This window comes from Vulcanibacillus modesticaldus, from assembly GCF_001730235.1.
In the GTDB taxonomy this organism is placed as follows: domain Bacteria; phylum Bacillota; class Bacilli; order Tepidibacillales; family Tepidibacillaceae; genus Vulcanibacillus; species Vulcanibacillus modesticaldus.
The window spans coordinates 1-115,343 of sequence record NZ_MIJF01000024.1 but is presented as its reverse complement, the minus strand read 5'-3'; the positions used below and the strand labels follow the sequence as shown (position 1 = coordinate 115,343).

The window sequence follows — 115,343 nt, the reverse complement described above, 5'->3', positions numbered from 1 at the left end:
ATTCTACTGATTGATGAGCACGATGTTATGGCTGGTCATGCAGCAAGTGCCGGTCCAGTAAATCAAAATGATATTTATTATCTGATGTCACGAGGAATACCAAAGGACGAAGCTGAAAGATTAATTATTCATGGGTTTTTAGCCTCTGTTGTTTCTAGGATTCCAATCGAAGGATTACAAGAGCAATTGGAGAAATTGATTGAAAGGAAGTTAAAAAGATGATCGATAAAGAGATCCGAAAGCTATTTCCTACGTTGAATCAAGAGATTAATGGACATCCATTAGTCTATCTAGATAGTGCAGCTACTTCACAAAAGCCAATACAAGTAATAGAAGCGATAGATAATTATTATCGTAAAATTAATTCAAATGTCCATCGTGGAGTGCATACTCTAGGTACTTGGGCGACAGATGCCTATGAAGGTGCTAGGGAGAAAGTAAAAAATTTTATCAATGCAAAGTATGTTGAAGAAATTATTTTTACTAGAGGAACTACTTCTGCGATAAATTTAGTTGCTTCAAGCTATGGACGTTCATACTTAAAAGAAGGTGATGAGATTGTAATTACTTATATGGAACATCATAGCAATCTCATTCCATGGCAACAAGTAGCGAAAGTTACTGGTGCTACTTTGAAATACATTCCATTACAGCCTGATGGTACAATGAAAATTGAGGATATTAAAGCAACAATCACTGATAAAACCAAGTTTGTTGCCATGACTCAGGTTTCTAACGTACTTGGCACGGTGAATCCGATCAAAGAAGTAGTTAAAATTGCTCATTCCTATGGGGCAAAGGTACTAGTTGATGGAGCTCAAAGTGTACCTCATATGAAGGTAGATGTACAGGAACTCGATTGTGATTTTTTAGCTTTTTCGGGTCATAAAATGAGTGGGCCTACTGGAATTGGTGTGTTATATGGCAAGAAGGGAATTTTAGAACAAATGGAACCAGTAGAATTTGGTGGAGAAATGATAGATTTTGTTGATCTATATGATTCAACATGGAAGGAACTACCTTGGAAGTTTGAGGGTGGAACTCCGATAATAGCTGGAGCTGTCGGCTTGGGTGCGGCAATAGATTTCCTTCAATCAATTGGTATGGATGAAATAGAAAAGCATGAGCATGAATTGATAAAGTACGCTATGGAAAAAGTTGACTCGATTGATGGAATTACCATATACGGTCCAAAGAAAAATCATAGCAGTCTAATAACATTTAATATGGATGGAATTCACCCCCACGATGTAGCAACCGTATTAGATACGGAAGGAATTGCAGTGAGAGCGGGGCATCACTGTGCACAGCCATTAATGAAATGGCTGAAAGTATCAGCAACAGCAAGAGCTAGTTTCTATCTTTACAATACTAAAGAAGATGTAGATGCATGGATAAATGGATTAATAAAAACAAAGGAGTATTTCGGTTATGTCTTCTCTTGATGAGTTATATCGTAGGGTAATCATGGATCACTATCAGTCACCTCGAAACAGAGGAGAAATCGAGGATGCAGATGCAACTATTCAATTGAAAAACCCAACTTGTGGTGATCAAATAAGATTGCAAATGAAAATAGATGATGGCAAAATTATTGATTGTAAATTTGATGGAGAAGGTTGTTCTATTAGCATGGCTTCTGCTTCGATGATGACAGAAGCCATTAAAGGATTAGATGTAAATGATGCTTTAGATCTGGCTGATCGTTTTTCTAAGATGATGTTAGGAAAAGATGTGGATACGGAAGATTTTGAAGATATTGAGGCATTACAGGGTGTGTGCAAATTTCCTGCACGAATAAAGTGCGCTACCCTTTCCTGGAAAGCTATGGAAAAAGGGATTAATGAATGTGGTTGTGACCATGATCATAAATAGTCACATTACCTGTAAGTATTGAAAAAGGAGGAGTCCGCTGTGACTAAAAAAGCTCCTGACATTCAGGATGAATATAAATATGGTTTTAAAGATGAAGATGTTTCTATATTTAGGTCAGAGAAGGGGCTTACCCGAGAAGTAGTTGAAGAGATTTCTAAGATGAAGGGTGAGCCGGAATGGATGCTTGAATTTAGATTGAAAGCCCTTGAAAATTTTGAACAATTCCCGATGCCGGAATGGGGCGGCGATTTAAGTGAATTAAACTTTGATGATATCACATATTACATTAAACCATCTGAGAAAGCTGAGAAGTCTTGGGAAGAAGTACCTGACCAAATTAAAGATACTTTTGACAAACTTGGTATTCCTGAAGCTGAACAAAAATGGTTAGCAGGAGTATCAGCCCAATACGAATCAGAAGTTGTTTATCACAATATGCAAAAAGAATTGGAAGAGTTAGGCGTTATCTTTATGGACACCGATTCCGCTCTTAAGGAATACCCTGAAATTTTTAAAGAGCATTTTGGAACTGTGGTACCTCCTTCCGATAACAAATTTGCAGCATTAAATAGTGCTGTTTGGTCTGGTGGTAGTTTTATCTATGTTCCAAAGGGAGTAAAGGTTGACATTCCACTGCAAGCATATTTTCGAATCAATTCTGAAAATATGGGGCAGTTTGAACGGACATTGATTATTGTTGATGAAGGTGCTTCGGTTCATTATGTCGAAGGCTGTACTGCGCCAATTTATAGTACGAACTCACTCCATAGTGCTGTTGTGGAAATAATCGCTAAAAAGGGAGCGACAATTCGTTATACTACAATTCAAAACTGGGCGCCAAATATCTATAACTTGGTAACGAAACGAGCTGTAGCAGAGGAAGATGCAACCGTTGAATGGGTTGATGGAAATATTGGAAGTAAATTAACGATGAAATATCCAGCAGTAATTATGAAAGGTCCTAGAGCAAAGGCTAATGTTCTTTCAATCGCGATGGCTGGTAAAGGACAGCATCAAGATGCCGGAGCAAAGGTTATCCATTTAGCGCCTGATTGTACATCAACTATTATCTCTAAGTCTATTAGTAAGCATGGTGGGAAAGCCAACTATCGTGGTCTAGCATTATTCGGTAGAAACTCCCAAGGATCAAAATCAAACATTAAATGTGACACATTAATCCTTGATGAAATTTCTACTTCTGATACAATTCCACATAATGAAGTACAAAATAATGATATTACATTAGAACACGAGGCAACGGTAAGTAAAGTTAGTGAAGAACAATTATTCTATCTTATGAGTCGTGGTATTTCAGAACAGGATGCTATCCAAATGATTATCATGGGCTTTATCGAACCATTTACTAAGGAATTACCAATGGAATATGCTGTTGAAATGAATCGTTTGATCAAGTTTGAAATGGAAGGTAGTATTGGATAACCCTTTCGTTAAGAATCCCCTACTTTTGGCTAGGGGATTTTTTGTGTTTAGGAGGATTTATAATTAATAATAAAGAATATTATAAATACCAAAAATTACAAGGAGGAAAATTTATGGTTAAAGAAGAAAAGCGTGAAACGGAAAATATGAAAACTAATAGTTCGTTTGATGTATATTCTAATGGAATTGATATTGCTCTTAGTCCCTTTGATATTAATTTTATGTTTTTTGATAATTCTCCAAAAATCCAAAAATTTTTAGGTCAATTGAAGATGAGCCCAGAACATGCTAAAGTGTTTTCAAAAATCCTTCAAGATAATATAATAAAATATGAAGAGATGTTTGGGGAAATTCCGGTAAGCAAAGAAAAATTGGATTTATTGAATAAAAAGGATGAAGTTGAAGTATAAAAAAGGATTGTAGAGGAAAAATGGAGAATAAATATGGAGAAAATGAATATATATTTACAACTACAGATCCAATAGGTAGGGAGATAAGATTAAAATCAAGTACTTTTTACAAGCACATTACGGGTGGAGATCACGAAAGAACTGAATTCATTGGTGAAGAAGAAACAATAAAAAAAGTCATTGAAGACCCTAAATATATATTACCTGATGATCCTTTTGATAGTAGTAATACAAGGGAAAGATATATTGACTTGATAGACTTAAGAAGCTTTAATACATTAAAGGTTTTGGTGGTAATAGTAGATCATGGAACAAATGATTATGGAGACATTGTAACTATTATGGCAAAATCAAGACTTAATCAAGAATCAATAAAAGGAGGTGCTGTATATGTTCGCACAAATAAAACAAGATCATAATTTTAGATTTAACTATGATAGTGAACACGACGTCCTCTATGTTTATTTTGGTGAGCCAAAAATTTCTTATGAGGATGAAACAGCACCTGGTGTCTTTATTAGAATCGCTGAATCAGATGAAACCATAACAGGCGTTATAATCCTTGATTATAAAAAGAAAAACCGAACTAACATCAAAATTCCAGTCAATATAAATTTTAATGAAATAAATCTAAATATTAATTAAAAAATATCAATGTCATAGAAGTAATATAAATGAAGCCGTCCCGTCCTTATTTAACATAAGGGCGGTGTTTTTATTACTGAAGTTGAATATTTATTAAACGATGAGATGAATCTGCTGGTTTTGACAATTTTTGAAAAAGCGTTATAATCAATTTAAGTTAATATAAATAGTTTAAATTACGAACTATCGACTCTTCATATAAGCACAACAACCTTAGTCAGCTAGTATAATCAGACTAAGGTTTATTTTTATATGTAATAATCTTGAGAAAAGGATTATTTAGGTATGCAAAATTTTCGCATAAATGGCTGGTTAAAGAGTTTCTCTCAATTTAATAGAAATATTCGTCTCTTCCTATTAGCCAATGTCTTTTTTCAAATAGGAATTGGTATTTTTATGGTACTGTATAACTTATATATTAGGGCATTAGGATATCCAGAACAGATGAATGGTAATATAATTTCGATGACTGCATTGGCAGGAGCTATTATCTTAATTCCGGCAGGATTTTTTAGTGATAGAGTTGGTAGAAAGAAAATGATGCTTATAGGTGCAGGATTGGGTGTTATTATTCTCGTTATCCGTGCTATTTCTGAGAGTTCAGATATCTTATTAATAACAGCATTTTTGACGGGTATTTTTAATGCCTTTGTTCAAGTTAGTTTGGTACCATTTTTAGCTGAGAATTCTAATAAGGAACAGCGAGTTGTCTTATTTTCCTTTAACTCTGCTTTGATGATGGTAGCCAACATGCTAGGAAACATTGCCGGAGGATTGTTTACAGACATTTTTCAATTGCTATCATTTACAGAAGTAACCTCCTTTAAAATGACTTTGCTTATTGGAGTACTATTTCAAACAATAGCTTTGATTCCAATAAGCCATATTGAAGATAAGCAACAAAAGGTAAGCAAAAGGATTTCTTTTAAAATTAATTTTAAAAAAGATAAAGAACAATGGCGTATTATTTTTCAGTTTACCCTAGCTACTACTTTGATTGGATTTGGTTCAGGGTTGGTGGTCCCATATTTGAATTTATATTTTCGCGATCGTTTTGCTGCAAGTAATTCATCAATCGGATTCGTAGTTTCACTGGGTCAATTGGCTACTGCGGTAGCGATGATAATAGGTCCATGGATGGTTAAGCGTTGGGGAGAAGTACGTTCGGTATTGATACTTCAACTAACTTCCATTCCTTTTTTACTATTAACAGGGTTTACTAAATACTATCTAGTTGCTACGCTAGGATTCTTGATTAGGCAAGCATTGATGAATGCAGGTAACCCAATAATTCAATCTTTGATGATGGACAAAATTGATGATGATAAGAAGGGATTGGCCAATAGTTTATCGGCGATGGTTTTTAGTTTAGGCTGGGCAGTGATGGGACCGATAAGTACTTCGATCGTAGCCAAGGGTGGAAGTTATTGGGGATATGCGATTGTCTTCATGATTACAGCAATTCTGTATACTTTGAGTTCGGTTTATTTTTATTTAATGTTTGGTAGGAAAAAAGAGGATAAGCCGGGGTTAGTAGTCACTTGATAAAATAATTTTTCGATATTACATTTTTTTCCTTAATCAAATAAGCTTTTAACTCTTCATCTTTTAAAGAATAGATCCAATAGCTTAAATTAGGATAATACCAATTAGCAATATCTATGCTAGAAGGATATGCTGTAGTGCTCGGATGGGAATGGATTACTCCGAGCCATGTTCCTTTATTATTTTTAATTTGTTGTAATGTTTTAATGAATATCTTTGGTTCGAAGTTAAATTGATATGGGGTTGTGCTAGTATTAGGTATAGATATAAAGGTATCTATTATCTGCGAGTGGTTATATGATATTAAAAGCCCACAGGCTTCGTTGGGAATAAGTGACTTCGAATATTTATCAAATTGATGTATCACTTCTCTTTTTATGTACAACATTTCTATTGCTCCCTTATCTATTTTTAAACTTGGTGAATAATAAGATTAGAAGAGTTAGATGTGGTAAAATAAATTCATATGGATATTTTTATTATTCATTATAACTTAATATAGACAATTGGAGAGATAAAGTTGGAATGGATGATTCTTGTCATAATAGGACTTTTAGCTGGAACATTAGGAAGTATAGTTGGTTTAGGTGGTGGGATTATTATCGTCCCATCGTTACTATTTGTTAATTCATTAGGGCTTTTGAGTATCAACTTAAAGCTCCAAAATGTCGTGGGGATATCTCTATTTGTGATTATTTTTGTTTCGTTATCGTCAACGATATACTATTATAAACAAAAAAAGGTAGATATTAATAGTGGTTTATTTTTTTTCATAGCTTGTGGACCTACCGCAATTATTGGGTCTTTGCTTAGCCAACATATTTACATTAAGTATTTTTATATCTTATTTGGCTTATTGATGCTTTTTATAACTTATTTATTATCAAAACAAAAAAAGTTGAAACCACGAAAGATAAAGTGGGATGTAACTAAGGTTCATGTTGATAATTACGGTAATCGTCAGGAATATGGATACAATAGGGTAGTTGGTTTTGTAGTTACTGGATTTGCAGGGTTATTAGCTGGTTTGTTTGGAATTGGTGGTGGAACTATTTTAGTACCGATGATGGTACTATTATTTAACTTTCCAATTCAAGTGGCTACAGCTACATCGATGTTCATTATCCTATTATCAACATTAAGTGGTAGCATTTCACATATAGTATTAGGACATATCATCTTTAAATATGTATTAATAATTGGTATTGGGGCATATAGTGGTGGGAAATTAGGCTCTTACATTGCTTCTAAGGTGAGTGGTAAAGCCCTAGTCTTTGTCTTGCAGTTAGTCATTATTTTTGTAGCAACTCAAATGATCTACACGGGACTTAGTTAGTAAAAGATAATTTAATGTTCAAGATAAGTAAGGTGGTGTTAATTTTGATCAAGCACCAGCGGATCCATATAATACATACTAATGATTTGCATAGTCACTTTAATAATATGGCTAAAATTTCTTCCTATATCAAGAAACTGAGAGCAGAAGTGACGTCAAAAGAAGAAAAAGTAATTGTTGTAGATTTAGGAGACCATATGGATCGAATGCAATTAGAAACGGAAGGGACTGGCGGCAAGGTAAATGTTGAAATATTAAATTATCTTAATACCGATGTAATAACAATAGGGAACAACGAGGGATTAACTTTTACTAAAGAGTTGTTAGCTGAGGCGTACCTAGATAAGAAATTTAGAATTGTCGCATGTAATCTTAAAGATTTAGAATCAAAACGATTACCAGATTGGTTGGAAGAATATTGGATTCAAGATTTAGGTAAAATAAGAATTGGTTGGGTGGGAGCCACAGCTCCATATAAAACTTTTTATAAATTACAAGGTTGGGCAATTGAAGATCCATTTTCTAATCTTCAAAGGATAATTCAACAGATCAGGTTGGAAGTTGATCTTATTATAATTTTGTCCCATTTAGGATTAAGAGCAGATGAGCGTTTGGCTGAACAACTAAAAGATGTTGATGTTATTTTGGGTGGGCACACACATTTTTTATTGGAAAAGGGTATAAAAAAGGAAAACCAACCGCTTGTTTGTCAAGCAGGTATTTTTGGAGACTATGTTGGTCATCTAGTAATTGATTATGATATTGAAAATAGACATTTGATCGGAGTAGAAGAAAAAACAGTTTTTATTGGGGATATAGCAAGTGATATGAATACGTTAAGAATTATTGAAAAAAATCGAGATTTAGCAAAAAAAGAACTGGGGAAGTGCATAACCGTTTTAAAAGAACCATTGATTAACTCTTTAGAAACAGAATCACCACTATCCAATTTATTAGCTGATGGTGTACGACGTTGGGTTGACGCGGAAATCGGTTTAGTTAATACTGGACAAATACTGGATGATTTAGATGAGGGAATAGTTACAAAAGAAAGGATTCACCAAATTTGTCCTTCACCTATTAATGCTTGTAGGATAAGATTGACTGGAGAACAAATCAGATTAACATTAGAGCAATCGTTATTAGATGAATTTAAACATTACCCGATGAAGGGATATGGGTTTCGCGGTAAGGAACTGGGAACATTATCTATTTCAGGAATAATTGTAGAGTACGATATAACCAGCCCCCCTTATAAAAAAATTAGTAAAATTTATACCAGTAATGGGGCTATTTTAGATGATAAGAGAGAATATATTGTTGGAACACTGGATATGTTTACTTTCGGTGGGGGTTATTATTTGATCAAGAAAGGAAAAGATGTTCAATATTTTTTGCCTGAATTTCTTAGAGATATTTTAGCTGTACAGCTAATGGATGAACAATCACTTAAAATAAGCTTAAAAGATCGTTGGATAAAAATAAAAGAAAAAAACAGGGTTAGTGAATGATTGGATAACCCTGTTTTATCATCAAAGTCTAATCATTATATTTTTCAAAAATATCTTTCCTTTTTTCAAGAGCTAAAAGTAATGGCATACCAAGTAGGTATAGAACACCAAATTCCCCTACTCCTACCCATAATATTGCTAGTGGAATCGAAATTTCACTACTGAATAAAACTCCGAGCATAATACCTATTATTATTGCGTTAACTAAAATAGGTGGTATTGGGACTAACCATTTATTTTTAATTTTAGAAGTCATAATAGCTGCAATTAATGTGGCCAATGGACCAAAAATCATATCCGGAATACCTGCTTGACTAAAGATATTGGCAATCAGTACTCCGATAGTTAGTCCTGGTATTGCTAAAGGTGTGAAAAATGGAAGTATCGTAAGAGCCTCTGAAACCCGAAATTGGATCCAACCATAGGAAATTGGTGCGAATAACACTGTAAGCACGACATAGATTGAAGCAATGGAAGCTACGAATGTTAAGTTTTTTGCTTTAATTTTCAAAATGAATTCCCCCTCAAAATAAGTGATCTAATCAAGTTCAAACGATCCAATAATTTCTCCATTTTCGTATTGCTTTAATAGATTTTTATATGGAATTAAATTGTTATCCTTTATAAAATTATTATACTCTTCTTCTGATAAACTCGCAGTATATTGATTTCCGCGTAAAAAAAATTGTTCTTTTCCTGCATATAGACTGTCAAAAAATAAACTATTAATATATTCTTTGTGAAGATGTATTTGTATCATTTAAAATCTTTCACCCCGTTTACTTTTTTGATTATAGCTTATTTTTTGCAAATGGGAAAAGTTGTATGCAAATAAATTAATTATTTTTAGACAAAATAAGTTAAAATTAAATTTTTGTAGATTAGATTGACAGATTGCTGAAAGGAGTTACAACAATGAGTTTCGTAGAGGAAATTTATGCAATGTACCGTCATCATTTAAAAGGAAATGAAGAGGATGTGGTAGCTTTAGTTCTAAATTTGCTACATGATCATCATAAGAGTGATATTTTGGAGAAAATCAAGGAAATGGAAGATTACGAAGTATTTCAAATGTTCGCAATGTATTTAATTGAAGCATTAAAAGTAAGAATGGCTGAGGAAGAGATGCGATCTTCAGAGGTCGATTCACGAACATTAAATCCTAAATATCATTAAATAACCTTTTAAATTAGTAATTTTTGCCCTTGTTCCCATCTAATAAAGATATTTATAATTAGTTAGAAAATTGGAAGAAGGGGAAACATCATGAGAAAAATCTCAGTAAAAAATTGCCGTCCGGGTATGGTTTTAGCTAAGCCCATATATAACGACATAGGTAGGATATTGATAGGAAAAGACGTTGAATTAACTCATACGATGATCACGAGATTGCTACATTTAGGAATTGATTCGGTTTTTATTCATGATTCTAGGACCGATGATATAATAATAGAAGATGTTTTATCGGATAAGACAAGGGAGCAAGCATTAAAGACTATTAAACATACGTTTCAAGAAATATATCATGAGAGAATTATCAATCGACCATTTGTAAAAGGGCAACTAGCCGATATTTTCAAACCTGTAATGGAAAATATTATTGATGAACTTAAACAAAATCGTAACGCAATGCTCATGTTATCTAATATTTATGTTAGGGATTTGTACTTATACACCCATTCTTTAAATGTCACCCTTTATTCAGTAACAATGGGGATAGCAAAAGGTTTTAATAAACAGCAACTATTTGAATTAGGTCTAGGGGCATTGTTACATGATATTGGAAAAACTAAAATTCCTCTCTCCATTCTAGAAAAACGGGGACCTTTAACTGAAGAAGAATTTCAATTGATTAAAAAACATCCAGAATATGGTTTTCAAATATTACGCAAAGAGGACGGAATTCCGTTATTATCTGCTCACTGTGCATATCAGCATCATGAGAGGATCGATGGTTCTGGATATCCAAGAGGGGTTGCTAATAAAGATATACATACATATGCCAAAATTGTGGCGATAAGTGATGTTTATGATGCTGTAGTTAGTAGAAGAGTATATAAAGAACCAAAATTACCCCATGAGGCATTAGAGCTTTTGTATATTGGAGTTGATCAAGATTTTGAACGTGAATGGGTGGATATTTTTAAAAGGACTATTGCCATTTATCCAGTTGGGAGTAGTGTGAAGCTAAGTAGTGGAGAAACGGGAATTGTGGTTGATATAAATACAAAGTTTCCAGCAAGACCGATTGTCAGAATATTGGAGAATAATGAAAAAGGTTCGCTTGATGAACCGTATGAGGTAGATCTATCTAAAGAGCTGTCAAAAGTAATAATATCATGTACTTGTTAGTATAAAGACTTATAAAGCCGATAACATAAATAATGTTATCGGCTTTTATTAGCTATTATTTCGTTAGATAAACTTTTTTTGAGTCCGATTGACGACTTAATTTTTTTTCATAACTAAGGGCACGATTCGTTTTAAGATCGAGTTCGATTAAACCACAAGGTTTAGATTCACCACATCCTTGTTTCATATAACATGGCATATTTAAGTCGCCGAATAAACGTGGTGCCTTGGAAATAAGTTGTTTTGTAATAGAACGATACAATAATCTAATTTCTTGTTGAGCTCTCAAGCATAACCTTTTTATTGCGTGATGTCTCCAACCTACAGCATTCCTAGAGTCGGTGTACATTGTGGCAATACCTAAAGGTAATAGTGCTCTAGCTCTCTCATTCTCCATAATCTCTTCATCTGTGTAGTGACCGTATAATTCAAATGCTTTTTCGTGGTGGTATATCCATTGATCTAATTCGTGTTCTCTTCCAGTTTTTTTTAATTCAGGCGGAATATAATATTCAAATCCACCATCTTTTAGCCGCACATAACGTAAACTTCTCTCATCAAAAGTAGCATGCCGAGCACGCATATCCTGTCTGGCGACAAAAATAGGTACTTTTTTCACAAAAGTAAAAAGATTATGTTCAAGAACAGTATTATGTCCGCTATCACGGCAATGGTTAACTATACCTAGATGGGGATAGCTTTCATAACAAAGAGAACCAGCCTCTGCGGAAAATTTATCAGCGTCTTCAGTCCATTGGACTAGCTTTGCTGAGTTTATGGGTAATGCTTTAGCTAAATCCACTAATGTTGGATATTCCTTCCCTTTATATGAAAAATCGATAGCCATTCTTTTTTTCCCTCCATTTCTATTATTTTAACAGAATTTATTCTTTTTGTAAGAGATAAATAAAACTTTTTTAATTAGGTTCAATTGATTTAAAATTACGAATACATATTATTGAGAGGAGGGATAAGCATGCCTCGCTGGGGAAGAAGAACAGTGAGATTCCAAAAAAAAAGACTAGTTATTATGAGCTTATTACTCTTGATGTTAATTATCTTTCAATCATTTTTATATATCGAAAAACAGCTAGAACCGATTCTTATGAGTATAGCTCAAGCTAGGGTGAAACAGATTGCTACAAATGCAGTAAATGATGCAATTACCAAAAAAATTGCCCAAAATACCAATTTTAAAGACCTAATTCAATTCGAGATGGATAATAACGGCAAAATTAGGGCAGCAATCTTCAATTATAGTGAATTTGCAAGGATAGTTGGAGAAGCAACTGCAAAAGTAGAAAACACATTAAATGAATTGGAGAAGATGGTAGAGCCAATAAAATTGGGAGCTGTATTTAACAGCGAATTGTTGGCAGACTTTGGTCCAGAACTTCCGATTACGATTATCCCAATTGGTTCAGTTCAAGTTAATCCTAAAACCATTTATCATAACGCTGGAATCAATGTTGTGGTTATGACAGTATTGATGGAAATACGTGCAGAAGTTCAAGTCGTAATTCCATTTGTTACAGAACCATCAGTAATAACTTCAGCTATTCCAATAGCGCAAACACAAATTTTCGGAGACGTACCACAATTCTACTATGGAGGGAATTATTACAATCAAACTCCAGAATTACAAACTGCACCACCGATTCAAATTATTCCAGGCACCCCTGTAGTACCAAACGATGGACAGATAAATCCTACTCAAGATTCAATTCCTTCAACATATGACTATATTGAACCTATTTTTCCAGGTATTGAAATATTTATGGATGGATATATAAACAACAATCTGCGGTAAATTCCCAAAATAATATATTGATAAAATTTTCAAAAAGTTCTTGACGGATTGTAAGATTTTCATTTACCATAGTATTCATATATTAACCCTTTAACCCAATAAACGTAATCTAAAAATTCAATATTTTTAGAAAGATTAAGGAGTCTGAAATAGAGGATCTTTGTTATGGATCTTGATAAAGCGGGTGAGAACGTGGAAGAAGATTATGTTTTAGAAGTTGATCAGTTAAAGACTATTTTTAGAACAGAAGACGGAGATATTCCTGCAGTTAGTGGGGTTTCCTTTTCTTTAAAAGCAGGTGAAACCCTTGGGATTGTTGGAGAATCAGGTAGTGGTAAGAGTGTTACTTCCCTTTCGATAATGGGGTTGATTCCCAAACCACAAGGACGTTTATCTGGCTCGATTCGTTATAAGGGTAAAGAGATAATTAATCTTTCTGAGGGAGAGATGCGAGAGATCAGGGGTAATGAAATATCGATGATCTTTCAAGAACCAATGACATCCCTAAACCCGGTATTTACGATTGGAAATCAGATGGTGGAAGCAGTCCTGCTTCACATGGAATTAAGCAAGAAGGAAGCGGAACAAAGGGCAATTGAAATGCTTAGGCAGGTTGGGATACCTAGAGCTGAGGAAATTATGAAAGAATATCCCCATCAATTATCGGGTGGTATGAGGCAAAGAGTAATGATAGCAATGGCGATGTCATGTAATCCATCGATTTTGATTGCTGATGAACCAACAACTGCCCTTGATGTAACTATCCAAGCTCAGATACTAGATTTAATGAGAAATTTGAAGAAAGATTTTAATACTTCAATCCTATTAATTACTCATGACCTAGGTGTTGTTGCTGAAATGTGTGATCGGGTAATCGTTATGTATGCAGGTAAGATTGTTGAAGAAAGTGATGTCAGAACACTTTTTAAAAATCCTAATCATCCATATACAAAGGGGTTGATTAAATCAACACCTAGACTAACAAGTGAGAAACAAAGGTTATATTCAATTCCGGGAAATGTACCTAGTTTTAAAGAAATGCCAAAAGGTTGTAAGTTTGTACCTCGTTGCGAATATGCTAAAGATATTTGTTATAAGAATGAACCTGAATTAGTTTATGTTGGAGAAGACCATAAATCGAGTTGTTGGTTAAATATAGAGCAAGCTCCATCCATCGAGGAGGATGCATCATGACAGAAGCTATATTAAAAGTAGAAAAACTTAAAAAATATTATCCAATCTATGGTGGTGTTTTACATAAAACTATTGGATATGTCAAGGCAGTTGATGGTGTTAGCTTTGAAGTCAATCAGGGTGAAACGTTAGCTTTAGTAGGTGAAAGTGGTTGTGGAAAATCAACTACTGGAAGATCAATTTTACGTTTGATTGAGCCGACTGAAGGGAGAATTATTTTTGAGGGCGAGGATTTAGTATCCTTAAATGATGAGCAGATGAGAAAGAGAAGAAGAGACTTACAAATTATTTTCCAAGACCCCTTTGCTTCACTAAATCCTAGGCATACAGTACAAAGGATTTTGGAAGAACCTCTTATCGTTCATGGTATTGGAGATAAAAATGAGAGAAAAAGAAAAGTTGTTGAACTACTAGAAACGGTGGGGCTTAACAAGGAACAAATAAAGCGTTATCCTCATCAATTTAGTGGAGGTCAAAGACAAAGGATTGGTATAGCTAGGGCGTTATCTGTTAATCCGAAGCTGATAGTGGCGGATGAACCTGTATCGGCATTAGATGTCTCTATTCAATCTCAAGTCCTCAATCTTATGGAGGATTTACAAGAAAAATTTGGACTTACATATATTTTTATCTCTCATGATTTAAGTGTTGTAAGACATATTGCGAGTCGAGTAGGAGTTATGTATTTAGGAAGTTTAGTAGAATTAGCTGATAAAACGGAGTTATACGATCAGCCATTACATCCTTATACTCAAGCATTATTGTCTGCTGTGCCAGTCCCTGATCCTGATTTTAAAAGGGAACGAATAATTCTTTCTGGCGACGTACCTAGTCCATCCAACCCACCAGCTGGATGCAAGTTTCACACTAGATGTAGATATAAAATGGATGTTTGTACTAAGGAGGTACCTGATCTAGTGGATGTTGGTAATGGACATTATATAGCATGTCACTTACATCGTTAATTATGTTTTAGAGAGGAGGGGTACGGTCATAATCAGATTCTTCGTACTAATTTTATTAAAATAAAGGGGGCAAAAATAATATGAAGAAGTATTTACCACTTATCTTTGTTGTAGTGCTGGTAGCAGCACTTACAGGTTGTGGAGTAAGCCAAGAAACTTCGGATGGTGCAGATGACTCCGTGTTGGTATTCGGGCGTGGTTCTGATTCTGTTTCTTTGGATCCAGCTAATGTAACTGATGGTGAATCGATTAAGGTTACTAAGAACATTTTTGATACTCTATTAGATTATGCTGAGGGCAGTACTGAAGTTGTACCAGCCTTAGCAGAAAGTTGGGAGTCTTCTGATGATGGCTTAGTTTGGACTTTTTATCTACGAAAGGGAGTAAAGTTCCATGATGGCACAGATTTTAATGCTGATGCTGTAGTATTTAACTTCAATCGTTGGATGGATAAGGATAATCCTTATCATCAAGGTAATTTTCCTTATTACGGCTACATGTTTGGTGGATATAAAGGTGATGAAGGTCACGTAATTAAGGAAGTTGTTGCCAAAGATGATTATACAGTTGAAATTCGCCTTAACTTTCCACAAGGACCTTTCTTAAGTAATATTGCAATGGCACCATTTGCGATCGTTTCTCCTAAGGCTATTAAAGAATATGGAGAAAAGATTGGTGAGCATCCTGTAGGAACTGGTCCATTCGTATTTGAGGAATGGGTACGCAATGACAAGATAGTTTTAAAGAAGAATGAAAACTACTGGTTAGAAGGATATCCGAAATTAGATAAGTTAATTTTTAAATCTATACCTGACAATTCTGCGAGATTTATGGCACTTCAAAGTGGTGACGTAGATTTAATTGACGGTGTAAATCCCGATGATGTAACTTTAGCAGAAAAAAATCCAGCATTGAAGGTATGGCTACGTCCAAGTATGAATGTAGGTTATTTAGCGTTTAATACTGAAAAACCACCGTTTGATAATGTTAAAGTTCGTCAAGCATTAAGTATGGCAGTTAATAAACAAGCAATTATTGATGCCTTTTACAATGGTTTAGCAGAGCCAGCAAAAAACCCAATTCCTCCATCAATCTGGAGTTATAATGATGATATTCAGGATTATGAGTATAATTTGGATAAAGCTAGAGAGTTATTGGCTGAAGCAGGTTATCCAAATGGTTTCACAACAGATTTCTGGTATATGCCTGTTCCAAGACCATACATCCCTCAAGGTAAAAAGATTGCAGAAGCAATGCAAGCTGATTTTGAGAAAATCGGTGTAAAAACAAACTTAGTTACCGAAGAATGGGCTACATATCTAGAAAAAACAGGTAATGGTGAGCATTCAATGGCTTTCTTAGGGTGGACCGGGGATAATGGTGACCCTGATAACTTCTTATACGTGTTATTAGATAAGGATAATGCAGTTGCTCCTGATGCAGGGAATATTGCTTTCTATAAAAATGATGAACTACATGATATTTTAATCAAAGCCCAACAATCTGGTGATATAAAAGAGAGAACTAAGTTATATAGAAAAGCCCAAGAAATCATTCATGAAGATGCTCCATGGATTCCATTAGTACATTCAACACCACCACTTATCGGCAAAAAGAACATTGTCGGTTTTGTACCTCATCCAACAGGAAGTGACAAGTTTGTTAAAGTTGAATTTGGGAAGTAGGTATTAGCCTAAATGTGAAGGGTAGTGTTTATCTAACTACCCTTCTTCTTCAATCATAATGTTATACAAATAATTGGAGTTGAAAATATGCTAGCTTATACGATTAGACGTTTATTAATGTTAATACCAGTATTAATCGGAATGTCATTATTGGTTTTTTCTATCGTTCATCTGATTCCGGGTGATCCTGCAAAAACGATTTTAGGGGAGAAGGCTCCTCCAGAAGTGTTAGATAATATGAGAGAAGAATTGGGATTAAATGATCCTTTGATAGTCCAGTACAAAAATTACATGGTAGGTTTATTGACTGGTGATTTGGGTAGATCAATTAAAACTAAGGCTCCAATTTCACAAGAAATAAAACCTTATTTAGCTGCAACTATTGAACTAACATTTTTTGCAATGGTTTTTGCAATTATTATTGGTGTTAATGCGGGGATTATCGCGGCATGGAAACATAATTCTTGGTTCGATTATATTGCAATGTTAGTAGCATTGATTGGAGTTTCAATGCCGGTCTTCTGGTTAGGTTTGATGGAACAATGGATTTTTGCTCAAAAGTTAAACTGGTTACCTTCGATTGGACGGGCAAATATTCTAAATCCTATTAAGCCGATAACTAATTTTTATATAATAGATTCAATTTTAGCTGGTAATTTCACAGGGTTAAAAGAAGTTATAAAACATCTCATTTTACCTAGTATTGCATTGGGAACAATCCCAATGGCTATTATTGCTCGGATGACCCGTTCAAGTATGTTAGAAGTTATGAAATCTGATTATGTTCGTACAGCTAAAGCAAAGGGAGTTAAAGAATTTTTCTTAATATATAAGCATGCTCTTAAGAATGCTTTAATACCTGTATTGACAGTAGTTGGCTTACAAATTGGAATGTTATTAGGTGGAGCGGTATTAACAGAAACTATTTTTGCTTGGCCGGGGATTGGTAAATACCTTTATGATGCAATATCAATGCGGGATTATCCAGTTATTCAATCGGGAATTTTAGTAATAGCTACTATGTTTGTAATCATAAATTTAATTGTTGATTTACTATATTCTGCAATTGATCCAAGAATAAGATATCGTTAGGGGTAGAAAAGGATGAGTCAGTTAGAAATTAGTAATGATAATCAAGTATATGTAAATACACCAAATGATCCCTCGCCTTTATTGGAAGTTTGGCGTAGATTAAAAAAACATAAATTGGCCATGCTTGGTGGGGCTATTATCATATCCTTCATTATAATAGCACTATTTGCTCCACTTCTTACATCCTATCCATATGATGGAGCAGTACTTGAAGATCGTTTTTTACCACCACTTTCGGAGGGGCATATTTTTGGTACTGATGATTTAGGTCGAGATTTATTTTCGAGAATTGTATACGGAGCACAGATTTCTTTAAGGGTTGGTTTTTTAGCAGTAGTAGGGTCGGTTATTATAGGTACCATCCTTGGTTTGTTAGCTGGTTATTATGGAAAATGGATAGATATGTTAATATCGAGAATCTTTGATATTATGCTAGCTTTTCCAAGTATTCTATTAGCAATTGCTATAGTCACTATTTTAGGACGTTCACTGACGAATGCTTTGCTAGCAATAGCGATTGTCAACATACCAACTTATGGAAGGTTGGTTAGATCAAAGGTTTTAAGTTTGAAAGAAGAAGAATTTGTTATGGCTGCTAAAGCGTTAGGTATGAAAAATAGACGGATTATCCTTCATCATTTATTACCAAATAGCTTGACTCCAGTTATTGTGCAAGGGACATTAGGAATTGCTACGGCAATAATTGAAACTGCAGCACTAGGTTTTTTGGGATTAGGAGCTCAACCACCTACCCCAGAGTGGGGGACTATGTTAGCGGATTCTAAGGATTATATCCAATTGGCTCCATGGACCGTTGTTCTTCCAGGTATATCAATAATGCTTGTTGTACTTGGATTTAATCTATTTGGAGATGGACTTAGAGACGTCCTTGATCCCAAAATGAAACAATAAATTCCAATAAAAAAGTGTTGCATTATCAAGATCACGTTGGTATAATTATGCCTGTAACTGAATAATTAACCTCATCTCTAACTGGATGAGGTAGAGGCGCGAGCATTCAAGAGTACATTTTCCGAGAGAGGGTACTTGATGAAGAGAATGGAAAGGGAATCTCGCCGAAGTCCTTAATACAACCACTATTAAGGGCTGGGCTTGCATCGAATAGGTGTAAGACTGTCACTAGAAAATTTCCCATTTTCTAGTGGAGCACTATCTCATAGGGAAGAGAGGGTATTGTTGTTATTACGACAACAATGGGATGCTTCCTATTGTTGTTTTTTTATTGCGTTTTTTAATAACAAGCCTTCTTCTCTGGGGTAGATTTAGAAAAATATTGAGGAGGAGAAGATTATGGATTACGGATGGATATCAATTATTCCACCATTATTGACTATTGTGTTGGCAATTGTTACAAAGGAAGTGTTTTTTTCATTAGGAGTCGGTATCTTTACTGGTGCTTTAATTTTAAGTGATTATAATTTGTTTACAGCATTTGAAAAGACCTTTACCACCTTATTTGAAAATGTTGGTGATTCAACCTGGAATATTCCGATATTGGCTTTCCTACTTATCTTAGGTGGATTAACTTCTTTGATGGCTGCTTCTGGCGGAAGTCGTGCCTTTGGTAACTGGGCAACAAGTAGAGTGAAAACTAGACAAGGAGCTCAATGGTTAACCTTTATCGCAGGACTTATTATTTTTATCGATGATTACTTTAATACTTTGACTGTTGGAAATGTTAGTCGTCCAATCACAGATAGAAAAAACATTTCCCGGGCAAAACTTGCTTATATTTTAGATACCACTGCTGCTCCTGTGGTAATCTTAGCACCTTTATCTAGTTGGGGAGCTTATATCGTTTCATTAATAGGTGATAATTTATCAAAAAACGGAGTTACAATTGAACCGTTATCAGCATATGTTCAAATGATTCCTATGAATTTTTATGCTATTTTATCTTTGTTCATGGTTGCTACATTAATCATCTTAAAATTGGATTTTGGTCCTATGGACGACTTAGAACAACTAGCAATTAACACAGGAAATGTAAGTGCTGGAAATGGAAAAGTAGAAGAAGAAATTGAAGTTTTAGGAAATGGGAAGGTTTACGACTTATTACTACCAATTGTTACTTTGATCGTATCAACTGTTTTTACGATGTTATATACGGGAGGGTATTTTACAGATGGCTCTACTTTAATGACAGCCTTCCTAAATACTGACGTAGCTAACTCATTGGTATACGGAGGAATGATAACTTTAATCTTTACGGCTCTACTGTATTTGCCGAGAAAAATTGTTCCTCTAAATAAATTCATTCCAGTAACGATTAATGGTATGAAGTCAATGTTTACAGCAATTTTAATTTTGGCTTTAGCTTGGGGAATTGGTGGAATTATTTCTGAATTGGGAACAGGTGAATATTTGGCAAGTCTTATGGGAATTAATTTTCCAACTTGGACTATTCCAGCGGTACTATTTGTGATTTCTGGATTAATGGCATTTTCCACAGGCACTTCGTGGGGAACTTTTGGCATTATGCTACCTTTAGGGGCAGAGATTATGTTTGAATTAAATCCTGAGATGATACTTCCTGCTATGGCAGCTGTACTTGCTGGATCTGTATTTGGTGACCATGCTTCGCCAATCTCTGATACAACTATTCTTTCATCAGCAGGCGCTGGTGCGAATCATATAGATCACGTAAATACCCAATTGCCTTATGCTACAACTGTTGCAATAGTATCATTGTTTGGATATTTACTATTAGGATTTACAGGACAAGTATTACTTTCTTTAGGATTATCCTTAATTCTTTTAATTGCAATTTTGATTTATATAAGACAGAGAAAATCTAATAAAGAGTCCTTGATTTCAACTGAAAAAGTTGTGTATAATAATCCCAAATCAATATGATGTAATGTTGATGATAAGGAGAGTAATTAAAGGGAAAAGTAATAGCGAGTCGGGATGGTGGGAGCCGATACTTGGAACTTTAATGAAGCGCACCTTTGAAACGTTTAGCTGAACTAGTAGTAGGCTAAATCGGATGAGATCCGTTATCACTAAAAGTGGATTCATTGGCTGTGTTAGCAATCCAATGTTAGGTGTTGTGTTATGATTCCTTGGATATGCTTTGCAGTTAGATGAATCAAAAAGGGTGGTACCGCGAGATAGTAACCTCTCGTCTCTTTGAGATGGGAGGTTTTAACTTTTGATTAGGGGTGATTGTAGTCAAAATGAAGAAGTATGTTGCTAATGTTTTAATGCGTTATTTAGAAATGTCAGAAGAGGAGATATTGTCTTTATTAGAAACTCCGCCAAATCGAAGCATGGGCGATGTAGCTTTTCCTTGTTTTACGTTAGCTAAAACTTATAAAAAGGCTCCTAACTTGATTGCAAATGAACTTGCAGAAAGTGTAAATGATGAATTGGTTGAGGCAAAAGCCATTGGCCCATACTTAAATTTCTATTTTCGAAGGGATAGATATGCGGCTAACTTAGTTAAGAAGATATTAGAGAAGGCTGGAAAATATGGAGAAAATGATTTAGGAAACAATAAAACAATAGTCGTTGATTTTTCCTCCCCTAATATCGCTAAGCCATTTAGTTTACCCCATTTACGTTCTACGATGATTGGAAATGCAATTGTTAATCTACATAAGGCTTTAGGATACGATGTTGTAGGCATTAATCATCTTGGTGATTGGGGTACTCAATTTGGTAAAGAAATAGTGGCTTATAAGAAGTGGGGAAATGATGAAGAGATAAAGAAGAATCCTATTAAAGAATTAGTTAGAATCTACGTTAAATTTCATGAAGAAGCAGAAAAACATCCAGAATTAGAAGATGAGGCTAGGGTTTGGTTTAAAAAACTCGAAGATGGCGATGAAGAAGCTGTTCGTTTATGGAAATGGTTTGTTGATGAAAGTATAAAAGAATTTGAAAAAATTTATCAACTTCTGGGAGTTAAATTTGATCATTATATGGGTGAAAGTTTTTATAATGACAAAATGGAACGGGTGGTCAAAGAGTTAACCGAGAAAGGATTACTTAAAGAAAGTGAAGGAGCGTTGGTAGTTGATCTATCTGATCTTGATATGCCACCAGCAATTATTAAAAAGAAAGATGGGTCATCAATCTATGCAACCCGTGATTTGGCAGCGGCATTGTATCGTAAAGACAGGTTCGATTTTGAAAAGATGTTCTATGTTGTAGGAAATGAACAAAAATTACACTTTGAACAAGTCTTTGCTGTCCTTAAGAAGATGGACTATGATTGGGCTGAACAAATGGTCCATGTGCCTTTTGGCCTAATGTTATTTGAGAATAAAAAAATGTCCACTAGAAAAGGAACGATAGTATTATTAGAAGAAGTTTTACAAAAAAGTATCGAAATGGCGGACAGAATAATCGAGGAAAAAAATCCTAATTTAGAAAATAGAAAAGAAGTTGCCGAAGCCATTGGTGTGGGAGCGGTTATTTTTAATGACTTAAAGAATCATAGAATGCATGAAGTAAACTTTTCTTGGGAAGAAGCATTAAACTTTGAAGGTGAAACAGGACCTTATGTTCAATATACCAACGCTAGAACACAGAGTTTAATAAGGAAATCAACTTTAACAACAGAAAAATTAACAGAATTTGATGGGCAATTCATAGCCGGAGATACTGCATGGGAGCTCATCCATATGTTAGGACAGTATCCAGATGTACTTTTAAAAGCGGCTGACCGTGCAGAGCCATCAGTTGTAGCTAGATACCTACTTGATATTAGTGCCCAGTTTAACCGCTTCTATCATCAAGAAAGAATCATTACTGAAAATATCGATGAGCAAAAGGCCAAGTTAGCTCTCTCATTAGCAACATCTTATGTATTACAACATGGTTTAGGTATATTAGGGATTAATGCACCTGAGGCTATCTAAATTTTTTATTGAATCGATTTATATTTGATTGACTTTGTGATTAAGGAGCGGTTGCTCCTTATATTTTTGGTGAAAATTGTAAGAATTTTTTTTATTTTTAATCTTTTATTTGTCCATAAGATAAGTTAATATTATTAATATAAAGTAAATTTAAAATATAAAACGAGGAGGTACTCGGATGGAGAAGAAGGATCAGTGGCAATCAAGGGCAGGATTTATTCTTGCAGCAGTAGGTTCTGCCATTGGATTGGGAAATATTTGGAGATTTCCCTATGTTGCATTTGAAATGGTGGTGGCGCATTTTTAATTCCTTATTTCTTTGCATTATTTACAGCTGGTATTCCGATCTTAATTCTGGAGTTTTCGTTAGGACATAAGTTAAAAGGTTCGGCTCCATTAACTTTTAGTAAGTTAGGGAAGTACGAATGGTTTGGTTGGTGGCAGGTTGCGATTTCTTTCGTGATAACGACTTATTACTCAGTGATTATCGGTTGGTCTTTAGCTTATACTTATTTTGCGATTCCTCAAAGTTGGGGTACTGATACAGGAGACTTTTTATTTAATAAGTATTTAGGGCTATCCGATACTTGGAATGCATCTTGGTTAGGAGGCTTACAATGGAAAGTAGTACTTCCATTGTTGATCGTATGGGCGATAGTTTATGCTGTATTAGTTAGAGGAGTTAAAGAAGGAATTGAGAAGGCTAATAAAATATTTATGCCTGCTTTATTCATTTTAATTATCGTTATGGCAATTCGTGGAATAACACTAGATGGAGCTGTTGATGGATTGAATGCATTATTTACTCCTGATTGGAGTGGCATTGCAAATGCAAGTACATGGTTAGCTGCATATGGGCAGATTTTCTTTAGTTTAAGTGTAGCTTTTGCAATCATGATTACTTATTCAAGTTATCTTCCTGAAAAATCAGATATCAATAATAATGCTTTCATAACAGCCTTTGCTAATAGTGGTTTTAGTATGTTAGCAGGAATTGCAGTATTTAGTGCTTTAGGATTTATGGCAGCACAACAAGGCGTATCAGTTGATGAGGTTGCTGCTGGTGGAGTAGGACTTGCGTTTGCTGTCTTTCCTCAAATCTTAAACGAAATGCCATTAGGTAATGTTATAGGTGTTCTTTTCTTCTTATCACTTGTATTCGCTGGTTTATCTTCATTGATTTCTATCGTGGAAACATTTATCGCTGCTACAGCTGATAAATTTAATCTTGAACGTAAGAAAGCTGTTAATTGGTCTGTAGGAGTAGCGGCTGTTCTTAGTCTATTATTTGCTACAGGTTCAGGTCTATATCTATTAGATGTTGTTGACCATTTTATTAATAATTTCGGTATTGCCTTAGTCGGCTTACTAGAGGCAGTAATCATCGGTTGGGTATTAAATAATACTAGCAAGTTAAGAGAATATAATAATAAACTATCAGATTTCCGAATTGGTACTTGGTGGAATTTCTTCCTGATCGTTATCACACCATCCGTTTTAGGATATATGGCGATAAAGCAGATTTCTACAGAAGTATCTGAAAACTATGGTGGATACTCCGATGGTTTGATAGCAATAGGATGGGCAGTTGCTATTTTAGCGTTAGTAATAGGATTCTATCTCCAAAGTGTTAAAAGCGAAAATGCTGAGTTTTATAAGTTAGAAAAGGAGGACGAAGCAGCATGAATGGAAGCGCAATCGTAATGATGTTGTTTGGTTTGGGTGTGCTTTGGGGAGGATTCGCTGTTTGTGTGAGCATTGCTCAAAAGAGAGGTAAGGGAAGCTCTTCGAGTAGTAGTTTAGAGGCGTAGATAGTGTAAAAGCATATGTTTATAAAAGATGAGGGCAATTTAGCCCTCATCTTTTACTATATTGGTTTTTCTCCCATAACCTTAGATAAGGTGTAGGATCAAACGACCACTCATAACGACCATTATATTTATACATTCCGAAATGTAAATGTGGAGGAAATTTTCCTTGAGTGCCTGGAGGACCATAGCCAGAACTTCCTACATAACCGATAATATCCCCAGGTTTGACGATATCTCCTACCTTTAGCCCTTTTTTAAAACTAGACAAGTGGGCGTAATAATAGTAAATGTTATTTAATCCTCTTATACCTACTCTCCAGCCACCATACTTGTTCCATCCGAGAACTTCTACATAACCATGAGATACACTTCTAACAGGAGTGCCATAGGATGAGAAAATATCTGTTCCTTCATGTATTCTAATTCCGCCCCATCCCCTAGTATCTCCCCAGGTGCTTTGGTAAGAATAATTAAACCATCTTGGAATCGGAAAAACACGACCGGTCAGATCTAATCTGTTATAATTTTTATAAATTGCTGCCATTTCTAGGATAATCTTAGCTGACTGCTCATTATAATACTCCTTTAGGCCATTAATAATTGCCTGTTCTGTAGTACCGTAACGTAAGAGAAAGTTTGAAAAAGCAACGAGTACATCTAAGTCATCGTCACGATTTGCTTTACCATCTCCATTTCCATCGACACCAAATCCATTAAAAAATTGAATACGACCTGGATTCTGGTCATCTGGGTCAGGATGTAGCAAACCAGCCCATTTTTCCTTTGTAAAATAGATGGCGATCAAACCTTTTTTTTCGGGTATGTCTTTTCTAACTGGTTGAATACTTCGTTCAAATTGGTCGATAGCTGCAAGATAATACCAAGGAATTTGATAAATGGTCTCAATATTCTTAAATAATCCCATTCTGATTCTATAAATATTTTGTTGTTCTCCTTCTCTCGCATTGACGTTTAGCAGTGGGAAAGAAATGATAATTGTTAATATTAACAAGATAGTAAAAAAATTTTTGATTTGTCTCATTTTATCAAACTCCAAACAGTTGATTTTGTTAATATTCTAAGAAAATTGAACCTTTATTATGTATTTAGTCCATTGGTAATATTGACCGATAAAAATTATAATCATAAAATATAAATAAACATTTACAAAAAGTATAGGTGATTACATGGATATTTTTTTTAAGAAAATAAAATACGCCCTAAAGGCATTTCGGGAGTATCCAGATTTTGAAATTGAGCGAAAAATTAGTGCTATTAATTTTTTAGTACGCAATGAAAATTTGAAAACCTATTATCAGCCTATTATGGATTTAGGTACAGGAAATATTTTAGGATATGAGGCATTAAATAGACCTGAATTGGGTGCGGCTTTTAACAATGCTTCTGAATTATTTTCATTTGCTGAAAAACAAGGATTGATATATGATCTTGATCTTAAATGTAGAGAACTGTCGGTAATTAGAATTGCTAATAGCTTAAATAACCAGCTGTTATTTTTGAATGTGAATTCTAATGTGCTATTGGAAGTGTCAAAGGAAAATGATCCCTTTGCAAAAATAATTAATAAGCTTCGGATTGATAAATCCAATCTTGTCTTAGAGATTACTGAGCGAGAAGCGATAAAGGATTTTAACTTATTTAATAAAGTTTTAGACCAATATCGTGAAGAGGGCTTTAAAGTTGCAGTAGATGACCTAGGAGCGGGTTATTCAAGCTTACAGACCATTGCAGAATTAAAACCAGATTTTATCAAATTGGATATGTCGTTGGTACACGACATTCATAAAATTGATTATAAATTGCTTCTTGTAGAAACATTGGTAGAATTTGCTAAAAAGTCAAAATCGTTATTGATTGCCGAGGGGATTGAACAGAGCGAAGAATTTGAAGTATTAACACAGTTAGGAGTTCCCTTTGGGCAAGGTTATTATATTGAAAAACCAAAATATTATATCGAATTGGCATCATAGGAGTTATTGAGATGAAAATCGCCTTGATGTTATATGATCGAGTCTTTTCTCCTGAAGATGTTCACAATTTGCTATATTCACAATTTGATGATGAAATTGATGATAATTATTTGACGACTTCGATAACTGAAGTTTTTAGGAGATTAGGAATAGAGAAGGTATATTTGCCATTTTTATATCTTAATCCCCAAGATTTAAGTCGGATTTCTGAATCATTACTACATGGAATTCCATTAAAAATAAATAACAATATTGATCCCGGTTTTACTGAAGAAACGGTTAAATGGTTAAGAGAAAACCTGATTTTTGAAGCGTTAGAATGCCATCCTGTTTACTTTTCTGAAAAAATCGTAGGGGATGGAATCGAATTCTGGATTTTTGAAAAATCATCTGAGCAAGATTTTATTAAAGGAAGAAATTCTTTTGAACACCTTGATCATAAGATGGTAAAAATTGAAATTTCTTTAGATGATATGAATCCTGAGTTTTATGGGTATATTTTTGAAAGATTATTAGAGATTGGGGTAAATGATGTATACATAGCTCAGGTTATAATGAAGAAAAACAGACCAGGTCAGGTTTTAAATATTCTTTGCCAAGAAGAAATAAAAGATTTGGTTATATCGTTTTTATTCAAGGAAACAACAACGTTTGGCGTTCGCTTTACTCCATATGTGGTACATCGGCTTGAAAGAGAGTTTATTACTGTAGAAACAAGATGGGGACCAATGCAAATAAAAATCGGGAGACATCAAGGAGAAATTCTTCAGTTGTCCCCCGAGTATGATCAATGTTTAATGGTAGCGAGAAAATATCAAGTGCCGATAAAGACTGTTTATGATCATGTAAAAGAAAAAGGTTATCAATGGTTATTGGAACATAATAAAGAAGCTGACTAAGCGCCAGCTTCCTTTTTTAGTATTTAAGAAATTAACGCTTTTTATTTTTATAGGTAAATTAATAGTTGTATTTTGTAACGTGCTCACCTTGTCCGTTCCCACTCCCAAAAGCCGCACTTATACAAAATACAAGCCTTAATCATAGGTGCGTTAGCATAGATATTCACCATAATTATCATTTGGAGGCATGGGAATGAATTTCTGATGTTAATTTTTGATGATCATGAATATGAAAATATGGTTCACTCAAATACAATTCATTAACGGTACCCACCACTGCTCTAAGAACATTTGGCCGATCATCAAAATCCTTTGTCCCAGCTCCATAACCAATAGCTTCAACTCTCATTGAAGGATATCCCTCAAAACCATTACCCAATGCGGCAACAATTCCAGCGCCAGTAGGAGTCGTCATTTCTGAATGAATTTTGGTAGAACGTATTGGCAAACCCTTGATAATTTCTAAAGTAGCTGGTGTCGGAATTGGATAAATCCCATGGGCAATCTTTATTTGGCCAATTCCAAGTGGTATTGGAGATGTATAAATACCCTCAATTTGTAACTCTTCTAAGGCAATACTAACTCCAATAATATCAACTAACGAATCAATTGCTCCAACTTCATGAAAATGAACTTTTTCTAAGGGCATATTATGAATCTTAGCTTCAGCTATTCCGATTTTTTCAAAAATCTTTTTAGCTCTTGTCTTTACACCTTCAGAAAGAGTAGACTCTTCGATCATTTTGATAATTGAACTATAATCACGATGATGGATAATTTCGGTATTAGGATCTAAAACAACATCAATTTTTGTGGCAGCTAAGCCTTTTTTGACAACCTTGTAAGTTTGAATTTGAAATGGTTCAATCGGTAGTTTATTTAATTCTTGTTCTATCTTTTCTAGATTTGCTCCAGCATCAACTAAAGCAGCTAAGGTCATATCACCACTTATTCCTGAAAAACAATCAAAATATACTACTCTCATAGTTTATTCTTCTCCTTTACAGTTGGGTTCATCAACTTATTAATCAATCCGGCTTGGTAACCTGCACCAAATCCATTATCAATATTAACAACTGAAATGCCATTTGCACACGAATTTAACATTCCTAGTAAGGCTGACAAACCTTTAAAGTTAGCCCCATATCCCACACTAGTAGGTACAGCAATAACTGGTTTATCTACTAGTCCAGCAATTACGCTGGGAAGAGCTCCTTCCATTCCAGCAACAACGATAATGACGTTTGCATTTTTGATCAAATTAATTTTATCAATCAGTCGATGAAGGCCCGCAACTCCCACATCACATATTAGCTCAGCAATACTTCCCATGGCTTGTACCGTAGTAACAGCTTCTTCAGCAACTGGCAAATCAGATGTACCAGCACATACAACAGCAATATAACCCGTGTGAATAGGTTCAGGATTTTTTTTCCAGAGAAGAGTCCGGGCAGTTTTATTGTAATGAACCTTTGGTAAACGTTTTAAAACTTGATAACCCATCTCTTCTGTGACCCGAGTAGCAAGAACTGTAGAATTTTTTTTAGATAAGGATTCAAAGATTTTAACTACTTGTTCAGTGGTTTTACCTTCGCCATAAATAACTTCAGGGAATCCTGTTCTTTTGGCACGGTGTATATCAAGATTGGCAAAGCCTAAATCTTCATAGGTTTTCAGTTTTTTTTTTGCTTCTTTTATAGTAAGACTGCCATTTTGAACTCCTTCTAAGATAATAGATAGGTGGTCTGTCGTACCCATACTAATCATTCCTTTTTAAGAATTATAAATGCTGATTTAATAATGTTAAAAATAGTCCGACATCGGTTACTAGTCCCTTTGCCTGTGCAGAACCACGGTCAACTAATTTAGATACTACCGCTGGATTAATATCGACACAAACTGTTTTAACCCAGCTTGGAAGCATATTACCTGTTCCAATAGAATGGAGCATAGTAGACAGCATAATCACCATATCAGCATCCTTAATCATCTCAGCATAAGCGGCTTGAGCTTCGATTAAGTCCATTATCGTATCAGGTAGTGGTCCATCATCTCTTATTGATCCGGCCAATACAAAAGGAACATTATTTTTTACTAACTCATACATAATTCCACTATTTATGGTTCCATCTTCAACAGCTTCTCGGATACTACCAGATTTATTCACTGCATTTATGGCTCTCATATGGTGACTATGCCCACCTTTAATTACCTTTCCTGTATCTAAATCAACTCCTAAAGAAGTTCCGAATAAATCCCGTTCAATATCATGGACAGCTAAAGCGTTTCCAGAAAGCAAACCAGAAATATATCCCTTTCTTATGATGTCTTGGAAGGCGTCCATTCCTCCTGTATGTATTACTACTGGTCCTGCAACAACGATAATTTTACCGCTTCTATTCCTGATCTCTTTGATTTCTCTTGCAAGCTCTTTAACAGCTAATTCAACGCGGCGTTCCGAACTAACGTCATTGACCATGAAAGCAAATTCATGTTCATCAGATTCAAATTTATCATTTAGAATACGAACCCCTTTAGATCCACATACGACGAGATCGCCTTTTTTAACATCACGTAATTTAGTGGCGAATACTTGCTCATCCTTTATGACTAGGACTGCATCCATGCGAATATTTTGAGCTCTTACCCATTTACCATTCAAATAGACTTCAGTTGGATGATTGGTAGTTGAATAAAAATCATCTGGTACAGTCTTATCTTTCAAACTTGGCTTTAGAGTTGGTTCTTCCAAGATATTAGGTATATCTATACCTAACTTTCTCAAATCATCAATAACTGATTGGAAACTAGCATCTTCAACGTCGATTATAACTTTGGCAGTGGAATCTTTTTCAGGACTCTCTCCGACATTAATTTCGAGGATGCGATACTTACCATGATATTTTCTTACCGTAGTATCGATGACTTTAAGGATGTTTTCTTTTATTAAATTGCCTCTTAGCTCAATCACCTGTTCCATTATGTTTCCTCCAATCTATTATGGTTCTTGCTATAAGTATATACATAACAAAGAGTTCCAATCAATTGATTTTAAATGATCAGGATTTATGTAAATAAGAATCATTACGATTTACATTTTGATATCTACCGATGTATAATAAGGATGTTTAAAAAAATAATAAAGAAATAATTAACTGTCGGAGGAAATATGATGAATTGGAAGAGGTTTTTACATAGATCTTCAATGATTATTTTATTGATAATTTTGGGTTTAACATTCACATTATCCGGTTGTAGTAAATCAGATGTGCAAAATCAAGAAATTATGCAGAATAACAAAGCTAAAATTAATATTAAGACCACAGCATATGTATTGGCTGATTTGAGCAAGAGAATTGGCGGAGATTATGTAGATGTAATTAATTTAATCCCTTCAGGAATTAGCCCCCATGATTATGAACCTACGATTAAGGATATGACGGGGATTATGAAAGGGGATATATTTCTATATAATGGTGCTGGATTAGAAGTATGGATAGAAAAAGTGATTTTGAATTTGGAAGGAACAGGAGTTAAAGTTGTAAATGCTAGTCGAAATGTTGATTTTTTAGAAGTCGTAGACGACGAGCGTAGTGAAAAAGGGGAAGAAGATTATCGATATGCGGTAGATCCTCACGTATGGCTTAATCCACTGAATGCACTAATGCAAGCCGAGGAAATCAAAAATACTCTAAAGGAGATAGATGCTAATAATGCTGAAATATATGAAGCTAATTTTCAAAAATTAAAAAAAGAGATAATTGATTTGGATAGGGAATATATTGAACAATTAAAAGATGTTAAACGGAGAGATTTTTTTGTTTCACACGCGGCTTTTGGATATTTGGCAAAAAGGTATGATTTAGAACAACATTCTATAAGCGGGATAGTACCAGAAGATGAACCAAGTCCAACAGAGTTAGCTGAGATAATAAAAAGCGCAAAGGAACTGGATATTAATTATATTTTAGTAGACCCGAAAGATTTTACTAAGATTTCAGAGGTTTTAGCAGATGAGATTGGAGCAAAAATTGAATATATTTATACGATTGGAAGTTTAAGCGAAAATGAGTTACAAACGGGACTTGATTATATAAAACTGATGAGAAAAAATTTAGAAGTTTTAAAGAAGGCTTTAAATGAATAGTGGTGACATCGATGACGGAAAAAGTTGTGGAGATAAAAAATCTAACATTTAGATATGATAATAGGATAATTCTTAAGGATATCAACTTAACCATTAATAAAGGAGAATTTTTTGGATTAATAGGTCCCAATGGTTCTGGAAAATCAACATTATTAAAGCTGATCTTAGGTTTATTAAAATTACAACAAGGAGAAATAATTTTATTTGGGAAGGGTAGGGATGTTTGTCAGGATTGGGATAAGATTGGATATGTATCTCAAAAGGCTAATTCTTTTAATACTGGCTTTCCTGCAACTGTATTTGAAGTAGTATCAATGGGGCTAATAGGTCAAAAAAGACTTTTTAGGCGATTGAATAGGGAAGATAGAGAAAGGGTGCTAGAGGTTATTAGATTAGTAGGTCTTTTTGATTTGGAAAAACGAAACATTGGTAAGTTGTCAGGTGGTCAGCAACAACGGGTGTTTATTGCGAGAGCATTAGTGAAAAAGCCCCAGTTATTGATTCTTGATGAACCTACTGTGGGTATAGATAGTGAATCCACGAGAAAATTTTTCTATTTGCTAGAGAAGTTAAATAAAGAAATGGGAATAACTATTATCATGGTTTCACATGATATTGGAATCTTGAACAAATATGTAACGAGATTTCATCATTTGGAGGTATGAGAATGTTAGAACTTTTAGACTTTCCATTCATACAACGAGCATTGTTTGCGGGATTGATGATAGGTATTGTTAGTCCTTTGATTGGGACTTTTCTTGTTTTAAGACGTCTTTCTTTTATCGGTGATACATTATCTCATACAACTTTGGCCGGGGTAGCAGCTGGTTTTTTATTCGGTTTTTATCCAATAATAAGTGGGATGGTCTTTGCTGTATTAGCTGCTTTGGGAATTGATTTTTTAAGAAAAACATATCAGCATTATGGAGAACTATCGATGCCGATAATGATGTCGGCGGGAATAGGAGTAGCTTTGGTATTAATAAGTTTGTCTGATGGTTTTACAGTTGATCTATTTTCTTACCTGTTTGGTAGTATACTAGCAGTTACCAAAATAGACTTGATAACTATAGTTACTTTAGGGATAATAATCATCTTGACTATTATGCTTTTATATAAGGAATTACTATATATTTCCTTTGATGAGGAAGGGGCAAGGCTTAGTGGCATCCCTTATCAAAGAATTAATTTAATCTTTATCATATTAGTTGCACTCACCATAGCTTCGTCTATGCGAATAGTCGGAGTGTTATTAGTTTCTTCGATGATGACTATTCCTGTAGCAACAAGTTTACAAATATCAAATAGTTTCAATCAGACGATATTATATTCGGTATTTTTTGCTGAACTTTCAATAATCATCGGTTTTTTTATTGCTGCAAATTTTGAATTATCTTCCGGTGGTACGATGGTATTGGTTAGTGTTGGAATTCTATTATTAACAATATTAATCAAAAGACTTAGTATTTTTATATTAGTTAAACATTAATTATCTAACGGCTATGCCTTTACTTGGGGATAATAGAGACAAAATGATGTACAATTTTTGCTGTTAATCCCCAAATTATATAATCATTGTATATGTAGAATAATTCATATATTTTACGTTTTCTCCAAGGATAATTTTTACCGCCCGGGATTAAATGAAATGGAAAGGAATCGCTCGGTTCAATTTTAATATTAATTTCATGTTTTTCTGGTTCAGTTTGTAAAAAATAATCAATCGGAACAAGAAAAATGTCATCTACCTCATCCCGATTTGGGTTTAATTGTTGAATATTAATCTTAGCTACAAATGGATAGATGATAGAATTTAATGAAGGTATGTAAGTATCCAATTGCCCGATTATTTCAATATCATCTTTTGGAATACCTAACTCTTCTGAAGCTTCTCTAATTGCGGCATCCTTTTCACTAAGATCACTTTTATCAATTTTTCCTCCGGGAAAGCTTACTTCTCCTGGTTGTCTTCTTAGTTTTTTAGCACGTATTTCAAACAATATTGATAAAGACTGGTCATCATTCACGACGATTGGAACGATTACTGCATATTTATTCATTTCTTCATGGTCTAAAATATTAATTTTTCGATTTTGAAGATTATTTTTTATCTCACTAAGCACTACCTTTTCACTCCTATTTATGAATGGGCAATTATAAAAGATCACTTCTCTATTATAATAAAAAAAATTGATGAAAATCTAAAGAGTAGCGGTTATTTAGGAAAAGTTAGTCAATAAAATTCAAAAAAAACTAAATTATAGAAAAATAGATATTGACAACGCTTACATTAACGGATAAAATTAGTCTAACAAGTTAATGATCATTGATGGAGAGTTGGAGTCCACTATAAAGCCTTTTACATAAAAGGGTATTTTATAGTGGATTTTTTATTATATCAAAGAGGGAGGGGATTTAGGAATTTTTGAACAGAGATTTAATTTTTGGGTTAGAAATTTTATAACAAAATTTAATTTAGGAGGTAAATGAAGATGTCACAATTTTTAGGTGAAATTATTGGTACTATGATCTTAATAATCCTAGGTGGAGGAGTAGTTGGAGGAGTAGTATTAAAAAAATCTAAAGCAGAAAATTCTGGCTGGATCGTTATTACTTTTGGATGGGGATTAGCAGTAGCATTAGCAGTTTATGCTGTGGGAAGTATTAGTGGAGCTCACATAAACCCTGCTGTTACTGTCGGATTGGCTATGGTAGGAGATTTCCCTTGGGCCGATGTTCCTAAGTATATTGTTGCTCAAATGATTGGAGCATTCATTGGAGCAGTAGTAGTTTGGTTACATTTTTTACCACATTGGAAAGAAACTGATGATCAAGGTGCTAAGCTTGCTGTATTTTCTACTGGACCAGCAATTAGAAGTACATATGCTAACCTATTAAGTGAAATTATTGGGACTTTTATCTTAGTATTTGGAGTTTTATTTATTGGTGCAAACGAGTTTACACAAGGTCTTAATCCTCTAATTGTTGGTTTCTTAGTATTTAGTATTGGACTTTCTCTTGGTGGTACAACTGGATATGCAATTAACCCTGCTAGGGATTTAGGACCAAGAATCGCTCATTTTATTTTACCAATCCCTAATAAAGGTTCTTCAGACTGGTCCTATTCGTGGATTCCGGTAGTTGGGCCAATTATTGGAGGTAGCTTAGGTGCTCTTTTCTATAAGGCAGTTTTCTTAGGAGAAGTATTTAGTTCATTTTGGGTTTTCAGTCTTATTACGTTAGCTATTATCTTTATGGCTGTAGTTCAAGTTAAGAAAAATTAATCATCATAAATGATTGATAAATATTAAATGGAATCATAGATTAGTAGTGATTAATTTAATTTTTAGAAGGAGGAAGAAAATTGAAAGAGAAATATATTCTGTCATTAGACCAAGGAACAACAAGTTCAAGGGCAATACTTTTCAATAAGAAGGGCGACATTATTGCAATGACCCAAAAGGAATTTCCTCAATATTATCCAAAGCCAGGTTGGGTAGAACATAATGCTAATGAGATCTGGGGTTCTGTATTAGCTGTTTTAGGTGAACTTTTCGGAAACTATAACGTTGAACCTGATCAAATAGAAGGAATCGGAATCACTAATCAACGTGAAACAACTGTAGTATGGGATAAAAATACTGGTGAGCCGGTGTATAATGCAATTGTATGGCAAAGCCGTCAGACTGCATCAATATGTGATGAGTTAAAGGCTAAAGGTTATGAACAAATGGTTCGTGAGAAAACCGGACTTGTTATTGATGCATATTTTTCTGGTACAAAAGTTAAGTGGATCCTTGATAATGTAGAAGGTGCTAGGGAAAAAGCAGAAAAAGGCGATCTATTATTTGGTACTATCGATTCCTGGTTAATTTGGAAATTATCCGGTGGAAAAGTACACGTAACTGATTATACAAATGCTTCTAGAACAATGATATTCAATATTCACACTCTAACTTGGGATGAAGAGTTACTAGAAATATTAGGTATTCCAAAGTCTATGCTTCCAGAAGTTAGACCTTCCTCCGAAGTTTATGGAAAAACTGCTACTTATCATTTCTTTGGTCAAGAAGTTCCTATTGCCGGTGCAGCAGGAGACCAACAGGCAGCATTATTCGGTCAAGCGTGTTTTGAACCTGGAATGGCAAAAAACACCTACGGAACAGGTTGTTTTATGCTTATGAATACTGGTGAAAAGGCAGTTCAATCTGAAAATGGTCTTTTAACAACAATTGCCTGGGGAATAGATGGTAAGGTGGAATATGCCCTTGAAGGTAGTATATTCATTGCAGGTGCGGCAATACAATGGTTAAGAGATGGACTAAGGGTAATAGAAAAGGCTCCTGATTCAGAGAACTTGGCTACTAAAGTTGAGTCAAGTGATGGAGTATACGTAGTGCCAGCCTTTGTTGGATTAGGTACACCTTATTGGGATATGGATGCTAGGGGAGCTATTTTTGGTCTAACTAGAGGTACTACACGTGAACACTTAGTTAGAGCAACATTAGAATCTTTAGCTTACCAAACAAAAGATGTTTTATCAGCTATGGAAGCGGATTCTAAAATTAAATTAAATACCCTTCGTGTTGACGGTGGTGCGGTTAAAAATAACTTTTTAATGCAATTCCAATCAGATATCTTATCTGTTCCAGTAGAAAGGCCAGTAGTAAATGAAACAACAGCATTAGGTGCAGCTTATCTTGCTGGATTAGCAACAGGATTCTGGAAGGATAAAGAAGAAATTGCTCGAAATTGGGCGATTGAAAAAACTTTTGCACCTGAACTTGATGAACAGAAGGTGGAAGAATTATATAGTGGTTGGAAGAGAGCTATTGATAGTACAATGCACTGGAGTAGCTTAAAGTAAAGATACTTTTAATGTGAATATTTAGATGTTATAATTTAAATAGACGATAATTTAATATTTTTCACGGTTGGAGATTTGGAGAGACCACACAAATACCTTTGTCTATGAGGTTTGATTTGTTGTGGTCTTTTTTGCATTTTATTCCTATTTCACCGATAGAGGGAGGAGTATATTGTGGGGAATAGAATTGAAACGGAAGTTGTTGTTATAGGTGGGGGTGCTACTGGAGCCGGTGTTTTTCGTGATTTAACTTTACGTGGTATTAAGGCAATCTTAGTAGAACAGCGGGATTTGACTTATGGGACTTCATCGAGATATCATGGTCTGCTTCATTCAGGTGCAAGATATGCGGTTAATGACAAAGAAGCAGCTAAAGAGAGTTATGAGGAAAATCTAATATTAAAGGAAACTATTCCCGGTTCTATAGAGCGGACAGGTGGCTTCTTTGTTAAACTCCCTCAAGATGACGATGAATATGTTACAAAATGGGTGAAGGCTTGTAACGAAATTGGGATACCGATTGAAGAGATATCTTTAGAATCAGCGTTACGTGAAGAACCATATTTAAATAAAAAAGCTCAAGCAATCTATCGTGTACCAGATGCCGCAATTGATGGATTTACAATGATTATTGATCTTGTAGCCGATGCTGTACGAAGAGGGAATAAGGTATTAACTTATCATCAAGTAGAAGATTTATTGATGAGAGAAAATCATGTTGTCGGTGTAAAGGTTAAAAATGTATATACTGGAGAAATCATAGAAATATACGCTAACATCGTAGTAAATGCTACTGGATCTTGGGCAGCAAGGGTTGCAGAATTTGCGGAAATAAAGATAAATATGATCAACAATCGTGGTATGTTGGCAGTATTTAATCAACGCTTTAACAAACAGGTTATCAATCGTTTACGAAAGCCTAGTGATGCGGATATTTTCGTTCCGGCACACAATGTCACTATTTTCGGCACAACTGGAATAAATGTTGATCAGCCTGATGATTTTTCATTAAATTACGAAGAACTCCAGATGATGTTAGAAGATGGAAGCAACCTTATCCCAAATCTGAAACAGATGAGGATTATTCGTGCATTTGCTGGGGTACGACCTCTTTATCAAGAAAATAAGACATCAGAAGCTGGTGGGAGAAATGTAAGTCGAGGGATGGCGTTATTAGACCATTCTGCACGTGATGGTATAGAAGGATTTGTGACGATAGTTGGTGGGAAATTAACAACATTTAGGTATATGGCAGAAAAGACTGGAGACTTGGTTGCAGGGAAAATTGGTAATTATAAAAGCTCCACAACACGTTTCGAGGTTGTTCCTCATCGCCATGCTAAAGAATTTTTTAAAGAAATCAATATGGCACCTGCTACAAAAAACAAGCTTTTTCACTGGGCTGGCACTAGAGCAAAAGATCTTGAGAAAAAGATGAAAGACGAAGAAATTCTTAAAACAGTCGTTTGTGAGTGTGAACAAGTAACCTTAGGAGAAATTGAGGCTTCATTGCCAAATGGAAAATTCAATTTAGGTGATATACGTCGTAGAACAAGACTTGGAATGGGACCATGTCAAGGAACATTTTGTCATCATCGTGCGGCTTCTTTAATAGTTCAAAGAGGATTAGCTACAGCCGAAGAAGCAGAAGAAGCTGTAATACAGGCGATTGAAGAAAGACAAAAGGGAATGCAAATTATAAATGAAGGTGAAACGGCTAAACAGTTAGACCTGATGAGGGCAATTTACTATGTTTCTTTAGGAATGGGGAAGGAGAAATAGAAAATGTTTGATGTGATTGTAATTGGTCAAGGGTTAACAGGAATGTTAACTGCAATCTGGCTTAAGAAAAAAGGTAAATCAGTGGCAATTGTGCATCAAGGTACAGGTAAAATCATTCAGTCAACTGGATTAATGGATATCCTTCCCGGGATGGATGGTACAATCGAGGACTTGATCAAAGAATATCAAATTGAAAGATGGAATGATGTTTTTATCAAAGAAAGTATTGAATCCTTTAATATGTTGATGAGAGATTTAGGTTATCCATATAGAGGAGATGTTGGTAAGCCAGTTGAAGTGATCACTGGTTCGGGGCACATAAAGTTGACTGGATTATTTCCTGAAACAATTGTTCCGTTTCCTAAGAAAGGTAATATAGCAATAGTTTCTTTTAAAGAAATCACTGATTTTCAATCTGAATATGTTAAAGGGAATTTACAGAAGCGAAGACCGGAGTTAGTGATTTATTCAGTTAATGTATCTCTTGGGAAAAATTCTAATAGGACTATGAATCAGTTAGATGCTGCAAGATTATTGGAGAAGAGTGATGTAAGAAAGTATGTTATAGCTCAAATCAAAAAATATTTTGATAAGAAAGTGATCGATAAATTAGATTTAGTAGTCTTCCCTTCAGTACTTGGAGTTATGGAATGGAAAACAGTGTTAAATGAATTTGAGATGGAAATAGGATCACCTATCACAGAAGCAGTAGGGATGCCTCCCAATGCTACAGCAATTCGTTTAAATGAATTTTTAAAAAAAGAAATGATCCGACAAGGAATCAGGTTATATTCTGATACAACGGTAATTTCAGCAAAGGTTGAAAAACGACGGATTGAGAAAATAAACATAGTAAACAACAAATTCAACAACCTAAAGGCAAAAAATTATGTTTTGGCAACGGGCGAAGTTTTAGGTGGTGGATTAGAAGATGCTTCTCTTTCCAATCTATTTGTAGTTGGTGCCACTAATGATTCGAAAGTAACTAGGTATGGTATAACAGGTGGAATTTATTCAATTTTATCTAGTTATGAGGCGGTATCTATGATAAGTGGTGCCTATAGTCATGGTAATACGATTAAAGGAGGCGACAACTGATGTTAAAACTAATAGAAAGTCCCTTTGATCGTTGTTTAAAGTGTAATGCATGTGTGGTAAGTTGTCCTGTCTCTAATTATTCATTGGATTTTGGTGGCCCAAAACACTTAGGTCCTGAATTGAAAAGGCTGATAGAAAACCAGGATTTGTTAGATGATCCTAGGGTTGAGTTATGTGCAATATGTGGAAATTGTGATATATCTTGTCCAGAACAAGTACACGTTACAGACCTCATTGTTCAAGCAAAGGCAATCCATTCTGAATTATCTGGTACAAAGTTTAGAGATAAGCTGTTAAGTAATCCTGAATTAATAGGCAAGATTACCTCCAACTTAGCGCCTATTACAAATATTGCTATGAAAGCAAAACCTATTAGAAAAGCTATAGAAAAGGTTATGGGGATTCATTCAGAAAGACAATTTCCTAAATATGAATTTAATAATTTTAATCGTAGATATAAGAAGAAGACGGCAAATAGTGAGCGTAAAGTAGCTTACTTTGTTGGTTGCTATGCAACGTATAATGCGCCAGAGATTGGTGATGCTTTTGTAGAAGTAATGGCCTATAACAATATTGAAGTAGCAAAGCCTGACCAACATTGTTGTGGAATTCCGATGCTGGCTAATGGACAGTTTGAACAAGCAAAGAAAAATGCGAAATTTAATGTGCAAAGTTTATTGAAGTACGTCAGTGAAGGATATGATATCGTTGCAACCTGTAGTAGTTGTACACTCGCTTTGAAAAAAGAATATGTATCTGTGTTAGGAATTGATGGTGCAGAAGAGTTAGCTAAACACGTTTATGACTCATCTGAATATTTAAGGATGTTAGATGAAGAAGGAGTATTAAATAAGAACTTATCCCCTTTAAATGATAATGCAGGTTATTATGCTCCTTGTCATATGAAAGCTCAAGGAATAGGTAATCCAGCTATGGATATTTTAGAACTAATTCCAGGATATGAAATAAAAGATTTGGCAGCTGGATGTTGTGGCCAATGTGGTACTTTTGGCTTTAAAGAGGAGAACTTTACACTGTCTCTTGATATCGGTAAATCAATGCATGATGCAGTGGAGGAATTGCAGCCAGAATACACTGTTACTGAATGTGGAATGTGTAAGAATCAAATTAATCAAATGACCGACCAAGTTGTAAAACACCCCATAGAAGTATTGGCTGAATCATACAAAAAATCTAAATAATTCAGTCTAACGGCTAAATGTGGTAATTTTATATTATAATGATTATAAAATAATTTGCATTATAATAATTAGCCTCATATTAGTTTAATGTCACTTTTAATGGCATTGTTATAATGCCTATGTGGTTTTATGAGGGGGGGAAAGTAAAAATGGTTTTTAATGGTCAAAAAATAATACCTGCAATTCGAAACATGAAAAATTTTGAAAAAGCTTTAAATACTGAACATGAATATGTAATATTATTAGATAGTAATATTTCCCAATTAAAAAACATTGTTAATTATTTAAAAAAGGCAAATAAAAAAATAATATTACATGTTGATCTGATTCGAGGTCTAAAAAATGATGAGCATGCAACCCTATTTTTATTAAATGAGATTAAACCTGATGGATTAATATCTACCCGTTCTCAAGTAATAACAACAGCAAAAAAGCGGGGGATCTTAAGTATTCAAAGGTTATTTTTAATAGATACTAGTGCGTTAGAAATGAATTATAAATTAATAGAAAATGTAAAGCCTGATTTTGTAGAGGTATTACCTGGGATAATCCCCAGTATGATTTCAGAGATTATAAATAAAACAGGGATCCCAGTATTAGCAGGGGGACTAATTCGTACACCGGATGAAGTGAATGCAGCAATAGATTCGGGAGCTACTGCAATAACCACTTCAAATTCATCTTTATGGTAAGCTCATTTTTCACCCTCTACAAAATACAACCTTTACAAACTATTTAATCGTGAGAGTTAGCTGAGCAATTTTTATCCTTGTTTCGCTAGTTGTTTTTTTAATTCGTCAATTAGTTCAAAAGATAATTTTGTCTCTGCTTTATAGTTAGGGTGATTAACCTTTAAGATAACATTGTTAGTATTCAAAAAGGCTGATTTTTGAATATCGGTAAAAGGGAAATGTAAATAATGGATTGATTGAGTATATTTTTCTTCTTTATCTTCATTAGCATCATCTTTAGGCTCGTATGAAGTTACTACCTGGTCATCAAATTGAAGTTCAACGTATTTTTCGATCCCGATAATATTCTTATTGAATCTCCTTAACTCCTCTTGGTTGTGGACTTCAATGAAAAGAGTCATACTAAGTTCGTTAGTTTCAGGGAGTAAATCATTATAAACGTTTAACAACTCATTAAGATATGTTTCGTCGGTTATCTGTTCAATGCGGATCATTTCTTGAATCTGATATAATACCGTTAATTTAGATTCGAATAATCCGGTCATTAGGTCGCTAATCTTAACTCTACGAACCTTCTTAACAGCAATTATTTCCTTTAAAAACTTATCTTGCAACATTTTATATTTTTCATAAGGTATAAGGTCAGATTTCGTTAATTTAGACATTTTGTGCCTCCTAATAATTTAGATAAAGAACGGACTAGGTTCTGAAGCCTAGTCCTTTTATTAATATTCCATTGATTCCAAAAATTAATCCTCTAAACGTTCGAGAATTTTCTTAAATGTGTTTGCATGTGCTTTTTCAGATTTTGCCATAACTTCAAACCATTCAGCGATTTCTTCAAACCCTTCCTCGCGAGCGATCTTTGCAAAGCTTGGGTACATTTCACTAAATTCATACTCTTCTCCGGCGATTGCGGATTTTAAGTTCTCTGCAGTTGTTCCAACTGGTAAATCTGTAACTGGATCGTTTCCTCCGTGCTTAATGATCATATCAAAGTGACCAAATGCATGTGATGTTTCACCATCAGCGATTCGTTGGAATGAAGATGAAACATCTGAAAAACCTTCTATATCAGCTTTTTTTGAGAAATATAAGTAACGACGGTTAGCTTGTGACTCTCCTGCAAATGCTGCTTTTAAATTCTCTAATGTTTTACTATTTTTAAATTCCATACTTATCACCCTTTTTATATTATTTTGTTTCTAAAGTTAGTTTAGTCGAAATTTTTTTTTTTGTCAAGATAAGAAATTAAATAGAGTTTAAATGATAACGTAAAGAATTAATTAACAAGCTTAAAGCTATTATGTTACAATATATGAAAAAAATTATTTAGGGGTCGAATTAGATGATCATTCATATGTTTGGAAGTACATTTGAATTAATAGAAAATCATAAAGATGGGTGGAATGTTGAAGCGTTTCGTGAGAGATACAGTGAGATATTGGATAAATATGATTATATTGTTGGTGATTGGGGTTATAATCAATTAAGATTAAAGGGGTTTTATGAAAATAATAAACATCGGGTTCCTGAGGATATGAAAATAAGGACTCTTGAGGAGTATGTACTGGAATATTGTAATTTTGGCTGTGCTTATTTTGTCTTAAAAAAAGTGAAGCAAAATGATAAATAATTTTTTAATTAACTATAAACCAGATGGCAGGTGCCATCTGGTTTATAGCAGTATTTTTCATATGGTAATAATAGGGGAGAGTAAATAATTTAAACTAAACTTACTTACTAATAGAAGATTGATTAGTATTAATAGATTGTTTACTGTTTACAGATTGTTTAACTTTATTCATTACGAATGTGAAAATGTAACCCCCAGTTAAGAACAGTAAGCCAATGGAAATGTATAAAATTATTTCAGCTAAACTTTGATTTTGAGAACTTGTGAAAAAGGTTCTCCATTTTTCCCAGCCTTCCATTGGAGCCTCTACACCAAATAGGAAAGGCACAAGATATAAGAATGCACCAGCTAATAGTAAATATGATACTTTATTATAATCTTTAGCGCGATCATCAGCATCTCCAGTTAATTTAACTGTTAAAGCCCAAAATAGTAATACTGTTGCCAATGGACCTGATATTGGTAATGGTTGGTATAAGAATAAATTAGGGAAGAAGAAGAACAAGCTTATTATAAAGGTAATAATCAATACAGCATCTCTTAGCATGACGTATAACAACCACCATACATCGGCACCGAAACGTAAAGTAAACTTCTTTAAATAGCGAATAATATATGGCCGATTAAAGTGTACAATTAGACTTAAAATCCAAAATATTGGCAAGAAAGCAGCAAGAGTAACATAAACGAATGTTTCCCCTCCACTTAATAAACCATTAATAAGACCTTCATCGATAGGGTCAACCTCATGTGTATGAGCTACTGCTTCAGCTTCCACACCATCTGAATCGTGACCTTCATTAGCTAATACCGGACTTGCAATTATTAAGATAGTTAATGATAACATCAATACTGCAAAAAATATTTTGTTATTTTTCAAGGTATTTAACCTCCTTTCAATGTTTAAATTAAGATAATTTAAAGCGATTTTTTCTTTTTGCCATCACCAAAGTTTTCCATGAAAACTCTTTCTTTGGCCAAGGGTCTCTTTTAGGACCATGTTTAAATGCAGCTTTAGTGTAATTAGAAAGAGGTTGCCAACCTGTTTCATCACTAGGTTCTTCTAACATGATTCCAGGTTTTTCAAATTCGATTTCTTCAACCTCTAAAATAGTTATTGCTTGTACTGGACATTCATTAACACATATTTTACAGTTAACGCATTTACTAACTTGGATAGGAAATTCCATCATCCACTCGTATGGTTTGGCTTGGTCACGATTGAATTCTCCCCAAGGCCCTTGTTCCTTTGGACGTGTCATATCAATCGTTTTTTGGGGACAGACATCCATACATATTCCACAACTAAAACAAGAGAGTTGGTCTACATTAACCTTAAATGCCATAATGTCTCCCCCTTTTATTCGCTTTTGACAGAGTTATTTTTCAATACAAACCATACTGCATATCCTCCGATAGCAATAAAAGCGATCATCGATAACCATAATAATGGATATGCTAATGAAGTGTTAGTTTGGCTAACTAAGAATTTACTGATCGGCTGAAGAAGTTCAACTTTAGATCCTTGAACCCCGAAGATTACTGATGCTAAGTATAAAGCTGATCCGATTCCAATTAGATTTGTTTCCAGAATATAAGCTTTAGCATCATCATCTGGATCTTTAACCAATCTAACAACTAGTGAAGCTAATAGAAATACGCCTGCTAAAGAACCGAAAATTGGGAATGGTCTTTCTGCTAATAACATTGGATAGAAATAGAATAAGCCAACGACTAATGTCAAAATAGCAACTAAATCCCTAATTAGGATGTAAGCAAGCCACCATAGATCAGCACCCAGACGTAAACCGAACTTTTGAACTAATTGTAACATGTAAGGTCTTGCCAATTGTAAAGCAACTAATAATAACCAAAAAACTGCTAAAATAAAGTTTAATAAGGATTCTACAAAGGCTTCTCCCCCTACAACAATGAAGCGATCAGTTGTTTTTGCAATTTCTGCGACTTTGTCTTCGTTACTTTCACTTGCATTTTCTTCATCGTTATGGCTGCCCTCTTCGCTGTCAGAAACCTCCCCATCTTGGTGAGAGCCTTCATCATCCTCGGTACTTTCGTTGTTATCAACTGTTTGTTCATTAGATTGAGTTACAGATTCTTCTTGAGAACTTGTGTTTGAATCTGAATGTCCTGGGTCAGCTAGAATAAGTGTAGGGAAAGCAATTAATAGTGTTAAAGAAATCATAAGAGTTAAAAATAAGTTTAACTTTTTATTAGACATAACGTCACCTCCTATAATATTTGTTCAATTAAATTATTAGTAATTCCATCTTTATTATAGTCAGATAATACAGAAAATTTCTATTACCCTTGAGGGTGATTTTTTTAGTACACCAATTGATTACTTGATCAATAAAAAACCTATTCATTTTGGAATGAATAGGCCTTTTATTGATTTTGATTTTCATCGATAATACCTTCTGAATAAGCGTAGCTTATTATTTCGCTTCTACTTTTTAATTGAAGTTTATGCAATATATTTCGTAAATGTTTTTTCACTGTGTTCTCTGAAATATTTATTCTTTCAGCTATTTGTTTATTTGATATTCCTGTGGCAACTAGTTGTAATACTTCTTGTTCTCTGTCAGTTAATGTTTGATATTTACTTGGTTTTTCTTCTGGTGTTAATACATCAGATAGTTCTTTTAAAACTTTACCAGCTATTTGTGGTGAAATAACAGTTTGTCCAGCTTCAACATCATAAATTAACTTGACCAATTCTTCAATTTCTAAATTTTTCAATAAATACCCATCAGCACCATATTTTAAGGCTTGGTATAAATTTAAATCCTTTTCTGAAATTGTGAGTATGATTATTTTTATATCAGGAAATTCATTTTTGATAATTTTTACGGTTTCAATACCGTTTAATTTTGGCATTTCAATATCGAGTAAGACAAAGTCTGGTTTTAAAATCCGGCATTTTTCAATAGCTTCCAAACCATTTTTTGCCTCACCAACAATAATCATATCAGATTTAAGTTCAATTAAAGTTTTTAGTCCTTGCCTAAACAGTGAGTGGTCATCACACAGTAGCAATCTTAAACTCAAATTAATGCACCTCTAGATTTTTAAATTAATAACAATACTAGTACCTTCACCAATTTTTGAAACAATCTTAAATTTACCACCAATAGATTCAGCCCGTTCCTTCATAATCTTCAAACCGAACTTTTTATTAATATTAATCTGATTTTTGAAAAAGCCTTGCCCATTATCCTTAATTAATAATTGGATACTTCCGTTATTCAGTTGTTGTATTTTTACTTCAACTTTACTTGCATTAGCGTGCTTTCTAACATTGGATAGGGCCTCTTGAACAATTCTAATTAGCTGTACTTTTATTTCAAAAAACTCATCAATAGGTAAATTACTCGGAATAGTTGAATTAACCTCAATGCCATTTGTTTCAGCAAATTCTTGTAAGTAGTGCTCCAATACTTCTTTAAAATTTTTATGTTCCGCTAAGTCTAACTTAAGGTCAAAAATCCCTTGGCGAACATCATCATACAATTTTTTTATAATATTGCTGACTTCTTGTATTTCTTGCCTTGTTTTTTGTAAGTTTTCATTTTCTAAGTAATGTTGGGAGGCTTGGGTTTTTAGATTTAATACGCTTAAAACTTGACAGATACCGTCGTGCATCTCCCTAGCAATTCTCTCTCTTTCTTCTAAAGTTGCAAGTGCTCTAAATTCGGCTTGTTTTCTCTTCTCTATCTCAAGTAGTAACCGATCGATTAGGGCAAATACAGCGTTCGCAAAAATTAGTACACCTAAAATTAATATTACAACAGCAGTAGTAGTAACGACTTTTTGTGGCCAAATTTTTTGCAAATATCCATGACGAATATATTCTAGTCCAATAATAATCGTAATTGGAAATATTGTGGCGATAAGTTTTATTAATTTAAAATTTAATTTCATATTGTTTCACCCTTAGTTATTGGAAAAGGTTAGCATTTATCCATATTATACTTTAAAATTTTCTCTATTAAAATGAATACTTAGCCATCATAACCCAGTCAATTCCATGAATATCGTTTTTCAAAACACCTTCTTCTTGATATCCATGTTTTGCAAAAAAGTTTGCAGCACGACTATTTTTATACGATTTTAAAGATAGCTTATGGCAATTTTTTGCTTTGGCTATTTGTTCAAATTCAGAAAGCAATGCTTGTCCGAAGACTCCTTTTCCCCGAAATTCTTCTTTAATAAGCAGTGTACTTAAATAACCAACACCACCGATTATTCTAAATTGGGCAACACCTACAATTTGATTATCGATCCTAGCTGTTATCATCTTTTCTTCCATCTTCCACTTAGATTGGTCAGTAAATCCGAAGACTTCCTCATTTGCTGATGGCCACTCATTCATATAGAATTCCTTGATATCTTGGTTGAATCCTTGTTCTGTGACAAATTGTAATTTTTCCATAATATCTCCTCCGATAGATAAGAATAATTAATTAGTCCATGATTAAATGAGGTTTGTGGGGTAAACTATGAATTGTTCGGATAAAGCGAATAGTTTTAGTTTTCGCCCTCATAACTATGGAGTGTGTTTCTGCTAAATCACCACCCATAAATCTAACCCCTTTTAATAGCTCTCCATCTGTAACCCCTGTTGCTGCAAAGATTGCGTCATCCCCTTTAACTAAGTCTTCCATCTTAAGAAGTTGTCGGGGATCTTTTAATCCCATTTTAACACACCTTTGATATTCTTCATCATTCATTGGCACCAACCGTCCTTGCATTTCTCCACCCAAAGCTTTTAGTGCGGCAGCCGATATAACTCCTTCTGGTGCTCCACCAGTTCCAAGGAATAAATCAATACCTGTTTCAGGAAATGCTGTAGCGATTGCTGCACCTACGTCTCCATCGCCGAATAATTTAACCCTTGCACCAATATCTCTAACTTTTTCAATAATCTCTTGGTGTCTATCTCTTTCTTGAATAATCACAGTTAGATCTTTGATTCGTTTATTGTTAGCTCTTGCAATTGTTTCCAAAGTTTTTTCAAGCGGGTCATCTAAGTTAATTTTTCCCGCAGCATTTGGTCCAACAGCAATTTTTTGCATATACATATCAGGTGCATGTAACAAGTTCCCTTTATCGGCAACAGCGATAACAGCCATTGCATTTGTTGAACCCTTAGCTACGATATTGGTACCTTCGAGTGGATCTACTGCCACATCGACTTCCGGGTATTTGGCATTTCCCAATTTTTCACCAATATATAGCATTGGTGCTTCATCCAATTCTCCTTCACCGATAACAACGGTTCCATTCATCGCCACGGAATCAAACATGGCACGCATTGCAGTAGTAGCGGCATTATCTGCTTCATTTTTTTTGCCTCTTCCCATCCATTGGGAGGATGCCAATGCTGCTACCTCTGTTACTCTAACGATTTCTAATGCTAATTCTCGTTCCAATTCTGTCACTTCTTTCAGTATATTTTCATAATTATTTTAACAGAATAGATGTGCTAGTTGTGCAAAAATTAAAAAATCATTTTAAAATATCGATTAAATTGTTGTCACTTGCTACAATATTTTCTATGCTAGTATTAAAGTCTTGATTGTGGTTAATTTAAATTAAGGAGAGAGAATCAATGTATAACGTTAATCGCAAGAAAATTGAGGAAATATTGAACAATCTCAAACAGGTTCTTGAAATAGTTAGACCAATATTGAATTATTCACAAGAACAATTTATTGAAGATAAGTTTGCTACATTAGCCCTTGAGAGGGCAATGCATATTTCTGTAGAATCTATAGTTGATGTAGGGAATTATCTAATAGACGGTTTTATAATGCGTGATCCAGGTAGCTATGTTGATATAATTGAAATACTAAATGATGAACGTGTTATCCCAGATGAAGAAGCGATAAAGTTAAAGCAGCTAGTTGAATTTCGGAAAAATTTAGTTCACGATTATACCCGCTTGAATTATAATTATTTATTTCAATTGTTTAAAGAAATGTACAATGCGATTTCAAATTTTGAAAAGTACGTTTATGAGTATTTACGCAAAGAATTGGGTTAAAAAAATTTATATAATTAAATGTATAAAAAATTTACTTATTTCTTAAAGTTAGCTAAAATAGTAATTGAAGGGCAGGTGAGATTATGAAGAAGGATACTTTGACAACTAGAGAAGAAATCATGATGATGTTAAAAACGAATGGGTCAATGACAGTTAGTGAAATTTCTAAAGGGTTAGGAATTACAGAGATGGCTGTTAGACGCCATTTAAATACATTAGAACGGGACGAGTTAATTAAGGCTTCCATCGTTAGACAGGCTATGGGGAGACCTACGAATTTGTATTCCTTAACAGATAAGGCAGAAAATCATTTTCCGAAGGCTTATAAAAATTTAGCCGATGATATCTTAGCCGGTATCTTTGAAGAAGAGGGTAAAGAAAAGATAGACAAGATATTTGAAAGAAGAGAAAAAAAGCTTAGGGAAGCTTATGCAAAAAAAATGCATGGTTTAACTGATCTTGAGGAAAAAGTTAACGCTCTAGTTAATATTCAAAACGAAAGAGGATACATCGTTGAACTTGAAAAAGTTGATAATGGATTTTTACTCAAAGAATACAATTGTCCAATATTCGAGATATCCAGACAATATAATCAAGCTTGTGACGGAGAGAAAAAACTTTTCGAAAATATTTTAAATACAGAAGTTAAAAATTTATCCTGCATGGGGCGTGGGGATACCTATTGTGTTTATCATATCAAAAATAAAAAATAGATTTGATAAAACTAAAAAGCTAAACTTTGTTAAAACCAAAGTTAGCTTTTTTTATTCCTTTTCTATCTTTGACCAATTATGAGCAATACGGCTTGATGCTGCAGCGGCTATTGCCCCAACTATATCATCTAAGAAAGTATTTACTTGTCCATTCTCATGTTCATTTAATTTAGCTAATATCCCTGGTTTCATTTTATCTATATAACCATAATTAGTAAATCCAATACTACCATAAACGTTAACTATTGATAATGAGATAATTTCATCAATACCATATAGACTTTCATCATGGATTAACATTTCTAATAGGGGGGATTCTAAAGCTTGTTTCTCGGCCAATTTATCTAACTGAATTCCCGTAATTACTGCATTTTGAACTTCACGTTTCATTAATACTTTTTTAACATGTTGTTCACAGATATCAATCGTAATCTTAGAAAAGTATTTAGACTGTAAAAAATGGACTAGCTCAGCGATATCCCAAGTAGTCACTCCACGTTCTTTTAATAATCTTAAGGTACTTTGATAAACTTCTTCATCTGATGTTTTATAATCTTGCTCCATATAGATCGCTCCTCATACATTTGTTCATAGTATGTCCATAGTTATTAATTTTAATTAAAATTAGAGTATCTAATTATGTTATTATTTAATTGTGATATTGAAAGGATAGGAGTGATAGTTGAATGGCAAAACCATATGTTTTTGTAACCAGAAAGATTTCTGAAGAATCAGTTGAATTATTAAAAAACTCCTTTGAAGTAAAAGTTTGGGAAGAAGATCGGGTAGTACCAAGAGAGATACTATTAGAAGAGGCTAAAAAAGCTGATGGATTGTTGATAATGTTAACAGATAAAATCGATAGCGAATTGATCAATCAAGCCGAAAATCTCAAAGCAATATCCACAATGGCAGTTGGTTATGATAATATCGACTTACAATCTGCAACTGAAAAGGGTATCATTGTAACAAATACTCCTGGGGTATTAAGTGAAGCAACTGCGGACCTTACATTTGGTTTGTTGATGACTACTGCAAGAAGAATTAGTGAAGCAAATCGTTATGTGCTTGAAGGTAAATGGACTAAATGGAGTCCGATGTTGATGGCTGGGCAAGATATTTATGGAGCTACTATAGGTATTATTGGAATGGGAAGAATCGGTGAAGCAGTTGCTAAAAGAGCTACTGGTTTTGATATGAAAATTTTGTATCATAATCGTAATCGCAGACCAGAGGTTGAAAAAAAATTAAATGCTGAATATCGTTCTTTAGACGAACTGTTAAAAGAATCAGATTTTATCGTACTGCTAACACCATTAACACCAGAAACTACTAACCTAATCGGTAAGCGAGAATTCGAATTGATGAAATCCTCTGCTGTCTTCATCAATGTTTCTAGGGGTGCAACTGTAGATGAAGAAGCTCTTTATGATGCATTAATTAATAAAAAGATTTGGGCAGCGGGATTAGATGTATTCAGACAAGAACCTGTTCCTATCGATCATCCGCTTTTACAATTAGAAAACGTTGTGGCAATACCTCATATTGGTAGTGCCAGTATTAAAACTAGAAAAAATATGGCGATTATGGCAGTAAATAATTTGATCGATGCTCTGATCAAAAAAGAATCTCCAAATATTGTTAATATAGAAGTATTGGAATAAATAAATATTAATGATAAAAGTCTCTGGATGTACAGAGACTTTTATCATTAGAGAAATTACTGATATTAATTTTGTATAGGTTAAAAAATATTATCGAACTTGTTGAACTTCTACGATTTGACCAGGTAGCTCTTCCTTAAGAGCACGCTCAATTCCATTCTTTAGAGTCATGGTTGCTCCAGGACATGAGCCACATGCACCAACTAACCTTACTTTAACGATACCATCTTCGACAGCTACAAGTTCACAATCCCCGCCATCACGTTGTAAAAAAGGACGTAATTTATCGATAACATTTTTTACATCATCATATAAAGCCATATAAATGATCTCCTTTCATTTAAATTTAAGAGCAATTATATTATATGACAAAGTGCTCAATCTCATATAGATAGTATTTTACCATATAAGCACTAGTTTAACCAGTTGCCAACTGTTAGCTAAATTTTGCTTTTTTTATGGTAAGTATTTTTAGCTATTGTTTGAATGAGTAAGATAGTGATAAACTAAATTAGTAAACAAAAAAATATATTATTAAAAAAATACATTAAAAAAGGGGAATGGGATATGGGACAATTAATTGAACTTTGCACTCATAATTACCAATTTGGAACAGAAAAAGTAGTTAAAAAATTTGAGCAAAATCCAAAGTATGATATTGTAGAAAATAATTGCCTAGGACATTGTGAAAAATGCGGTACTAATCCTTATGTCCTTTTAAATGGAGAATATATCGAAGCTACTGACCCAGATGAATTAATTGCAAAAATCGAGGAAAAAGTTGAAAAAAGTATTTAAAAATGGACTGCCGATATGTGGCAGTCCTCTATTTTTGATAAACTTTTATAATATTGTAAAAGGTATCTCGTTCAACAGGGATTTTGTTTGCACCTTGAATCAACCAAATAAGTTCATCACGTGTAAGTCCCGATTGGGTTACTGCTCCAACAGAATGGCTAATTCTTTCTTCAATCAGTGTTCCATGAACGTCTGAAGCTCCAAAACTTAAAGACATTTGAGTAAGCTGAGTACCTATATTTATCCAATAAGATTTTATGTGATCAAAATTGTCTAACATTAGACGACTAATAGCTACCGTTTTAAGGTCATCAAAAGCAGAAGTTCTTTGCTTTAATGATGCCGTAACTTTCTTTGGTTGGATTGCTAATGGTATGAATACAAGAAATCCATGATGTTTATCCTGTAATTCCCGTAGACGAATCATATGGATAAGTCGTTCTTCAAGGGTTTCGATTGAACCATAAAGCATGGTAGCATGTGTTTTTAATCCCATTTTATGGGCGGTTTCATGCACGTCTAGCCACTCTTGGGTTGTTGCTTTGTCTGGACTCATTTTTAAGCGATAGCGTTCTGTTAAAATTTCTGCTCCGCCTCCAGGAAGGGTATCTAAGCCAGCCTTTACAAGTTCATTTAAAACTTCTTCTACTGATAGACCAGATATTTGTGAGAAAAAGACGATTTCTGCCCCAGAGTATGCCTTAATAGTAACATCAGGATAATTTTTTTTGAGGGTTTTTATTGTATCTACATAATAACTAAAGTCAACCGTATGATTATGCCCGCCGACAATATGGAATTCGCGTATTTTATCAGTATATCGTTCAGAAACATATTGTAATAATTCATCCATACTCATTGTGTAAGCGCCGTCTTCATTAGGGTCTCTTCGATAACCACAGAACTTACAATGGGCTTCACAAACGTTGGTAGGATTAATATAAAGATTTTGGATAAAATAAACTTTGTTACCGTTCTTATTCAAATTCACTTCATTAGCTAGTTGAGCGATTGTAAGAATATCAGGTGATTGATATAAAGTTATTCCATCTTCTAAAGTTAAACGTTCACCATTTTTAACCTTCTCAATAATCGGTTGTAAAGATTTATCTTGAATAAGTAAGCCCATCTTTTTCTCTCCTTATTATTAATTATATATTTTAATCGTATTGTATAGAGTGTCCCTTTCTATCGGAATTCTGCCAGCATCTTTGATCATCTTGATGAAAGATGCTTTAGGTACCATGTGAATCGCTTCAGAACCAGCTGCATGGAATATCCTTTCTTCCATAACAGTCCCATCTAAATCATCAACTCCAAAGTGTAAGGATACCTGAGCCAATTTTTGACCGATAGCCATCCAAAATGCTCTAATATGAGGAAAATTATCCAACATCAATCGAGCGACCGCTAGGATTTTTAAATCGTAAATTCCTGTCGTTTCACCTGATAGCTCATATTCTTTGGCTAATTGCGTATTTTCTGGATGAAAAGCAAAACCGAAGAAAGCATTAAAACCATTAGTTTTATCTTGTAATTCTCTCAAACGCATTAAATGATCAATAATATGTTCAGGTTGCTCAATGTGTCCGTATATAATTGAGGCATTAGATTTCATACCAAGTTGATGGGTAATCTCATGGATTTCAAACCATTTATCTGCAGTTGTCTTGTGGCCAGAGATGATTTTGCGAATATCTTGATGGAAGATCTCTGCTCCGCCTCCTAAAATGGAGTCTAATCCAGCGTTTTTTAATTTGAGAATCGTTTCTTCAACAGATAATCCAGCTATCTTTGCTATATAATCGAGTTCAACGGCTGTAAAGGCTTGAATATGCAGTTTGGGATTATGCTTTTTAATTATTTTCATCATATCTTCGTAATACTGAAAAGGAAGTTTTGGATTTACACCGCCAACGATATGTATTTCCTTGAACCCTTTATCATATAAGCCGATCACTTTTTTTTCGATTTCTTCTAAAGACATGGTATAAGCATCATTAGCGTCGGGTTTAACTCCAAATGCACAAAGTTTACAACCTAAATAGCAGACATTTGTATAATTAAGGTGAGTATTTATGATAAAAGAAACATTGTCTCCATTTTTTCTCCGACGAACTATATCTGCCATTTGGCCAATCATATATAAATTATTAGATTTTAACAACCTTACTCCATCTTCAAAATTTAGCCTTTCATTCATTTCAACTTTTTTAAAAATATCTGTTAAATCATCCTTTTTAATAAGGGGCATTAACAATTCACTCCCAACTATCATTTCACATAAAAACATTATAATTCTATTATATAAAATGGGCAAGGCTAGTAGATATTTGATGAGAACGGGTGTTTGATTTAGTTGTTGAAAAAGTATAAAATATAGGAAAATCTTTTTGGGAGAAAAATTATATGGAAAAGGAATTAATTGATAAAATCGAATCACTAAGAGGGAAAATGGAGCTAGAGGCAGTGAAATTGGGAATTAACCACCCTTCTGTTATTGAAATTAGTCAAAAAATAGATAAGTTCCACACTAAATTGGTTAAACTTCAAATGGAAAAAAGATATCGTCAAAAGGAGAATAGCAGTAAAATCTTTGAAAAGTTAGTTAATACGTTTGATATTGCTCTTTTATAGTTATTAGATGCTCCTTGCCACACATAGGGCAATATGTTACGTGGATACATAGGTGAATAGTACTATCGATAAAACCGTTAGTCATTTTTAAATCACTAATTTCTTGGTATGGTGAGTATGGGCCAAAGAGTTGTTCAATACGACCATAGTCCTCTAATGGATGATGACAGTATTGGCAAGTCGCTTGTAGGGCAGATAAACCATTACAGACAGGACACAAATATGGCATAAAGCTTCCTCCATAATCGATTTTTCTTATTTTATTACAGGATAAGATAAATATACATAAAACCCACTCAGTTGAGTGGGTTTATATTAGTAAAATTAATGTTTGTGGGTTGGTTGAACACGCTCTTCTGGATTTATGTAATGTTTAGCATTATTAACAGCAGTAGGAGCTTCACCAAATCCGGCAGCTATTAGTTTAATTTTACCTTCATAACCTGCAATATCACCAGCAGCATAGATTCCATCAATATTTGTCTTCATTGTTGAATCGACCATGATTTGTCCATTTTTAATTTCTAATCCCCATTCAGCAATTGGACCCAATGAAGATACGAAACCAAAGTTAACAATTACATCATCTACTTCAATCACTTGTTCACCTTCTCCTGTTTTAGGTGCTGCGATTGTAACTTTTTCGATCATATCGTTTCCTTCTAATTTTGTGATTACTCTTGGAACGATTACGTTAACTTTGGAAGCATATAATTTTTCGACACTATGTTCATGAGCACGGAATTTATCACGTCGATGGATAATAGTAACTTCTTTAGCGATATTTTCAAGCATTAAAGCCCAGTCTACAGCGGAATCCCCTCCACCAAATACCAATACTTTTCTATCTCTGAATATTTCTAAATCATTCACGAAATAATGAAGATTCTTACCTTCATACTTTTCCGCACCCTCAATATCTAGTTTGCGAGGTTCAAAAGCTCCAATACCAGCAGTGATGATTACTGCTTTTGATAGGTGTGTTCCTTTATTAGTTGTAAGTAGAAATGTTCCATCGTTTTGCTTTTCAACTTTTTCAACCTTTTCTTCTAAGCATATAGAAGGTTTTGACTGCATTGCTTGTTCTTTTAAGCGATTTACTAGCTCACCAGCTAGAATTTTTGGGAATCCAGCAACGTCATATATATATTTTTCAGGATAAAGTGCAGCTAATTGTCCACCTAATTGAGGCATACTTTCAATTAGTTTTACACTTGCTCCCCTCATACCAGCATAGAAAGTAGCGAATAATCCTGCAGGGCCTCCTCCTATAACTGTAATTTCATAAACTTTGTCATCATGATTCATGATTTCTCCCCACCTTCCTGTATTTTCACATCCCATGTTCATTATAAACTCTAGATCGAATAATTTAAAGTCCAATGTTCGAAAATTCGAAATTAACTATATTTGACATGATTATACGTTGTTAATAAAATAAAAATACAAATGATGAATAATGTAGAAGCTTGGGAATACACAAATGATATGAATAATGTAGAAGCTTGAGAATACTTAATGTAATTATGTAGGGAGGGGACCAGATGAAGCTTTCTTCGCGTGGTCACTATGGGCTTCAAGCTATGGTGTATTTAGCTAAATCAGGATTAGAAAAACCAATTCCATTGCGACAAATTGCAAATGTTGAAAATATACCTGAACAGTTTTTAGAACAAATCTTTGTTGACCTTAGAAAATCCGGATTAGTAAGAAGTGTTAGAGGCGCCAAAGGTGGATATCTTTTGGCTGATTTTCCTGAAAATATTGTTGTTGGTGATATTATTCGGGTTTTGGAAGGTACTGATAACATCGTTGATTGCATTGAGGATAAGGACGGAAATTGTTGTGATAGAAATGAGGATTGCTCGACTAAAATTATTTGGGAAAAATTGAAGGAATCGATGGCTAGTGTATTAGATAGATTTAGTCTAGCTGACTTGATAAAAGATGATGCGGAGTCATTAATCGATAATCTCTAATTTTCTTGCTCCCCTCCACTTCACTACCATGAATTAAAGAAACTACAATAACTAGAATAAAAGGTTAATGATTTCGCTTACATCAAGCATAAGAAAACTAGAAGATGATTTTTGAAACTTTATAAAATTCAGAAAACTTGCTATATTGGTGTCAACTAATTTTATAGGGGGGGACATCCAATGGCTAGTTCTCTTTGTACAATGTGTGACGGTCAAGGTTATCATGATGTAATAGTTGGTGGATCTGAAACTTGTCCAGCATGTGAAGGAACGGGTACGGTTAATTAATAAAAATAGATCTTTAATAGTATAAATTAGGAGCGAATTCTTAAGAATTCGCTTTTTTTTTGTTCTAGTACAGTTAAGTTCGAATATAATTGAATATTGGGTAAAAAAAACTTGCCAAAATGACCAAAATTGAATAAAATATGCAATGTTGTGTGTTCTTGTGTAAAAAATTTCTTGTTGACAAGGTATATAATTTTTGATGAAGGGTAAAGCTGTATTTAGGAGAGGAGGTAGATACTATGTCTACCATAACAAAAAGGCGAGCAAAAAAAGCAGTGATACTGTTGCTCGGAGTATCGTCTATTGCGACAATGGGACTGCTGGTTGCACAAGAACAAGTAAAAGACAACAATGTTACTGATGATATAAATGATCTAGACAAACCATCGACAAATTCAATAGATGAAGAAGTTATACTTCAAATAGATATGAAAGCCAATGTAGTAAATAATCAAACTAACATTCAAGATGACGTCGAAAAGTCAACACTTCCACCTGATAGTACTATTGCAAAGTCAAATGCATCAATCGTAGTTCCTAATTTAGAACAGTATGAGAAGGTAACAGTAATCGCTACAGGATATACTGCTGGTAAAGAATCTACTGGTAAGGATCCTTCTCATCCAGAATATGGGATAACATATTCTGGTGTATATGTTCGCAGGGATATATATTCAACGATAGCAGCAGATTTAGATGTTTTTCCATTAGGGACTGTATTGTATATTCCAGGATATGGTTACGGAGTAGTAGCTGATATAGGTTCCGCAATCAAAGGAAATAAGATCGATTTGTATTTTGAAACAGTTGATGATGTTTATAAACTGTGGGGGAAAAGAAAAGTAGACGTCTATGTAATCAAATATGGTAATGGTATACTTACAGAAAACATATTAGAACAATATAATCGAGTCGCAATGGTAAGTTCATCAATGTAGTAGCAAGGGCAGTCCCCTTGCTATTTTTTTGTTGATTAATGTAATGTTTTTTTATAGAGATATAAGATATAATTTGGGCATAGTTTTAATAATAGATTGGGTGGTGTTAATAATGAAATTTGAAATTATCAACAAAGAACTAAGTGCAATTCAGACAGATTTATTGGTAATGGGTTATTATGAAGATATGGATAAACCAAGCAGAGAACTCGCTGAAGTTGACCGACTGCTAGATGGTGCAATTGTAGACCTTATTAATCAAGGAGATATCACCGGAAAATTAAAAGAGACAACTCTTATACATACTTTAGGGAAAATATCCATAAGACGTATTTTAGTAATCGGTTTAGGAAGTAAGGATAAATTTAATTATCAAAATGTTAAAGAAGTTGTTGCTACTGCAATTAAAAAGGCTAATCATTTGAAAGTTAAAAAGATTGTGTCGTATTTATTTGGAAAGAACCTTCCAAATATGACGGAACAAGAAGTAGCTCATTCATTTGCCGAGGGAGCAGTACTGGCGAATTACAGATTTAATGGATATAGCTCTAACAATGAAGAAAGATCAGAAGTAGAATTAATCCAATTGATAGTTAATGATTCAGAAGCAATTAAAAAGGGACTTGAATATGGGATAGCCTTCGCTAAGGGAACAAATCTAGCTAGAGATCTAGTTAACACTCCAGGTAATATGATGACACCAACGCATATGGCTGATAAAGCTATCGAGATTGCCCGTCGATTTGGAATGGAGTATGAAATACTTGAACAAAGTGATATGGAACGATTGGGAATGGGAGGGTTATTGGCTGTTGCTCGGGGATCCAAACAACCTCCTAAAATGATCGTCTTAAAATACCGTGGAAAAGAGACATGGGATGATGTGTTAGGTTTAGTAGGAAAAGGCCTAACTTTCGATAGTGGTGGTATTTCCATCAAGCCAAGAGAGAATATGGACTTAATGAAATCTGATATGGGTGGAGGAGCTACTGTCCTAGGAGTGATGGAAGTTATTGGTCGCATTAAACCAAAAGTAAATGTTGTCGCAATAATTCCATCCACGGAAAATATGCCTTCAGGAAATGCTTATAAGCCTGGTGATGTGATTACAACGATGAGTGGTAAAACAGTGGAAATATTAAATACCGATGCAGAAGGAAGGCTTATTTTAGCTGATGGGATAACTTATGCTAAGCAATTAGGTGCTAGTCGGATTATCGATATAGCTACTTTAACTGGAGCCATACTTATCGCTTTAGGAAATGTGGCTACTGGTGCGATGACAAATAATCAGAAATTTTTAACGGACCTGATGTCATCTGCAGAGCAAACTGGTGAAAAGTTATGGCAATTACCATTATTTGATGAATATAAAGAGCAAATTAAGAGCCAAATTGCCGATATTAAAAATGTTGGTGGACGAATGGCTGGAAGTATTACAGCAGCATTATTTTTAGAGTCTTTTGCAGAAAATACACCTTGGATCCATTTAGATATTGCGGGAACAGCTTTTGCGGATAAAGATACAGCTTTATCTCCAAAAGGTGGAACAGGTTCGATGGTTCGTTCATTAGTACAATTGTTATTAAATTAAAAAGATTAATACTTATAGGCGATTTTCAATGAATAATATTGAATCTGACATGGATCTGCTACTAGAAATACAATATTAATGTAGACAGTAAACTAATTTATCAGTCGTAATGTATTGATAAAAAAAGGCTTTAGTGGTTAAGATTGATATTCGCCACCAAAGTCCTTTTTCTCATTTAGCCGGTAATAGCCAATTTATCTTGTTTTCTTGTTTGGAGAATACTCTTCTGCAATTTCCTTAGCTTCCATCATTTCATCATAAAGTCTTTTGTTATCTGAGTTTACCTTTAATTGTTTTGGACTTTTATGCTTTTCTTCACCCATATTAATACCACCTTTATTTTTAGTATATTTTTATTTTGTAATAAATGAGGTATTTTCATGTGATTTTTGTTATCATTATATATGGTAAAAGGATGAAATATAGATACAGTAATTTATAATCTCCGTTAGCATATGTTGTGGAGGGAGAAAATGGTAATCGTTGATAGTTTTAGAGATGAAATTATGTCTAAAGAGATAAAATCGTTAATTGTTCCTAAAGAAAAAGTAATGGTAGTGGAATCGACATGGAATCTCGAGCAGGCGTTGAGAAAGTTAATCGAAACTGGCTGGACTTCAGTACCTGTGATCAACCCTAAAATGGAAGTAGAGGGGATTATTAGTAAATCCTTAATACTAAATCACGCTAGACTGGAGAAAGTACCGTTATTCCATGATTTTAAAAGAAGAAATGTTAATGAAGCGATGAAAAGAAATATACCCACATTAAGTGAAGATACAACATTACATTATGGAATCGAATTATTAGTTGACTGGGCTTATTTACCGGTTGTTAATAAAGAGAAGAAATTTATTGGGATTCTTACGAGAAGATCAGTATTAGATTATCTACTAAAGGCATTCTATAATGAATTATAATATATAGAAACTTATAGATAGCATTGAACTATAACCCGAATTATGTACGAATATGAAAATAAGTAATTAATATAAACAAAATAAAAGGGAGGCTTATAATGAAGGATTATAAGGTCTTCGCATCTTTAAGTTATTTTAGTATCTTTTTTGCTGGTTTCATTTTTCCTTTAGCTGTATATTTTATTGTACAGGATGATGAAGTTAAGTATCATGCTAAACGTGCTTTCATATCACATATCATTCCATTTTTTACTATTATATTATTTATTTTAGGTATTTTTAGTGGATCAATTAGTTCTATAATCAGCGCAGGATTATTATTTATTATTATCAATCTAATTATTTTAATCTGGAATATCGTTCAAGGCATCAAAATATTGTTATAGAAAATGTTTTATAAAATTATAGGATCGTATGACAATAATGGTTTTGTATAATAGTTACTTCAAGTAAAAAATTTAATATTTTAATCATAAAAATCCCCGTGTCATGGATCAAAACACGGGGTTTATTTTCGGTTTTACAACAGAAACTTACCTGGGTTGTTATTTTCTGTATGTCTATATATTAATTTTAATTGCAGAATTAAAAAAATAAAAATTTAGCCATGATAAATCCAAACATACTGATAAAAATCGAGGTAGTTAATCCTACATAAAAAGGTTTAATACCTACCTGTTTCATTTTGGCTAAGCTTGTTTCTAAGCCCATTCCTACCATCGCCCAAGTTAGTAGAAAGCTATCTAATGAGATCAAATTCACTGTTATATTCTGTGGGATAACATGTAACGAATTAATGATTACAATGATCGCAAATCCAAAAACAAACCAAGGAATTGTAATCTTCTTAGCATTCCATTTATTGTCTTTATTTTGTTTCATGAGTCTAAAACTTAATATAATCGCAGTTGGTATAACCAATAGAACGCGTGTTAACTTAACTAGAGTTGCTAATTGACCTGCATCTTCCCCAGCAGCAAAACCTGCTGCAACTACTTGAGCAACTTCATGAATAGAAGACCCTGCCCAAATTGCATAAAGAATATTAGGTAAATGTAAAAACTTATAAAATAGGGGATAAACAAACATGGCTATTGTTCCAAAAATCGTTATTGTTGCAATAGCAAATGTGGTATCTTTTCTTCAGCGTCTATTAGTGGAGCTACTGCTGCCACTGCTGAAGCCCCACATATTCCAGTTCCCGCACCAATTAATACGGATAGCTCTTTATCTAATCCAACCCTTTTTCCGAGCCACATTGAAAATAAAATAGTACTCGTTGTTACAATAATTACGAGTAATAATCCTTTTCCTCCAATTTGGGTAATTTCAGCAAAACTAAGTTTAAATCCTAATAAGATGATTGCAAGACGTAATATTCTTTTCAGAGAAAAACGAATGCCTTCATGAAAAATATTTGGTATAGGAAATAGATTTTTAATCAGCATCCCTAATAGAATGGCGATAATTAGTGAGCTGAATTGCAGGCTTTTAATAAAATTTATATTTTGAAACAAGATAGAAATCCAAGCTAATATTGCGGTAAAAATTAATCCAGGAATCAAGCGTTTTATTTTTTCCATCACTATCTCTTTTACTCCTCTCTTTCTTAACACATTTTGTACACGCTTTCTTTATGATATATTTAAGTTAACGATTAGTAAAATAAAAGGAAGAGGAGATAAATTTCCGTTTTAAAATTAGTAGGAGATTGGGTTACACGAATTTTTTTAATATTTAAATTTTAATGAATTTTTCTATTGACATTTTACGTTCGTTTGATATAATCGCTTTAAAACAACAAAGCTTTAATGTTTTTTGGGGGTAAAAAATGATGAAGCTTATTAGAAAGAGATATGTAGAACAATTTTATTATTATTTTTATTTTAGCTGGGGCTATTATTACTTTAGCGCTAGTTATTTGTTATACAAAAAAATAGAAAATCTCTTTTCTAATGAGTATAAAAAACATTATCTATCTCCAGAAAATATATTCACTTAAATTTTTCTTAAGAATAAGCTCGAAAATTAAGGAGAAGGCTCATTGGATGAGTCTTTTTTTTTTATAAAAATTTTAGGAGGGAATTCAATGATTATTGTTTTAAGACAAGGCACACCGGAGAAGGAAATTGAAAAAATTAAGAATAAAATGGAGAGTTTAGGGTGTCAAATTCATGAATCTAAAGGTGAAAATTATCATTTATTTGGTTTAGTTGGAGATACAACTAATATTGATCCTGAACAATTACAAGCAAATAGGTATGTGGAGAAGTTGATACGGGTACAAGAGCCATACAAGATGGCTAATAGATTGTTTCATCCGGAGGATACATTAATATCAGTAGAGAACGAAAAGATCGGTGGAGGGAATTTTACTGTAATAGCTGGTCCATGTTCTGTGGAAAGTGAAGAGCAGATCACAAGTATTGCCAAGGAGATAAAATTAGCTGGTGCTAATTTTTTAAGAGGTGGGGCTTTTAAACCAAGAACGTCTCCGTATAGTTTTCAAGGTTTACTGGGCGAGGGAATTGAATTATTAAAGATTGCAAAGGAAAAAACAGGTCTTCCAATAGTAACCGAACTAATGTCTCCTGGAATGGTAGAGAAATTTGTTGATGATGTAGATATTATTCAAATAGGTGCGAGGAATATGCATAATTACGATTTATTAAAAGAAGTAGGAAGAATAGATAAACCAATCCTATTAAAGAGAGGGATGGCTGCAACGATAGAAGAATTTTTGATGGCTGCAGAATATATTATGGCCGAAGGGAATGAGAACGTAATTCTTTGTGAGAGAGGTATTAGAACATTTGAAAACTTCACTAGGAATACCCTAGATATTAGTGCTATTCCTGTAATTAAAAAATATAGCCATTTACCAGTAATCGTTGACCCTAGTCATGCAGCAGGATTATGGTGGCTGGTAGAACCATTAGCTAAAGCTGCAATGGCTGTTGGAGCTGATGGCTTAATGATTGAAGTTCATAATGATCCTGCAAATGCTAAGTCTGATGGTCAGCAGTCGATTAAACCTGCAAGATTTAATTCGCTGATGAATTCATTAAAAGAAATGGCGATTCTTCAAGATAAAGTTATGTAATGGGGGAGAATTAATGGAAATATCAGAATTGAAAATTACAATTGTAGGTTTAGGGTTGATTGGTGGTTCTTTTTCAATGGCGTTGAGAGAATTAAAACCTAAAAAATTGTGGGCTGTTGACATTAATCAAGATGTACTTAAAATGGCTGAAACTCAAGGGATAATAGATCGTGGTTTTTTAAAGCCCAACATCCCTCTTAAAAACTCCGATGTAGTTATAATTTCTTTGTATCCTGAACAAACGGTAAATTTTATTAAAAACAATCTCAATAATTTTAAAAGAGGTGCGGTAATAACTGATACAACAGGGATTAAAGACAAAATACTTACAGAAATAAATAATTTTATTAGGGATGATTTAGAATTCATCGGGGGACATCCGATGGCAGGAAAAGAAGCTATGGGTTTTGAGTTTGCGTCAGCAGAGATATTTAAAGGAGCTAACTATATATTGACGCCAACTGATAAAAATAAGGAGGAAAATATTAAACTTATTGAGAAAATTGTTATGGGAATAGGTTGTAAAAATTTAATTAAAATTAGCCCGAAGAAACATGATGAGATAATTGCATATACAAGTCAGATGCCCCATATATTAGCTTTAGCATTAGTAAATAGTAATCATATTGATGGGTTAGGCTTATTTGTAGGTGATAGTTTCAGAGCTATCACGCGTGTAGCCAATATTAATGCTAGATTATGGGCTGAGCTATTGATAAAAAATAAAGATAATATTCTCGGGCAAATAAAATCATTTGAGGATAGTCTTATTAATATAAAAAAGTCAGTTATGGAAATGGATAGTGATGGGTTAAGGAGGATATTTGAAAAGGGAAGTGATATGAGAGATATTTTATGGAGGTTGTGATACTATGAATGGGTTAAAAATATTGAGGGACGAAATAGATAAATTAGATCAAGATATGGTGGAAATATTTGAGAAGAGAATAGAAAAAGTACTTAAAATAGCTGAATATAAAGCAGAGAACAATGAACCTATATTGAATGAGAATAGGGAAAAGGAGGTTATTCTAAAAAATATTTCTCGATTGAAAAATAAAGAATACAGCAATTATGTAGAGGAATTATTTAATACTATTTTATCAATCAGTAAAAAAATTCAGGATAAACAGTTAAATACCGATACAGATAGTTAGTAAAATTCATTTCTCACCTTTTTATGCGAAAATAGGCTGTTACTACGATTATCATCGGACATATGCCCAATCACGTCATTTATACCCTACATAAAATAAAACATGAATTATCAGATTTATTAGCATATCCTTCAAAGAAAGGGGAAAGAATTTTGACTGGTCCTCTTAAATTTAAAAAGCCTGTTATTGCAGTGGTGGGGAGTGCTGGGAAGACTACAACGAAAGAAATGTTAGCATCTATTTTAAGTACGCGTTGGAAAATTTTTAAAAGTTATGGTAATGCTAATGCACCTAGACATATTGCCAAATACGCTAGTCGTATTAAACCTTTTCATAAAGCTGTGATATTAGAATATGGGATGTCAAGACACGGTGAAATTAGAAGAAGTTGCAAAACAATTCAACCAAATATCGGTATTATAACTAATGTAGGTACCGCACATATAGGGAATTTCGGGGGTAGTATTATTGGCATCGCAAATACTAAGTCAGACCTCATTCGTTATATGAAACCCAATGGGGTTTTGTTTTTAAATGTTGATGACAAAAATTCGAAGCTTTTGGACATCAAAAACTTCAAAGGTAAGATCTTTACAGTGGGTCAAATAAATCAAGCAAATTATAAGGCTAGTGATGTGAGATTTGTTAATGGTGGAATGGAATTTACCATGAAGTTAAATGAAGAAAAACATAAGTTTTTTATACCGATATATGGAAAACATAATATTTATAATGCATTGTTTGCGATAGGAGTTGCTCATTATCTAGGCTTTAATCCTAAAGATATTCAAGATGGATTAAGAAAATATAGGAAACCTAGGAGAAGGTTAACGGTATATAGACTTGGTAAAAGTATAATAATCATTGATGACACTTTTAGTGCTAATCCTAATGCGGTAAAGGCTGCCCTAGACGTTATGAGTTATATTGGAAAAGGAAGAAAAATAGCTGTATTAGGAACGATGTTGGAAATGGGAAAATACCAGATTAAAGGCCATCGAGATGTGGGGAAATATTTAGCTGAGAAACAAATAGATTATCTATACACCTTCGGTAAAGGTGGCGCCATAATAGGTCAAGGAGCAATTGAAGCTGGTTTTCCTAAAGAAAGGGTTAAAAATTTTCTTAGTCATGATAAGCTAGCAAATTATTTAATCAAAAATATAAAACCTAATACTACTATTTTATTTAAAGCTTCCCACGGTATCCATTTAAATCGAGTGGTCAGAGCTTTACTTGAATATAAAAAAGGCCATTAAATTTGAATGGCTTTTTTTTAATAAAGGGCAAAAAATTACTAACAATAATAAATGGAATTAAAAATTGACATAGTTTATTTAACTAAGTTAGAATGTTTTTGTATAGTAAAGGCGATGAGTATCAATTATCTAAATGTCTTTGCAAGAATTTCTCTAAGATGGGGGAACGGGAATGAGAAAAAGATTAAACTTGTTGCGTGAATTTTCAATACCACTGATTGCTGGAGTAGTCGTAGCACTAATTTGGGCAAATTTGGATCCAGAGGGGTACATATATTTTATCGAAGAAAAAGAGTTGTTCGAGGGATTCAATTTTCATTTCTTTGTTAATGATATTTTCATGGTTTTCTTTTTCGCTATTGCAGCTGTAGAAATCACCCAGAGTTTGTTACCTGGGGGAGATTTGAATCCTCTTAAAACGGCTATAAATCCTCTTTTAGCTACATTAGGAGGGGTTTTAGGTCCAGTATTTATCTTTGTCTTATTAAATCAAACAATTGGTAGTCCGGAATATGCAAATGGCTGGGGGATTCCTACTGCAACCGATATAGCATTAGCTTGGCTAGTAGCGAGGTTTGTTTTTGGTGAAAAGCATCCTGCAGTATCATTTTTACTATTATTGGCGATTGCAGACGATGCCATTGGCTTGATCATTATTGCATTATTTTACCCTGATCCTCTTAGTCCTGTTGAACCGATGTGGTTGCTACTTACATTGGCGGGTGTAATAGTTGCATTTATTATGAGGAAGGCTGGAGTTAAAAGTTATTGGCCGTACCTCATATTTGGAGGAACTTTAAGCTGGCTTGGTTTACATAATGCACATTTACATCCTTCCTTAGCACTGGTATTTATTATCCCATTTTTACCTCATGCTAAGAAGGAAACTGCCCATTTATTTGAGGAGTCGGAAGATCATTCAACTCTTTCACGATTTGAGCATGAGTGGAAAATATTCGTTGATTTCGGTCTGTTCATGTTCGGATTAGCTAATGCTGGAGTTGAGTTTTCAGAAGTAGGAGTCCTAACTTGGATAGTCTTTATCTCTTTATTACTAGGGAAGACATTAGGAATCTTTTCAATGGGATTTCTTGCCGAAAAGCTTGGCTTTCCACTGCCAAACGGTATGGGTAAAAAAGAATTAATATTAGCAGGTGTGATAGCTGGTTTAGGACTAACTGTAGCACTATTTGTTGCTGGAGCAGCATTTACAGACTTTACAATTCAAGGTGCTGCAAAAATGGGAGCACTATTTAGTGCAGCAGTGGCAGTTATAGCATTAATTCTTGGTAGAATTTTAAGGGTTCAAAAGATTAAATAATCTTTACCATAAAAAGACATGATGAAAAGACGCTGAGGCGTCTTTTTATTGCATCTTAACAATTATATGGTTTTAATAAGGTTTGTAATAATTCAATGTTTTCTGTACAATAATATTATTGGTTGTATGTGGTATTTCCCACTAAAGGAGGTAAAAAAATGGAAGACTTAACATTAAAGATGTTGAAAGAATTAACTGAAGCACCAGGTGTACCTGGTAATGAGGGGCCTGCACGGGAAGTAATGAGAAAATACATTAAACCTTATGCTGATGAAGTATACACCGATAATTTAGGAAGCTTAATTGCTAAAAGGGGAAACAACGGTCCGAAGATTCTATTGGCAGGACATTTAGATGAAGTTGGATTTATGGTCAAACGTATTACTGAAGATGGATATATTAAATTCCAACCTTTAGGTGGTTGGTGGGAGCAAGTAATGTTAGCTCAAAGGGTAGTTATACATACACGTAAAGGGGAGATTACGGGAATTATCGGATCCAAACCTCCACATATTTTACCACCCGAAGCAAGGAAAAAACCTGTTGAGAAAAAGGATATGTTCATTGATATCGGTGCTAAAGATAAAGAAGAAGCAATGGAGTTTGGAGTTCGTCCGGGCGATCCAATCATTCCGGTGTCACCTTTTACTGTCTTAAAAAATCCTAAGATGTTGATGGCTAAGGCATGGGATAATCGAATTGGTTGTGCAATCACTATAGAGGTTTTAAAACGTCTTCAAAGTGAACAACATGATAATATTGTATATGGAGTAGGTACAGTTCAAGAAGAGGTTGGAATCCGTGGTGCCCAAACAACAGTAAATACGATCCAACCGGATGTTGCCTTCGCTATTGATGTGGGTCTTGCTGGGGATACACCGGGAATTACTCCTGATGAAACTGATAGCAAATTAGGAAAGGGACCACAAATAACTTTATTTGATGCTACTATGGTTCCACATACTGGATTAAGAGATTTTGTAGTGGAAATTGCTGAAGAGGAGAACATTCCTTTCCAATACGAAAGCCTTGCAGGTGGCGGAACAGACGCAGGACGTTTTCATTTGTATGGTAAGGGAGTACCTTCTTTAGTTATTGGCGTTCCAACTCGATATATCCACAGTCATGCAGGTATTTTACATCGTGATGACTTTGAAAATGCCATTGATCTTTTAGTAAAAGTTATCAAGCGATTAGATGAAAAAACAGTTCAAGAAATAAAAAATCGTTAAGAAAAAGTGATGTCATTATTGGCATCACTTTTTGGTTATAAATTATAAATTTTTGCTTAATGTTTCGATCATTGATTCTTTGATTTGTTCGTCGGTGTTTTGCCAAATAACTTCAAAGATTACCCCCAACCCTGGTAAAGTCTTTTCATCGTGATCTTCAATGGCTGTTTTAACCATATCCATCAATTGCTCTTCAGACTTATTTTTAATATTGTTAAGAATAGCTTGTCTTAGATCGAGATTCAATAATAGGACCTCCCTTATCTACTTTTTTAGTAGTATATCCATTTTTTTTATAAAAATTAGTTTATAATTATAGGATATGCTATAATGAAATTTAAAATTGAATCTTGTTACTTGAAGGGAGAAGACTATGAGTAAACAGTTTGCCGTTATCGGTTTAGGTCGTTTTGGGTCAAGTATTGCAAAGGCTTTATATGACTTAGATCACGAAGTGATGGCTATAGATGTAGACGAGGAAAAAATACAGGAAAACTTAAACAATGTAACTCATGCTGTTCAGGCTGATTCGACAGATGAAGTTGCTTTAAAGTCCTTGGGAATTCGTAATTTTGATGTCGTTGTTGTTGCCATAGGTCAAGATATCCAAGCAAGTATTTTAACAACCTTGATTTTAAAAGAAATGGGAGTAGAAACGATTGTTGTTAAAGCACAAAATCAGTTACATGCTAAGGTTTTATATAAGATAGGGGCATCAAAAGTTGTATTCCCTGAAAGGGATATGGGTATTAGGGTAGCACATCTACTGGTTACTCCAAATATTTTGGACTACATCGAACTATCAGATGAATATAGTATTGTTGAAATAATCTCAAGTGAGAAAATGGCTGAGAAAACATTACTCGAGTTAAATATTCGTGCAAGATTTGGTTGTAGTATTATGGCGTTAAAAAATAATGATTATATTAATGTAGCCCCAAGTGCTAATGATAAAATACATGAAGGAGATATCATGGTTGTTATTGGGCATAAAAATGATTTAAGAAGATTTGAAGAGTTCGTCATGAATGGAAAGTGATGTTTTTATGGAAATAATCGAATCGATCAATAACCCAAAGGTAAAACAATGGTATAAATTACTGAATAAAAAGGGTAGAGATAAATCAGGTCAATATATCATCGAAGGCATTAAATTAATTAAAGAAGCAATCCGTTTTGGCCAAAAGATTGAAACGATAATCGTTGATCACTCAAAGGGTTTGCCAGAAGAATTTTTAGAATTATATTCTAGCGATAAAAAGAAATTTTTTACCGTTTCAAAACCTGTGTTTGAAAAATTATCCGAAACAGAAACCCCACAAGGGATCATGGCTATTATTAAAAAACAGGAATTGACAGCTAAAAAATTATTAACTGAAAATAATAATTTTATTTTGCTACTTGATAAAATTCAGGATCCTGGCAATTTAGGTACAATTATCAGAAGTGCTGATGCTGCTGGAGTAGACGCTATTGTTCTAGGAAATGGTACAGTTGAACTGTATAATCCCAAAGTAATTCGTTCAGCAATGGGCTCTGTTTTTCATTTACCAATACTATCGGCTGATTTAGATGAAATCATTGCAGGGTTAAAACAGAAAAATGTTAAAATCGTTGGTACTAGCCCGTATGCTAAACATGATTACTTTAAGATAGATTTTTCTGAAAAAATTGCAATTTTAGTTGGAAACGAATCTAAAGGGTTATCAAAGGAAAGGCAAGAACAAGTTGATCAGATGGTTAAAATACCTATAGTAGGACAGGCAGAGTCATTAAATGTCGCTATGGCAACATCTATCGTCTTATTTGAACGTGTTAGACAGACTATACTATCGTAGTCAGCTAAAAAATCCACATAACTAGACTTGAAGTTAAATTATCACATCGTTATAATGATAAACATAGGTTAAATAAAATTCAGTAAAACTAATAAATTACAAAATAATATTACATAAATGCTATGAAAGAGAAGAGTAGATAAGTGTCTTATCTTTAAGGGAGGAGATGTCATGGACTGGAAGCATCTCTAAGGTGAGCCTTGTTGAAGTTCGCTCTGGAGCAGGTCTCTGAACAGTTTAAGTAGGAGAACACGTATTTTTTGGCGTTAAAGTTACGAGTTGAACATAAGTTGTGACTTTGTGTTCATAAATTAGGGTGGTACCACGGCCTTTCGTCCCTTGGATGAAAGGTTTTTTTATTTATTTGAATATGCTGGGGGGTTATCAAAATGAAAGATAAGTTACATCAGTTAAAAGATACGGCACTTACTGAAATTGAACAAGCAAATAGTAAGCAGGAACTAAATCAAGTAAAAGTAAAATATCTTGGTAAAAAAGGACCCATTACCGAAATTTTAAGGGGAATGGGGAGCTTAAGCAAAGAAGAACGACCATTGATTGGGAAGTTGGCAAATGAAATAAGAGAAGAAATTGCGAAATTAATCAATGAGAAAGAAGAGACTATTGCCCAAAAGGCCTTAGAGGAAAGATTGAAGCAAGAAACTATTGACGTAACTTTACCAGGTAAAAAGGTTTTGAAGGGTAATCGACATCCTCTAACACGGGTAATTGAAGAAATTGAAGACATTTTTATCGGAATGGGATTTGAAATTGCTGAAGGTCCAGAAGTAGAATCAGATTATTATAATTTTGAAGCATTAAATCTTCCAAAAGAACATCCAGCGAGAGATATGCAGGACTCCTTTTATATTACTGAGGAAGTTTTGATGAGAACCCATACTTCTCCAGTACAGATAAGAACAATGAAAAGTAAAAATGGTATAGGACCAGTAAAAATTATTTGTCCAGGGAAAGTTTATCGTCGTGATGACGATGATGCTACTCATTCCCATCAGTTTACCCAAATTGAAGGTTTAGTGGTCGATGAGCATATTACCATGTCTGACTTGAAGGGTGTACTATTAAACTTTGCTAAAAAGATGTACGGCGAAAAGGCTAAGATTCGTTTGCGTCCAAGTTTCTTCCCTTTCACTGAACCAAGTGCTGAAGTTGACGTGTCCTGTATGATGTGTGGCGGTGAAGGTTGTAGAGTATGTAAGAATACTGGCTGGATCGAGATTCTTGGTGCAGGTATGGTTCATCCTAGAGTATTAGAAATGTCAGGATTTGATCCAGAACGATATACTGGCTTCGCATTTGGTATGGGTGTAGAGAGAATTGCGATGTTAAAGTATGGTATTGAGGATATTAGACATTTTTATACAAACGATCTAAGATTCTTAGAACAATTCAAGAGGATGTAAGGGAGGTTTGTAATTTATGAAAGTATCATATAAGTGGTTATCTCAGTATGTTGATATAAATGATATTTCCCCTTATGAGTTAGCTGAAAAGTTAACTAGAAGTGGAGTAGCAGTCGATATTGTAGAAGAAGTTGGGGCTGAAGTAGAAAATGTTGTCGTTGGTTATGTTGTAGAAAGGGAAAAACATCCTAATGCGGAAAAATTAAGTCTTTGTAAGGTAGATGTAGGTGAAGGGGAGCCACTCCAAATTATCTGCGGAGCTAAAAATGTAGATAAAGGACAAAAGGTTCCGGTTGCAAAAATCGGTGGTAGATTACCAGAAGGTTTTAAGATTAAAAAAGCAAAATTACGCGGTGTAGAATCCTTTGGAATGATTTGTTCAGCCAAAGAGTTAGGTATAAATGAGAAATTGCTACCTAAAGAGAAAACAGAAGGGATTTTAGTTTTAGATAATGAAGCGGTAGTTGGAGAAGATATTAAACCAGTATTAGGTCTAAATGATTATATTTTAGAATTGGATTTAACTCCAAATCGCCCCGATTGTCTAAGTATGATAGGTGTTGCTTACGAAGTTGCTGCTATTTTGGATAGGGATGTCTTACTTCCAAAGGATGAATTGGGTGTTAAGATAAGTGATGATAACCCTGTAAATGTAAAAATAGAGGCGCCTGAAGCATGTACCCATTATGCTGCAAGAATAGTGAAAAATGTAAAAATAGCTGAATCGCCTCAATGGCTACAAAATCGTTTGATTGCAGCGGGGATCAGACCGATAAATAATGTGGTTGATATCACAAACTTTGTAATGTTGGAATATGGCCAACCTTTACATGCCTTTGACTTAGACCGCTTAGATCAACCAGAGATTGTAGTGAGAATGGCAAATCCTAATGAGAAAATAACAACACTTGATGATCAAGAACGAGAACTTGATGATCAAATGTTATTGATCACTGATGGGGTTAAACCGATTGCAATAGCAGGCGTAATGGGTGGAGCTAACAGTGAGGTTACTGGTGAAACTACTCAAATTTTATTAGAGTCAGCTTTTTTTAAAGGTTCCTCAATTAGAAGAACTTCAAGGAAGCTTGGACTACGTTCAGAAGCTAGTTTGCGATTTGAAAAGGGTATAGATCCTAACAGAATTTATGCTGCACTAAATCGAGCAGCTTGGTTATTAAAGGATATTGCTGGGGCAGAAATTGTTGGAGATATTACGGAATATAAAGTTGAAGATGGTGAGGAAAGAACTATAGTCCTAAATCCTGACAAAGTTAATAGGGTATTGGGAACAAATTTACAAGAAACAGAGATGATCGATATTTTCAGACGTTTAAGATTTAATGTCGAAAAACAGCAAGCTAACTTGAAAGTTTTTGTCCCAACAAGAAGAAATGATATTACGATAGAAGAAGATTTAATCGAAGAGATTGCTAGACTATATGGTTATGATAATATTCCTGTTACCTTACCGAGTGGAACCTATCTGCAGGGTGGATTGACAAGAAGACAAAAACTTCGTCGTAGTATTAAAAATCTCTTACAATCGTCTGGATTAAATGAAGTCATTACTTATACATTGACGGGACAAAAACAATTAAAGATCATTCAAGGGCTTAACAAAGAGGTAAAACAAATATCCTTATCGATGCCAATGAGTGAAGAAAGGCAATACTTACGAACAGGATTAATTCCTAATCTTTTAGAAGTAGCACAATATAATGTGAATCGTCGTAATAATGATGTTCATATCTATGAAATGGGAGCTACATTTATTTCTAAGGATGATCAATTGACAGAGCTCCCTACGGAAAAATGGGCAGTTGCTGGTTTAATCACTGGTTCTTTACCAAGACATTGGCAGCCGATAAGTGATAAAGTTGATTTTTATTATGTAAAAGGAATACTTGAAAATTTATTTGTGGAATTAGGAATAAAGGATGTAGAATATCAATCCGTAACTATCAAGGGTTATCATCCGGGTAGAACAGCAGCTATATATAAAGATGAACATTTGCTAGGGTATCTTGGACAATTACATCCAAATTTAGAAGCTGAGTATGATTTGAAAGAAACTTATGTCTTTGAGTTAGATTTAGGTAGGTTAATGGAGTTAGCCAATGCTGAAATCGAATATAAGCCATTACCAAAGTATCCAGCAATTCAACGAGATATAGCTATAGTTGTTCCAAAGGACTTGGAAATTAAAGAACTGTTAAAAACAATTAAAGAAAGCGCTAAAAAATTATTAGAATCCTTAACGGTTTTTGATGTATATACAAGTGAGCAATTAGGAATGGAAAAGAAAAGTGTTGCCTTTTCATTAACATATCGAAGTATTGAACGAACATTGACTGATGAAGAAGTTACGAAACTGCATCAAAAAGTTATTGATACATTACAGGACAGGTATCATGCTGAATTAAGGAAATAAGATGAATTAAGATTGATAGAGGCTGTTAATAATAATTGGCAGCCTCTAATACTTATGCTTAAGTAAAAATTTTCAAAGAATAGATTTATACTATGGTATAATAGAAGGAACTTAGTATTATTTAACGAATTAATATCTTAGATTAAACGATCTAATTAGAGTAGAAAGGCGGATCTTTGAGTGAATGAAGATCAAAAAAATAAATTAACGGTTATGATATTTGGACAACAATATAAAATAGTAGGAAACGCTAGCTCTAATTATATGCGAATGATTGCAGGGCATGTAGATGATAAGATGAGGCAAATTGCAGAATCAAACCCACGCTTAGATACTACTAAAATAGCAGTGTTAACGGCTGTTAATATTGCTGACGAATATTTTAGATTAAAGGAAGAGTATGATGAGTTGGTTAAACTCTTAGAAGAATAAGTGGGGGATAAGATGAATGTTTTAGATTTGATTATTATTGTTGTCGCAGCTGGCTCCTTCTTAAGGGGGTATAAATTGGGATTAATTCGTCAGTTGATTAATCTCTTTGGTTTCTTCATTGCCTTGATAATGGCTTATCGTTTTTCTGATGACTTGGCATTGTATTTGATGGATATTATTCCTACCCCATACTTTGAGAATTCGACATTATATATGTTTTCGGAATATTTTCAGCTTCAAAACATGTTTTATAGCTCTTTAGCCTTTGTTATTATTTTTATAATCAGTAAAATTTTGCTTAATATTGGAGGAGCTATTTTAAATCAAATAGCTAATTTACCAGGGTTAGCTACGATTAATCGTTTAACTGGTGCCTTTATTGGATTGATACAATCTACAATATTAATAATAATATTAATTCATGTGATTACGGTGATGCCTTGGCAGGAATTACAACAGTACGTTGAAAGTTCTTATATTTCTAGCTTTCTTATGGATATAACTCCTGTTATAACTGAGAAGTTATATGAGTTATGGAATATTTCTACTGATATAAAACCAATCTAATGATTATACAATTATATATCATAGTGTATTTCTGGTAAGATTATTGTAAAATTAAAAAAAATGATACGTGTAGGTGATTCTCTTGGAGTATCCAAAAGAAATTATCAATCGTTTAAAACGAATCGAGGGACAGATTAGGGGAGTTCTTCGGATGATGGATGAGGGAAAAGAATGTACGGATATTATTAACCAATTAACGGCTATTAGAAATGCTGTTGATCGGGTTAGTGTTCATGTGATTGGTGTCGATCTGAATAAATGTTTAAGTGATGATTTGCAAAAGGATCTAGAAGACAGGGATACTGATCGGATAATTAAAGACGCTCTTACATTATTGTTGAAAATGAGATAAAAAAATTAATAAAGCTCTGTATTTGCTTAGGCAAATATAGAGCTTTATTTGCTTTGCAACTTCCAAAAGTCGCACATATACAAAATACATTTTAATCAAAAAATGGGCTAGTATTATGATGTGATAGAATCTGTTATCCCTTGCTGCAGGATGTACATATTGTGATATAGGCCCTTTTTGGCTAATAATTCTTGATGGTTTCCACTTTCAACAATTTTCCCTTTATGAAGAACTATGATAAGGTCAGCATCTTGAATAGTAGAAAGTCTATGTGCTATTGCTATTGTTGTTCTGCCAGTACGCATTTTTTTAAGTGTTGTCTGGATTAATTCTTCAGTTTCGGTATCGATACTAGCTGTAGCTTCATCGAGAACCAGGATTTTGGGTTTAATCGCCATTGTACGTGCAAAGGAGATTAGCTGACGTTGCCCACTTGAAAAGGTAGCTCCTCTTTCATAAACAGCTTCTTCATAATTATTGGGTAAACGCTGGATAAAAGAATCTGCTTGAACAAATTTTGCTGCTTCAATTACATCTTGGTCAGTTATCTTTTTATTATGCAATCGAATATTTTCTTTGATATTTCCAACGAAAAGAAATGGATCTTGTAGAACTAATCCGATTTTTTGTCGCAACTCTTCGTTGGAAAAGTTTTGTAACGGAATACCATCAATTAAGATTTCACCATATTTAATTGGGTAGAAGCGCATCAAAAGATTAACGATTGAACTTTTACCGCTTCCGGTATGTCCAACAAGGGCAACGGTTTCGCCTGGTTTTGCAGTAAATGAAATGTTTTTTAAAACATTTGTTTTTCCATCATAAGAAAAGGTAACATTTCTAAATTCAATCAATCCTTCAGTTATTGTTGGTCTTCCTTCTCCCTCTTTTGATGGTGCTAAATCTTTTTCATCAAGAAGACCAAATACCCTTTCAGCAGCCACCAAAGCTTGTTGAAATTGACTTAAGCGAAACATCATCATATTAATCGGTTCGAAAAAACGATCTAAATAGTTAATGAATGCATAGACTACACCGATTTCTATTGTGCTATTGAGGGATTTAATCCCAAAAAAGCTAAGGATTAAACTTAAAGCCATCATATATACTAAGTCTATGGCTGGTCTAGTTAATAGACCATTAATCTTTATTTGCTTTAATTTTGAGGAATAATGCTGCTGATTGATATTACCAAATTCCTTTTTGAAACGATTTTCTTGTCTCATCGCTTGTATGATGTTCATTCCCTGCAAAGATTCATTTAGTTTGGAGTTTAACTCGCTTAACTTTTTTCTAGTAAGGTGAAATATTTTTGAACTCAAATGACGATAAATTTTCATCAAGAGCAGGATGACGGGTAGTAATAAAAAGAATAATCCTGCTAACTTTGGGTTTAAAAAAAGCATTGCGATTAAAACTCCAACTAGAAATACGATATTTTGAACAAAAGTTGATAAAACACTCACGTAAAGTTCTTTAATCGCTTCAGTATCATTGGTAATTCTTGAGACTAAACTACCACCAGGAGATTTATCAAAGAAAGAAAGACCTAAATGCTGAACCTTACTAAAGACATCAACCCGTAATTGATGAATGATCCATAAGGCAGTTTTGTTAAAGGTAAGTAGTTGAAAGTAGTTTAATGTTACTGAAGTGATAAGGAGTGTTAAATATGTTGTTGCTAATAAGGTAATTGGTTTCCACTCAAAGATGCGTGGGGTAAGGTAATCATCAATAAAAATTTTTATGATGATTGGGCCAAGTACATCTGCACCAGTTGCTAAAAGTAAGATCGCAAAAGCAAAAGATAATTTTTTTAGATGTGGTTTTGTATATAGTAAAAGCCTCTTAAAAGTATTTTGATTTGAAATATTTTCTATATTTGGGATATTACTCATTAAAAATTCCCCCTTGTTCAACTAGGGACTCTAGTTGCTGACGATTATACATATCTTTATACCATCCAGCTAGTGCTAATAGTTCTGTGTGATTTCCGTATTCTATTATTTCTCCATTATCTAAAACAATAATTAAATCAGCATCTTGGATGGCACTAATCCGATGGGTAGCGATTATGGTTGTCTTACCAATTCTATTGTGTTGTAATGCTTTTAATATTTTTTCTTCCGTTTTAGCATCAACAGCTGATAAGGCATCATCAAGGATTAATATCTCTGGTTCCATAAGTAAAGCTCTAGCAATTGAAATTCGTTGTTTTTGTCCTCCTGAAAGGGTCACACCTCTTTCACCGACTTTTGTTTGATATCGATCTTGAAATTGCATGATATCATCATGTATTGCTGCTACTTTTGCTGAAGATATTATCTCGTCTAAAGTTGCATTAGGCTTTGCAAAGGCAATATTTTCAGCAACTGTTGCCGAGAATAAGAAGTGATCTTGAGGAACGTACCCGATTCCAGATCGTAAACTATATAATTTATAATCGTAGATAGAGTAATCACCAATTTTAATGTCGCCATCTTGTAAATCAAATTCTCGTAATAATAGACGTAATAAAGTAGTTTTACCACTGCCAGTTTTTCCAACTATACCCAATGTTTGTCCGCGTTTCAAAGTGAAATGAATATTATTTAAAGTCGGATTACTTTTTTCAGGATAATTGAAAGAATTAATATCAAAGAGGATATCGCCACGCGGTTTTTCTTCGATAGCATCTTTTCTATCAATTATATCTGGTGATGTATTTAATAATGCTTCGATTCTGTCGTAAGAAGCACGACCTCTCTCTACGATATTGAATAACCAACCAAAGGCCAACATAGGCCAGATAAGATGACCTAGGTACATTGTAAATGTTGTCAATTGCCCGATTGTTAGCTCTTCTTTAATTACATACATCGATCCAAAAGCTATTGCTAAAAAGAAAGAAATCCCCACTATAAGGGTAATGGTTGGGTCAAACAATGAGTCAACCTTTGCTACTGCTATATTTTTTTTAACAGTATCAATTGATTGTTTTCGGAATTCTTCTTTTTCTGCTTCTTCTTGTCCGAATGCTTTAATAACACGTACTCCTGAGATATTTTCCTGTACTTTATCGTTCAAATTGGAAAATGCCTCTTGAGCTTTAAAGAATCGGTCATGGATTAGTGTGCCATAGTAATTTGTTAACCATGCCATCACTGGCATAGGAAGTAAGGCGATTAGCGTCAATTTCCAACTAATTGTAGATGCCATAGTAATTATGACGATGCTTCCCATAGTAATTGAGTCAATTAGAGTTAATACACCTTCACCAGCGGTACTTTCCACCGCTTGAATATCATTTGTTGAATGAGCCATCAAATCACCAATTCTACGTTGATTGTAAAAACTAGGCGATTGTTTGGTAAAAAGCTCAAATAAACGATTGCGAAGTAGCTTACCTAGCCTTGATGAAGCACCAAAAATCATAATTCGCCAAAAATACCTTAAGATATATAATAATATTCCAATCGCTAGGATTAATAAAACCCATTGCAATAATTTGATAAATGATAATTCACCATTTTTTATACCATCTATAATAATTCCTACTATATATGGTGGAAGTAAATTCAATAAAGCAACCACAAGTAATAGAAAAATTCCCGTTAAATAACTTTTTCTTTCTAATTTAAAAAACCACATTAAATCGCGAAAAATACTCATGTTATTTTTCACCTTCCTTTTTTTGAAATAAGAAGCCACAGTTTAAAACCATGGCTTCATAAAAAAACCATGGGCATAGACAACACCCATGGTTAATATATGTAATAAACTGGTTAAATCAATGTACCAACATTATTAACGCAGGTTGTGCCATGCTATAAATATTGTCATAAAACTGTCTAACTATCATATTTACCAAAATCATGACACACACCTCCTAAGATTTATTTAAAAAATTCAAATTTTTTCGACATGGAAAATTATACATTAATTCTATTTATCAGTAAAGGGTTTTATTACAATTTCTTCATATTTTAAATTTGGAAATATTTTAAATATGCTGGAGGATATAGTATTATTAATGGAAGAGTAAACAATAATAGAAATAGATCAAAAATGAATTTGGTTTTAAAAGGAGTTGAAATTTAATGGAGTATCATTACACAGTGAGCACAAGAAAGAGTGCTGAACAAGTAATAAAAGATCTTGAAGAGAACCTGAAGGAAATTAAATTTGGGGTGTTGTGGAATTTTGAAATTCACAAAAAACTGCAAGAAAAAGGTATTGTATTTGATAAAAAAATTACAGTGTTAGAAGTATGTAATCCTTTTGAAGCATCAAAAATATTAGAAATTGAACCAATGGTAAGTTACTTTTTGCCATGCAAGATAGTTGTTAATGAAGAGGATGCAGGTACTAAGGTTGGCATGGTAAAACCTACACTAATGATTAAAATGATAGGAAATGAAGAATTAACTGAAATTGCTAAGGAAATTGAAGATAAATTAGTATCAGCGATTAATAAAGCAGTTTCTGATTAAAGATTCTAATATAATTACGGCAACATTGAAGCGACCTAAGTTAAAGGTCGCTTTTTAAATAAATACATAGGATATTGCAATTTACGGTAAGGATAATTAAGATTAAAGAGAAATAAATAAAAATTAATTAATTTAATAACATACTGTATTTAATAATTATTAAATTCATATTTTCTTAACATTTTGACGCTAAAATAAAATGGAAAATGACAGGAGATGATAATGTGGTTAGAATCTTACTTGTCGATGATGAAGAACAAATGAGGCAACTATTATCTTTATATCTTTCACAGTACTCTTATATTATTGATGAAGCTGCTGATGGATTAGAAGCAATTGAAAAAATTCAGAAAAACGAGTATGACCTCGTAATTTTAGATGTAATGATGCCGGTAATGGATGGTTGGCAAGCGCTGAAAAAAATAAGAGAGATATCTGATGTTCCAGTGATAATGTTAACTGCAAAGGGCAGTACAGAGGATAAAGTAACGGGACTTAGTACTGGTGCTGACGACTACTTGGTTAAGCCCTTTGATGAGGTGGAGTTGGTTGCTAGGATTCAGGCTTTATTAAGAAGAGCTAAGAAGATACATGATGAAGAGCAGATATTGAAATATAAAGGTATTTTGATTGATTTAACTTCAAGAGAAGTTTCCTATCAAGGTGAATTAATTAATTTAACCCAAACAGAATTTGATTTGTTACACATTTTTGTAAAACATAAGGGACGTGTATTTACAAGGGAGAATTTGATCGAAATTATATGGGGTATGGACTTTTTTGGGGAAGATCGTACAATTGATTCTCATATTAAAAATTTAAGAGAAAAGTTAAAGAAGTCTGGTGTTCAAGAAAATATTATCCAAACTGTATGGGGAGTAGGTTATAAGGCTCCATGAGAAAGATGATTTTTAATAGAATATCTTTTAAATTGGGTATCTTGTTCAGTGGAATTTTTTTAATTTTTCTTTTGTTGTTAGGCTATATGTTATATGGCGTATTTTCAAATTTATTTATCGACTACATTAGCCAAGAATTGCTTACAAGGGGAGCAAATCATTCTAAAGCTCTCGAAGAGTATTATAGCCAAGCAACATTAGAGCATGTCATTCTCATGGAAGAAAATGTAGTTACTAGTGTTATTATTACTGACCCCTATAATAATATCTTGGTTTATTCTGATCCAGTAACCAATGAAATGAAGCGATTTATTGGTAGGACTAATCAAATCAGTAATAATCAAATATTAAATCGTAATTGGAATAATTATCAATATATCGTTTCTGTTTCCCCAATTAAAGATGGGGATTTAGGTTATGTTTATATGTTTTATCCGACAAACGTTTTAAAGGAAATGGTTTTTGTATTAAAGTTTTTAATATTTGTTGCTAGTATAGGTATAATTCTAATAGCAGTTGTTTTGATTGCCTTATTATCATCAATTATGACTAAGCCCCTTTTAAAAATGAAGGAAGCTACGCTTAAAATGGCTAAAGGGGAATATATCCAAAAACTTAATGTAAAAGGCGATGATGAAATTGCTCAGCTATCAAAATCAATTCAAACTCTAGGGGAGCAGTTGCAATATTTTGAAGATACTAGGAATGATTTTTTAGCAAGCATTTCACATGAATTACGTACTCCACTTACATACATCAAGGGTTATAGTGATGTCTTAATTAAGGGCTTGATTATGGATAGAGGAGAACAACAAAAGTATCTCAAAGTGATAAATGAGGAAACTAAACGTGTGATTCATCTAGTAAATGACTTGTTTGAGATGAGTAAAATTCAAACCGATCATTTTTTATTAAATAAAGAACTAACGGATTTGACAACTTTATTAGGTAACGTGGTTCAAAGTTTAACACCAGTTGCTGAAAAAAAGGGATTAAAGATAATTTTCAACCATGTAAAAAATATTTCTCCAATAAACTTGGATCCGCATAGAATGGAGCAGGTTTTTTACAATGTAATTGAGAATGCAATAAAGTATACTAATCAAGGGCACGTAAAAATTAATTTGTTACAGGATGAAACGACAACCAAGATTATCGTGGAGGATACCGGAATTGGGATACCAGAAAAAGATATTCCGAGAATTTGGGATCGCTTCTACCGTGTAGAAAAATCTAGGGCTAGAAAAACAGGTGGTACTGGTCTTGGATTATATATTGTTAAAGAAATAGTTCGATTACATGATGGAGAGGTATATATTGAAAGTGTTGAGTGTAAAGGAACGAAGGTAACAATTATGTTGAGAAGAGAAGATGTGATAAAATGAATAAATTTATTTGGATTATTCTAATATTAGTGGCTATAACGATTGGATGGTCATTTATCTTATTTGTTTACATGATGAGTTGGTCTCCCCCTCATCATATGGGGATGATGGTAGGGAGAGCCACTGTGTATAGCCAGATGTTTTCATGGTTAAGAGGGACATTTTTCCTTATTGTTCTGATTGTAACCATTACTTTGATAATTTGGTATATTCATGATAAGAAAAAAAAATAATCATATGAAGAAGGTAAGGTGGTATTGTGAACAAAAGGTTGGTAATCGGATTCTTTGTTATTCTATTAATAGGTTTTGTATTTTATGCTAACAATCAGTCAGAAGTTGGAAGTCGAGATATAAAACCAGAAGCAGGATTTATTGCTCCAGATTTTGTACTAACAAATAGAGAGGGAGAAAAGGTAACTCTAAGTCAATTTAAAGGAAAACCAGTATTTATTAATTTCTGGGCATCTTGGTGTCCACCTTGTAGGGAGGAAATGCCATTCATTCAACAAGCCTATGAGAAATATAAGGGACAAGTAGTTTTTCTAGAGATCAATGAAACTGGTTCTGATACTAAAGAAGATGCAATAGCTTTCATGGATGAAAACGGGTATCAAATGCCTATTTTGTTTGATTATGATTTAAAAGTAACAAATATGTATCGGGCATTTAGTATCCCAACATCTTTCTTTATCGATAAAGAAGGTGTGATTAGAGTTAAACAAATTGGGGCGATGAATTTTGATATGATTGAATCTTACATAAAAGAGGTGTTAGAAGATTAATGGATGCAAATCGGGTATTACAATTTGGTCTTGTTAAGCTGCCTATCGGTTTATTAGTTCTTTTCGTAGGTTTATCTGTTGCTGTGTTTATCACCGAAAAAATTGCTAGAAAAAAACAATTAGCTAAAGATGAATGGACTAATATAATATTTACTCTATCACTGGTATTTTTGATTTTTTATAAATTTGGATGGGTTATTTTTGATATCAAAAGTGTCCTTAAAAATCCAGCATCATTGATTTGGACTACTGGTTCGCCTACAACTATTCTTATTTCTACAGTAGTATCGGCTTTAGTCTTTTTGTATTTGATAAAAAAGCATAAGTACCCATTATTTACGATTTTAGACTTGAGCTGGCTAACCATTGCGATTACATTGTTTTTGTATAATTTATTTATCGTGGATTATGGTAAAGTTACAGATTTATTTTTTGGGATAGCACTTCAGGAAGGATCCAAGTTTAATTACCATCCAATAAACTGGTATCGTGTGCTTTGGGTGGGGATTTTATTAATAGTTCGTTTTACCAAGTGGTCTGATCTAAATTATGCGAAATTGCTATATTTATACATATTACTTGGTTTGGGGTTATTATTAATTTCTATATTTGATATTTCATTTAACTTAGTTTTTGGATTTACATTCAATCAATGGGCTTTTCTAGCTCTGATTACATTAGGTGGAGTAGGTTTGATAAAAACAAGTGTTGATTAAAAATAGAGAGCCTTACGGCTCTCTATTAAATATTATCGACTTTTAAAACCCTCATTGCGTTAAATACTGCAATCAAAGCCACACCAACGTCAGCAAACACTGCTTCCCACAAAGTTGCTAATCCACCTGCACCTAAGATAAGTACAATCAATTTAACACCTAAAGAAAAGTAAATGTTCTGCCATACAATCCGTCTAGTACGTTTAGCGATTTTTATAGCAGTCGCAATTTTAGAAGGTTCATCTGTCATAATGACTACGTCCGCAGCTTCAATCGCTGCATCAGAACCTAATCCACCCATTGCAATCCCGATGTCCGCTCTTGCCAAAACAGGTGCATCATTGATACCATCTCCGACAAAGACCAGTTTCTTTTTAGGAGGTTTATTATTATCAAGCATTTCTAATTTTTCTACTTTTTGATCTGGGAGTAATTCGGCATAAACTTCGTCTAATCCGAGCTGTTTAGCTACTTTTTCACCAACTTTTTTGATATCACCGGTTAGCATAACTGTTTTTCTGACTCCAACATCTTTCAAAGAGCGAATAGCTTCAATTGAATCTTCTTTAATCTCATCGGCAATTACAATATATCCTGCGTATTGTTTATCTATAGCGATATGAACGATTGTTCCAGTAGCTTCTATTTGTTCAAATTCAATACCTTCTTTAATCATTAATTTACTATTTCCAGCAAGTATTTCTTTACCATTAACGGTAACTTTAGTACCATGGCCGCTGATCTCATCGTAATTTTCTATATTGTTCTTATTCACTTCACCATTATAAGCTTTTAAGATTGATATGGCGATTGGATGGTTAGAATAACTTTCAGCATAAGCGGCAAATTCTAGTAATTCATCTTTTGTCATAGAGCCTGTAGTTATAATTTCTGTAACATTAAATACGCCCTTTGTAAGTGTACCAGTTTTGTCAAATACAACTGTATCTACACTATTTAATGCTTCTAAATAGTTCCCTCCTTTAACCAAGATACCGTTCCTTGAAGCACCACCAATTCCTCCAAAAAAGCCTAATGGGATAGAAATAACCAAAGCACATGGACAGGAAATAACCAAAAATATCAATGCTCTATATATCCATTGTGAAAATGTAGCTCCATCAATAATAAGTGGAGGAATGGTTGCCAAGATGAGTGCAACACCAACAACAACCGGTGTATAATATCTTGAGAATTTTGTAATAAAGTTTTCTGTAGGAGCCTTTTTACTACTTGCATTTTGAACTAAATCTAAAATTTTGGAAACGGTAGATTCTCCAAATTTCTCTGTAACTTCAACCGCAATTAGACCACTTTTGTTGATAAATCCGGCCAATATTTCGCTTCCTGCTTCTACTTCTCTTGGGACAGATTCACCTGTTAATGCTGATGTATCAACCATTGAACTTCCTTCAATAATTTTACCGTCTAGTGGAACTTTTTCACCTGGTTTAACAATGATAACATCTCCAATATTTACATCCTCAGGTGAAACTTTTTTGATTTCTTCTCCAACTTTAAGATTGGCGAAATCTGGACGAATGTCCATTAATGCCGCAATTGATTTTCGGGAGCGATTTACAGCCATATCTTGAAATAATTCCCCAACTTGATAGAAAAGCATTACGGCTACACCTTCTGGAAATTCTTTAATAGCAAAAGCTCCAATAGTAGCAACACTAATTAAGAAATTTTCATCAAAAATTTGACCCCTTTTAATATTTTTTGCTGCTCTTAATAAAACTTCCCCACCAATTATGATGTAACTAATGAAATATAAGATAAATTCAATCCAGAAAGTAAATTTAAAGGCTATAGCTGTAGCAAATAAGGCTGCACCAATTCCTAATTGAATAAATCTTTTTTTAAATTCTCCCTCTTCGCTATCAGTAACATTATTACTATGTCCATCATTATATTCTTGATCGGTATCATATACTTGAACATCAGGTTCAATTGAATCAATGATTTTTTTGGCATCTTCAATTCTTTGGGACAAGTCGTTTTTATTGTAGACTTCTATAATTAGTTTGCTAGATACAAAATCTACATTTGCTTGTTTAATACCAGGCAATTGTTTTATTGCATCTTCAATTTTTGTAGCACAACTTGCGCAAGATAAATTTTCTAAAACCAATGTTTTCTTAACTGGTTGTGTAGTGATTTTTTCCTTGACAATTACATCTGGCTCTAAATGGTTTACGATTGCTTTTACTTCAGTAATCATTTGATTAATTTGATCTTGTTTTTTAATTTTCAGTGACAATGTTTGGGTCACAAAATTTATTGATGCATCTAAAACATCATCTAATTCTTTGACTTTTGCTTCAATTTTTGCAGCGCAACTAGCACAATCAAGGCCTTCTAATGTAAATTCTATCTTTTCTGTTGAAGTAGCTATACTCATTTTGTTCTCTCCTTCAAATTCTTCATCATGATTTTTCCTTAATGTGTACTAACCCTTGGTCAAAAATTTGTTTAATATGGTTATCATCTAAGGAATAATAAACAACTTTTCCTTCTCTTCGGTATTTAACCAATCTGGCTTGTTTTAATACCTTAAGTTGATGAGAAATGGCTGATTGATTCATTTTAAGAAGAGCAGCGATATCACAAACACACATTTCAGCTTGAAATAAAGCATATAAGATTTTAATCCTAGTTGTATCTCCAAACACTTTAAAAAGTTCAGCCAAATCGTAGAGAGTTTCTTCTTGTGGCATCCCTTTTTTTACATCATCCACTACTTCATTGTGAATAATCGTGCAATTACAGCTTTCAACTTTAAGTTTTTTTCCAGCCACAATTTCCCCACCTTTCAATATATGAATAATTGTTCATATGTTTAATTGTAGTATATTTCATTATCCATTCTTATTCAAGATTTTTTTAAAGAAAATTCTACTAGGAGTATAAAACCCGATTCGTTAACCAATTCTATTTTTTTAGCTAAATCTGATTCTTTTGCTATCAAACAATAAAATAAATTTAAGAAATATCTCCTGATGAAAGAAAAAATGGTAAAATTAGTGATAAGGAAGTTTTAAAAGAAATTACATAGGAGGTAGAAATGGATAATTTATTAGAAGTTAAAAATTTAAATAAAGAATATGGTAGAGGAACTTCAAAAGTTAAAGCTCTACAAGATATATCTCTTACAGTTCCTAAAGGTCAATTTGTTTCCATTATGGGACCTAGCGGATCTGGTAAAACAACATTTTTACAGTTAGTTGGTGGATTAGATTCTCCTTCTTCTGGAGAAATCATCTTTAACGGGGTAAATCTACAATATTTAAACAAAGAACCAGAAATATCTGTTTTTCGACGAAAACATATTGGATTTGTTTTTCAATTTTTTAATTTGATTCCATCTTTAACTGCACAGGATAATATAGCTCTCCCACTTGTTATAGAAGGAACATCTAAAACTTATATAAATGAAAGAGTTAAATTCATGTTAGAAATAGTTGGTTTAAAGAATCAAGTATTAAAATATCCTCATCAAATGTCTGGTGGACAACAACAACGTGTAGCTATAGCCAGGGCTTTAGTACGTAAACCGTTTATCTTATTAGCAGATGAACCCACAGGTAATCTAGATACTAAAACTACTTTAGAAATTATGGAATTATTAAAAACCACTCAAAAAGAATTAGAGCAAACAATTATATTAGTAACTCATAATCCTATCGTCTCATCCTATGCAGATCGAGTCATTTATTTTAAAGATGGAAGGATTATTGAAGATGAACTATTATCTAATAACAAAAGCAAAAGAGAAATCTCTGTTGAAATATCAGAAAAGTTAACGGATATTTCAGGAGGTACTGTTTATGCTAACTAATTTTATCCAATATGTTATTAAACAAATGAATAGAAATATCCGTAATCTCTATATTATTCTAGGAATTGCAATTTCTATTAGTTTGTTGGTTTCAACCAGCATTTTATATGTAGGAATGAAAGCCGAAGTTGAAAACCAAGTAAGAGAAAATTATGGCGAAAAAGATGTGATGATAGGATACAAAAATTTGGTAGGTTATAATGATGTGGTTGAAGCAAAGTTATCTGAAGATGATATTGAATATATCAAAAACCATCCTTATGTTAAACAACTTTCTACTGTTTTTTTTCCTTTATTTAATGAATCTCGTAATGGAATCCTGTTTATAGGTATTGCTCCTAATGATTCTTTTGCTAAAACAGAATTCAAAATACCTCAATATGATATAAATGAAAATGAAGTTATTTTGTCCAAAGATTTGCTTGATCGTTTTAAAGAAAATAACGGGAAAATAAAAATCACATTTCCTTCTGGTGAAGAAGGGGTTTGGACTGTTAAAGAGGTCTTAGAAGGGAAAAGTACTGTCCTCTTTAATATAAAAGATCTTCAGAAAACACTAAAAGCACCGAATAAAGTTAATTTAATGTTAATTGATCTAAAAGAAAATGCAGATAAACAACAGTTTATAAAGGATATAAAAAGTAACATTGACCCAAGATTAATTATTGATCCTATAAAAGAAAAAGATAAATTTAGAAGTAACTTGGGTGGACTCCGAAATATAGGTATTGTTTTTGGGGTATTTATACTCTTAATAAGTACGTATTTTGTACAAAGTATACTCCAAATGTCATTTAAAGAAAAAATACAGCAGATGGCTATTTTACGTTCAATTGGAACAAGTAAAAAACAATTAGTTTTTTTAGTCATAACTGAAGCACTTATATTAAGCTTGATAGGTAGTGTTATGGGAAGTGGGCTAGGAATACTGATTGCAAAATTTGGAAAAAACATTGTTGTCGGGCAACTACAAACAACTATATTAGAGACTCCTATCCCTTGGAATATTATTACTCTTATTATTATCATTTCAATTCTGTCTGTGTTAGTAGCGGGATTGGTTCCAGCTTTTAAAGTAGCTAATATTCCCCCTATCCAAGTTTTTAGCAACACCCTTAATCAAGAATATACTCCCAAAAGGAGAAGAACATATACAAGCCTTTTCTTTTTAACTATTGGAATTCTATTAACTACAATATCTATTATTTTTTCTGAAAAGTTAAGTGGTTTGTCGTTTATCGGAAGTTTAATATTACTTTTAGGAGTTATAGTTGGTTTATACTTATTTGTAAAACCAATATTAATAGGAGTTAAATATATTTTAGGGTCTATAAATAGAATTGAAGTTAAATTAGCCATCAATAATTTAATTTCTCAAAAAGTGCATACAGCAAATGCTGCTATTGTTATTGTATTAGGATTAGCAATCGGATTTTCTTTACAAAATTTATTAGGAGCGATAGAAAAAGGTGAATATAACCGTATTGAAAATCAATTTGGTACTCGATTAATGGTTCAAGCATATGCTCCGATGATGTCTACTCTTCCTCTTAGCTTAAGTAGTGAATTGAAAGCTATACCTGGGGTTAACCATGTTTCAGCTCTAGGTAAGATTATAAGTGTTAAAACTGATAAAAATGAAGAACTACTTGTATCTCCAGCAGATTTTCAAAGTTTAATGAATATGGGACTATTATCTAAACATGTTAATACTTCAAAACCAGCAATTATCCTTTCTAAAGAGATGGCTACCAAATTTAATTATAAAATTGGAGAAGTAATTAAATTAACAGGACGTTCAGATCAAGTAGAAATTAAAGAAAACACATCTTTTATTATTACTGATATAATGGATTTTGTTCCTAGTACTTTACATAGTAAACTTGCCATTATTGATTGGAAGTATTTAAAACTAAAAGGTGATTCAACATACCCTAGAGGTTTTTTTATTGCAACAACAGAAAAAAATACTTCTGAAATTGAACAACTGGTTTATAGAGTTATCAGCAAATATCCTGAAGCTGAACTCTTAAACCAAGAAATTGTAATTAAAGATATAAAAAATCAAATATTACGAATGTATTCTATTTTTTATACAGCTATCTTAAGTATTTTTGTAGTTGGATTTTTAGGAATGTATAATTCAATCCACTCAAATATTATTTCTCGTAAAAGAGAATATGGAATATTACGAGCGACTATCTCAACTCCAACAAATTTATTAAATATAATTATAATCGAATCTTTACTTATTGGATTATTTTCAACCATTATTGGAGGTGTTTTAGGTTTAACCTTAACTAAAGGATTATCTACATTTTTAGATATTGATTTTATAATTAATTGGAATGTATTAATTACTACGATCGTTATCATTTTAATAGCAAGCATTGGTGTTTCTCTAATTCCAGCATTTAAACTAAAAAGATTAAAAGTAGTGGATTTCTTCAATAGATAGTCATAAAATAATTGCTGATTTCTTTGATGATATATAAATAAGCAAAAGTCGGGATTGAGCTCCCGACTTCTCACCTCACATATATTTTTTTTCTCGCATCATTAGCTAGTTTATAATATTGACTGGATTTTTTATAATGGCCATCGCTGTTATAATAATCGGCAAGTTTTTCAGCATACTCACTAACTTCCCGCCAAAACTGTTTTTTTATAAAATAGGGAATTGCTTTTTCTTCTATGTATTTATGTGCCTCTTTTTTATCATTATCTTTTTTTGATAAAGAGAGTATTGATTTCAATACATTTATTTTGACATAATATTTGTTGTTTTCATTGGTCAACTCCAAACCTTTTTCAATCCATTCATTTACCTTATCTATCTTCCCTATAGTAAAGTACTCTTGAATTATGTAATAAATAGTATTTAAATATCCTTCATTTTCTTCTTTATATTTCAGACTTTTATGATAATACTCAATTGCTGTTTGAGGTTCTCCTTTCATTGAATGAAGGTAACCAAGATTGTGATAGGTATTACTTAACAAATAGTCATCTTTTAGTTTTTCTGCTAATTGTAAAACATTTCCCAAATAATAATCTGCTTTTTCAAGATCTCTAATTCGGATATAATTGATTGCCATAATAATTTGACATTCAGCACTCCGAATATAATTAAGCTTTTGATTAAACAGTTCAAAGGCAATATTCGTATATTGGATAGCTAACGTAACATGATTTAATCTACTGTGGGTAATTGCAAGAAGGTAATACAGTTCTGGTTCATTAACTTGAAGGGTTTGATTGATTCGTTCTGCTTTTGAAGAATATTTTAGCGATTCAATAAAATCATCTAGCAAATAATGATAGAGGCCGTTAAAGTAGTTAAAATAATACTTGTGTTCAACTGAGAAATTATTATTTTGTTCTTGTAAACGATTAATGATAGATTTACTTTTATCTAAATTCCCTAATAGCAATTGGTATCGAATAGAAAATAGGTTATATTTTGTTAATATTGATGGACTTTCAATATTAGTTAACTTTTCTGAAATAGTTTTCTCTAATTCCACTGCTTTATTAACATCTCTATTTTTTATCACTTCATACCATTCATCTAATTCTTTGTTTAATTCTTCTATTTGTTTCGGATCATCTTGTTCTAATGGAATACCTAACCTATTAAACAGCTTATTAATAACTTCTTGGTGTGGTTTTTCTTTGTTATTCTCAATTTTACTAAGATAAGATATAGAGCAAATATCTTCAGATAATTGCTTTAACGTCATTCCTTTTTGCTTTCTAAAATATCTTATTTTATCACCTATCTTCATAGGATTCCTTTCCCTCCCCGCTGAAGGAAAATTAAGGTTATAAAGTTTAAATTATCCTAAAGACAGCATATCATAGGCACCAAAATATGACAATAAAAATTATTTGACTATTGATCGAATCCTTTTTCAAAAAAGTTGCGCAAATTCACTACAAAAAGATCGAATTATCCAAGGTATGAACTACCGATTTTCCCAATTTACAGCAATTAGATTATCAAATATAATTCATTGTGAAGAGAACATAAATGGAAAAAAGTAGGGGCTGAAGAGAGAAATATTTTGGTAGGGCACTTACTTTATAGCATTCAAATCTAAAGTAGATAAGAATGTTATAAAGAATCATGGCGGGGAAATCAAAAAGCAATACAAGTATATTCCTGTTATAGCAGCAAAATTACCAGAAAAAGCCGTTACTGCATTAACTAAGAATCCTAATATAGCTTATATTGAAAAGGATACAAAGGCTCATGCAACAAGCCAAGTGATTCCATGGGGAGTAACTCATGTTAAAGCTACAGATGTGCATGGTTTAGGTTATACAGGAGAAGGAATTAAAATAGGAATAATAGATACAGGAATAGACTATACACATGAAGACTTAAATATTGTTGGTGGAGCAACCTTCGTAGAAGGTAAGAAATAAAAGTTTAAAACTTAAGCAACTATAATTGATTTAGATATAACTGTGGGCAATTAAATTCAACTAATAGCCAATCTATTGGTTTAAAAAAGTCCATGGTGCCTAAATTTATTATTTCGGATAATAACATAACATAAGAAAGGGGAGTATGATTTAGCATTGACTATTTCATACAAGTTTACAATGAAAAAAATATTTGCAATGATAATACTTTTGTCAATATTTGTCGTGGGGTGTAACATAAATACTTCTATTAAGCTTAAAGAATCAGATGTAATAGATATTTCTTATCATTACTTTGAAAGAGTTTATACAAATGCAATGTTTTTCAGCAATGTTGCAATTACGTTAAACGAAATGGACGCCTCGGATAATCGAAAACTAGAATACTTAATTTATTATATGGATGGATATAAAAAAGCTATGGAAAGGGTTAATTTATATAATGATGTGGAAAAAATCGTCTTTGATAATGCACTTTCAAAGTACTATGACCAGGAATTATTATACGATACGAAGACAGTATTGAGAGAATTAAATCTTTTGGTCTTTAAATTATCGCATAATATTAAACAACAATTGAACCGGCCTATTGACTCAAATAAAATGAAACAAATATCTAACAGTCTTCATGATTTAAGCAGGAATTTATATCCATTTGATAGCACTCCAGCACAAGATGATTTGACTTTATATAATATATTTGTCTATCCAAAAATAATAGTACGTAATTATAGTAGCGCAGAAATTCGTCAAAGGATAGAAAGTACAATGTTAATTATTAATAAAATTTCTGAAAGCATACAAGAGTAATGATGACTATTTATGCCCATGAATTGTGGGGGCACGTCCTTACATGAATGAGGCAAGACCCATTGAGAGGAATGATTATAAAAAATGAAAAAAAAATTATTTTATGGATTCATTACTCTTACCATAATAAGTTTTTTTAGTTTTTCTGCTTTAGCAAAAGATTATATTAAATTGAATTTTAATGGCGAGGAAATTTTTACTGATGTCCCACCTCAAATTATTAAAGGCAGAACAATGGTTCCTTTGAGATGGATTGCACAAGTACTTAATCTGCAAGTTGAGTGGGATAACAACAAAAAAATTGTTTCTTTACACTCTAAAAAAGATATTTGGATGGAATCCGTTTTTCCAGCCGATGAAAATATTAGAGAAGCCGTTGGAGTTGTAAGCCGATATTTTACTGATTTAATAACATCAAATAGTGAAGATTTAAACGAAATAGCTACTGCTAGAGTGTTAGATATTAATAATCCAAATAAAATTTTACAGCCGTTTATGTTAACCGGGGAACATTTTATTCCTACTTTTGATATTTTAGATGTACGCAAAAAAGATGGTAGCGTCGAAGTAGCAGTTCGAAGATATATTGCAGAAACTAATTCATCTACAACTTATGCCGACTATGTAGATGAAGTGTATATCGTAATTTGGGATAAAAAGATGGATAATAACGGTAGAGAAGTAAAAAGACCATTAATTGATGGCTATATACAATTATCATCACATGGTCGAGTTAATAAGCTTTGGTAAGTTTTCTGATACCTTAGAATCTTATGAAGATTCATAGCAGGGAAATCAAAAAGCAATACAAATATATTCCTGTTATATCAGCAAAATTATCAGATAAAATGGACAATTATTTGATGTGAATTTATGCTGCATTATCTAATCTTTGATAATATTCCATCTCAAAATCCCTAGGTCTTAAATAATTAAGTTTACTGTGAATTTTCTGTCTATTATAGAAACCTTCAATATATTGAAATAGACCAACTTGTTGTTCCTCTATATTTTTAAAAGATCTTTGATAAATATATTATCTTTTTAAAATACTGTGAAAAGCTTCAATTGGCGCATTGTCATATGGTGTGCCTTTGGCACTAAAACTCGCTTTATCATCATCATTTATTTAACCAAGGGGGTCGCACATGAATCAAAAAATAGTATTGTTTTTTATTATTGTAGTAGCAATTTTAAGTTTTTATATTGGAATGTCATATATTAGTACTTCAACCTCTTCGAATTATCAAGTAAAGCTAATAGAGAAATACTATGATAATAATAATTACTGGGGAAAATTTTATGACCCAATTACTAAAATGGAAATTAATATTAAAATCGAGAAAACTACATGGGATTTATTGGAAAACGAAAACGAATATGTAATCTCTTTCCGTCAAAATGACTTATTTAAAGTTCCTATACTAATTGAAATCAAAAAATTAAATCAATCAGGATAGAAAATTAATTAAACTTTTCTAACCAACAATCATCAAAAAAAAATAAATAACTATAGCCATTATATTTTTGCAAGAATCTAAAGATAGCCAATCAGTAGTAAAAGTACTCTCAGAGATCAAAAAACATTTTGGAGAGCGATTTTCTCAAGCCTTCCGCACATTTTATATTTACATACTTGACATTAAGAAAAAGTTTCATGCAATGCTCCAGTTTGCTAAAAGTGGAACTTTTGCTATCAAAGCTATTCAAACTTCTCAAATAAATATACTTGCTCAAGCTATCGCTCAAAAGTTCTAAGAAAAATTATCCTTTGGTGAAAAAGTATGTTAATTTTCATCCATATTTGAGCTGAATAAAAGAATTATTCAGCTCAAAATTATTTTTCGTTAGTAACTCCTTTAATTACTGTTGTTTATACTGTGGTTCTTCAGTTGAAACATAATCTAATCGGGCTTGTAATTGTGAAACGACATTATCCATATTTTGTGCCATTGAATTGAACATTTGCTTTGCCTGTTGGTCTTGGGTTTCTAATGCAAAGCTTTTTAAACTAGCGGAAACGCTTTGGGCACTTGCAATTGTCTGTTGTAGTTGAGTTCCTACTGTCATCCAATCACCTCACTTTCCAACAGTAGATATCATCTCCAAAGATTTTTAAAGTATGTATTTGAGTTTGTGACTTTTTTTTATTCTGAATGGTATAATAAGTCTTAGTATTTGTTTATAAAAAGGATTGATGTTTTATATTTTACAAATAAAGGGAGGATTTTTTGTGAATATCCGGGGATTAGATACATTAGAATTCCCTAAAATTATTAGTATGTTGGAAAATAAGGCGTCTTCTGCTATCGGTAAAGAGTTATGTCAACAATTAATACCCACTAATGACTTACATCAAGCATTGCAAATGCAAGAAGAAACAAAAGAAGCATTAGATGTTATTCGTCTAAAGGGTGGGCTACCACTTGGAGGAATTAGGGATATTCGTGCATATATAAAAAGATTAAATATTGGTGGAAATCTAACGGCTGAGCAATTACTGGAGATATCCAATACGCTATATGCCGGTAAGAAGGTAAAACGTTCTATCATTAACCTCGCTGATAAAAATCCGCTACCTATTTTACTTTCCCATGCTACTGAAATAAATGAATTGGAGGAAATAGAAGGAAAGATTAATAGTTGTATCAATGAATACGGAGAAATCATGGATACGGCAAGTCCTGCATTAAGGACAATTCGTCAGCAGATCCGGACGCTTGAAGCTAGGGTGAAAGAAAAACTAGAACAAATACTACGAAACACAAGTAACCAAAAAATGCTTCAAGAACCGATAATCACTATCCGTAACGGCAGATATGTAATACCTGTTAAGCAGGAGTATCGTTCAGTATTTGGGGGAATGGTGCATGACCAATCTGCTTCAGGGGCTACGCTTTTTATTGAACCAGAGGTTGTAGTTCAAATCAATAATCAACTTAAAGAAACTCAAATGAAGGAAGAAAAGGAAATTGAGAAAATCCTTAAGGAATTAAGTGATGAAGTTAGGTTAGAGGCCGATACTTTAACTAAAAATATTGAACATCTCAGCAAACTAGATTTTATACAAGCTAAAGCAGAACTTGCTCTGGAGATGAAGGCTACAATGCCTAAATTAAATGATTTGGGAATTGTAGATTTAAAAAAAGCTAGACATCCACTGATCCCAGCTAATAAGGTTGTGCCTATTAATATTCATTTAGGAAAAGAATTCAATTCAATTGTCATTACCGGTCCCAATACTGGCGGTAAAACTGTAACGTTAAAAACATTGGGACTGTTAACGTTGATGGCGATGGCTGGATTACATATTCCTGCAGAAGATGAAAGTGAAGTGGCAGTGTTTTCTGCTGTTTATGCTGATATTGGGGATGAACAAAGTATTGAACAGAGTTTAAGTACCTTTTCAGGACATCTAACTAATATCGTAGATATCTTAGCAAAAATGAATAGTGATAGTCTAATTCTACTGGATGAGTTAGGAGCAGGTACTGACCCAACAGAAGGAGCGGCTTTAGCGATTGCGATCCTAGAAAAGATTAGAACGAAGGGAGCTAAGGTGGTAGCTACTACCCATTATAGTGAACTAAAAGCTTATGCCTATAATCGTAAAGATGTTATTAATGCAAGTGTGGAATTTGATGTTGAAACCCTCCGACCTACCTATCGTCTACTGATTGGAGTACCTGGACGTAGTAACGCCTTTGCCATTGCTAAAAGACTGGGATTATCTCAAGATATTATCGATTTTGCTAAGGGGCAAATTAGCGATGACAATTTGCAGGTAGAGTCGATGATTGAATCTCTAGAAAAAAATCAACGAACTGCCGAAAAAGAGCGTTATCAAGCAGAACTATTGAGAAAAGAGATCGAAATCAGAAGTCAAGAACTTGAAGAAAAAATTGCTAGTTTTGAAAGTAATAAACTCCGCCTACTTGAAGAGGCTAGACAAAGTGCTGAAGCTATTGTCAAAAAAGCGAAGAAAGAAGCGGAAGAAATCATTGCAGAGTTGCGTAAGATGGCAAAAGAAGAGCAAGTGGGAATTAAAGAACATCGTTTGATAGAGATGAAAAAACGATTAGATGAATCCGTTCCTGAGGTAGCCAAACCAAAGCCAAGGAAAAAATCCAAAAATGCCAAAATAGAAATTGGTGATCAAGTGAAAGTATTAAGTTATGGACAAAAAGGGACAGTCCTAGAAAAGGTAAGCGACAAGGAATATCTGGTTCAGATTGGCATCTTAAAAATGAAAATAGATAAGTCCGATCTAGAAGTTATCGAAGTAAAACAAAAGCAACACAAAGAGATCAAACTGACGACAGTAAAAAGAAGTTCAGATGCTAAGTCAGAGATAGATGTTCGTGGCAAAACCGTTGAAGAGGCGATAATAGAAATCGATCGCTATTTAGACGAGGCTTTTATGCAGGGCTTTGGACAGGTATCAATTATCCATGGTAAAGGTACTGGGGCTTTGAGGACTGGATTACAAAACTTCTTAAAAAAACATCCTCATGTAAAACGTACTAGATTAGGCCAGTTTAGTGAGGGAGGATCAGGAGTAACGGTTGTTGAATTAAAATAAAAATTATTGAAACCTTCCAGATTTAAGAACGTAAGAATACAAATAAGAGGGGTGATTAGGTTGGGTTTATTTGATATTTTCTTTAAAAAAAAAGAAAAGAAGACAGTTCAACCAAGGAGGGATGTCTTTAGTTTACAAATCAACGATATTGTAACCTATGACTTAGAAGATTATTTAGTTATCGGTAAATTAGGATATTCGGATTCTGGATATAAGTGGATTGCCTATCATCTAAAAGGAGATAAAAAGAATATTTGGTTGGCAGTTGAACAAGACGATGAACTAGAATTAGGGATATACGAAAGAATACCTACCCAAATAACAGATGTAAAGGATCGACTTGATATCAATGGTATTCGCTATTACCTTGAAGAACATGGCTTTGCGAGAATTACTGAAGTTGTTGGTCAGGCAGGTGCTGTCGTAGGGCAACAGGTGGAATATTGGGATTTTGAATCTGATGACGAAGAACACTATTTATCGGTAGAAAAGTGGGGTAGTGATTTAGAGATAAGTTACGGTTATCCGATTAGTTTAAAAGAAATTAGTTGGTTAGCAGGTAGCTAAAAACAATAGATTTAAAGAATATAAAAGGAGGATAAAATGATGAGTTTATTTAAAAGACTAAGTGATTTAACAAAGGCAAGTTTAAATGAATTATTGGATAAGGCTGAAGACCCAATAAAAATGTTAAACCAATATTTAAGAGAATTAGAACAAGATATAGCTGAAGCTGAAGTTGCTGTTGCTAAGCAAATTGCCATTGAAAAGAAATTTAAACAGCAGTTAGAAGAAGCACAGGAGATGGTTGAAAAAAGAGAGCAACAGGCGATGAAAGCGCTAGAGGCTGGCAATGAAGAATTGGCTAGAAAGGCTTTAATTGATAAAAAAGTACATCAAGAGAAAGTTGATGATTTCAAAGTACAATATGAGAATGCAAAGTCTAATGCTGATCAATTGCGCAAGCAACTTAGAGAAATGAAAGACGAATTTGAAAATATGAAGAATAAAAAGGCAACCTTAGTTGCTCGTGCTGAGGCTGCTAAAGCTCAAAAGAAGATTAACAAGACTATGAGTAATTTTGGAACAGATAATGCTGCTAAAGGATTTGAAAGGATGTCTGAAAAAGTTCTTGAATTAGAAGCAGAAGCCGAAGCCAGTATGGAGTTAAAAAAGATGAATTCCACATTAGATGATGAACTTGCTGCTTTAGAAGATTCAAGTGTTGAAGATGAGTTAGCAAAACTTAAGGAAAAACTAGGTAAAAAGGATGAATAATGAGTTTTAATTAGCGGGATAGGTGGTGAGGGTTTGAAAAAAAGGTTATTAATCTTACTCATAGTTTCCTTTGCCACACTTCTGCTAACAGGGTGTGGCAATGTTTCTAGTGCGATCTCTAATAAGTATCCACTTGAAAATGTCGTTCCAAGTCAATTTGGAAATGATTTTGCTAATATTTATCGGGCACAGAATCAAACCGTTATTGAAACTGCTAATACGATTGCATCGCAGTATCCTCCATTACAAAAAAGCATGGAAGATCCTGAAAGGATGTTTTTGATTTATAATGATTATCTTGTTACTGTGATGCAGGATATTGAAGAACCAGACGATGTGTTAATTGAAGTTGCTGACCGACAATTTGTCAAAGATAATTATGATCTTAGTTTATTTGAAGCTTATTTAATTGCTAATATAGTCGAAGATATCTTTGAAGTAAGCTATAAGAGAAAATATCGAGGATATATTGGTCCGAAAGGATATACTCCCTATAGAGGAACAGGCAAAACTGGTTCTATTCGCATTGGCTCATCAGGTAATACAACAATACGAGGTGGCGGGCCAAGTGCTGGAAAATAATAACTAATAAAGAGGTGATAGAAGTGTCAATTTGGGATAATATCTACGTTTTAACAGGTGCTTATTTTGTTTTAGCGGTATTATCAATCGTTATTTTTCTAGCTATTTTTGAAGTTGTAACTAAATATAATGATTGGCAGGAAATAAAGAACGGCAATATATCTGTTGCGCTTGCTACGGGTGGTAAAATTGTTGCTGTCGCAATCATACTAGCATTTTCAATTTACCATAATGATTCTCTTTGGAGTGCTTTTATTTGGGGGGCTTTTGGATTTGGATTACAGTTGATAGCTTATTATTTATTTGAATTTTTCACCCCACAGTTTAAAGTTGATGAAGAGATTGAAAAAGATAATCGAGCGGTTGGGCTATTGTCTTTTCTAATTTCTATAGGGATTGCACTTGTTGTAGGAGCTAGTATTACTTAATTTTTGTAGAAAAATAGGTGGAATTGATGGATCAGATTAAAAAATTATATTGGGCTAGTGCTATCGTCTCTATTTGTGGCATTATTTTTGAAGTATTATTTGGAGCGGTTGGAAGTTATATTTTAGGTGATGGGGTAAAACAATACTCTATCACCATTGGTTTATTTTTAACTGGAATGGGCATAGGGGCTTATCTTAGTGAAAAGATAAATGATAAGTTAGTCCAGGTTTTTGTAATTGTGGAATATTTGATAGGAACTATAGGTGGTTTTTCGATTCTTATTTTATTTGGTATTACTGCCTATGTTGGTGATGGTGTTGATGCAATCTTTTTATATTTTGTCATTACAGTAGTGGGTGGTTTGACGGGTTTAGAGATGCCGATCTTGATTAGGAAAGCCTCAGAATTAGGCTCGAAGTTAAATAAAAGTACTGCTAGAGTTTTATTTTTTGATTATATTGGTAGCTTGATAGGAACAGTTGCCTTTGTTCTTCTATTAAGACCATATTTAGAATTTGTTAAAACTGGGTTTTTAATTGCTATTTTTAATATTTTGATCGGTATTGTGATTACAATTTCTTTTCAAAAGGAGATCAAGTCACCAAAGAAACTGATATTCATTGGGATTTTCTTGTTATTTATTTTAGGATTAGGATTCATCTTTGGGAATGAAATTTGGTTTAATTTTGAGCAAAAACTTTATCGTGATCCTGTTGTAAGGGCTTTTGAGACACCTTATCAAAGAATCATAGTTACTAGACAGAAGGATGATATTCGTCTTTTTATCGACGGTAACATCCAATTTTCATCTACTGATGAATATCGATACCATGAAGCACTTGTTCATCTTCCGATGAATGTAGCTAAAAAGAGAGACAATATCCTAATACTTGGTGGCGGAGATGGATTAGCATTACGTGAAATTCTAAAATATGATGACGTTAAACGGATATCAATAGTTGATCTAGACCGCGAGTTGATCGAGTTTAGTAAAACTGACCCCTTAATAAAAAAGCTAAATAAAGGTTCGTTAGAAAGTGAAAAGGTAAAGTTTTACTATCAAGATGCTCTTAAATTTCTGCAAGAGAATCAAGAAAACATTTATGATGTTATAATTGTCGATTTACCCGATCCAAACAATGAGAGTTTAAACAAGTTATATACTCGTACCTTTTATACCCAATTAAGAAACCACTTATCCCCTGATGGTGCTATCAGCGTTCAAGCTACCAGTCCTCTATTTGCAAGGGAAGTTTATTGGACGATAAGCAAGACTGTTGAAGCGACGGGACTAAAAGTTTTGAATTATCATGTTGAGATTCCATCCTTTGGTAATTGGGGATTCATTTTAGCTGGTAGAGAAAAACCAAATATTGATAAGATTAAACTTAATATTGAAACTAAATATTTATCTGATGATTTGATTCCGAGTTTGTTTCACTTTGGAAAAGATGAAGGAGATTTACCTAATTTAAAAATAAATACTTTAAATCATCCGATCCTTATCGATTTATATCAGAAAGCGTGGAAAAATTATTATTAACATCTTAATTTGGTTTATGAAGTCACATATGTGGCTTCTTTTTTTTATATCCAAAAAAAGCACTTATACAAAATACAACTTTTTATCGATATAATTTCTCGGGGGAATTAGGGTGAAATTGGAAAATAAGCATAACATTTTAAAAATGTATCTCTGTTACCTATGCTAACAAAACAATAGACAACTTAATAGTATTGACTGGATTTTTTACAATAGTAGAAAATACCTATTATGCCAAATATATCATAAAAATAGTTAATTTCAATAAAAAATCTTTCAAAAAAGTTGCGCAAATTCACCTTAAAAAGGTTGAATTATCCAAGGTATGATCTACCAATTTTCCCAATTTACAGCAAAGAGATTATCGAATATAATTCATTGTGAAGAGAACATAAATGGAAAAAGCAGAGATTAAAAAGAGAAGTATTTTGGAGAGGAGGTGAAATAGAAGTGAAACGAATTGACTTCATTATTGCTGATACTATCATTAGTCACAACATCTTTTGCCCAAGAAAAATCCCCACCAAATAGTGCTGGGAACACTTACTTTATAGCATTCAAATCTAAAGTCAATAAGAATATTATAAAGAATCATGGCGGGGAAATCAATAGGCAATATAAACATTTTCCAGTTATAGTAGCAAAATTATCGGAAAAAGCTGTAACTGAATTAACTAAGAATCCTAATATAGCTTATATTGAAAAGATGCCATAGCTCATGCAACAAGTCAAGTGACTCCTTGGGGAGTAACCCATGTTAAAGCTACAGATGCGCATGATTTAGGTTATACAGGACAGGGAATTAAAATAGGAATAATAGATACAGGAATAGACTATACACATGAAGACTTAAACACAATACGAACATTATCAATATGAGCTTAGGTGGCACTATCAAATCTAAAACTATAAAAAGAGCAGTAGACAAAGCCTATCAATCTGGTATTCTACTAGTCGCATCAGCGGGTAATAATGGCTATGCAAAAAAAGGAACGATTACTTATCCAGCAGCCTGATCAAAACAATAATCGTGCTAGTTTTTCTAGTGTTGGAAGACAACTAGAATTAGTTGAACCTGGTGTAGAGGTTCTAAGCACAGTGCCAAATAACAGTTATGCTTCATTTTACGGAACATCCATGGCATCCCCACATATTGCAGGTGTAGCAGCTCTTGTATGGGAAGCTAAACCAAGCCTTTCTAATGTTCAGTTAAGGAATCTATTAAATGAATTGACAATATATTTAGGAGATTCGTTTGAGTATGGTAATGGTTAGTGGATGGATTTAAAAGTATAAAATAGATCAAATATATTTTTTTGAATAAAAATAAATTTATGGAGTGATTATTTATGAGATTGAAAAAAGTTGTTTCTATTTTACTTTTGTTTTCTTTAATTTTTACCTTATCAAACAATGTTTTAGCAAAAAATCCACATTTAATAATCAAGAAAAATAATGCAAAAGTATTTTTCATTGATAAAGACGGAAATTTTATTAGATCGAGTAAGAGTATAGATTTTTTCTTGAATTTATCTAAGGAAGGTGTAGCAGATGCAAATGACGTGGAAAATGAATTTTCAATAAATGCCGTAGTGATAGATGGTAGTGCAATCAGAATAACAGATTCTGTATTTAGAGAAATCACAAATGAAGATTTAAATGTTGTAGTAAGTGTTATTGCTGGTACAGTTTTTAATATGTCATGGGCTAAATTGGGAGGATATCTAAAAAAAGCGCAAACATTGGAATATATTGCAGAAGCTACTTGGAAAGGAAGTTTTGCTGCAGCCTCTGCCGCAGTTATATATGATTTACTTTTAGATGCGGGTATTGATCCTACTTATATAGAGTATTATCAATATAAACAATGGTCTGATTATTGGGGCGCCTATATTGTATATGACGTTATGATACGTTATGAAGATTCAAATTTCAATAATCCAATTGAAGTTCAATATTGGGAATCGGGTATGGAAACCACTTTATCAGACTGATTTATAAGTGATTTATCCTCCTTAGTAAAGTGTAGTTATATATTACTGAGGAGGATAGTTATATTACTTTGACAATCTAGTTGTGAATGCTAAACTAAAATGGACAGTTTCCGCTAGATAAGATTGAATACTTATTTACCAATAAATCTACAATCTATGTTAAATTAATAGATATTAGCTAGATGGAGGGGTAAAAAAATCACCAACTTTTCAATAGGGTTAGTTTATCTTTTTTATGGAAAAACGTTATTTTGCAAAAGACTCAGTCAACTGCTTAGTTACGAACAAAAACGAAGGGAAGAAAACAATTTGAGAAAAGAATTAAATGGGCACCATTCCCATACAACAAAACATTAGATGAATTTGATCTTAAAGAACAGCAATCACTAAGCAAAAAACAATTAAATCAACTAAAAGAATTTGCATGGCTAGATCAATTATTCAACCTAATCTTACTTGGTCCGCTAGGTGTGGGTAAAACCCACTTGACAGTAGTACTAGGTATGGATGCTGTAAAAAAAAGGTTACGAAGTGTCGTTTGTCTCTATGGGCGAGCTCATACATTTACTCAAGACAGAAGACATTTCTCGTAGGGTCCAAACAAGAATGAAAAGAGTACGGGATTCCTATTTAGTCATCATTGATGATCTGATGTTTATGGCTATGAATCAAAATGAAGCAAATCTATATTATTTTTGATAAATGATCTATATGATAAAGAACCAGATAAATGGGGATAACTATTAGGGGTCCCAGCAATCACTACTGCTATATTAGATCGTCTGATACATCGAGCTGAAGTAGTTCGTTTAAATAGTGACAGCTACAGAATGCGGCATAGAATTACCATTTTTGGACATGAAAGTGTTCAAAATTAATTAGCAAAAAGTGTTCAATTTTTCTTGACAGTTACACTTGTCATTGGAAAATAAAGTTTAAGTGTATTTGTAATGATTTTTCCATGTGTTAGGGGGAAGTATATGAAAATATTAAAAGTTTCTATAGATTTATTATTTGGGCTTATATTTTTTTTAATTATTAATGCTAAAATTAATTTATTAGTATCATTTTTTTCCAGTATAATTTTTATGATTACACTATCTGTTACACAGTATTTTTATAACTCTAGTAAGAAGTACAAGGGAGTACTAGTTGTTGGACTTGGGGCTATCGGATTAATAATCATATACAAACTTGTATTTACTACCATAAATACGGTCGCAATAGTGGTTATATTTTTATTTGTTTTTATAAATTATAAAGTAACAAAGGCTTTTGATAAGTAGTGGATTTGAGTTAATATCTTGGACACAAAAAAAGTTAACTCTTATACTGAATGTTTCAATTAATCTTCAATGGCTTGAAGAGTCATATTACCAATATTTAATAGTGAAGTGTATTGATTATCAATGAGTATATGACTTGCAGAAGGACGTGTCTAGTTTGAAAAACAGCAAAGGTAATAGATACAATCAAGAATTTAAACAGATGATTGTCGACCTATACAATACAACAAAACGCACTTACGCAAGTCTCGAAGGCGAATATGGCATCCCTGCTGGTACAATCCAAAGGTGGGTTAAGCAACGTACACCTGTTCAAGTTGATACTGATGAATCAATAACTCCACAGGAAATCAAAGCATTTCAAAAAGAAATGGCAAGACTCCGGGAGGAAAATGAAATATTAAAAAAGGCTATGGCCATATTAGCCAAAAAGTAAGTAAATCCAGCTTATTCGAGACAGCAGATAAGTTAAAAGAAAAATTTTTGGTTAAAAGTATTTGTAATTCTTTAGGGATCTCCAGAAGTTCTTTTTATGCCTCAAAGCGTACAAAGCCTTCAAAACGGTCATTGGAAAATAGAGTTATCAAAGAATATCCAAAGTATTTTTGATCAATCTAAAGGGCGTTATGGCACTCCTAAAATTCGTGAAATTATGAAAAAAGAAAATTTATTAGATGTAATCCCTAGTTTAAAACGTTTTCAACGTCTTATGAAGAACTTAGGTTTATTTGCTGTGGTTTATAAAAGTTTCTCCCTCAAAAATCAAACTCTAAAGAAAAAGATTTACCTAATCTATTAGAACAAGATTTTAAGGCAAAGACCATAAATCAAAAATTGGTTGCAGATATTACCTATATCCATACCCTAAGAGATGGCTGGTGTTATTTAGCTTCTATTATGGATTTAGCTTCACAAAAAATTGTAGGTTATTATTTTAGTCGATCTATGGATTCCTCTATTGTAACAAACGCACTATATAATGCTATGTTCAATCAAGGATTCCTAAAGGAGTGATTATACACACTGATCGTGGAAGCTAATACCAAAGTTTAGAATATTTAAAAGCTACTGACAACTATCAGGTTAAACGTTCTTATAGCGCAAAAGGTAACCCCTATGATAATGCAGCTATCGAGTCTTTTCATGCAGTTTTAAAAAAAGAAGAAGTATATCAAAAAACATATTTAAGCTTTGACCAAGCCAAAGTTGCTTTATTTGAATATATAGAAGGGTGGTGCAACCGAAATCGCCTCCATGGAAGAATTGGATTTTTAACCCCTGACGAACTTGAAAAATCAATTGCATAAAATGTCATACTTTTTGTGTCTAAAATATTGACTTAAGTCCAGGTAAGCCAAATGTCGACTATTGTCGATGGTACTATTGAAACGCTTAAGAAAATTCCAGCAAGAGAATAAGGAAAACTTTTAAGATGTTATCTTTGTTGGTGAAAGGGATTTGCCTGAGAGAAATTATTATTAACATTTTTTATTTGATTTATGAAGTCACTTAGGTGGCTTTTTTTTATTTCATTCTAAAAGCTACATTTTTACAAGATACACATTCTCAATAAAGAATAGTATTTTTAATAAGTGCGACTTTTGGGAGTGAAACGGAAAAGGTGAGCACGTTACAAAATATAACTTCCTACTTGTCAACGAAAATGCAATGCACATGGTGATCTTAGCTTTCTTGTTCTTTTACAATTTCTTAGGAAATAATCTAGTGTATTTATTTTTCTAAATAAGGTCATATTAATATAAGTCTATTTTTTGGAGTGATAATTTTGGAGGAGAGGTTTAATCAAAAAATAGCCCATAGAATGAATTTTTTTCACCCCAAAGTTTTAGGGAAAGATACCAAATTACTACTAATAATTAGCACGCTATTTACTATAGCCGTTACCCTTTCCAACACCTTTGTTAATGTTTATCTTTGGAAGTTGACGAAAGATTATTTAATCATTGGTTGGTTCAATTTTTATCAGTACCTAGTAATGATGCTTACCTTTATCGTAGCGGGGAGGATTACAAAAAAATATGATCGGGTTATTATTCTTAGATTTGGGGTTACATTTTTATCATTCTTTTATTTAGCTGTTTTAATGTTTGGCCCTAGTGCTAGTAAATATTACATGATTTTAGGAGTCTTATTAGGTATTGGTCAAGGTTTTTATTGGTTTGCTTATAACCTCTTATATTTTGAAATAACTGAATCAAATAATCGTGATGTTTTTAATGGTTGGAATGGTTTATTTACGTCTTTAGGTGGGATAATTGCACCTTTTTTATCTGGGTGGATTATCTCTAGAAAAGCTGGTTTTTCTGGTTATAAAATCATTTTTTTGGTATCATTAATAATTTTTTTAGCTACAGTATTGCTTAGCTTTTTATTCCATAAACGTGAGTTAAGTGGGAGTTATCGGTTATTAAAAGCATTTAAAGGGGTTATTGAGGATTTAGAATGGAAAAATATCTTTTTGGGAATGACAGCCCAGGGGCTTAGGGATGGGGTTATCACATTTTTAACTGGTTTATTAGTTTATATCTCTACGGGAAAAGAATTTTCTCTAGGAGTTTATTCGATGGTAATTTCAGCTGTTGCCCTCGTTTCTTACTACATAGTGGGAAAAATATTAAAAAAGGATTGGCGCAATCTTTCGATGATGATTGGTTCATTTATGATGGCATTAGCAGTGATTCCGATGGTGATATATACAAGTTATGTGACGATTATGATCTATGGCATTGGAACAAGTATTTTTGCTCCATTATATTTTATTCCTTTAACATCAAAAGTCTTTGACAAGATAGGTGAATCTAAATCTTCGGCAAGATTAAGTGGTGAATATATTGTTATCCGAGAAATTGGCTTGAATTTTGGTAGAATCCTTATTATTCTGATTTTTATTTTCTTTATCAAAGCAATAGGTAAGGAGCATCTACGATACTTATTAATGTTATCAGGTAGTACCCAAATATTAACTTGGTATTTTATGAAATCTGTAAATAGTGGAAATACTTTAAATAAAACCGATATGTAGTGTTGTTATCTTCTAGGAGAAAGAAGGTAGAATATAATGACTATCCAACAAAAGCTTGAAAGTAAAAAGGTAAGTAAAAATTTAGCTGAGAATGTTTTGTTTATGAATGAAATTTTGGGAGTAGATAAGAGTTTTGATGTAATATATCGTAAACTTCATTATGCTGGAAAAGAATTTGCTCTTTACTTCGTTGATGGTTTTGCTAAAGACGATATTATGAATTACATCATGATCCATTTGAGTCAAAGGGAATGGGAAGAACTTGTTCCCAATACATTAAAACATTTATTAGAGACAGAGATTGGCTATCTGGAAGTTGAAACGTCTGATGACTTTAAACAGATAGTTACACAAGTATTATCAGGACCTTTGGCGCTTTTTGTCGATGGGGAAGATGAAGCTATCTTAATTGACGCCAGGACATACCCTGCTAGAGGTCCGCAAGAGCCTGATATCGAAAGAGTAGTAAGGGGTTCACGTGATGGTTTTGTTGAAACGCTAATTTTCAATACCGCATTAACAAGAAGAAGACTCCGTGACCCTTCTTTAAGAATGGAATATATGCAAGTTGGTGAACGTTCCAAAACGGATATTGCCATTGCTTATATAGAGGATATAGCGAATCCAGACCTTGTTGAGCGGATTAAGAAAAAATTAGATAATGCTGAAATAGATGGGCTACCAATGGCTGAAAAAACTTTAGAGGAGTATTTATTTTCCAACCATTGGAATCCTTACCCGATGGTAAGATTCACAGAAAGACCTGATGTTGCAGCTGTACATCTATTAGAGGGACACGTATTGATTTATGTGGATACTTCTCCAAGTGTAATGATAACCCCCACTACTTTATTTCATCATGTCCAACATGCTGAGGAATATCGACAAAAACCGATAATAGGAGCATATTTGAGGTGGATCAGGTTTTTTGCAATGATTCTTTCTGTGATTTTACTTCCGCTATGGTTTTTAGTTGTGCAGAATCCATCTCTTCTACCAGAAAACTTAAAATATATTGGTCCTAATAAAATTGGACAAATATCTATTTTTTGGCAGTTCATCTTTGCCGAATTAGGAGTTGATATTTTAAGGATGGCGGCTGTTCATACTCCTTCCCCTTTGGCGACTGCTTTAGGTTTAATATCTGCTATTATTATTGGACAGATGGCGATAGATGTGGGATTGTTCACTAAAGAGGTGATTTTGTATTTAGCAATTGCCACCATAGGAACCTTCGCTACGCCAAGTTATGAGTTGAGTATGGCTAATCGCTTAGTAAGAATTTACCTATTGATCATGGTATTCGTACTGGGTAAATGGGGATTTATTATTGGTATATTACTGTGGTTCCTGTTTCTTGTTTTTTCAAAATCGTTTGATACACCGTATTTATGGCCGTTAATCCCATTTAATGGTAAAGCATTACTTGATGTTATTGTGAGATCGCCAATGCCATATAAAAATAAAAGGCCAAAGATTTTATCCCCAGATGATCCTGATAGAAGTCCGGGCGAGTAATAAGAATTCATTTTGAACATATTTAATGAAATTATTGTGCTTTATTGATTCTCTATTTTTGTACTTTTGTATTGGATATTTTTAAGTTCAAATGTTATACTTACTTCTATGTTAAAGATTTTTTAATAAAGAGGAGGATTTATAATGGCAATTGTACATGTAACAGATCAATCATTTGCAACAGATGTAGAAAGTACTGGAACTGTGATAGTAGATTTTTGGGCTCCATGGTGTGCACCATGTAAAATGATCGCTCCAGTATTAGAAGAGATTGATCAGGAAGTAGGAGACAAATTAAAAATTGCCAAATTAAATGTTGATGAAAACCCAGCTTCTGCTACCAAGTATGGAATTATGGGGATTCCAACATTATTATTGTTTAAGGACGGTAAACCAGTAGAGAAAATCGTTGGTTTCCAACCAAAAGAAAAATTAATGGCTACGATTGGTAAATATTTATAAACTTATAGTAAGCCCCCTTTTTGGGGGTTTTTTGTTTCACTTCTAAAAGTTGCACTTATACAAAATAAAACTTGTCTATAATACTCGGTATATGAGAAAAATTATTGTAAGAGAAGAATTAACTTCTTCATAGAGGAGTTTTTAATGTGTCAATTATGTTAAAATGTAGATGTAATTATAGAAAACAGAGGTAGTTTTATGAGTTTGCTTAAAGAAAAATTATCTTTACTTCCAGATAAACCAGGTTGTTATTTGATGAAAAATACTGAAGGTCAAGTTATTTATGTGGGAAAAGCTAAGATATTAAAAAATCGAGTCCGATCGTATTTTACAGGAAGTCACGATGCTAAGACCCAAAGGTTAGTCAATGAGATTAGTGATTTTGAATATATAATCACTGACTCAGCGATTGAAGCTCTTATTCTAGAAAATAATCTTATAAAAAAATATCGTCCTAAATATAATATAATGTTGAAGGATGATAAGACTTATCCATACATCAAACTAACCTTAGACCGGCATCCTAGACTTGAAATTACCAGAAAAGTTAAAAAAGATAAGGCGAAGTATTTTGGACCTTATCCAAATGCTGGAGCGGCACAACAGGTGAAACGTCTCCTAGATAAAATATACCCTTTAAGAAAATGTAAGAATATTAAAAATCGCGTTTGTCTTTACTATCATATGGGGCAATGTTTGGGCCCTTGTGAGTACCCGGTTAAAAAAGAAAACTATGAAGAGATAATAAACAATATTGTTCGCTTTCTTCAAGGGGATTATAAGAATATTAAAGAAGAATTGCAAGAAAAAATGGAAAAAGCGGCTGAAAATTTAGAATTTGAAAGAGCAAAGGAATATCGGGATCAGATTTACGGTATTGAAGCGATAATGAATAAACAGGCGATTAATTTGAATGATAGAGTAGATCGCGATATCTTTGGCTATCATGTTGATAAAGGATGGATGTGTGTACAGGTCTTTTTTATGAGGCAGGGTAATTTAATTGAGCGTGAAGTATCTATTTTTCCATATTATGAATCAGATGAGGAGTTTTTCTTATCATTTGTAACGCAATACTATTTTGAAAATCCTGTGTTACCAAAAGAAATTTTATTACCTAACAATGTTGACAAAGAGCTATTGGAAGAGTGGTTACAGATCAAGGTTCATCAACCGAAGCGGGGACAGAAGAAAAAGTTAGTAGAAATGGCAATGATAAATGCTTCAAACGCTCTTAATGAGAAATTTAGACTAGAAGAGAGAAATGACTCTAGAACTTTACAAGCCATTGAAAGATTAGGAGAAAAACTAGGGATTGGAATTTTGCATCGCATCGAAGCCTTTGATAATTCCTATATTCAAGGGGTAGATCCTGTATCGGCGATGGTTGTATTTATTGATGGTAAACCCGATAAGTCAAGCTATAGGAAGTATAAAATCAAATCTGTTGAAGGTCCTGATGATTATGAAACTATGAGAGAGGTTATTAGAAGAAGATACACTAGAGTTTTAAAAGAAGGACTCAACTTACCAGATTTGATTATTGTTGATGGAGGTATTGGACAGATAAAAGCAGCTGTTGATGTACTAGAAAATGAATTGGGTTTATTTGTTCCTGTTGCAGGTCTTCAAAAGGATGAGAAGCATAAAACATCAGTTTTAGTGATGGGAAATCCTCCTGTACCACTTGAGTTAGAAAGGAATAGTCAAGAATTTTATTTATTACAACGGATCCAAGATGAAGTCCATCGATTTGCTATCTCTTTTCATCGTAAAACGAGGAGTAAAAGTTTAATTAGCTCCCGGTTAGATGTGATACCGGGAATTGGTCCTAAAAGAAAAAGGTTGTTATTGAAGCACTTCGGTTCAATTGAAAAAATCAAAGTTGCTGATTTGGAAGAGTTTAGAAAAATTGGAATAGGAGATAAATTGGCCAAGACAATTAAGGAAAATCTAACCTAATATAACAGTATTTTTAAAAAATTCCAACAAAATCAACCATATTCTTAATTTAAAAGTCTTAAGATTCGAATAATAATATTTACCTCTTCTTGACGCTAAATTATTAGAAGGATTAAAATAGAAATATCGCACAATCTTCTTTATTTTATGACTTTAATAAAAAGTCAATAAAAGAAGAATATTATAGATTAATGATAAAAGGAGGTTATGGGGATAGGGGGAGTTTTAGGATCTAGGAAGGTGAATAATTTCAGAATGTTCTTCTATTACTAGAGGGGGGAAAGATAGTGGCTACTACACATTATTTTAACCGTAAATTACACTCGTTGTTAGGCGTTATACCAATTGGAACTTTTTTATTGGTTCATTTATCAGTTAATTATTTGGCTACCCGTGGACCGGAAGCATTCGAAAAAGGTGCAGGTTTTATAAGAAACTTACCATTTCTTCCAGTGTTAGAATGGGGACTGATTTTTTTACCGTTACTTTATCATGCTATTTATGGAATTTATATTGCATTCCAAGCTCAAAACAATGTAACCACATATGGCTATTTTAACAACGTAAAATTTTTAATTCAAAGATATACAGGCTTAATTACATTATTATTCGTCATTTGGCACGTTTGGGAAACTACTATCCAAGTTAGATTAGGATTAAAGGAACTAAACTTCGACCTTATGACGAATATATTGAGCAGTAAAGTTTCAATGACTTTTTATTTAATCGGAGTAATATCTGCGATTTTTCATTTTAGTAACGGGTTATGGACATTCTTAATTACTTGGGGAATTACCATAGGACCTCGTTCTCAAAGAATATCAAACTATTTCTTTATGACAGTATTTGTTCTATTATCTATCGTAGCAGTATTAATTTTATTCTCATATGTTAGTCCTGAATATGTTAATCAAGTAACTCTAGGATAAAGGGGGAGCGGGAATTCATGAGTAATAATAGATTAATCGTAGTCGGTGGAGGATTAGCAGGCTTGATGGCAACCGTCAAAGCTGCTGAGGCAGGTATACATGTAGATTTATTTTCATTAGTGCCAGTTAAGCGCTCTCATTCTGTTTGTGCTCAAGGTGGTATTAATGGTGCCGTAAACACTAAGGGTGAAGGAGATTCGCCTTGGATTCATTTTGACGATACTGTATATGGAGGAGATTTTTTAGCTAACCAACCTCCAGTAAAAGCGATGACAGAAGCGGCTCCTGGAATCATTCACTTATTTGATCGAATGGGAGTTATGTTTAATAGAACCCCCGAAGGGCTCCTAGATTTTCGTCGTTTTGGAGGTACTCAGCATCATCGTACTGCTTATGCGGGTGCTACAACGGGTCAGCAACTTTTATATGCTGCAGACGAACAAGTTAGACGTCATGAGGTGGCAGGTTTAGTTACTAAATATGAACATTTTGAATTCTTATCTTTAGTTCTTGATGATGAAGGCAGAGCAAGGGGAATTGTGGCTCAAGATTTAAGAAGTATGGAGATTCATACATTCGTAGGAGATGCCGTTATCTTAGCAACTGGTGGGCCAGGTATGATATTCGGAAAATCTACGAACTCTATAATTAATACTGGATATGCAGCTAGTGCTGTGTTTCGTCAGGGTGCATATTATGCTAACGGTGAATTCATCCAAATTCATCCAACGGCCATACCCGGAGATGACAAGTTACGTTTAATGTCCGAGTCTGCACGTGGTGAAGGTGGTAGGGTTTGGACTTATAAAGATGGCAAACCATGGTACTTCCTAGAGGAGAAGTATCCTGCGTATGGAAACTTAGTTCCACGTGATATTGCAACACGTGAAATTTTCCACGTTTGTGTTGATTTAGGATTAGGAATTGATGGTGAAAACAAGGTATATTTAGATCTATCCCATAAAGATCCAAAGGAACTAGATATTAAACTTGGTGGAATCATGGAGATTTATGAGAAGTTCGTTGGTGACGATCCTCGTAAAGTTCCAATGAAGATTTTCCCTGGTGTTCACTATTCTATGGGTGGTCTATGGGTAGACTATGATCATATGACTAATATTCCTGGCCTATTTGCTGCTGGTGAAGTTGATTACCAATACCACGGAGCAAACCGTCTAGGAGCTAACTCCTTATTGTCAGCTATTTACAGTGGAATGGTTGCTGGTCCAAAGGCAGTTGAATATATCAAAGGACTTCAAAAATCTTCTGCTGATATATCTAGTAAATATTTTGAAGCGCAAAAGAAATTAGAGGAACAAAATTATAATGAGATTTTAAATATGGATGGAAATGAGAATCCATATAAACTTCACGAAGAATTGGGTAAAGTGATGACAGATAACGTTACTGTGGTTCGTTATAATGATCGATTGCTTAAGACTGATGAAAAGATCTTAGAACTTATGGAACGTTATAAGAAGATTAATATTAGCGATGCAGCAAAATGGAGTAACCAAGTTACTATATTTACTCGCCAATTAATGGGAATGCTTGAATTGGCAAGGGTAATTACAATTGGTGCCTACAATCGAAACGAGAGTCGTGGGGCTCACTATAAACCTGAATTTCCTAACCGAAATGATGAAGAGTGGCTAAAAACAACTAAGGCTAAATACACACCGGATGGCCCGCAATTTGAGTACGAAGATGTAGATGTCTCTTTGATTAAACCTAGACCACGAAATTATGCAGTGTCGAAGGAGGAGACAATGAAATGAGTGAAAAAACAATCCATTTAATAATTACTCGTCAAGAAGGGCCAGATAAGCCAACATACACAGAAGAGTTCAAAATCCCTTATCGAGCTAATATGAATATAATCAGTGCATTAATGGAGATTCAAAAAAATCCAGTCAATGCTAAGGGTGAAGCGACTACTCCGGTTGTTTGGGAAATGAACTGTTTGGAAGAGGTTTGTGGAGCTTGTTCAATGGTTATTAACGGTAAGGCTAGACAGGCTTGTAGTACGTTAGTTGATCAATTAGAACAGCCAATTCGTTTGGAAGCTATGAGAACATTTCCTGTTATTCGTGACTTAATGGTCGATCGAAGCAGAATGTTTGACGCGTTAAAGAGGGTTAAAGCATGGATTCCGATTGATGGAACATATGATTTGGGTCCTGGACCTAGAATGCCAGAAAAGATTAGGCAATGGGCATATGAATTATCTAAATGTATGACTTGTGGAGTTTGCTTAGAAGTATGTCCTAATGTTAATAGTAAATCACCATTTATCGGTGCTGCTCCAATCAGTCAGGTTCGATTATTTAACGCACATCCTACTGGGGAAATGAACAAAGAAGAACGTCTTGAGGCATTGATGGATGAAGGTGGTATAACTGATTGTGGTAACTCACAAAACTGTGTCAAAGCTTGTCCAAAGGGTATTCCATTAACAACATCAATTGCGGATATAAATCGTCAAGTAACAATCTACTCATTCAAGAAATTCTTTACAACTTAATATTTTTTAGACCAAAAAGAAACCCACGTATTGAACTGACCCCTGTCAAGTAGACAGGAATAAAAAAGCACATTTATGCAGCCTGAGTCCTATATTCATAAGGACTCAGGTTATTTAATTTCTCTTGGAATCGGTGATGATTATAAAAACGTATGTACCTTTTAACGGCATTTTTTACTTCTTCAGTTGTGCGAAAAGAGTATAGATGAAAACACTCTGCCTTAAAGTGGCTGAAGAAATTCTCCATGCTGGCATTATCTAAACAATTTCCTTTTCTGG

120 protein-coding genes, 5 pseudogenes, 1 riboswitch and 2 other annotated features (1 of these 128 running past the window's edge) are annotated in these 115,343 nt (G+C 33.5%); of the genes and pseudogenes, 91 read left to right on the top strand and 34 right to left on the bottom strand.

Annotation, left to right across the window (positions count from 1 at the left end):
• The 8 genes from sufD to BHF71_RS06180 all read left to right on the top strand — a co-directional run.
• Window positions 1-222: the 3' portion of a Fe-S cluster assembly protein SufD gene (gene sufD / locus BHF71_RS06215; protein WP_069656797.1), read on the top strand. Its footprint begins 1,080 nt before the window's first position; the window shows 222 of its 1,302 coding nt (coding positions 1,081-1,302); the start codon falls outside the window, past its left edge; it ends in the stop codon at window positions 220-222.
• Window positions 219-1,445 carry a cysteine desulfurase gene (locus tag BHF71_RS06210; protein ID WP_069656796.1) on the top strand — a complete coding sequence of 409 codons (1,227 nt, stop codon included), beginning with the start codon at window positions 219-221 and terminating at the stop codon, window positions 1,443-1,445. Before sufD ends, BHF71_RS06210 begins: the two co-directional genes overlap by 4 nt.
• Window positions 1,432-1,875, top strand: coding sequence for a Fe-S cluster assembly sulfur transfer protein SufU (sufU, locus tag BHF71_RS06205; protein WP_069656795.1), 444 nt, complete (start codon window positions 1,432-1,434; stop codon window positions 1,873-1,875). Before BHF71_RS06210 ends, sufU begins: the two co-directional genes overlap by 14 nt.
• A 39-nt stretch (window positions 1,876-1,914) precedes the next feature.
• Entirely contained in the window at window positions 1,915-3,315 is a 1,401-nt protein-coding gene (gene sufB, locus BHF71_RS06200; RefSeq protein WP_069656794.1) for a Fe-S cluster assembly protein SufB, read from the top strand.
• A 113-nt stretch (window positions 3,316-3,428) separates the two neighbouring features.
• A complete protein-coding gene (locus BHF71_RS06195) occupies window positions 3,429-3,725 on the top strand; it encodes a DUF3467 domain-containing protein (protein WP_084024316.1) in 297 nt (98 codons plus the stop codon).
• A gap of 20 nt (window positions 3,726-3,745) precedes the next feature.
• On the top strand, window positions 3,746-4,144 hold the full coding sequence (locus tag BHF71_RS06190) for a hypothetical protein (protein ID WP_069656793.1): 399 nt from the start codon (window positions 3,746-3,748) through the stop codon (window positions 4,142-4,144).
• The gene (locus BHF71_RS06185; RefSeq protein ID WP_069656792.1) at window positions 4,116-4,370 is read left to right on the top strand and encodes a DUF2283 domain-containing protein; all 255 of its coding nucleotides are present in this window, start codon (window positions 4,116-4,118) and stop codon (window positions 4,368-4,370) included. Before BHF71_RS06190 ends, BHF71_RS06185 begins: the two co-directional genes overlap by 29 nt.
• 285 nt (window positions 4,371-4,655) lie before the next feature.
• Window positions 4,656-5,915, top strand: coding sequence for an MFS transporter (locus BHF71_RS06180; RefSeq protein WP_069656791.1), 1,260 nt, complete (start codon window positions 4,656-4,658; stop codon window positions 5,913-5,915).
• Here BHF71_RS06180 and BHF71_RS06175 read toward each other — a convergent pair.
• The gene (locus BHF71_RS06175) at window positions 5,908-6,303 is read right to left on the bottom strand and encodes a M67 family metallopeptidase (RefSeq protein WP_069656790.1); all 396 of its coding nucleotides are present in this window, start codon (window positions 6,301-6,303) and stop codon (window positions 5,908-5,910) included. The genes BHF71_RS06180 and BHF71_RS06175 overlap by 8 nt on opposite strands.
• A 141-nt stretch (window positions 6,304-6,444) precedes the next feature.
• Here BHF71_RS06175 and BHF71_RS06170 point away from each other — a divergent pair, with 141 nt between their 5' ends.
• Window positions 6,445-7,251, top strand: a complete 807-nt coding sequence (locus tag BHF71_RS06170) for a sulfite exporter TauE/SafE family protein (protein ID WP_245683834.1) — start codon at window positions 6,445-6,447, stop codon at window positions 7,249-7,251.
• A gap of 44 nt (window positions 7,252-7,295) precedes the next feature.
• Window positions 7,296-8,762, top strand: a complete 1,467-nt coding sequence (locus tag BHF71_RS06165; RefSeq protein ID WP_176717319.1) for a bifunctional metallophosphatase/5'-nucleotidase — start codon at window positions 7,296-7,298, stop codon at window positions 8,760-8,762.
• Window positions 8,763-8,790: 28 nt separating this feature from the next.
• Here the strand turns inward: BHF71_RS06165 and BHF71_RS06160 are convergent, their stop codons facing one another.
• Together BHF71_RS06160 and BHF71_RS06155 are read right to left on the bottom strand one after the other, a co-directional pair.
• A complete protein-coding gene (locus BHF71_RS06160) occupies window positions 8,791-9,273 on the bottom strand; it encodes a QueT transporter family protein (RefSeq protein ID WP_245683832.1) in 483 nt (160 codons plus the stop codon).
• A gap of 27 nt (window positions 9,274-9,300) precedes the next feature.
• Window positions 9,301-9,522, bottom strand: a complete 222-nt coding sequence (locus BHF71_RS06155; protein WP_069656787.1) for a hypothetical protein — start codon at window positions 9,520-9,522, stop codon at window positions 9,301-9,303.
• A gap of 155 nt (window positions 9,523-9,677) precedes the next feature.
• On the opposite strand from BHF71_RS06155, the gene BHF71_RS06150 reads away from it, so the two are divergent.
• Both BHF71_RS06150 and BHF71_RS06145 read left to right on the top strand, forming a co-directional pair.
• On the top strand, window positions 9,678-9,938 hold the full coding sequence (locus tag BHF71_RS06150) for a DUF6154 family protein (protein ID WP_069656786.1): 261 nt from the start codon (window positions 9,678-9,680) through the stop codon (window positions 9,936-9,938).
• Between the two features lie 90 nt (window positions 9,939-10,028).
• Window positions 10,029-11,114 (top strand): HD-GYP domain-containing protein, encoded by a 1,086-nt coding sequence (locus tag BHF71_RS06145; protein ID WP_069656785.1) that lies wholly within the window; start codon window positions 10,029-10,031, stop codon window positions 11,112-11,114.
• Between the two features lie 55 nt (window positions 11,115-11,169).
• Here the strand turns inward: BHF71_RS06145 and thyX are convergent, their stop codons facing one another.
• A complete protein-coding gene (thyX, locus tag BHF71_RS06140; protein WP_069656784.1) occupies window positions 11,170-11,961 on the bottom strand; it encodes an FAD-dependent thymidylate synthase in 792 nt (263 codons plus the stop codon).
• A 129-nt stretch (window positions 11,962-12,090) separates the two neighbouring features.
• Here thyX and yunB point away from each other — a divergent pair, with 129 nt between their 5' ends.
• The 10 genes and pseudogenes from yunB to BHF71_RS11835 all read left to right on the top strand — a co-directional run bounded on the left by yunB (window position 12,091) and on the right by BHF71_RS11835 (window position 24,560).
• Window positions 12,091-12,924 (top strand): sporulation protein YunB, encoded by an 834-nt coding sequence (gene yunB / locus BHF71_RS06135; RefSeq protein WP_069656783.1) that lies wholly within the window; start codon window positions 12,091-12,093, stop codon window positions 12,922-12,924.
• Between the two features lie 165 nt (window positions 12,925-13,089).
• Window positions 13,090-14,118: an ABC transporter ATP-binding protein gene (locus BHF71_RS06130; RefSeq protein ID WP_069656782.1), complete on the top strand. Its 1,029-nt coding sequence runs from the start codon at window positions 13,090-13,092 to the stop codon at window positions 14,116-14,118.
• On the top strand, window positions 14,115-15,083 hold the full coding sequence (locus BHF71_RS06125; RefSeq protein ID WP_069656781.1) for an ABC transporter ATP-binding protein: 969 nt from the start codon (window positions 14,115-14,117) through the stop codon (window positions 15,081-15,083). Before BHF71_RS06130 ends, BHF71_RS06125 begins: the two co-directional genes overlap by 4 nt.
• An 80-nt stretch (window positions 15,084-15,163) precedes the next feature.
• Complete coding sequence (locus BHF71_RS06120) at window positions 15,164-16,768, top strand: ABC transporter substrate-binding protein (protein WP_069656780.1); 1,605 nt, start codon at window positions 15,164-15,166, stop codon at window positions 16,766-16,768.
• Window positions 16,769-16,855: 87 nt separating this feature from the next.
• Window positions 16,856-17,860, top strand: coding sequence for an ABC transporter permease (locus tag BHF71_RS06115; RefSeq protein ID WP_069656779.1), 1,005 nt, complete (start codon window positions 16,856-16,858; stop codon window positions 17,858-17,860).
• Window positions 17,861-17,872: 12 nt separating this feature from the next.
• Window positions 17,873-18,772, top strand: a complete 900-nt coding sequence (locus BHF71_RS06110; protein WP_069656778.1) for an ABC transporter permease — start codon at window positions 17,873-17,875, stop codon at window positions 18,770-18,772.
• An 83-nt stretch (window positions 18,773-18,855) separates the two neighbouring features.
• A riboswitch (Lysine riboswitch) is annotated at window positions 18,856-19,041 on the top strand.
• 130 nt (window positions 19,042-19,171) lie between these two features.
• On the top strand, window positions 19,172-20,737 hold the full coding sequence (locus BHF71_RS06105; RefSeq protein WP_069656777.1) for a Na+/H+ antiporter NhaC family protein: 1,566 nt from the start codon (window positions 19,172-19,174) through the stop codon (window positions 20,735-20,737).
• A gap of 1 nt (window position 20,738) precedes the next feature.
• Window positions 20,739-21,016, top strand: a binding site (T-box leader).
• 44 nt (window positions 21,017-21,060) lie between these two features.
• A complete protein-coding gene (argS, locus tag BHF71_RS06100) occupies window positions 21,061-22,749 on the top strand; it encodes an arginine--tRNA ligase (RefSeq protein WP_069656776.1) in 1,689 nt (562 codons plus the stop codon).
• Between the two features lie 178 nt (window positions 22,750-22,927).
• Window positions 22,928-24,435, top strand: a pseudogene (locus tag BHF71_RS06095) (sodium-dependent transporter).
• Window positions 24,432-24,560 carry a MetS family NSS transporter small subunit gene (locus BHF71_RS11835; protein ID WP_141705340.1) on the top strand — a complete coding sequence of 43 codons (129 nt, stop codon included), beginning with the start codon at window positions 24,432-24,434 and terminating at the stop codon, window positions 24,558-24,560. Before BHF71_RS06095 ends, BHF71_RS11835 begins: the two are co-directional and overlap by 4 nt.
• A gap of 46 nt (window positions 24,561-24,606) precedes the next feature.
• Here the strand turns inward: BHF71_RS11835 and BHF71_RS06090 are convergent, their stop codons facing one another.
• Window positions 24,607-25,602, bottom strand: coding sequence for a M23 family metallopeptidase (locus BHF71_RS06090; RefSeq protein WP_141705339.1), 996 nt, complete (start codon window positions 25,600-25,602; stop codon window positions 24,607-24,609).
• Window positions 25,603-25,747: 145 nt separating this feature from the next.
• On the opposite strand from BHF71_RS06090, the gene BHF71_RS06085 reads away from it, so the two are divergent.
• Both BHF71_RS06085 and larC2 read left to right on the top strand, forming a co-directional pair.
• Window positions 25,748-26,551 (top strand): EAL domain-containing protein, encoded by an 804-nt coding sequence (locus BHF71_RS06085; RefSeq protein ID WP_069656775.1) that lies wholly within the window; start codon window positions 25,748-25,750, stop codon window positions 26,549-26,551.
• Between the two features lie 11 nt (window positions 26,552-26,562).
• Complete coding sequence (larC2, locus tag BHF71_RS12310) at window positions 26,563-27,450, top strand: nickel pincer cofactor biosynthesis protein LarC2 (protein ID WP_245683831.1); 888 nt, start codon at window positions 26,563-26,565, stop codon at window positions 27,448-27,450.
• A 175-nt stretch (window positions 27,451-27,625) separates the two neighbouring features.
• Here the strand turns inward: larC2 and larC are convergent, their stop codons facing one another.
• Genes larC through BHF71_RS06065 form a run of 3 tightly spaced genes read right to left on the bottom strand, consistent with a single transcriptional unit; the run spans window position 27,626 to window position 30,430 of the window.
• Window positions 27,626-28,435 carry a nickel pincer cofactor biosynthesis protein LarC gene (gene larC, locus BHF71_RS06075; protein ID WP_069656774.1) on the bottom strand — a complete coding sequence of 270 codons (810 nt, stop codon included), beginning with the start codon at window positions 28,433-28,435 and terminating at the stop codon, window positions 27,626-27,628.
• Window positions 28,432-29,208 carry a nickel pincer cofactor biosynthesis protein LarB gene (larB, locus tag BHF71_RS06070; RefSeq protein ID WP_069656773.1) on the bottom strand — a complete coding sequence of 259 codons (777 nt, stop codon included), beginning with the start codon at window positions 29,206-29,208 and terminating at the stop codon, window positions 28,432-28,434. The genes larC and larB overlap by 4 nt, the downstream gene beginning before the upstream one ends.
• 22 nt (window positions 29,209-29,230) lie before the next feature.
• Complete coding sequence (locus tag BHF71_RS06065) at window positions 29,231-30,430, bottom strand: ornithine cyclodeaminase, nickel-pincer nucleotide-dependent (RefSeq protein WP_069656772.1); 1,200 nt, start codon at window positions 30,428-30,430, stop codon at window positions 29,231-29,233.
• Window positions 30,431-30,622: 192 nt separating this feature from the next.
• Between BHF71_RS06065 and BHF71_RS06060 the strand changes: the two genes are divergently transcribed.
• From BHF71_RS06060 to BHF71_RS06050, 3 genes are read left to right on the top strand one after another with little or no spacing between them, the layout of a single operon-like run.
• The gene (locus BHF71_RS06060) at window positions 30,623-31,597 is read left to right on the top strand and encodes a metal ABC transporter solute-binding protein, Zn/Mn family (protein WP_176717318.1); all 975 of its coding nucleotides are present in this window, start codon (window positions 30,623-30,625) and stop codon (window positions 31,595-31,597) included.
• A gap of 11 nt (window positions 31,598-31,608) precedes the next feature.
• Complete coding sequence (locus BHF71_RS06055; protein WP_069656771.1) at window positions 31,609-32,262, top strand: metal ABC transporter ATP-binding protein; 654 nt, start codon at window positions 31,609-31,611, stop codon at window positions 32,260-32,262.
• Window positions 32,263-32,264: 2 nt separating this feature from the next.
• A complete protein-coding gene (locus BHF71_RS06050; protein ID WP_069656770.1) occupies window positions 32,265-33,086 on the top strand; it encodes a metal ABC transporter permease in 822 nt (273 codons plus the stop codon).
• Between the two features lie 19 nt (window positions 33,087-33,105).
• Here the strand turns inward: BHF71_RS06050 and BHF71_RS06045 are convergent, their stop codons facing one another.
• A complete protein-coding gene (locus tag BHF71_RS06045) occupies window positions 33,106-33,720 on the bottom strand; it encodes an NUDIX hydrolase (protein WP_084024310.1) in 615 nt (204 codons plus the stop codon).
• Window positions 33,721-34,089: 369 nt separating this feature from the next.
• Here BHF71_RS06045 and BHF71_RS06040 point away from each other — a divergent pair, with 369 nt between their 5' ends.
• The 6 genes from BHF71_RS06040 (at window position 34,090) to BHF71_RS06015 (ending at window position 41,238) form a co-directional block, all read left to right on the top strand.
• Entirely contained in the window at window positions 34,090-34,881 is a 792-nt protein-coding gene (locus tag BHF71_RS06040; RefSeq protein WP_069656769.1) for an MIP/aquaporin family protein, read from the top strand.
• Between the two features lie 80 nt (window positions 34,882-34,961).
• Window positions 34,962-36,464: a glycerol kinase GlpK gene (gene glpK / locus BHF71_RS06035; RefSeq protein ID WP_069656768.1), complete on the top strand. Its 1,503-nt coding sequence runs from the start codon at window positions 34,962-34,964 to the stop codon at window positions 36,462-36,464.
• A 174-nt stretch (window positions 36,465-36,638) separates the two neighbouring features.
• Window positions 36,639-38,246 (top strand): anaerobic glycerol-3-phosphate dehydrogenase subunit GlpA, encoded by a 1,608-nt coding sequence (glpA, locus tag BHF71_RS06030; protein WP_084024308.1) that lies wholly within the window; start codon window positions 36,639-36,641, stop codon window positions 38,244-38,246.
• A 3-nt stretch (window positions 38,247-38,249) separates the two neighbouring features.
• Entirely contained in the window at window positions 38,250-39,344 is a 1,095-nt protein-coding gene (locus BHF71_RS06025; protein WP_069656767.1) for an FAD-binding protein, read from the top strand.
• Window positions 39,344-40,546 carry an anaerobic glycerol-3-phosphate dehydrogenase subunit C gene (locus BHF71_RS06020; protein WP_069656766.1) on the top strand — a complete coding sequence of 401 codons (1,203 nt, stop codon included), beginning with the start codon at window positions 39,344-39,346 and terminating at the stop codon, window positions 40,544-40,546. The genes BHF71_RS06025 and BHF71_RS06020 overlap by 1 nt, the downstream gene beginning before the upstream one ends.
• 149 nt (window positions 40,547-40,695) lie before the next feature.
• Complete coding sequence (locus BHF71_RS06015) at window positions 40,696-41,238, top strand: glycerol-3-phosphate responsive antiterminator (RefSeq protein WP_069656765.1); 543 nt, start codon at window positions 40,696-40,698, stop codon at window positions 41,236-41,238.
• A 71-nt stretch (window positions 41,239-41,309) separates the two neighbouring features.
• Here BHF71_RS06015 and BHF71_RS06010 read toward each other — a convergent pair whose 3' ends face one another.
• Window positions 41,310-41,903: a DUF3501 family protein gene (locus tag BHF71_RS06010; RefSeq protein ID WP_069656764.1), complete on the bottom strand. Its 594-nt coding sequence runs from the start codon at window positions 41,901-41,903 to the stop codon at window positions 41,310-41,312.
• Between the two features lie 84 nt (window positions 41,904-41,987).
• Window positions 41,988-42,413 carry a rubrerythrin family protein gene (locus BHF71_RS06005; protein WP_069656763.1) on the bottom strand — a complete coding sequence of 142 codons (426 nt, stop codon included), beginning with the start codon at window positions 42,411-42,413 and terminating at the stop codon, window positions 41,988-41,990.
• A gap of 173 nt (window positions 42,414-42,586) precedes the next feature.
• Here BHF71_RS06005 and BHF71_RS06000 point away from each other — a divergent pair, with 173 nt between their 5' ends.
• A complete protein-coding gene (locus BHF71_RS06000) occupies window positions 42,587-42,874 on the top strand; it encodes a YutD family protein (RefSeq protein WP_069656762.1) in 288 nt (95 codons plus the stop codon).
• Window positions 42,875-42,974: 100 nt separating this feature from the next.
• Here BHF71_RS06000 and BHF71_RS05995 read toward each other — a convergent pair whose 3' ends face one another.
• The 7 genes from BHF71_RS05995 to glpX all read right to left on the bottom strand — a co-directional run bounded on the left by BHF71_RS05995 (window position 42,975) and on the right by glpX (window position 48,327).
• Window positions 42,975-43,754: a hypothetical protein gene (locus BHF71_RS05995; protein ID WP_069656761.1), complete on the bottom strand. Its 780-nt coding sequence runs from the start codon at window positions 43,752-43,754 to the stop codon at window positions 42,975-42,977.
• A 28-nt stretch (window positions 43,755-43,782) separates the two neighbouring features.
• Window positions 43,783-44,220: a 4Fe-4S dicluster domain-containing protein gene (locus BHF71_RS05990; RefSeq protein WP_069656760.1), complete on the bottom strand. Its 438-nt coding sequence runs from the start codon at window positions 44,218-44,220 to the stop codon at window positions 43,783-43,785.
• Between the two features lie 14 nt (window positions 44,221-44,234).
• Window positions 44,235-45,113 carry a hypothetical protein gene (locus BHF71_RS05985; protein ID WP_069656759.1) on the bottom strand — a complete coding sequence of 293 codons (879 nt, stop codon included), beginning with the start codon at window positions 45,111-45,113 and terminating at the stop codon, window positions 44,235-44,237.
• Between the two features lie 167 nt (window positions 45,114-45,280).
• Complete coding sequence (locus BHF71_RS05980) at window positions 45,281-45,943, bottom strand: response regulator (protein ID WP_069656758.1); 663 nt, start codon at window positions 45,941-45,943, stop codon at window positions 45,281-45,283.
• Between the two features lie 12 nt (window positions 45,944-45,955).
• Window positions 45,956-46,816 carry a sensor histidine kinase gene (locus BHF71_RS05975; RefSeq protein WP_069656757.1) on the bottom strand — a complete coding sequence of 287 codons (861 nt, stop codon included), beginning with the start codon at window positions 46,814-46,816 and terminating at the stop codon, window positions 45,956-45,958.
• A 67-nt stretch (window positions 46,817-46,883) separates the two neighbouring features.
• A complete protein-coding gene (locus BHF71_RS05970; RefSeq protein WP_069656756.1) occupies window positions 46,884-47,327 on the bottom strand; it encodes a GNAT family N-acetyltransferase in 444 nt (147 codons plus the stop codon).
• 31 nt (window positions 47,328-47,358) lie between these two features.
• Window positions 47,359-48,327, bottom strand: coding sequence for a class II fructose-bisphosphatase (glpX, locus tag BHF71_RS05965; RefSeq protein ID WP_069656755.1), 969 nt, complete (start codon window positions 48,325-48,327; stop codon window positions 47,359-47,361).
• Window positions 48,328-48,506: 179 nt separating this feature from the next.
• Between glpX and hepT the strand changes: the two genes are divergently transcribed.
• Both hepT and BHF71_RS05955 read left to right on the top strand, forming a co-directional pair.
• Window positions 48,507-48,941 (top strand): type VII toxin-antitoxin system HepT family RNase toxin, encoded by a 435-nt coding sequence (hepT, locus tag BHF71_RS05960; RefSeq protein ID WP_069656754.1) that lies wholly within the window; start codon window positions 48,507-48,509, stop codon window positions 48,939-48,941.
• 83 nt (window positions 48,942-49,024) lie between these two features.
• Window positions 49,025-49,654, top strand: coding sequence for a helix-turn-helix transcriptional regulator (locus BHF71_RS05955; RefSeq protein ID WP_069656753.1), 630 nt, complete (start codon window positions 49,025-49,027; stop codon window positions 49,652-49,654).
• A 51-nt stretch (window positions 49,655-49,705) separates the two neighbouring features.
• Here BHF71_RS05955 and BHF71_RS05950 read toward each other — a convergent pair whose 3' ends face one another.
• Entirely contained in the window at window positions 49,706-50,218 is a 513-nt protein-coding gene (locus tag BHF71_RS05950; protein WP_069656752.1) for a phosphatidylglycerophosphatase A family protein, read from the bottom strand.
• A gap of 122 nt (window positions 50,219-50,340) precedes the next feature.
• Here BHF71_RS05950 and BHF71_RS05945 point away from each other — a divergent pair, with 122 nt between their 5' ends.
• Entirely contained in the window at window positions 50,341-51,318 is a 978-nt protein-coding gene (locus BHF71_RS05945; protein ID WP_069656751.1) for a 2-hydroxyacid dehydrogenase, read from the top strand.
• Between the two features lie 90 nt (window positions 51,319-51,408).
• Here the strand turns inward: BHF71_RS05945 and BHF71_RS05940 are convergent, their stop codons facing one another.
• The gene (locus BHF71_RS05940; RefSeq protein ID WP_069656750.1) at window positions 51,409-51,639 is read right to left on the bottom strand and encodes a NifU family protein; all 231 of its coding nucleotides are present in this window, start codon (window positions 51,637-51,639) and stop codon (window positions 51,409-51,411) included.
• Between the two features lie 246 nt (window positions 51,640-51,885).
• Between BHF71_RS05940 and BHF71_RS05935 the strand changes: the two genes are divergently transcribed.
• Window positions 51,886-52,116: a DUF1450 domain-containing protein gene (locus tag BHF71_RS05935; RefSeq protein ID WP_069656749.1), complete on the top strand. Its 231-nt coding sequence runs from the start codon at window positions 51,886-51,888 to the stop codon at window positions 52,114-52,116.
• A 28-nt stretch (window positions 52,117-52,144) separates the two neighbouring features.
• On the opposite strand, the gene mqnE (BHF71_RS05930) is transcribed toward BHF71_RS05935, so the two are convergent.
• Window positions 52,145-53,245 carry an aminofutalosine synthase MqnE gene (gene mqnE, locus BHF71_RS05930; RefSeq protein ID WP_069656748.1) on the bottom strand — a complete coding sequence of 367 codons (1,101 nt, stop codon included), beginning with the start codon at window positions 53,243-53,245 and terminating at the stop codon, window positions 52,145-52,147.
• Between the two features lie 18 nt (window positions 53,246-53,263).
• Entirely contained in the window at window positions 53,264-54,370 is a 1,107-nt protein-coding gene (gene mqnE, locus BHF71_RS05925; protein ID WP_069656747.1) for an aminofutalosine synthase MqnE, read from the bottom strand.
• Between the two features lie 155 nt (window positions 54,371-54,525).
• On the opposite strand from mqnE (BHF71_RS05925), the gene BHF71_RS05920 reads away from it, so the two are divergent.
• Window positions 54,526-54,753, top strand: coding sequence for an aspartyl-phosphate phosphatase Spo0E family protein (locus tag BHF71_RS05920; RefSeq protein ID WP_069656746.1), 228 nt, complete (start codon window positions 54,526-54,528; stop codon window positions 54,751-54,753).
• On the opposite strand, the gene BHF71_RS11530 is transcribed toward BHF71_RS05920, so the two are convergent.
• On the bottom strand, window positions 54,725-54,982 hold the full coding sequence (locus tag BHF71_RS11530; protein ID WP_084024307.1) for a hypothetical protein: 258 nt from the start codon (window positions 54,980-54,982) through the stop codon (window positions 54,725-54,727). The genes BHF71_RS05920 and BHF71_RS11530 overlap by 29 nt on opposite strands.
• Window positions 54,983-55,077: 95 nt before the next feature.
• Window positions 55,078-56,061, bottom strand: coding sequence for an NAD(P)/FAD-dependent oxidoreductase (locus tag BHF71_RS05915; RefSeq protein ID WP_069656745.1), 984 nt, complete (start codon window positions 56,059-56,061; stop codon window positions 55,078-55,080).
• Between the two features lie 236 nt (window positions 56,062-56,297).
• On the opposite strand from BHF71_RS05915, the gene BHF71_RS05910 reads away from it, so the two are divergent.
• The 4 genes from BHF71_RS05910 (at window position 56,298) to BHF71_RS05900 (ending at window position 59,552) form a co-directional block, all read left to right on the top strand.
• Entirely contained in the window at window positions 56,298-56,732 is a 435-nt protein-coding gene (locus BHF71_RS05910) for an RrF2 family transcriptional regulator (protein ID WP_069656744.1), read from the top strand.
• 180 nt (window positions 56,733-56,912) lie between these two features.
• Window positions 56,913-57,020: a YuiA family protein gene (locus BHF71_RS12075; protein WP_176717317.1), complete on the top strand. Its 108-nt coding sequence runs from the start codon at window positions 56,913-56,915 to the stop codon at window positions 57,018-57,020.
• Between the two features lie 239 nt (window positions 57,021-57,259).
• Entirely contained in the window at window positions 57,260-57,958 is a 699-nt protein-coding gene (locus BHF71_RS05905) for a 3D domain-containing protein (protein WP_069656743.1), read from the top strand.
• Between the two features lie 112 nt (window positions 57,959-58,070).
• Window positions 58,071-59,552 carry a leucyl aminopeptidase gene (locus BHF71_RS05900; protein WP_069656742.1) on the top strand — a complete coding sequence of 494 codons (1,482 nt, stop codon included), beginning with the start codon at window positions 58,071-58,073 and terminating at the stop codon, window positions 59,550-59,552.
• Between the two features lie 194 nt (window positions 59,553-59,746).
• On the opposite strand, the gene BHF71_RS12480 is transcribed toward BHF71_RS05900, so the two are convergent.
• Complete coding sequence (locus BHF71_RS12480) at window positions 59,747-59,875, bottom strand: hypothetical protein (RefSeq protein ID WP_281179266.1); 129 nt, start codon at window positions 59,873-59,875, stop codon at window positions 59,747-59,749.
• Window positions 59,876-60,025: 150 nt separating this feature from the next.
• Here BHF71_RS12480 and BHF71_RS05895 point away from each other — a divergent pair, with 150 nt between their 5' ends.
• Window positions 60,026-60,472 (top strand): CBS domain-containing protein, encoded by a 447-nt coding sequence (locus BHF71_RS05895; RefSeq protein ID WP_176717316.1) that lies wholly within the window; start codon window positions 60,026-60,028, stop codon window positions 60,470-60,472.
• 98 nt (window positions 60,473-60,570) lie between these two features.
• Window positions 60,571-60,858 (top strand): magnetosome magnetite crystal formation protein family, encoded by a 288-nt coding sequence (locus tag BHF71_RS05890; protein WP_069656741.1) that lies wholly within the window; start codon window positions 60,571-60,573, stop codon window positions 60,856-60,858.
• Window positions 60,859-61,057: 199 nt separating this feature from the next.
• Here the strand turns inward: BHF71_RS05890 and BHF71_RS12305 are convergent.
• Window positions 61,058-62,055 (bottom strand): annotated as a pseudogene (locus BHF71_RS12305) (YeiH family protein).
• Between the two features lie 506 nt (window positions 62,056-62,561).
• Between BHF71_RS12305 and aroF the strand changes: the two are divergent.
• From aroF to BHF71_RS05855, 6 genes are all read left to right on the top strand, one after another.
• Complete coding sequence (gene aroF / locus BHF71_RS05880) at window positions 62,562-63,575, top strand: 3-deoxy-7-phosphoheptulonate synthase (protein WP_069656740.1); 1,014 nt, start codon at window positions 62,562-62,564, stop codon at window positions 63,573-63,575.
• A gap of 13 nt (window positions 63,576-63,588) precedes the next feature.
• Complete coding sequence (locus BHF71_RS05875; RefSeq protein ID WP_069656739.1) at window positions 63,589-64,443, top strand: prephenate dehydrogenase; 855 nt, start codon at window positions 63,589-63,591, stop codon at window positions 64,441-64,443.
• Window positions 64,444-64,447: 4 nt separating this feature from the next.
• On the top strand, window positions 64,448-64,732 hold the full coding sequence (locus BHF71_RS05870; RefSeq protein ID WP_069656738.1) for a chorismate mutase: 285 nt from the start codon (window positions 64,448-64,450) through the stop codon (window positions 64,730-64,732).
• 152 nt (window positions 64,733-64,884) lie between these two features.
• The gene (locus BHF71_RS05865) at window positions 64,885-65,991 is read left to right on the top strand and encodes a UDP-N-acetylmuramoyl-tripeptide--D-alanyl-D-alanine ligase (protein ID WP_069656737.1); all 1,107 of its coding nucleotides are present in this window, start codon (window positions 64,885-64,887) and stop codon (window positions 65,989-65,991) included.
• Window positions 65,992-66,163: 172 nt separating this feature from the next.
• Window positions 66,164-67,312: a Na+/H+ antiporter NhaA gene (locus BHF71_RS05860; RefSeq protein ID WP_069656736.1), complete on the top strand. Its 1,149-nt coding sequence runs from the start codon at window positions 66,164-66,166 to the stop codon at window positions 67,310-67,312.
• A 158-nt stretch (window positions 67,313-67,470) separates the two neighbouring features.
• The gene (locus BHF71_RS05855) at window positions 67,471-68,544 is read left to right on the top strand and encodes a M42 family metallopeptidase (protein ID WP_069656735.1); all 1,074 of its coding nucleotides are present in this window, start codon (window positions 67,471-67,473) and stop codon (window positions 68,542-68,544) included.
• A 42-nt stretch (window positions 68,545-68,586) separates the two neighbouring features.
• Here the strand turns inward: BHF71_RS05855 and sspI are convergent, their stop codons facing one another.
• Complete coding sequence (sspI, locus tag BHF71_RS05850; protein ID WP_069656734.1) at window positions 68,587-68,790, bottom strand: small acid-soluble spore protein SspI; 204 nt, start codon at window positions 68,788-68,790, stop codon at window positions 68,587-68,589.
• Window positions 68,791-68,917: 127 nt separating this feature from the next.
• Between sspI and BHF71_RS05845 the strand changes: the two genes are divergently transcribed.
• The 7 genes from BHF71_RS05845 (at window position 68,918) to BHF71_RS05815 (ending at window position 75,591) form a co-directional block, all read left to right on the top strand.
• Complete coding sequence (locus BHF71_RS05845) at window positions 68,918-69,583, top strand: potassium channel family protein (RefSeq protein WP_069656733.1); 666 nt, start codon at window positions 68,918-68,920, stop codon at window positions 69,581-69,583.
• Window positions 69,573-70,382 (top strand): TrmH family RNA methyltransferase, encoded by an 810-nt coding sequence (locus BHF71_RS05840; RefSeq protein WP_084024298.1) that lies wholly within the window; start codon window positions 69,573-69,575, stop codon window positions 70,380-70,382. The genes BHF71_RS05845 and BHF71_RS05840 overlap by 11 nt, the downstream gene beginning before the upstream one ends.
• A 113-nt stretch (window positions 70,383-70,495) precedes the next feature.
• Window positions 70,496-70,725: a binding site (T-box leader), on the top strand.
• 46 nt (window positions 70,726-70,771) lie between these two features.
• Window positions 70,772-71,806 carry a phenylalanine--tRNA ligase subunit alpha gene (pheS, locus tag BHF71_RS05835; RefSeq protein WP_069656732.1) on the top strand — a complete coding sequence of 345 codons (1,035 nt, stop codon included), beginning with the start codon at window positions 70,772-70,774 and terminating at the stop codon, window positions 71,804-71,806.
• A gap of 16 nt (window positions 71,807-71,822) precedes the next feature.
• Window positions 71,823-74,240: a phenylalanine--tRNA ligase subunit beta gene (pheT, locus tag BHF71_RS05830; RefSeq protein WP_069656731.1), complete on the top strand. Its 2,418-nt coding sequence runs from the start codon at window positions 71,823-71,825 to the stop codon at window positions 74,238-74,240.
• Between the two features lie 180 nt (window positions 74,241-74,420).
• On the top strand, window positions 74,421-74,672 hold the full coding sequence (zapA, locus tag BHF71_RS05825; RefSeq protein WP_069656730.1) for a cell division protein ZapA: 252 nt from the start codon (window positions 74,421-74,423) through the stop codon (window positions 74,670-74,672).
• A 12-nt stretch (window positions 74,673-74,684) separates the two neighbouring features.
• The gene (locus BHF71_RS05820; protein ID WP_069656729.1) at window positions 74,685-75,239 is read left to right on the top strand and encodes a CvpA family protein; all 555 of its coding nucleotides are present in this window, start codon (window positions 74,685-74,687) and stop codon (window positions 75,237-75,239) included.
• Window positions 75,240-75,321: 82 nt separating this feature from the next.
• Window positions 75,322-75,591, top strand: a complete 270-nt coding sequence (locus BHF71_RS05815) for a metal-sensing transcriptional repressor (RefSeq protein ID WP_069656728.1) — start codon at window positions 75,322-75,324, stop codon at window positions 75,589-75,591.
• Between the two features lie 113 nt (window positions 75,592-75,704).
• On the opposite strand, the gene BHF71_RS05810 is transcribed toward BHF71_RS05815, so the two are convergent.
• The gene (locus BHF71_RS05810) at window positions 75,705-77,489 is read right to left on the bottom strand and encodes an ABC transporter ATP-binding protein (protein ID WP_069656727.1); all 1,785 of its coding nucleotides are present in this window, start codon (window positions 77,487-77,489) and stop codon (window positions 75,705-75,707) included.
• Window positions 77,482-79,242, bottom strand: coding sequence for an ABC transporter transmembrane domain-containing protein (locus tag BHF71_RS05805; RefSeq protein WP_069656726.1), 1,761 nt, complete (start codon window positions 79,240-79,242; stop codon window positions 77,482-77,484). Before BHF71_RS05805 ends, BHF71_RS05810 begins: the two co-directional genes overlap by 8 nt.
• A gap of 428 nt (window positions 79,243-79,670) precedes the next feature.
• Between BHF71_RS05805 and BHF71_RS05800 the strand changes: the two genes are divergently transcribed.
• The 6 genes from BHF71_RS05800 (at window position 79,671) to BHF71_RS05775 (ending at window position 83,847) form a co-directional block, all read left to right on the top strand.
• Window positions 79,671-80,063 (top strand): DUF302 domain-containing protein, encoded by a 393-nt coding sequence (locus BHF71_RS05800; protein ID WP_069656725.1) that lies wholly within the window; start codon window positions 79,671-79,673, stop codon window positions 80,061-80,063.
• Between the two features lie 206 nt (window positions 80,064-80,269).
• Window positions 80,270-80,962: a response regulator transcription factor gene (locus BHF71_RS05795; RefSeq protein ID WP_084024296.1), complete on the top strand. Its 693-nt coding sequence runs from the start codon at window positions 80,270-80,272 to the stop codon at window positions 80,960-80,962.
• On the top strand, window positions 80,959-82,347 hold the full coding sequence (locus BHF71_RS05790) for a sensor histidine kinase (RefSeq protein ID WP_069656724.1): 1,389 nt from the start codon (window positions 80,959-80,961) through the stop codon (window positions 82,345-82,347). Before BHF71_RS05795 ends, BHF71_RS05790 begins: the two co-directional genes overlap by 4 nt.
• Window positions 82,344-82,580 carry a hypothetical protein gene (locus tag BHF71_RS05785; protein WP_069656723.1) on the top strand — a complete coding sequence of 79 codons (237 nt, stop codon included), beginning with the start codon at window positions 82,344-82,346 and terminating at the stop codon, window positions 82,578-82,580. The genes BHF71_RS05790 and BHF71_RS05785 overlap by 4 nt, the downstream gene beginning before the upstream one ends.
• Window positions 82,581-82,606: 26 nt before the next feature.
• Window positions 82,607-83,131, top strand: a complete 525-nt coding sequence (locus BHF71_RS05780) for a TlpA family protein disulfide reductase (RefSeq protein ID WP_069656722.1) — start codon at window positions 82,607-82,609, stop codon at window positions 83,129-83,131.
• A complete protein-coding gene (locus BHF71_RS05775) occupies window positions 83,131-83,847 on the top strand; it encodes a hypothetical protein (protein WP_069656721.1) in 717 nt (238 codons plus the stop codon). The genes BHF71_RS05780 and BHF71_RS05775 overlap by 1 nt, the downstream gene beginning before the upstream one ends.
• 25 nt (window positions 83,848-83,872) lie before the next feature.
• Here BHF71_RS05775 and BHF71_RS05770 read toward each other — a convergent pair whose 3' ends face one another.
• Together BHF71_RS05770 and BHF71_RS05765 are read right to left on the bottom strand one after the other, a co-directional pair.
• Window positions 83,873-86,248 carry a heavy metal translocating P-type ATPase gene (locus tag BHF71_RS05770; protein WP_425425394.1) on the bottom strand — a complete coding sequence of 792 codons (2,376 nt, stop codon included), beginning with the start codon at window positions 86,246-86,248 and terminating at the stop codon, window positions 83,873-83,875.
• A 31-nt stretch (window positions 86,249-86,279) separates the two neighbouring features.
• Window positions 86,280-86,651, bottom strand: a complete 372-nt coding sequence (locus BHF71_RS05765) for an ArsR/SmtB family transcription factor (RefSeq protein ID WP_069656719.1) — start codon at window positions 86,649-86,651, stop codon at window positions 86,280-86,282.
• A gap of 266 nt (window positions 86,652-86,917) precedes the next feature.
• Here BHF71_RS05765 and BHF71_RS05760 point away from each other — a divergent pair, with 266 nt between their 5' ends.
• Together BHF71_RS05760 and BHF71_RS05755 are read left to right on the top strand one after the other, a co-directional pair.
• Window positions 86,918-87,691: an ABC transporter ATP-binding protein gene (locus BHF71_RS05760; RefSeq protein ID WP_069656718.1), complete on the top strand. Its 774-nt coding sequence runs from the start codon at window positions 86,918-86,920 to the stop codon at window positions 87,689-87,691.
• Window positions 87,681-90,149: an ABC transporter permease gene (locus tag BHF71_RS05755; RefSeq protein WP_069656717.1), complete on the top strand. Its 2,469-nt coding sequence runs from the start codon at window positions 87,681-87,683 to the stop codon at window positions 90,147-90,149. Before BHF71_RS05760 ends, BHF71_RS05755 begins: the two co-directional genes overlap by 11 nt.
• Before the next feature lie 70 nt (window positions 90,150-90,219).
• Here the strand turns inward: BHF71_RS05755 and BHF71_RS05750 are convergent, their stop codons facing one another.
• A complete protein-coding gene (locus tag BHF71_RS05750; RefSeq protein WP_069656716.1) occupies window positions 90,220-91,479 on the bottom strand; it encodes a helix-turn-helix domain-containing protein in 1,260 nt (419 codons plus the stop codon).
• Window positions 91,480-91,777: 298 nt separating this feature from the next.
• On the opposite strand from BHF71_RS05750, the pseudogene BHF71_RS12575 reads away from it, so the two are divergent.
• The 5 genes and pseudogenes from BHF71_RS12575 to BHF71_RS05735 all read left to right on the top strand — a co-directional run.
• Window positions 91,778-91,936, top strand: a pseudogene (locus BHF71_RS12575) (protease inhibitor I9 family protein); the annotation flags it as partial.
• A gap of 24 nt (window positions 91,937-91,960) precedes the next feature.
• A complete protein-coding gene (locus BHF71_RS12300; protein WP_245683830.1) occupies window positions 91,961-92,122 on the top strand; it encodes a S8 family serine peptidase in 162 nt (53 codons plus the stop codon).
• Window positions 92,123-92,278: 156 nt separating this feature from the next.
• The gene (locus tag BHF71_RS05745; RefSeq protein ID WP_069656715.1) at window positions 92,279-92,932 is read left to right on the top strand and encodes a hypothetical protein; all 654 of its coding nucleotides are present in this window, start codon (window positions 92,279-92,281) and stop codon (window positions 92,930-92,932) included.
• Between the two features lie 84 nt (window positions 92,933-93,016).
• Window positions 93,017-93,682 (top strand): copper amine oxidase N-terminal domain-containing protein, encoded by a 666-nt coding sequence (locus tag BHF71_RS05740; protein WP_069656714.1) that lies wholly within the window; start codon window positions 93,017-93,019, stop codon window positions 93,680-93,682.
• Window positions 93,683-94,080: 398 nt separating this feature from the next.
• On the top strand, window positions 94,081-94,392 hold the full coding sequence (locus BHF71_RS05735; protein ID WP_069656713.1) for a hypothetical protein: 312 nt from the start codon (window positions 94,081-94,083) through the stop codon (window positions 94,390-94,392).
• 403 nt (window positions 94,393-94,795) lie between these two features.
• On the opposite strand, the gene BHF71_RS05730 is transcribed toward BHF71_RS05735, so the two are convergent.
• Window positions 94,796-95,002: a DUF1657 domain-containing protein gene (locus BHF71_RS05730; protein ID WP_069656712.1), complete on the bottom strand. Its 207-nt coding sequence runs from the start codon at window positions 95,000-95,002 to the stop codon at window positions 94,796-94,798.
• Between the two features lie 163 nt (window positions 95,003-95,165).
• Here BHF71_RS05730 and BHF71_RS05725 point away from each other — a divergent pair, with 163 nt between their 5' ends.
• The 20 genes and pseudogenes from BHF71_RS05725 to sdhB all read left to right on the top strand — a co-directional run bounded on the left by BHF71_RS05725 (window position 95,166) and on the right by sdhB (window position 115,064).
• Window positions 95,166-97,514 carry an endonuclease MutS2 gene (locus BHF71_RS05725; RefSeq protein WP_141705338.1) on the top strand — a complete coding sequence of 783 codons (2,349 nt, stop codon included), beginning with the start codon at window positions 95,166-95,168 and terminating at the stop codon, window positions 97,512-97,514.
• 60 nt (window positions 97,515-97,574) lie between these two features.
• Window positions 97,575-98,081, top strand: a complete 507-nt coding sequence (locus tag BHF71_RS05720; RefSeq protein WP_069656710.1) for a DUF4178 domain-containing protein — start codon at window positions 97,575-97,577, stop codon at window positions 98,079-98,081.
• A 39-nt stretch (window positions 98,082-98,120) separates the two neighbouring features.
• Window positions 98,121-98,792, top strand: a complete 672-nt coding sequence (locus BHF71_RS05715; RefSeq protein WP_069656709.1) for a PspA/IM30 family protein — start codon at window positions 98,121-98,123, stop codon at window positions 98,790-98,792.
• Window positions 98,793-98,825: 33 nt separating this feature from the next.
• Complete coding sequence (locus BHF71_RS05710; RefSeq protein WP_069656708.1) at window positions 98,826-99,374, top strand: DUF4247 domain-containing protein; 549 nt, start codon at window positions 98,826-98,828, stop codon at window positions 99,372-99,374.
• A gap of 23 nt (window positions 99,375-99,397) precedes the next feature.
• A complete protein-coding gene (locus BHF71_RS05705; RefSeq protein ID WP_245683829.1) occupies window positions 99,398-99,802 on the top strand; it encodes a DUF350 domain-containing protein in 405 nt (134 codons plus the stop codon).
• A 26-nt stretch (window positions 99,803-99,828) separates the two neighbouring features.
• Window positions 99,829-101,346, top strand: a complete 1,518-nt coding sequence (locus tag BHF71_RS05700) for a polyamine aminopropyltransferase (protein WP_069656707.1) — start codon at window positions 99,829-99,831, stop codon at window positions 101,344-101,346.
• A gap of 460 nt (window positions 101,347-101,806) precedes the next feature.
• Window positions 101,807-102,061, top strand: coding sequence for a PX domain-containing protein (locus BHF71_RS05695; protein WP_069656706.1), 255 nt, complete (start codon window positions 101,807-101,809; stop codon window positions 102,059-102,061).
• A gap of 160 nt (window positions 102,062-102,221) precedes the next feature.
• Window positions 102,222-102,362 carry a S8 family serine peptidase gene (locus BHF71_RS12565; RefSeq protein ID WP_141705337.1) on the top strand — a complete coding sequence of 47 codons (141 nt, stop codon included), beginning with the start codon at window positions 102,222-102,224 and terminating at the stop codon, window positions 102,360-102,362.
• Complete coding sequence (locus BHF71_RS05690) at window positions 102,319-102,621, top strand: S8 family serine peptidase (RefSeq protein ID WP_069656705.1); 303 nt, start codon at window positions 102,319-102,321, stop codon at window positions 102,619-102,621. The genes BHF71_RS12565 and BHF71_RS05690 overlap by 44 nt, the downstream gene beginning before the upstream one ends.
• A gap of 74 nt (window positions 102,622-102,695) precedes the next feature.
• Window positions 102,696-103,340, top strand: coding sequence for a hypothetical protein (locus BHF71_RS05685; RefSeq protein ID WP_069656704.1), 645 nt, complete (start codon window positions 102,696-102,698; stop codon window positions 103,338-103,340).
• A 261-nt stretch (window positions 103,341-103,601) separates the two neighbouring features.
• Window positions 103,602-104,218: pseudogene (locus tag BHF71_RS12560) on the top strand (ATP-binding protein); the annotation flags it as partial.
• A 102-nt stretch (window positions 104,219-104,320) separates the two neighbouring features.
• On the top strand, window positions 104,321-104,626 hold the full coding sequence (locus BHF71_RS05680) for a hypothetical protein (protein ID WP_069656703.1): 306 nt from the start codon (window positions 104,321-104,323) through the stop codon (window positions 104,624-104,626).
• Window positions 104,627-104,828: 202 nt separating this feature from the next.
• Window positions 104,829-105,933, top strand: a pseudogene (locus BHF71_RS05670) (IS3 family transposase).
• Window positions 105,934-106,412: 479 nt separating this feature from the next.
• Window positions 106,413-107,669 carry an MFS transporter gene (locus BHF71_RS05665; RefSeq protein WP_084024284.1) on the top strand — a complete coding sequence of 419 codons (1,257 nt, stop codon included), beginning with the start codon at window positions 106,413-106,415 and terminating at the stop codon, window positions 107,667-107,669.
• Window positions 107,670-107,705: 36 nt separating this feature from the next.
• Window positions 107,706-109,187, top strand: coding sequence for a spore germination protein (locus BHF71_RS05660; protein ID WP_069656702.1), 1,482 nt, complete (start codon window positions 107,706-107,708; stop codon window positions 109,185-109,187).
• 144 nt (window positions 109,188-109,331) lie between these two features.
• Entirely contained in the window at window positions 109,332-109,649 is a 318-nt protein-coding gene (trxA, locus tag BHF71_RS05655) for a thioredoxin (RefSeq protein WP_069656701.1), read from the top strand.
• A 198-nt stretch (window positions 109,650-109,847) separates the two neighbouring features.
• Entirely contained in the window at window positions 109,848-111,611 is a 1,764-nt protein-coding gene (gene uvrC, locus BHF71_RS05650; protein WP_069656700.1) for an excinuclease ABC subunit UvrC, read from the top strand.
• 284 nt (window positions 111,612-111,895) lie between these two features.
• Window positions 111,896-112,540 (top strand): succinate dehydrogenase cytochrome b558 subunit, encoded by a 645-nt coding sequence (locus BHF71_RS05645; RefSeq protein WP_425425392.1) that lies wholly within the window; start codon window positions 111,896-111,898, stop codon window positions 112,538-112,540.
• 17 nt (window positions 112,541-112,557) lie between these two features.
• Window positions 112,558-114,318: a succinate dehydrogenase flavoprotein subunit gene (sdhA, locus tag BHF71_RS05640; protein ID WP_069656698.1), complete on the top strand. Its 1,761-nt coding sequence runs from the start codon at window positions 112,558-112,560 to the stop codon at window positions 114,316-114,318.
• Window positions 114,315-115,064, top strand: a complete 750-nt coding sequence (gene sdhB, locus BHF71_RS05635; RefSeq protein WP_069656697.1) for a succinate dehydrogenase iron-sulfur subunit — start codon at window positions 114,315-114,317, stop codon at window positions 115,062-115,064. Before sdhA ends, sdhB begins: the two co-directional genes overlap by 4 nt.
• Before the next feature lie 73 nt (window positions 115,065-115,137).
• Here the strand turns inward: sdhB and BHF71_RS05630 are convergent.
• On the bottom strand, window positions 115,138-115,343 hold a 206-nt coding region (locus BHF71_RS05630; protein ID WP_141705336.1), incomplete at its 5' end, for an IS3 family transposase.

Coding starts and splice junctions, on each gene's coding strand:
- BHF71_RS05935 (WP_069656749.1), top strand. CDS start 51,886: ATGGGACAATTAATTGAACTTTGCACTCATAATTACCAATTTGGAACA.
- BHF71_RS05970 (WP_069656756.1), bottom strand. CDS start 47,327: ATGGAAAAATTACAATTTGTCACAGAACAAGGATTCAACCAAGATATC.
- BHF71_RS05800 (WP_069656725.1), top strand. CDS start 79,671: ATGGAGTATCATTACACAGTGAGCACAAGAAAGAGTGCTGAACAAGTA.
- BHF71_RS05910 (WP_069656744.1), top strand. CDS start 56,298: ATGAAGCTTTCTTCGCGTGGTCACTATGGGCTTCAAGCTATGGTGTAT.
- BHF71_RS05740 (WP_069656714.1), top strand. CDS start 93,017: ATGAAAAAAAAATTATTTTATGGATTCATTACTCTTACCATAATAAGT.
- BHF71_RS06015 (WP_069656765.1), top strand. CDS start 40,696: ATGGTTTTTAATGGTCAAAAAATAATACCTGCAATTCGAAACATGAAA.
- BHF71_RS06065 (WP_069656772.1), bottom strand. CDS start 30,430: ATGGAACAGGTGATTGAGCTAAGAGGCAATTTAATAAAAGAAAACATC.
- trxA (WP_069656701.1), top strand. CDS start 109,332: ATGGCAATTGTACATGTAACAGATCAATCATTTGCAACAGATGTAGAA.
- BHF71_RS05915 (WP_069656745.1), bottom strand. CDS start 56,061: ATGAATCATGATGACAAAGTTTATGAAATTACAGTTATAGGAGGAGGC.
- BHF71_RS06125 (WP_069656781.1), top strand. CDS start 14,115: ATGACAGAAGCTATATTAAAAGTAGAAAAACTTAAAAAATATTATCCA.
- uvrC (WP_069656700.1), top strand. CDS start 109,848: ATGAGTTTGCTTAAAGAAAAATTATCTTTACTTCCAGATAAACCAGGT.
- BHF71_RS05735 (WP_069656713.1), top strand. CDS start 94,081: ATGAATCAAAAAATAGTATTGTTTTTTATTATTGTAGTAGCAATTTTA.
- pheT (WP_069656731.1), top strand. CDS start 71,823: ATGAAAGTATCATATAAGTGGTTATCTCAGTATGTTGATATAAATGAT.
- hepT (WP_069656754.1), top strand. CDS start 48,507: ATGTATAACGTTAATCGCAAGAAAATTGAGGAAATATTGAACAATCTC.
- BHF71_RS06145 (WP_069656785.1), top strand. CDS start 10,029: ATGAGAAAAATCTCAGTAAAAAATTGCCGTCCGGGTATGGTTTTAGCT.
- BHF71_RS05715 (WP_069656709.1), top strand. CDS start 98,121: ATGAGTTTATTTAAAAGACTAAGTGATTTAACAAAGGCAAGTTTAAAT.
- BHF71_RS06105 (WP_069656777.1), top strand. CDS start 19,172: ATGGATTACGGATGGATATCAATTATTCCACCATTATTGACTATTGTG.
- BHF71_RS05760 (WP_069656718.1), top strand. CDS start 86,918: ATGGATAATTTATTAGAAGTTAAAAATTTAAATAAAGAATATGGTAGA.
- BHF71_RS05940 (WP_069656750.1), bottom strand. CDS start 51,639: ATGGCTTTATATGATGATGTAAAAAATGTTATCGATAAATTACGTCCT.
- BHF71_RS05860 (WP_069656736.1), top strand. CDS start 66,164: ATGAGAAAAAGATTAAACTTGTTGCGTGAATTTTCAATACCACTGATT.
- BHF71_RS06025 (WP_069656767.1), top strand. CDS start 38,250: ATGTTTGATGTGATTGTAATTGGTCAAGGGTTAACAGGAATGTTAACT.
- BHF71_RS06195 (WP_084024316.1), top strand. CDS start 3,429: ATGGTTAAAGAAGAAAAGCGTGAAACGGAAAATATGAAAACTAATAGT.
- BHF71_RS05900 (WP_069656742.1), top strand. CDS start 58,071: ATGAAATTTGAAATTATCAACAAAGAACTAAGTGCAATTCAGACAGAT.
- BHF71_RS05990 (WP_069656760.1), bottom strand. CDS start 44,220: ATGGCATTTAAGGTTAATGTAGACCAACTCTCTTGTTTTAGTTGTGGA.
- BHF71_RS05750 (WP_069656716.1), bottom strand. CDS start 91,479: ATGAAGATAGGTGATAAAATAAGATATTTTAGAAAGCAAAAAGGAATG.
- sdhA (WP_069656698.1), top strand. CDS start 112,558: ATGAGTAATAATAGATTAATCGTAGTCGGTGGAGGATTAGCAGGCTTG.
- argS (WP_069656776.1), top strand. CDS start 21,061: ATGAAGAAGTATGTTGCTAATGTTTTAATGCGTTATTTAGAAATGTCA.
- BHF71_RS05805 (WP_069656726.1), bottom strand. CDS start 79,242: ATGAGTATTTTTCGCGATTTAATGTGGTTTTTTAAATTAGAAAGAAAA.
- sufU (WP_069656795.1), top strand. CDS start 1,432: ATGTCTTCTCTTGATGAGTTATATCGTAGGGTAATCATGGATCACTAT.
- BHF71_RS12565 (WP_141705337.1), top strand. CDS start 102,222: ATGAGCTTAGGTGGCACTATCAAATCTAAAACTATAAAAAGAGCAGTA.
- mqnE (WP_069656748.1), bottom strand. CDS start 53,245: ATGGGCTTACTTATTCAAGATAAATCTTTACAACCGATTATTGAGAAG.
- BHF71_RS06085 (WP_069656775.1), top strand. CDS start 25,748: ATGGATATTTTTTTTAAGAAAATAAAATACGCCCTAAAGGCATTTCGG.
- BHF71_RS05820 (WP_069656729.1), top strand. CDS start 74,685: ATGAATGTTTTAGATTTGATTATTATTGTTGTCGCAGCTGGCTCCTTC.
- larB (WP_069656773.1), bottom strand. CDS start 29,208: ATGGGTACGACAGACCACCTATCTATTATCTTAGAAGGAGTTCAAAAT.
- BHF71_RS05855 (WP_069656735.1), top strand. CDS start 67,471: ATGGAAGACTTAACATTAAAGATGTTGAAAGAATTAACTGAAGCACCA.
- BHF71_RS06170 (WP_245683834.1), top strand. CDS start 6,445: ATGATTCTTGTCATAATAGGACTTTTAGCTGGAACATTAGGAAGTATA.
- BHF71_RS05895 (WP_176717316.1), top strand. CDS start 60,026: ATGGTAATCGTTGATAGTTTTAGAGATGAAATTATGTCTAAAGAGATA.
- larC2 (WP_245683831.1), top strand. CDS start 26,563: ATGAAAATCGCCTTGATGTTATATGATCGAGTCTTTTCTCCTGAAGAT.
- BHF71_RS06110 (WP_069656778.1), top strand. CDS start 17,873: ATGAGTCAGTTAGAAATTAGTAATGATAATCAAGTATATGTAAATACA.
- BHF71_RS06060 (WP_176717318.1), top strand. CDS start 30,623: ATGAATTGGAAGAGGTTTTTACATAGATCTTCAATGATTATTTTATTG.
- BHF71_RS06010 (WP_069656764.1), bottom strand. CDS start 41,903: ATGTCTAAATTAACGAAATCTGACCTTATACCTTATGAAAAATATAAA.
- BHF71_RS06210 (WP_069656796.1), top strand. CDS start 219: ATGATCGATAAAGAGATCCGAAAGCTATTTCCTACGTTGAATCAAGAG.
- BHF71_RS11835 (WP_141705340.1), top strand. CDS start 24,432: ATGAATGGAAGCGCAATCGTAATGATGTTGTTTGGTTTGGGTGTGCTT.
- BHF71_RS05845 (WP_069656733.1), top strand. CDS start 68,918: ATGAGTAAACAGTTTGCCGTTATCGGTTTAGGTCGTTTTGGGTCAAGT.
- BHF71_RS06115 (WP_069656779.1), top strand. CDS start 16,856: ATGCTAGCTTATACGATTAGACGTTTATTAATGTTAATACCAGTATTA.
- BHF71_RS06055 (WP_069656771.1), top strand. CDS start 31,609: ATGACGGAAAAAGTTGTGGAGATAAAAAATCTAACATTTAGATATGAT.
- BHF71_RS05890 (WP_069656741.1), top strand. CDS start 60,571: ATGAAGGATTATAAGGTCTTCGCATCTTTAAGTTATTTTAGTATCTTT.
- BHF71_RS11530 (WP_084024307.1), bottom strand. CDS start 54,982: ATGCCATATTTGTGTCCTGTCTGTAATGGTTTATCTGCCCTACAAGCG.
- thyX (WP_069656784.1), bottom strand. CDS start 11,961: ATGGCTATCGATTTTTCATATAAAGGGAAGGAATATCCAACATTAGTG.
- BHF71_RS06185 (WP_069656792.1), top strand. CDS start 4,116: ATGTTCGCACAAATAAAACAAGATCATAATTTTAGATTTAACTATGAT.
- BHF71_RS05975 (WP_069656757.1), bottom strand. CDS start 46,816: ATGAAATTAAATTTTAAATTAATAAAACTTATCGCCACAATATTTCCA.
- aroF (WP_069656740.1), top strand. CDS start 62,562: ATGATTATTGTTTTAAGACAAGGCACACCGGAGAAGGAAATTGAAAAA.
- BHF71_RS05920 (WP_069656746.1), top strand. CDS start 54,526: ATGGAAAAGGAATTAATTGATAAAATCGAATCACTAAGAGGGAAAATG.
- BHF71_RS05690 (WP_069656705.1), top strand. CDS start 102,319: ATGGCTATGCAAAAAAAGGAACGATTACTTATCCAGCAGCCTGATCAA.
- BHF71_RS05685 (WP_069656704.1), top strand. CDS start 102,696: ATGAGATTGAAAAAAGTTGTTTCTATTTTACTTTTGTTTTCTTTAATT.
- BHF71_RS05730 (WP_069656712.1), bottom strand. CDS start 95,002: ATGACAGTAGGAACTCAACTACAACAGACAATTGCAAGTGCCCAAAGC.
- BHF71_RS06130 (WP_069656782.1), top strand. CDS start 13,090: ATGGATCTTGATAAAGCGGGTGAGAACGTGGAAGAAGATTATGTTTTA.
- BHF71_RS05870 (WP_069656738.1), top strand. CDS start 64,448: ATGAATGGGTTAAAAATATTGAGGGACGAAATAGATAAATTAGATCAA.
- BHF71_RS05755 (WP_069656717.1), top strand. CDS start 87,681: ATGCTAACTAATTTTATCCAATATGTTATTAAACAAATGAATAGAAAT.
- BHF71_RS05985 (WP_069656759.1), bottom strand. CDS start 45,113: ATGTCTAATAAAAAGTTAAACTTATTTTTAACTCTTATGATTTCTTTA.
- BHF71_RS06150 (WP_069656786.1), top strand. CDS start 9,678: ATGAGTTTCGTAGAGGAAATTTATGCAATGTACCGTCATCATTTAAAA.
- BHF71_RS05790 (WP_069656724.1), top strand. CDS start 80,959: ATGAGAAAGATGATTTTTAATAGAATATCTTTTAAATTGGGTATCTTG.
- BHF71_RS06090 (WP_141705339.1), bottom strand. CDS start 25,602: ATGAGACAAATCAAAAATTTTTTTACTATCTTGTTAATATTAACAATT.
- larC (WP_069656774.1), bottom strand. CDS start 28,435: ATGAGAGTAGTATATTTTGATTGTTTTTCAGGAATAAGTGGTGATATG.
- BHF71_RS06040 (WP_069656769.1), top strand. CDS start 34,090: ATGTCACAATTTTTAGGTGAAATTATTGGTACTATGATCTTAATAATC.
- BHF71_RS05950 (WP_069656752.1), bottom strand. CDS start 50,218: ATGGAGCAAGATTATAAAACATCAGATGAAGAAGTTTATCAAAGTACC.
- BHF71_RS06155 (WP_069656787.1), bottom strand. CDS start 9,522: ATGATACAAATACATCTTCACAAAGAATATATTAATAGTTTATTTTTT.
- BHF71_RS05875 (WP_069656739.1), top strand. CDS start 63,589: ATGGAAATATCAGAATTGAAAATTACAATTGTAGGTTTAGGGTTGATT.
- BHF71_RS05955 (WP_069656753.1), top strand. CDS start 49,025: ATGAAGAAGGATACTTTGACAACTAGAGAAGAAATCATGATGATGTTA.
- BHF71_RS05660 (WP_069656702.1), top strand. CDS start 107,706: ATGACTATCCAACAAAAGCTTGAAAGTAAAAAGGTAAGTAAAAATTTA.
- BHF71_RS05905 (WP_069656743.1), top strand. CDS start 57,260: ATGTCTACCATAACAAAAAGGCGAGCAAAAAAAGCAGTGATACTGTTG.
- BHF71_RS06020 (WP_069656766.1), top strand. CDS start 39,344: ATGTTAAAACTAATAGAAAGTCCCTTTGATCGTTGTTTAAAGTGTAAT.
- BHF71_RS06180 (WP_069656791.1), top strand. CDS start 4,656: ATGCAAAATTTTCGCATAAATGGCTGGTTAAAGAGTTTCTCTCAATTT.
- BHF71_RS12075 (WP_176717317.1), top strand. CDS start 56,913: ATGGCTAGTTCTCTTTGTACAATGTGTGACGGTCAAGGTTATCATGAT.
- mqnE (WP_069656747.1), bottom strand. CDS start 54,370: ATGCCCCTTATTAAAAAGGATGATTTAACAGATATTTTTAAAAAAGTT.
- BHF71_RS06000 (WP_069656762.1), top strand. CDS start 42,587: ATGATCATTCATATGTTTGGAAGTACATTTGAATTAATAGAAAATCAT.
- sdhB (WP_069656697.1), top strand. CDS start 114,315: ATGAGTGAAAAAACAATCCATTTAATAATTACTCGTCAAGAAGGGCCA.
- BHF71_RS05785 (WP_069656723.1), top strand. CDS start 82,344: ATGAATAAATTTATTTGGATTATTCTAATATTAGTGGCTATAACGATT.
- BHF71_RS05700 (WP_069656707.1), top strand. CDS start 99,829: ATGGATCAGATTAAAAAATTATATTGGGCTAGTGCTATCGTCTCTATT.
- BHF71_RS05680 (WP_069656703.1), top strand. CDS start 104,321: ATGAAAATATTAAAAGTTTCTATAGATTTATTATTTGGGCTTATATTT.
- BHF71_RS05795 (WP_084024296.1), top strand. CDS start 80,270: ATGACAGGAGATGATAATGTGGTTAGAATCTTACTTGTCGATGATGAA.
- yunB (WP_069656783.1), top strand. CDS start 12,091: ATGCCTCGCTGGGGAAGAAGAACAGTGAGATTCCAAAAAAAAAGACTA.
- BHF71_RS06120 (WP_069656780.1), top strand. CDS start 15,164: ATGAAGAAGTATTTACCACTTATCTTTGTTGTAGTGCTGGTAGCAGCA.
- BHF71_RS05810 (WP_069656727.1), bottom strand. CDS start 77,489: ATGAGTAATATCCCAAATATAGAAAATATTTCAAATCAAAATACTTTT.
- BHF71_RS05945 (WP_069656751.1), top strand. CDS start 50,341: ATGGCAAAACCATATGTTTTTGTAACCAGAAAGATTTCTGAAGAATCA.
- BHF71_RS06050 (WP_069656770.1), top strand. CDS start 32,265: ATGTTAGAACTTTTAGACTTTCCATTCATACAACGAGCATTGTTTGCG.
- BHF71_RS05840 (WP_084024298.1), top strand. CDS start 69,573: ATGGAAAGTGATGTTTTTATGGAAATAATCGAATCGATCAATAACCCA.
- pheS (WP_069656732.1), top strand. CDS start 70,772: ATGAAAGATAAGTTACATCAGTTAAAAGATACGGCACTTACTGAAATT.
- BHF71_RS12480 (WP_281179266.1), bottom strand. CDS start 59,875: ATGGGTGAAGAAAAGCATAAAAGTCCAAAACAATTAAAGGTAAACTCA.
- BHF71_RS06005 (WP_069656763.1), bottom strand. CDS start 42,413: ATGGAATTTAAAAATAGTAAAACATTAGAGAATTTAAAAGCAGCATTT.
- BHF71_RS06175 (WP_069656790.1), bottom strand. CDS start 6,303: ATGTTGTACATAAAAAGAGAAGTGATACATCAATTTGATAAATATTCG.
- BHF71_RS05775 (WP_069656721.1), top strand. CDS start 83,131: ATGGATGCAAATCGGGTATTACAATTTGGTCTTGTTAAGCTGCCTATC.
- BHF71_RS06190 (WP_069656793.1), top strand. CDS start 3,746: ATGGAGAATAAATATGGAGAAAATGAATATATATTTACAACTACAGAT.